The sequence below is a fragment of the Pseudomonas gorinensis genome, from assembly GCF_042015035.1.
Lineage (GTDB): Bacteria > Pseudomonadota > Gammaproteobacteria > Pseudomonadales > Pseudomonadaceae > Aquipseudomonas > Aquipseudomonas gorinensis.
Window position 1 is genome coordinate 5,439,754 of sequence record NZ_CP167125.1, and the last position, 115,343, is coordinate 5,555,096.

The following is a 115,343-nucleotide window of genomic DNA, read 5'->3' on the forward strand; positions in this document are numbered from 1 at the left end:
TCCCACCAAGGGCTGATGGCGTGCCCCCACAAAACCTGGGCTTCGGCGCTGTCAGTGCGGCCGGCGCTGCGTTCGCCTTCGCTGCGCAGCCACAGTCGGTCGATATCACCGCCGGCCCAGCCCTTGATATCCCAGTTCAGCGCACTGCCATCGTCGGCGCCTTGCCATTCCAACTGGTTGATCAGCAGCATCGAATGAATCGCGCTGTCGTGCACACTGTGCCCGCCAGGCGCGTTATAGACCGCTGCGCGATCGGCGTCGGTCAGTACCGGGATCGGTGTGCGGCTTTGGGTGGGTGCGGACGAAGCCGCCGGGCTCATGCCCTGCAGTTCATCCGCCAACACCAGCGAGCCGCAGGTTAATGTGGCAAACATGATGCACAGCGATATAACACGATGGTTCATGCCCGCTTCCTCATTCATGCACGCGAACTTCACGGAACATGCCCATTTCCATGTGGTACAGCAGGTGGCAGTGATAGGCCCAGCGGCCGAGAGCATCGGCCGTCACGCGGTAACTGCGCCGGGTACCCGGTGGCATGTCGATCGTGTGTTTGCGCACCTGGAACTGGCCGTTTTCATCTTCAAGGTCGCTCCACAGGCCATGCAGGTGAATCGGGTGGCTCATCATGGTGTCGTTGACCAGTACCAGTCGCACCCGCTCGCCATAGGTCAGCTGCAAGGGTTCGGCAGCGGAAAATTTCACACCATTGAATGACCAGGCAAACTTCTCCATATGCCCGGTGAGGTGCAACTCGATCGTACGCGAGGGATCACGGCCATCGGGGTCTTCGAAGGTGCTGCGCAGGTCGGCGTAGGCCAGGACGCGCCGGCCATTGTTACGCAGGCCGACGCCAGGGTCGTCGAGCTTGGGCATCGGGCTCATCGCCTGCATATCCACCAGCGGGTTGTCCTGCTCGCTGGCCGGATGGCTCTGCATCGACATTGAGCCCATGGCGCTGTGGTCCATGCCTTCCATATCCGGCATATCGCCCATGGCGCCGTGGTCCATGCCGCCCATGCCCATGTCGTCCATGGTGATCCAAGGGCGCGCATCAAGCGCCGGCACGGAAGCCACCGCCCCCGCCTGCCGGGCCAGCGTGCCACGGGCATACCCCGTACGGTCCATCGACTGGGCAAACAGCGTGTAGGCGGCGGCAGTGGGCTCGACCAGCACATCAAAGGTTTCAGCCACGGCAATGCGGAACTCGTCGACGCTGACCGGTTGCACCGGCTGGCCGTCGGCGGCGATAACGGTCATCTTCAGCCCCGGAATGCGCACATCGAAATAGGTCATCGCCGAGCCGTTGATAAAGCGCAGGCGAATTCTCTCCCCGGCCTCAAACAAGCCGGTCCAGTTGCGACCGGGCGGCTGGCCGTTGAGTAGGTAGGTGTAGGTCTCGCCGCTGACGTCCGCGAGGTCGGTAGGATTCATCTTCATGCGCGCCCACATCAGCCGATCGGCGACCGTAGCCGACCAGCCGTGCTTGCCTGCATCGCTGATAAAATCGCCCACCGTGGGCTTGTGCCGGTTGTAGTAATCGGACTGTTTCTTGAGGGTCTTCATCAGCGCGACGGGGTCTTCGTCGGTCCAGTCCGACAGCATGACGACGTAGTCGCGCTGGTAACTGAACGGCTCCGGCTCCCTGGGATCGATGACCAGAGGCCCGTACACGCCCTGTTGCTCCTGAAACCCGGAATGGCTGTGGTACCAATAGGTACCATGCTGCTTGACCTTGAATTGATAGACATACACCCCACCCGGTTCGATCCCCTCAAAACTGAGGCCAGGCACGCCGTCCATGGTGGACGGCAGAAGGATGCCGTGCCAGTGGATCGAGGTAGGCTCGTTGAGCCGGTTCTTCACGCGCAGGGTCACGGTGTCGCCCTCGCGCCAGCGCAACAGCGGGCCGGGCAGGCTGCCATTGATCGTCAGCGCGGTACGCTGTTGGCCGCTGAGGTTGACAGGCGTCTGGTCGATAAACAGATCGAATTCGCTGCCCGTCAGCACGGTGGGGTGGCCGGGATTGCTCAGCGCCCAAACCGGCGGGCGCCATAGCCCGAGCCCACCGAGCAAGCCGCCGGCGGCCAGGCCTTTGACGAAGGTTCGTCTGGAGGTAGTGGAATGCATGCCGATTCAAGTCCATGAGATGAATGGCTGCAGATTAGGCGGCGCCAGCTGTCAGCAACCTTAGCGGCAGATTACCGATCTGACAGCTTCGGCGTACCCGGCGGCGCGAAGGGGCGGGGTATGGAGGGGGTCAAGCGATCTGTGCCTTGGACGCCACTTCAGCAAAGGTCGCCGGGTCCAACGCATCTGCCTGCTCATCCAGCACTTGGCGTGGGTGATCATTGCCCGGAATAGAGCTGTCGATCAGCGCCAGCAACTGCGCGCCGAGCCCGGTCAGGATAAAGTTTTCGCCGTTGCCGCCCTCTTCTTCAGGTCGCGATTCAATAAAACCGCGCTTGAACAGCAGCGCTTCATAATCCGCAGCGGTTTTTTTCAACGCATCCAGGTTGCCCGTGGACTCGCCCGCCGTGGCCTTCTCGGCCGCTTCCTCTTCGGCGTACTTGCGTGGGGCGAAGCTGCCCTCGCCGTTCTGCACTTCATGCAGCAGACGTTCGATCAAATCCCAGTTGTAAGTCGTCATCCTGATTCCTCCTGCGGGCCGATGGAAAGGGAGCCCGTCTCAAGGTGTGACACGCCGCGTCACTGGCCGTTCAGCCAAATGGACGAGCGTCATTTCTCTGAACTTTCCAGACGTTCGCGCCCTCAACTGCACATAACCACCAAGGAGGTCCCAGTATGAAAACCCTGATGAACCTGGTCATTGCCGCCACGTTGCTCACGGCCCTGCCCGCCTGGGCCTGTACGCCGGACGAGGCGACCGCCAAGCGCGAACAGCTGGGGCAGGAAGTGGCGAAACTCACCGAACAGAACCCCTCCAAGGCCAAGGAGATGAACGACGAGTTGCAGAAAATGGACCTGGATACCCAGAGCGCGGAGTTCCCCGACAAGTGCCAGTTGATCGATGCCCGCCTCAAAGAATTGAAAGAGGCCGCCGCCAAGGCGAAAAACTGAAGGCAAAAAAAACCGGACAACGTCCGGTTTTTTTATTTCACCCCTGCCTTACTCGGCAGCCGGCGCTTCTGGCTTGCGGCGCTTGAGCGGTGCCATGCCGTCCTTGCTGACGAGCGACAGGTTGTCGGTCTTCGGCCGGTTGGTGATCTTGCGCTTGGTCGGCGACTTGGCGCCGGCCTTTTTCTTGTCGCCCTTGGCGTCGACTTTTTTCTTCTTCACGCCAACGGCCTTGCCCGACGCCTTGACCTTCTTCGGCCCGGTGTAGGTGCCTTTGACTTCCTTGATGGTGCGACGCTCGAACGACTGCTTGAGGTAGCGCTCGATGCTCGACATCAGGTTCCAGTCGCCGTGACAGATCAGCGAGATCGCCAGGCCATCGTTGCCCGCACGCCCGGTACGGCCGATACGGTGCACGTATTCGTCGCCGCTGCGGGGCATGTCGAAGTTGATGACCATGTCCAGGCCGTCCACGTCCAGGCCGCGGGCGGCGACGTCGGTGGCCACCAGTATCTTCACGCCGCCGGCCTTGAGGCGATCGATGGCGAGCTTGCGGTCCTTCTGGTCTTTCTCGCCGTGCAGCACGAACGCCTTGTAGTCCTGCGCCACCAGGCGACCGTAGATGCGATCGGCCGCAGCGCGGGTATTCGTGAAGACAATGGCTTTCTGATAGGTCTCATTGGCCAGCAGCCAGTTGAGGATCTGTTCTTTGTGCACATTATGGTCAGCGGTGATGATCTGCTGGCGCGTGGTCGCGTTCAGGTCGCTGACGTTGTTGACCTGCAGGTGCTCAGGGTTGTTCAGGACCTTGGCCACCATGTCGCGCAGGGTCGAACCACCGGTGGTGGCGGAGAACAGCATGGTCTGCTGGCGATTGACGCACTCGCCCACCAGGCGCTGTACGTCGTCGGCAAAACCCATGTCGAGCATGCGGTCGGCTTCGTCCAGCACCAGCACTTCGACCTCCTTGAGATCGAGGTTGCCAGCGTTGAGCTGCTCGATCATACGGCCCGGCGTGCCGATCAGGATATCCGGCACCTTGCGCAGCATGGCGGCCTGGACCTTGAAGTCTTCGCCACCGGTGATCAGGCCGGACTTGATGAAGGTGAATTGCGAGAAGCGCTCCACTTCCTTCAGGGTCTGCTGGGCCAGCTCGCGGGTCGGCAGCAGGATCAGGGTCTTGATGCTGACGCGGACTTTGGCCGGGCCGATCAGGCGGTTAAGAATCGGCAGGACGAAAGCGGCAGTCTTGCCACTCCCGGTTTGAGCCGTCACCCGCAGGTCACGCCCTTGGAGCGCGAGCGGGATGGCCGCTGCTTGCACAGGCGTAGGCTCGACAAATTTAAGCTCGGCCACGGCTTTGAGCAGGCGTTCGTGCAGGGCGAATTGGGAAAACACGGGTGCTACCTCGAAGAAATACAAAATATCAGCTGCATAGGGTACCGGTTTCGGCCGTCCAAACCGAGTTTCTTTACGTGAACGGCGCTAATCAGCCGCTTTTTTGTCAGCTGGTTTGTCCACAACGTCAACTTGATTGCACTTAAATGCTCTAATCGCCCCGTCTTGTCTTACAGAAGAATCGGTTTCACCCATGGATATCAAACAGTTCTGGCTCAACGTCCAAGACCTTTGGGGCGCCCTCGATCAACACCCGTTGCTGCATGCTGGCCTGGGTATGTTGGTGTTGCTGGTGGTGGCCTTGTTACTGGGCCGGGTGGCGCGCTACCTCATCCTTCACGCCATCAAGCTGCTCGGCAGGCAACCGCCCCTGCATTGGCTCAACGATCTGCGGCACAACAAAGTCTTCCATCGCCTGGCACAGCTGACGCCGTCCCTGGTGATCCAGTTCGGCTTGTACCTGGTGCCAGACCTGAGCAAGACCGCCACCCTGTTTATCGGCAACGTCGCGCTGGCATTCACCCTCCTGTTCATGACGCTGGCCATGAGCGCCCTGCTCAACGCCCTGCTCGACATCTATGCCCGTACCGAACATGCGCGCACGCGCTCGATCAAGGGGTATGTGCAACTGGCGAAGATGGTGCTGTTTGTCTTTGCCGCAATCATCATCGTCGCCACCCTGATCGACCGCTCGCCGTTGCTGCTGCTGTCGGGCCTGGGCGCCATGTCGGCGGTGATCCTGTTGGTGTACAAGGACACCCTGCTGTCGTTCGTCGCCAGCGTGCAGCTCACCAGCAACGACATGCTGCGGGTGGGCGACTGGATCGAAATGCCGCAGGTCGGTGCCGACGGCGATGTGGTCGATATCACCCTGCACACCGTCAAGGTGCAGAACTTCGACAAAACCATCGTCTCCATCCCCACCTGGCGCCTGATGTCCGAGTCGTTCAAGAACTGGCGCGGCATGCAGGCGTCGGGTGGGCGACGCATCAAGCGCAGCCTGTACATCGATGCCAGCGGTGTGCGGTTCCTGCGCGATGATGAAGAAACGCGCATGACCCAGGTGCATCTGCTCACCGACTACATCAGCCGCAAGCAGGCCGAACTCAAGGCCTGGAACGAAGCCCAGGGCCACAGCGCGCAACTGTCGGCCAACCGTCGCCGCATGACCAACCTCGGCACCTTCCGCGCATACGCCCTGGCCTACCTGAAAAGCCACCCGGACATCCAACCGAACATGACCTGCATGGTGCGCCAGATGCAAACCACCGCCCAGGGTGTGCCGTTGGAAATCTACTGCTTCACCCGCACCACCGCGTGGGCGGATTACGAGCGGATCCAGGGGGATATCTTCGATTACTTGCTGGCGGTGCTGCCGGAATTTGGGTTGAGTCTCTATCAACAACCCAGCGGGAATGACTTGCGTGCCGGGGTGTTGCCGGCGGTGTTGGGGGCCAGTCATCTACCCGCCATCGAACAGCATTCGGGTTAACACCGCATCCTCCGTGGGAGTTTCTGACTTAGCGCTGCCGCGCAGCAAACTGCCCCACCCCCCCCCTGTGGCTAGGGGGCTTGCCCCGCTCGCCACAACAAGCCTGCTCGCCACAGTTCCTCCTTAACTGACTGGCATTGCGGCTCTCCACAACAGCCCGCTCCCCTGGGCGGGTCAGCGCAGCACTGGCTCCTTGCATGCCCCCAACCGACTGATCCACACCGCCCCCAGAATCACCAGGCCACCCAGCGCCAACCGCCCCAGCGGCTCGTGCTGGTTCCAGATCAGCAGGTTCAGCAGCAGCCCCACCGGCACATGCAAATTGTTCATCACCGCCAAGGTGCCGCCGTTGACCAGGCAGGCCCCCTTGTTCCACCAATACATGCCCAAGGCGGTACTGACCAATCCGAGGAACACCAGCACGCCCCATTGCAGTGGCGCTTCCGGCAGGAAGTTGGCTTTGCCGAACAACAGGAACGCCGGCAGCACCACCAACAACGCGCCCAGGTAGAAGTAACCGAAGCGTCGATAGTGCGGCAGGTCGCTGGGGTAGCGCGCCACCAGGTGCTTGTACATGACCTGCCCGGCGGCGTAGGTGAAGTTGGCCAGTTGCAGCAACAGGAAGCCCATGAGGAAGTGCGGGGTGATCTGGTCGAAACGGATCACCGCCGCCCCCGTCACCGCCACCAGTGCGGCGATCAGCGCCCAGGGATTGAAGCGGCGGTTGAGCGCGTCTTCGATCAGGGTCACATGCAACGGGGTGAGGATGGTGAATAGCAGCACCTCCGGCACCGTGAGCACACGAAAGCTCAGGTACAGGCACACGTAGGTCACGCCAAACTGCAGCGCGCCAATCACCAGCATGCCGCGCATGAAGGCCGGCTCCACCGAGCGCCAGCGGGTCAACGGGATAAAGACCAGCCCGGCCAGCAGCACACGCACCAGCACCGCGAAGTAGCTGTCGACGTGACCGGCGAGGTATTCGCCGATCAAGCTGAAGGAAAATGCCTGAATCAGGGTGACAACCAGTAGATAGCCCATGCGCGCCTCATTTCGAATGGGCGGGACATTAAAGGTTTTCGGCGTTTGACGAAACTCGGGGCAAAAAAAACCCGACCTCGCTATAGCGTCAGTCGGGCAGGAGCACTCAGGAGCAACAAGTGCAAAGGGAGGTTCTTACGCGTACTTGAAGGGTTTGCGTGGAGCGATATAAACACCGCGCGATTATCTGGCGATTAAAGGATCAAGCCACCTGCGCCAGCAGCGCCTTGGCGTGGTTGATGCCCTTTTCCTGGAAGTCACTGCTCAGGTTCACGCCTTCGGCATGAATGAAGGTGACGTCATGGATCCCGATAAAAGCCATGACCTGGCGCAGGTAGGGTTCCTGGTGATCGGAGCTGGCGCCGGCATGGATACCGCCGCGAGCGGTCAACACGATGGCGCGTTTACCGGTGAGCAGGCCTTGGGGCCCCGTGGCGGTGTACTTGAAGGTCACACCCGCACGCAACACGTGGTCCAGCCAGGCTTTGAGGGTGCTGGGGATGGCAAAGTTGTACATCGGTGCCGCCATCACCAGCACGTCGGCGGCGAGCAATTCATCGGTCAATTCGTTGGAACGGTCGAGGGAGGCCTGTTCGCTGGGGTTGCGCTGGTCGGCAGGTTTCATCCAACCGCCGAGCAGGTTGGCGTCCAGGTGCGGCACCGGGTCAAGGGCGACGTCACGCACCGTGATCTGATCTGCCGGATGGGCGGCCTGCCATTGGCTGATGAACTGTTGGGTCAGTTGCCGGGAAATCGAATCCTGTTGGCGGGCGCTGCTTTCGATGATCAGAACATTGGACATGGCTTCGTAGGCTCCATCTGCATTTGCTGTAAGGCGATGGAGTGAAGAGTAGACAGAGCCAATTCGATAAAAAAGCGCAAAAAACTGCTATAAACCATCTAGAAATTTGTTTATAAGCGGAGTATTCCTGTCGGGACGCTCCGCTGCTGCTTTATTTCGGGGCGCAGGCCAGGGCGATCCGCATTTTGATGATCGCGCGGTTGAACTTGACGGTGGTGTTGGTGCTTTTACCCGCCGGTACCGTGACCGTGCGTCGACGGGGTGATTCCGGACCGTTGGTAAAGGTGACCGAACACACGGCGTCCTTCGTGCCGTAGTTATTCAATTGAATCGAGCTGATGTCGCCGTCCACATCGGAGGCGGTGTAATCGATGCTCACGCCGTCGATTTTTTTAGTCACGTCGATGGGGTAGGCAAAGGCACTCATCGGCAACAGCGCCAGCAACACACAACAGAATTTTCTCATTCGGCAGTCTCCAATAAGGACCGCCAGCTTAGGACAAGAGGAGCTCATCTTGAAAGCGCCCCGCGTTACCCTTGATCAATGGCGCACGCTGCAAGCCGTGGTCGACCATGGCGGCTTCGCCCAGGCGGCTGAAGCGCTGCACCGTTCGCAGTCCTCGGTGAGCTACACCGTGGCCCGCATGCAAGACCAACTCGGCGTTCCGATGTTGCGCATCGACGGGCGCAAGGCGGTGCTGACCGAGGCCGGTGAAGTGCTGTTGCGCCGCTCCCGGCAACTGGTGAAAAACGCCAGTCAACTGGAAGACCTGGCCCACCATATGGAACAGGGCTGGGAGGCCGAAGTGCGCCTGGTGGTCGATGCCGCCTACCCGAATGCGCGCCTGGTGCGTGCCTTGACGGCCTTTATGCCGCAAAGCCGCGGTTGTCGCGTGCGCTTGCGTGAGGAGGTGCTGTCGGGTGTCGAAGAGCTGTTGATGGAAGGCGTGGCCGACCTGGCGATCAGCAGTTTCAGCATTCCCGGCTACCTGGGCACGGAAATGAGCGATGTGGAGTTCATCGCCGTGGCCCATCCCGAGCATGCCTTGCACCGCATGAACCGCGAGTTGAGCTTCCAGGACCTGGAAAGCCAGATGCAGGTGGTGATCCGCGATTCCGGTCGCCAGCAGCCGCGCGATGTGGGCTGGCTTGGCGCCGAGCAGCGCTGGACCGTCGGCAGCCTGGCCACCGCCGCCGCCTTTGTCGGCAGCGGCCTGGGCTTTGCCTGGCTGCCCCGGCACATGATCGAACGCGAACTCGCCGAAGGCGTGCTCAAGCAGCTACCCTTGGAACAGGGCGGCAGCCGCCATCCGACGTTCTACCTGTATTCAAACAAGGACAAACCCTTGGGCCCAGCCACGCAGATCCTGGTGGAGCTGCTGCGCACGTTCGACACAGCCCCCTTGGACGCCCCTTTCGCCGCCCCGCAGCAAGCCTGAAACGGAGTTCAAGCATGGCCTGGTTCGACCACGAAGGCTGCAACCTGCATTACGAGGAATACGGTCACGGCACGCCGCTGATCCTGATCCATGGCCTGGGCTCCAGCAGCCAGGATTGGGAGCTGCAGATCCCGGTGCTGGCCAGGCATTACCGCTTGATCGTGGTGGATGTACGCGGCCATGGGCGCTCCGACAAACCTCGAGAGCGCTACAGTATCCAGGGCTTTACCTTCGACCTGCTCGCCCTGATCGAACACCTGGACCTGCCGCCCGCCCATGTGGTGGGCTTGTCCATGGGGGGGATGATCGCCTTCCAGCTGGCGGTGGACGAGCCCGGCCTGGTCAAGAGCCTGTGCATCGTCAACAGCGCGCCCGAGGTCAAGGTTCGCAGTGCCGATGATTACTGGCAGTGGGCCAAGCGCTGGAGCCTCGCGCGCGCGCTCAGCCTGGCCACGATCGGCAAAGCTCTCGGCGACCGACTGTTCCCCAAACCGCACCAGGCCGACCTGCGCCGCAAGATGGCCGAACGCTGGGCAAAAAACGACAAACGTGCTTATCTCGCCAGCTTCGACGCGATTGTGGGCTGGGGCGTACAGGAACGACTTTCGAGGATTACCTGTCCAACCCTGGTCATCAGCGCCGACCACGACTACACCCCCGTGGCGCAGAAAGAAATCTATGTAAAACTGCTGCCCGATGCGCGGCTGGTGGTGATCGAGGATTCCCGCCATGCCACGCCCTTGGACCAACCCGAAGTCTTTAACGCTACGTTGCTCGATTTTCTAAAGACAGTCGAAACCACTACCCAGGATCACTGACCCATGCTGAAAAAAATCGCCTTCTTCGCCGGTTCCGTATTGTTCGCTGCCAACCTGATGGCGGCCGAGCCTGCCAAGGCGCCGCACGTACTGATCACCACCACCAATGGCGACATTGAAATCGAACTGGACCCGGTCAAGGCGCCGATCAGTACCAAAAACTTCCTGGCCTACGTCGACAAGGGCTTCTACACCAACACGATTTTCCACCGCGTGATCCCGGGCTTCATGGTCCAGGGCGGCGGGTTCACCCAGCAGATGTCGCAAAAACCGACCGAAGCGCCGATCAAGAACGAAGCCAGCAATGGCTTGCACAACGTACGTGGCACCTTGTCCATGGCGCGCACCAACGATCCGAACTCGGCCACCAGCCAATTCTTCATCAACGTCGCCGACAATGCCTTCCTCGATCCAGGTCGCGACGCCGGTTATGCCGTGTTCGCCAAGGTAGTCAAGGGCATGGACGTGGTCGACATCATCGTCAACTCGCAGACCACCACCAAGCAAGGCATGCAGAACGTGCCTATCGATCCTGTCCTGATCAAGTCGGCCAAGCGCATCGACTGAGGTCTGCAGGTAGTTCCGTGCGGCGCCCACCAGGCACCGCACGCATTTGAACAGGAGAGCCCGCCAGGCGGGCGTCAACCCTAATGCTCTATCGTCGTTTTGAACAACTGATCGACATCTTCCGCGAAGCCCCCAGCGCGGCCCCTCCCGATAAAGTCCTGCCCTTCTATCTCTATTACCTGCGCCAGGTGTGGCCGAGTTTTGCCGCGCTGCTGGTGGTGGGCCTGATCGGTGCGCTGATCGAGGTCGCGCTGTTCAGCTACCTGAGCCGCATTATCGACCTGGCCCAGGGGACGCCCCCGGCGAACTTCTTCCAGTTGCACAGCACCGAACTGATCTGGATGGCCGTGGTGGCCCTGCTGCTGCGCCCGATCTTCGGTGCCCTGCATGACCTGCTGGTGCACCAGACCATCAGCCCCGGCATGACCAGCCTGATCCGCTGGCAGAACCACAGCTACGTGCTCAAGCAGAGCCTGAATTTCTTCCAGAACGACTTCGCCGGGCGTATTGCCCAGCGCATCATGCAGACCGGCAACTCCCTGCGCGACTCCGCTGTCGCGGCGGTGGATGCGATCTGGCACGTGGCGATCTATGCGATCAGCTCGCTGGTGTTGTTTGCCGAAGCCGACTGGCGCCTGATGATCCCGCTGGTGACCTGGATCGTCTGCTACAGCCTGGCGCTGCGCTACTTCGTGCCCAGGGTGAAAGAGCGCTCGGTGATTTCCTCCGAGGCGCGCTCCAAATTGATGGGCCGGATTGTCGACGGCTACACCAACATCACCACCTTGAAGCTGTTTGCTCACACCCATTACGAGCAGCAATACGCCAAGGAAGCGCTCATCGAGCAGACCGAAAAAACCCAACTGGCCAGCCGCGTGGTGACCAGCATGGACGTGGTGATCACCACCATGAATGGCCTGCTGATCGTCACCACCACTGGCCTGGCCCTGTGGTTGTGGACCCACTCGCTGATTTCCGTAGGCGCGATTGCGCTGGCGACCGGTCTGGTGATTCGTATCGTCAACATGTCCGGCTGGATCATGTGGGTGGTCAACGGCATCTTCGAAAACATCGGCATGGTGCAGGACGGCTTGAAAACCATCGCCCAGCCACTGGCGGTAATCGACCGCGAAAACGCCCCGCGCCTGAGCGTCCCCCATGGGGAAGTGCGCTTCGAGCAGGTGGATTTTCACTATGGCAAGAAGAGCGGGATCATTGGCGGCCTGAACCTGACCATCAAGGCCGGGGAAAAAATCGGCCTGATCGGCCCGTCCGGCGCGGGCAAATCGACCCTGGTCAACCTGCTGCTGCGCCTCTACGACCTGCAGGGCGGGCGCATCCTGATCGACGGCCAGGACATCGCCGAGGTTGCCCAGGAATCCCTGCGCGAACAGATCGGCATGATCACCCAGGACACCTCGCTGCTGCACCGCTCGATCCGCGACAACCTGCTGTATGGCAAACCGGATGCGACCGATGAAGAACTCTGGGCCGCCGTGCACAAGGCGCGCGCCGATGAGTTCATCCCGCTGCTGTCGGATGCCGAAGGACGTACCGGGCTGGATGCACACGTGGGAGAGCGCGGGGTCAAACTCTCCGGCGGCCAGCGGCAACGGATTGCCATCGCCCGCGTACTGCTCAAGGACGCGCCGATCCTGATCATGGACGAAGCCACGTCGGCGCTGGACTCGGAAGTGGAAGCCGCCATCCAGGAAAGCCTGGAGACCCTGATGCAAGGCAAGACGGTGATTGCGATTGCGCACCGATTGTCGACCATCGCACGCATGGATCGCCTGGTGGTGCTGGAGAAGGGCCAGATCGCCGAGAGCGGCAGCCACGCCGAGCTGCTGGCCCATGGCGGGCTGTATGCGCGGTTGTGGCAACACCAGACTGGCGGGTTTGTCGGTATCGATTGAAAACTGCCGGGCCTACGCAACTCAAAATGTGGGAGGGAGGGAGCTTGCTCCCTCCCCCATGAGTACCCTGGATTTGTGCCGGAACCGTGCTGTACTCAGTGCAGTGCCCAGGCGGGCGCTGAAGTAAATCCGCAGGGAGCATCACTGATTTACTGATTCGGTAGAGCGATCTATCAAGGACGGGTTGCATGTCTTTGTTCAAGCGTTCAGTCACAGAAGGGTTGGGCACGTTTTGGCTGGTGTTGGGCGGTTGCGGGAGTGCGGTGTTGGCCGCGGCGTTTCCCGCCGTCGGCATCGGGTTGTTGGGTGTAGCCCTGGCGTTCGGGCTCACGGTGCTGACCATGGCCGTCGCCATCGGACACATCAGCGGTTGTCACCTGAACCCGGCGGTATCGGTGGGGCTGGTGGTGGGCGGGCGGTTTCCGGCCAGGGAATTACCGGCCTACATCGTGGCCCAGGTAATTGGCGGCACGGTCGCCGCAGCGCTGCTGTACTTCATCGCCAGCGGCAAGCCAGGGTTTGAACTGGCGTCGGGCCTGGCCTCCAACGGCTATGCCGAACATTCGCCGGGGGGCTACTCATTGGCTGCGGGGTTTGTCTGTGAGTTAGTGATGACGACGATGTTCGTGCTGATCATCCTTGGCGCCACCGACCCTCGTGCCCCGAAGGGCCTCGCACCGATCGCCATCGGCCTGGCCCTGACCTTGATCCACCTGATCTCCATCCCCGTGACCAACACCTCGGTCAACCCGGCCCGCAGTACGGGCCCGGCGCTGATCGTGGGCGGGTGGGCGATCCAGCAGTTGTGGATGTTCTGGCTCGCGCCGATTCTCGGCGCGGTGGTCGGCGGTTTTACCTATCGATGGCTGGGCAAGGAGGAGCCGGCCTGAGGCCGCGCGAGTTCAGCCCTGCCGATAAGGCAGGGCTGCCCTCGCCTCTTCGGCATACGCCAGGATCCCCACCCGCTCGCGCGCCAGGAAATCCTCAACGGCTTTTTTCAACCCCGGATGACGCAAGTAATGCCATGACCGGGTAATCACCGGCTCAAACCCGCGAATCAACTTGTGCTCGCCCTGGGCGCCGGCGTCGAAACGTTGCAGGCCGTGGGCGATGGCATAGTCCATGCCCTGGTAGAAACAGGTTTCGAAATGCAGGCGGTCAAACTCCGCCAGGCAGCCCCAGTAGCGGCCGTAGAAACTGTCGCCACCGACCAGGCTGAACGCCATGGCTACCGGGCGGGCGCCTTGCTTGGCCAGCACCACGCGGATAGCTTCGGGCATGCGCTCGGCGAGCAGGCTGAAAAACGCGCGGGTCAGGTAGGGCGATTGGCGTCTGACGGCGTAGGTGTTGGCGTAGCAGGCATAGACAAAATCCCATTGCGCTTCGCTCAGTTCATGGCCTTGTAGCCACTCAAATTCAATGCCCTGCCCCGCCACCTGTTCGCGCTCCTTGCGCATCTGTTTGCGCTTGCGTGAACTCAGGGCATCGAGAAAGTCCTGAAAGTCGCGATAGCCACGGTTCTGCCAGTGAAACTGACAACCCAGGCGCTGCATCCAGCCCGGCTGCTGGGCCAGGGCGTCATCGGCCAACGCATCGGTGAAATTGATATGGGCGCCGGAGAGCCCCTCGATTTCCAGGTAGCCCGGCAGGCTTTGGAGCAGTTCAAAAGCGTCGGCGGCATTGGCCGCCAACACGCGCGGTCCGCTGACCGGACTGAACGGTACGGCCGTCAGCAGCTTGGGGTAATAGTCGATACCGGCACGCTCACAGGCATCCGCCCAGCCGTGATCGAACACGTACTCGCCGTAGGAGTGCCATTTGCGATAGCCGGGTAACGCCGCGACCAGCCGATCGCCCTCCCAGTGCAACAGATGCTCCGGTTGCCAGCCGGAATGGGGGCCGACGCTACCGCTGTCCTCCAGCGCACTCAGGAACGCATGACGCACGAACGGTTGGGCGTGCGGCACCAGGGCATCCCAGGTCTGAGGGGCGGTTTCGGACAGGCTTGGCAGGCGTTGCAACGGCATCGGCATCCTCACTACTTCAGGGCGTGAAAGCCTGGCGAGTATCGCTTATCGCCGGACCCAGTACACCCTCAAATCGCCGGACAAGGCTGCATGCCAATAGTTCCTTCTTAAATAATTTGTCATGTAGATGACATTACTTCGCCACTGCGCCGTCATAAACCATCGCGATACTGACGCCTGTTTTTAGAGCGCCTGGTTCTACCGGGCGGCTATTTTTTCCGTCCGTCCTCGGTCGGTTGTGTCCTGGATGGTTTGCCATCCCTCCTCACTTTCGGAGATTGATATGCGTCTTGCTTCCACTAAAACTGCGGCGGTCCTGTGCGGTGGCCTGTTACTGGCCCTGAGCGTTCCTGCCAGCGCCGCAGTCGACGCTAAATTGCTCGACATGCTCAAGGCCAACGGCCAGATCACCGCAGCGCAGTACACCGAACTGCAAGCTGAACTGGCCAAGGATCAGAAAGAAAAGCAGATCGCTCAGCAAGCTCAACAAGAGACCAACGAACAGATCGCGGCCACCGCGAAAAAAACCAACGACCTCAGCGTCTTCGATCAGAAGCTGGCATGGGCCGCGAAGACGCAGTTCAAGGGTGACGTACGTTTCCGCCAGGAGACCGTGAAGATCCAGGGCGAATCCAACAACGGTGGCCGTGACAAGGACCGTCAGCGCATTCGTGCCCGCCTGGGCGCCTACACCGAGATCAACTCCCAGGTCGACACCGGCATCCGTATCGCCACGGGCAGCAGCGACGACGCGCGGTCCACCAACCAGGACCAGGATAACTACTTCGACAAGAAGTCGATCTGGCTGGACCTTGGCTACATCGACTACCACCCCGAGCAGATCAAGAACCTGCACGTGATCGGCGGCAAAATGCTCCAGCCTTGGGTGAACATGGGCGACGTGATCTGGGATAGCGATATCAACCCGGAAGGCCTGGCATTGACCTACAAATACCCACTGGGTAGCAGCGCCGAGCTGTTCGGCAGCATCGGTAACTACAACCTCAAGGACAACGTCGACGGCGACGGCGTGCAATTTCGCCACGACCTGCGCCTGACTTCCGGCCAGTTGGGTACACGCTTCTCGGTGACCGACAACCTGAAAATGACCCTGGGCGGCAGCATCTACGCCTACCAGAACGACGAAAACAGTGCCTGTACCACCACCAGCACACCTTGCGCACTGGCGGTCAACGGCAACTCGCCAAACGAACAATTCCGCCTGTACGAAGGGTTTGCCCAGGCAGACATCGGCGGCCTGGCCGTGCCACTGGCGTTCTACGGCCAGTACGTGAAGAACAACGACGCCTCCAACGACCAGGACACTGCCTGGTTGCTGGGTGCCAAGTCCAAGGTGTTCGGCTTCAACCTGGACTACAACTACCGCGATACGCAACGTAACGCTGTTGTAGGCGCCTTCACCGATTCGGACTTCGGCAACGGCACCACCGGTTCGCGCGGCCACAAGATGAAGGTCAGCTACGACATCGACAAAAACTTCGCCGTCGGCGCCACGTACTTCCTGACCAAGGCTGACTACGCCAGCCGCACTCAGCGCGATGCCAACACCAACACCCTGCAGTTGGATGCTGAAGCCAAGTTCTGAATACCCGTGTGACAAGCCTTGGGCCAGGACGGCCCGAGGTGGCTGTAACAGCCTTGCGTGGGTGAATCGGTCCCCATCATCCGTTCGACTCACCCACGCGAGCCTGCTTTTGCTTCCCCGCTACTCCTGATCCTTGAGCCGCTCGGCAGCCAGCCGCTGTGCCAAGGCATCCGCATCGTCGACCGGCGGCTGCGGCAAGATCCGCAACGTCGCCTGCATCAGGCGCATCTGGCGGATAAACCGCCGACAGTTCGGGCAAAACATCAAGTGATGACGCACCAACAGGCGCTCGCGAAAGGTCAATTGCCCATCGAGATAGTCACTGGAACGTGCCACTTGCTCTTTACAGGTCAACATTCGCCCGTTTCCTCAAAATGCTCCACCGTGGCGAAGACTTTAAGCCGCGCTCGATGCAGCAGCACACGAACGTTGGAGAGCGACAGCGTTAGAAGATTACAGATCTCTTCCAGTTCCAGGCCCTGGCGTTCGCGCAACACCAACACGCTGCCTTGCAACTCAGACAAACTCAGCAACGTATGCTCCAGGCACTTGCGCAGCTCTTCCTCGGTCAGCAGGGCTTCCGGCGTGTCCTGGTGCCAGGCATAGGGGGCGACGGCCCAGTGGCCATCGTCGGGCGAGAAACGCTCATCACCGATCGTGCCATGGGGCGAGGGCAAATCGTCGAGCAATACTTCCCGGCGATTCTGTTTGTAACGGCTCTTGGCGGCGTTGGCAGTGATGGTCAGCAGCCAGGTCTTGAGACTGGAGCGTCCTTCGAACTTGGGCAGGTTGCGCACGACCGCCAGCCAGGCGTCCTGCACGATTTCATCGGCATGGCGCTGACCGACGATGGCATAGGCCACCGCGCGCATGGCGCTCTGGTATTGGGTGACCAATTCCTTGTAGGCCCGCTGCTCGCCCTTGAGCAAGCGTTCAAGCAGGTGCGCGTCGTCCGCTGCCGCCATCGTCTACCTCGATTCCACCGTGGAAAACCCGATTCCCGTGTGAGCTGGCTTGCCTGCGATGCTGGCACCGCAGTGATGCAATCGCAGGCAAGCCAGCTCCCACATTGGATCGTGACCGACCGGTAGATCAGCGTTTGCGCAGGATCACGCTACCAATGGAGTACCCGGCGCCGAACGAGCTGAGCACCGCCACGGCGCCCTTGGGCAAGTCGTCCTGGTAGGTGTGGAACGCAATCACCGAACCTGCCGAACTGGTATTGGCGTAAGTGTCGAGGATCACCGGTGCTTCTTCCACCGTGGCTTCGCGGCCCAGCAGTTTCTTCACGATCAGGTGGTTCATGCTCAGGTTGGCCTGGTGCAGCCAGAAGCGCTTCACATCGGCCACATTCAGCTGGTTCTCTTCCAGGTGCACACCGATCAGCTCGGCGACCATCGGGCAGACATCGCGGAAGACTTTGCGGCCTTCCTGCACGAACAGCTTGTCGGGCGCTCCGATGCCCTCTTCCGCCGCACGGTTGAGGAAGCCGAAGTTGTTGCGGATGTTATTGGAGAACTTGGTCAACAGCTTGGTGCTCACCACCTCGAACTGGTGCTCGGAAGTTGCCAGGTCGGCGCGCTCCAGGATCACGGCCGTGGCGGCGTCACCGAAGATGAAATGGCTGTCGCGGTCACGGAAGTTCAAGTGGCCGGTGCAAACTTCGGGGTTGACCATCAGGATCGCCCGGGCCTGGCCCAGCTGGATGCTGTTGGCGGCATTCTGGATGCCGAAGGTGGCCGAGGAACACGCCACGTTCATATCGAAACCAAACCCCTCGATGCCCAGGGCTTCCTGGACTTCAATGGCGATGGCGGGGTACGCACGCTGCAGGTTGGAACAGGCAACGATCACGCCGTCGATATCGGCGGCGGTCTTGCCGGCGCGCTGCAGGGCTTGCTCGGCGGCACCGATAGCCATCTGGCACAGGACCGACCATTCATCGTTGCTGCGCTCGGGCAGGCGCGGGGCCATGCGTTGCGGGTCGAGAATGCCGTCCTTGTCCATGACAAAGCGGCTTTTGATACCGGAGGCCTTCTCGATAAAGGCTGCGCTGGACTCGGTCAGCGCCTGCACCTCGCCGCGCTCGATGGCAGCGGCGTTGTCGCTGTTGAACTGCTGCACGTAGGTATTGAAAGACTGCACCAGCTCTTCGTTGGAGATGCTGTTGGCCGGGGTGTACAAGCCAGTGCCGCTGATGACGACGTTATGCACGGTCGTTCCTCTAAATCTGTCAGGCAGAAGATATTGGTACCGTCGTACCAAACTGTAAGTAGTCCGATTCCCCACCGCGGGCACCAAACTGGCAACGCTTTATTCCATCGCGCCGCGGCTGCGCACCAGCCCATCACGACGATCCCGGCATTTATAACCGCGAAGTTTGCCACAAACCCAGGGATTTGGCGCCATATGCCACTGTTCAAAGCGCACCGATTTCTAATGTGGGAGGGGGCTACACCCCGATAGCGGTGTATCAGTCACAGAATCTTTGCCTGACACACCGCTATCGGGGGCAAGCCCCCTCCCACATTTGGACCTGCCCAGTCCTGGAGGCAGGGAGAGGCTTCAGGGTTCTACCTGGCTCCACTGCTTGCTCAGGCGCTTGTCGGAAATCGGTACCTTGGTGCCCAACTGCTGGGCAAACAACGACACGCGATACTCCTCCAACCACCAGCGATAGAGTTCCAACTGAGGGTCGCGCTTGCCTTCCTGGGCATGTTTGTTCAGGCGGTTCTGGTACTGCGCCCAAAGGCCGCCCAGCTCGGTGCTCCACACCCGGTCCTTTTGCACCTGGCTCGGCAGCTTCTCCAGGCGCAGCTCGATGGCCTTGAGGAAACGCGGCAGCTCCTTGAACCATTGCGCCGGGGTTTCCCGCACAAAACCGGGATAGACCAGATTGCTCAACTGTTGCTTGATATCGTTCAAGGCCACCGCCTGGGCCAGGTCGATCTTGCCTTTGAAGCGCTTTTGCAGGCCGTGCCAGAGCTTCAGCACCTCCAGGGTCAAGCGCGCCAGGCGTTCGGCGTGCTCGGTCCAACTGCCCCGCTTACGTTCGGCCAAGGCCGCCAGGCCGGCACCGTCGCGCGGCAGGCTGGCTTCGCCGTCCAGCACGCAACTGTCGAGGCTGGCCAGCAGGATGTCCTCCACCAAGGCATCGATACGCCCCAGTTCGCGGTACATCAGGCCCAATTCGGTCAGGCCGGGCAACTTGCCGCGCAGGAATTTCGCCGGTTCAGCCAGTTGCTGCATCAGCAAGCGTTGCAACGCGCGGCGGTGCTGGAATTCAGCCTCCGCGGCGGTTGAGAAACGCCCCTCCTTGACCGTGCCGCCCTCCTCCACCAGCGCCGGGTACACCGTCATCGACAGCCCGGCGATCTTCTGCTGGGTCTTCTCGGCCACCGCCGCGAACGCCTTGGCTTGCACCGGTTGCTGGCTTTTCGCGGTCTGCGGCACGGCCAATGCGGCCTGGCTGGCTTCGGCAAAGCGCGCGGTCAGCTCGGCCAGGTCGCGGCCTTCGCCGAGGAACTTGCCCTGGCCGTCGACCACTTCCAGGTTCATCCTCAAGTGGCTGTCAACTTGCTGCGCGGCCTCGGCCCAGGCTTCATCACTGACCCGCGCGCCGGTCATGCGCAGCAGTTCGCGGCCCAATGCCTGGGGCAGCGAGCCCTGGCCAAATTCGATGCGTTGTAGCGCGGCCTTGACGAAATCCGGCACCGGCACGAAGTTCTTGCGCAGTGCCTTGGGCAGGTTACGCACCAGCGCGATGCACTTGGCTTCGATCACCCCCGGCACCAGCCATTCGAGGCGCTCCGGCGGCAAGGCCGGCAGCAGCGGCGCCGGTACCCGCAGGGTCACGCCGTCGCGCGGATGGTTGGGCTCGAAGTGGTAACTCAGGGCCAGTTCCAGGTCGCCCAGGTGCAGGGTGTCGGGGTAATGTGCGGCAGTGACTTCGCTGGCTTCGCGGGCCAGCACGTCTTCTTCGCGCATGATCAGCAATTGCGGGTCTTTCTGGCTGTTGACCTTGTACCAGCTGTCGAAGGTGGCGGTCTGGTGGATCTCCGCCGGCAAGCGCGCATCGTAGAAGGCGTAGAGGGTTTCTTCGTCCGCCAGGATGTCGCGACGGCGCGCCTTGGCTTCCAGTTCGTCGAGCTGCTCCAGCAGTTGCTGGTTGGCCGCCAGGCACTTGGCGCGGGACTGAATCTCGCCGCGCACCAGGCCCTCGCGGATAAACAGCTCGCGGGACACCACCGGGTCGATGGGCCCGTAATGCACCGGCCGCCGACCGACCACAATCAGCCCGAACAAGGTGATCTGCTCGAACGCCACGACTTGGCCGCGCTTCTTCTCCCAATGGGGCTCGAAGTGGTTTTTCTTGATCAGGTGCCCGGCCAATGGCTCGATCCAGTCGGCATCGATCTTGGCCACCATGCGCGCATACAGCTTGGTGGTTTCCACCAGTTCGGCGGTCATCAACCATTGCGGGCGCTTCTTGCCGATGCCCGACGACGGATGAATCCAGAAGCGCCGCTGACGCGCGCCGAGGTAATCGCCGTCTTCGGTCTTCTGGCCGATCTGGCTGAGCAGGCCAGACAGCACCGCCTTGTGCAGTTTGGGGAAGTCCGCCGGTTCCTTATTGACCGTCAACTGCATGTCGCGACAGATCAAGCTCAACTGACGATGGGAGTCTCGCCACTCGCGCAGGCGCAAATAGTTGAGGAAGTTCTTGCGGCACCAGTTGCGCAGCGGGCTGGCGGTCAGTTCCTGGCGTTGTTCTTCAAAGCCGCGCCAGAGGTTGACCAACCCGGCGAAGTCCGAATCCGGGTCCTTCCATTGTGCGTGGGCCTGGTCGGCGGCCTGCTGGCGTTCCGGTGGGCGCTCGCGTGGGTCCTGGATCGACATGGCGCTGGCCACGATGAGTACTTCCTGCAAGCTGCCGAGCTTGGCGGCTTCCAGCAGCATGCGGCCCATGCGCGGGTCCACCGGCAGGCGCGCCAATTGGCGCCCCAGCGGCGTCAGCTGACTGTTGCGGTCGACGGCCGAGAGCTCCTGCAACAGGTTGAAACCGTCGCTGATCGCCTTGCCATCCGGCGGCTCGATAAACGGGAAGTCGGTGATTTCACCCAGGCGCAGGTGCAGCATCTGCAGGATCACGGCAGCCAGGTTGGTGCGCAGGATTTCCGGGTCGGTAAATTCCGGGCGCCCGATAAAGTCTTCTTCGCTGTACAAGCGAATGCAGATCCCCGGTTCAACCCGCCCGCAACGGCCTTTACGCTGGTTGGCGCTGGCCTGGGAAATCGCCTCGATCGGCAGGCGCTGCACCTTGGCGCGGTAGCTGTAGCGGCTGATGCGTGCGGTGCCGCTGTCGATCACATAGCGGATGCCCGGCACGGTCAGCGAGGTTTCGGCGACGTTGGTCGCCAGCACCACACGTCGTCCGGGATGGGACTGGAAGATACGCTGCTGTTCGGCCGGCGACAGGCGCGCGTACAGCGGCAGAATTTCAGTGTGCTTGAGCTGCGCCTTGCGCAGCATGTCGGCGGCGTCACGAATCTCGCGCTCGCCGGGCAAAAACACCAGCACATCGCCGGGGCTGCGCCGCTCGCTGCGCTCATAGGCGGCGATTTCATCGAGGGTGGCGAGGATGGCCTGGTCGACGGTCAAGTCATCTTCGACACGATTGCCCTCTTCGTCCTGTTCCAGGGTCAGTGGACGGTACCAAGTGTCCACCGGAAAGGTGCGGCCCGAAACCTCGACAATCGGCGCATCGTCGAAGTGCTTGGAGAAACGCTCCAGGTCGATGGTTGCCGAGGTGATGATCACCTTCAGGTCCGGACGACGCGGCAGCAGGGTCTTCAGGTAGCCGAGCAGGAAGTCGATGTTCAGGCTGCGTTCGTGGGCTTCGTCGACGATGATCGTGTCGTAGCGTTCGAGGTAGCGATCGTTCTGGGTTTCGGCCAGCAGGATGCCATCGGTCATCAGCTTGATCAGGGTGTTGGAGTCGCTTTGGTCTTCAAAGCGCACCTGATAGCCGACCAGCGCGCCCAGCGGCGTGGCCAACTCTTCGGCGACGCGACTGGCGACGCTGCGCGCGGCAATCCGGCGCGGCTGGGTATGACCGATCAGGCCGTGTTGGCCGCGGCCGATTTCCAGGCAGATTTTCGGCAGTTGGGTGGTTTTACCCGAGCCAGTTTCGCCCGCAATGATCAGCACCTGATGCTTGAGCAATGCTTCCTTGATCTCATCGCGCTTGGCGGCAATCGGCAGGCTGTCGTCGTAGCGAATCACCGGCAGGCTGGCACGCCGCGCCGTGACCTGGGCACAGGACGCCTGCACGCGCGTGACCCACTGCGCCAGCTTCTCCTCATCGGGCTTCTTGCGCAGCTCGAGCAACTGCCGCCGCAAGCGGTGGCGGTCGGCGAGCATGGCGTGGTCGAGGTTTTTCAGCAGTTGGTCGATAGCAGGCGCTTGGTCAGTCATCAGGTGCGTTTGGGTCGTCTATTTATGCAGGGGGAGGATTGTCGCAGAAAACCGCCGCCGCGCGCGCCCCTCATTCGTTATCGCGGTCCTTGCGCCGGTAAGGGAACACATCGATGACCTTGCCGGCCCGAATCGCGTCTTGCAGGCTTTTCCAGTAGTCGGCGTTATACAGCTCGCCGTGCAGTTCATTGAACAGCTTGCGCTGGCCAGCGTCGGCAAACAGGAACGGCGGGAATTCTTCGGGGAACACATCCAGCGGGCCGATGGAGTACCAGGGCTCGGAGGCCATTTCATCCTCGGGGGTGCGGGGTGCGGGGATGTGGCGGAAATTGGCCTCGGTCAGGAAGCAGATTTCGTCATAGTCGTAGAACACCACACGGCCGTGGCGGGTGACGCCGAAGTTCTTCAGCAACATGTCACCGGGAAAGATATTCGCCGCCGCCAATTGCTTGATGGCCAGACCGTAGTCTTCCAGGGCTTCGCGCACTTGAGCGTCGTTGGCGTTGTCGAGGTAGAGGTTGAGGGGGGTCATGCGCCGTTCGGTCCAGCAGTGGCGGATCAGCACGGTGTCGCCCTCCACTTCGACGGTGCCGGCGGCCACATCGAGCAATTCGGCCAGGCACTCGGGCTCGAACTTGCTCAAGGGGAAGCGAAAGTCGGCGAACTCCTGGGTATCGGCCATGCGCCCGACGCGGTCGACGCTTTTGACCAGGCGGTATTTCTCGATCACCGTGGCGCGGTTGACGTTTTTCGACGGCGAGAAGCGGTCCTTGATGATCTTGAACACGGTGTTGAAGCCCGGCAGCGTGAACACGCTCATGACCATGCCGCGCACGCCGGGGGCCATGATGAACTGGTCATCGGTGGTCGCCAGGTGGTTGATCAGCGCGCGGTAGAACTCCGACTTGCCGTGCTTGTAGAACCCGATGGAGGTGTACAGCTCGGCGATGTGCTTGCCCGGCAGGATGCGCTTGAGAAAGCCGATGAATTCCGCCGGTACCGGCACGTCGACCATGAAGTAAGAACGGGTGAACGAGAAGATGATCGACACATCGGCTTCATCGGTGATCAGCGCGTCGATCTGGATGCCGCGCCCTTCGCGGTGCAGCAGCGGGATGACCAGGGGCCACTGTTCTTCATGGGTGTAGATGCGTCCTACGAGGTAGGCGCCCTTGTTGCGGTAGAGCACCGAGGAAAACAGCTCGACCTTGAGCTCCGGGTCCTTACAGACCCAATCCGGCAGGTTCTCGCGCAGTTGTGCTTCGAGGCGACGCAGGTCGGCCGGCAAATCGGCATAGGGCTCGCTGAAGCGGTAGTCGGCGAAGATCTGCGCGAGCATATCGGTGATTTTGCCGGCCGGCGTGTAGATGCGGGTCTGCGCCGCTCGCGCCCGACGCAGGCTCGGCCGGGTCGTGTGGATGAACATGCAGCCGTCGCTGATCAGGTCATGGCTGAACAGGCCGCAGAAAATCGAGTTGTACCAAGTCTCGGACAGCTCATCGTCAAAGCGCAGGTCAATCAGGCCTATATAGGCGCTTTTCACCAGCGGCCAAACGTCGATATCCAGCAGCGTGGCCTCGTCGAAGGCAGCCCGCAGGCGCTCGGTCACTTCACTGACCTTCTCTTCATACAGGTTGATACGCGCCGCCGAGGCTGCCTGCCCCAGTTGCCACTGGGCTTTTTCGAAACGTTCGCGGGCGCCGTCGGTGATCTGGCGAAAGTGCTCGCGGTAATCGTCGAAGCCTTCAAGGATCATCCGCGCAATAGCGAGGGCGGGCGTGGATTGCGACATGCGGGAAACCTCGAACGGGCATCTGGAAGCCCTGAGCTTAGCCAGTGAAGAGTGACAGGAGAAGGATGATTTTTTCCGACGGGTTGTACAACTTCGCGCAGATCGTACATTTATTTTCAGTTTTTTTAATTCGACCATACGGTCAATAAACACCCCCTAAAGTCGCGTTTCGCACGTTAAACGTTTCATCTGAAAGCCTGTAACCACGTGGCCTGGCCGCAGCAGCCGAGGCAAACCCGCACGGCGACTGGTTTTCAGCATGTGTAAGCATTTCGATACAGCCTAAGGGAAACCCTGATTACCGCAGTGATGGCACTTTGATATATACCGCGCCCTCTCCCACCCTAACAAGGTCAGAAGACCGATCCGGGAACTGGTTTTAATCGCCCGAGGAGCACTGAGATGTCATTGAGGAACATGAGGATCGGGCTGCGCGCCAGTCTGAGTTTTGGGGTGTTGGCCAGCCTGCTGGTGATTGTCGGCCTGTTTGGTCTGGGTCAGATGGCCAAGCTGCGTGAAAGCGCCCTGGTGATCGAGGGGTCGTGGATGCCGAGCATCGAGAATATCCATGACAGCGCGGCCTACGTGGCCAGCATCCGTCTGGAAGCGTTGCGCCTGGCAACCACCGACGAGTCGCGCGTGCGTGACAACAGCAAAGGCCTGATCAGCCGCCAACGTACAGAATTGCAAACCCTGCTGGACCATCACGAAACCCTGCTCAGCAGCGACCAGGAGCGCGAACTGCTCAAGCAGGTCAAAGCCAACGTGAACACTTACCTCACCATCGTCGGGCAGATGATCGCCCTGGTGGATAAGGACCAGCAGCAGGACGCTATCGACCTGCTCAACAACCGCCTGGCGCCACAGGGTGGAATCCTCACCAAGAGCCTGGAGGACATGATCACCTTCAACCAGAACGGCGTGGAAGCCGCAACCGATGCAGCGGCACAGGTGTATACGCGCGCGCAGTGGATTGTCGGCCTGATCATCACCGTTGCGCTGGTCGCCACCTTGCTGCTGGCCTGGCTGTTGACCCGCAGCATCACCGCGCCACTGGGCCAGGCCCTGAGCGTTGCGCGCACGATTGCCGCCGGAGACTTGAGCCAGCCCGTCGTGGTGCAGGGCCATGACGAACCGGCACAACTGCTGACAGCACTGGCAACCATGCAGGCGCAACTGCAAACCACCATCCGTGGCATCAGCGAATCGGCGCAGCAACTGGCATCGGCGGCTGAAGAAATGAGTTCGGTGATGGAACAGAGCACACGTGGCCTGCAAGCGCAGAACGACGAGATCGAACAGGCCGCGACCGCCGTGACCGAGATGAGCGCGGCGGTGGATGAAGTGGCGGGCAATGCGGTATCCAGCGCCGAAGCGTCCCAGGCGTCCGACGAAGACAGCAAGCACGGCCACTACCAGATCAGCGAAACCATCAGCTCGATCCAGAACCTGGTGGACGAAGTGCTCGGCGCTTCGAACAAAGCCGAGGGCCTGGCGATGCAGGCCCAGGACATCAGCAAGGTGCTGGAAGTGATCCGCGGCATTGCCGGGCAAACCAACCTGCTGGCGCTCAACGCCGCCATTGAAGCCGCCCGCGCGGGTGAGGCCGGGCGTGGCTTTGCGGTGGTCGCCGATGAAGTGCGCTCACTGGCCCAGCGTACCCAGGATTCCACCGAAGAAATCGAGCAGATGATCGCCGGCATTCAGCAAGGCACCCAGGACACCGTCAGTGCCTTGAACAGCAGCGCCGAGCACGCCGGCCAAACCTTGCAACGGGCCAACAACGCCGGCAGCGCCCTGGAAAAAATCACCGCTGCCATCTCGCAGATCAGCCAGCGCAACCTGGTGATCGCCAGCGCCGCCGAGCAACAAGCGTTGGTGGCCCGCGAAGTGGACCGCAGCCTGGTGAATATCCGGGACCTGTCGACCCAGACCGCCGCTGGCGCCACCCAGACTTCGGCCGCCAGCCAGGAGCTGTCGCGCCTGGCGGTGGACCTGAATGGGTTGGTGACGCGGTTTGTTCTGTAATCAATAGAAAGGTCATGTAACACTCGCCGGCTTATTGAGGTAGGAGCGTTACGTGAGACCTGTCGACACCTTGTACTTGCTGGGGCTCGCCGCCATCTGGGGCGCGAGTTTCCTGTTCATGCGTATCATCGCGCCAGAGATTGGCACGGTGCCGACCGCGTTTTTCCGCGTGTCGATTGCCGCCGCAGGGTTGTTGGTGATCCTGGCGATGATGCGCGTGCGCTGGGACTTCCAGGGCAAGTTCAAGACCGTCCTGCTGCTGGGGGTGATCAACTCCGGGATTCCCGCGACGATGTATTCGGTGGCCGCCCAGGTGCTGCCAGCGGGTTACTCGGCGATCTTCAATGCCACCACCCCGTTGATGGGGGTGTTGATCGGCGGGCTGTTCTTCAGCGAGCGGCTGACCCCGTCGAAAATCGCCGGGGTGTGCCTGGGGCTTTTCGGTGTAGGCGTGCTGACCCGCGCGGGCCCGGTGGCGTTTGACCTGGAATTATTGATGGGCGCGCTGGCCTGTTTGCTGGCGACTACGTGTTATGGCTTTGCCGGGTTCCTGGCGCGCCGCTGGCTGGACCAGCGGGGAGGATTGGACAGTCGTCTTTCCGCCCTGGGCAGCATGCTCGGCGCCACGTTGTTCCTGCTGCCGTTGTTTATCTACAGCGCCATCAGCCATCCGCCCGCGAGTTGGGGTGGGTGGCAGGTGTGGTTGTCGCTGCTGGGCCTGGGGCTGGTGTGTACGGCGTTTGCCTATGTGTTGTACTTCCGCTTGCTCACTGCGATTGGCCCCGTGAGATCGATGACCACCACTTTCCTGATCCCGCCGTTCGGCGTGCTGTGGGGCGCGTTGCTGCTCGACGAGCCGTTATCAATGGCGCATCTGTATGGCGGGGTGTTGATTGCGGGGGCGTTGTGGTTGGTGTTGCGGCCACGCAGGTCGTAGGCGCCGGCGAACCGGCACCTACGGGGTAGACATCAGCCTTTACGGAACACAAACACCAACCCAACAATGATCAACCCCATGCCCAGCAGGCTCAACAACGCCAGCCGATTACCGAAGATCAGGTAATCCATCACCGCCGTCACCGCCGGCACCAGGTAGAACAGGCTGGTGACGTTGACCAGGTTGCCCCGCGCGATCAGGCGGTACAGCAGCAACGTCGCCAGCACCGACACCACCAGCCCCATCCACAATACCGGCAGGTAAAAGCCGGCATTCTGTTCGAAGTGGAACGGCTGGAACGGCACGAATACCGCGCACAACAGCAGCCCGGCCAGGTACTGCAGCGGCAGCGTGCCCAAAGGGTTGTCGGTAATGCGTTTTTGCATGATTGAGCCGAAGGTCATGCTCGCCAGGGCCAGCAGGCCGAAGAGCATCCCGGCCAGGGACATCCCCGCCAGCCCGATACCCTGGTACACCACCATGATCAACCCCGCCAACCCGAGGCCAAGGCCGAACAGGCGGCGCCCGGAACGCTGGCGCTCCGTCAGCGCCACGGTCAGGATCGGCTGCACGCCCATGAGGGTCGCCATCACGCCGGGGGTGACGTTGAGGTCCAGGGCCAGCAGATAGAAAATCTGGTAGGCCCCCAACAACACCAGGCCGGTCGCCGCTGCATACCACAGCGGTTTGCCGGGGCGCGGCAGTTGCAGCTTGAGCATCGGTACGAGGATCACCAGACCGAGCAGGGCGATGGCAAAACGGATCAATAAGAAGGCGAAGGGCGACGCATGGGCCAGGCCCAGCTTGGAGAAGATCGCCCCGCTGCTCCACAGCAGGACAAACAGGCTCGTCGAGGCCGCCGCGGCCACGGATTGTTTCGAAAGAACAGACATGGTTACCACCTGTAATCAGGCAAAAAAAGCCGACTCAGCAAAGGCTGAAGTTCTGGAGTTTTTTCAGGCGTGCAGACGGGGACAGCGAGTCGCTGATCAGCCCGAAATGCCAACACCCGGCGGTGATACGACTGCGTACACCGGCGTGCGACTGACAGGTGGGGGGTAGTGACTGATCTGCGCAGGCTGCTTGTTCCCGCACGGTACGACCACAGCGTTGACCGCTGAATCGACTACCGCTATGCGCTGGAGAGCTGGCATGGGCTGATCTTGTATGGAGGGATGAAGAAGGCCTGACTATAACCAGCCGTTGATACGTTTTGCAATCACTTCACCAACGCCCTTGCGTGGCACAGTTTTCATGTGGCCCACAGGGGACGATCGCTATAATGCCGTCCAGTTTTTTCCAAGGACTCCCCATGCTCGCATTGCCCTGGCTGTACCTGGCGCTTCTTTCCATCGGCTATGTGCTGGCCTTGGCCTACGGGCAACTGGGCGTGCTGGCGCTGGTGTCCGTCGCCCTGCTGCTGATTGCCGGTTATGCCGTGCGCCAGCAGCGCACGCCTTGGGCACGCTACATCGGCCATGGTTTGTTCATTGTGCTGGCCCTGAGCCTGGCGATGCACTGGCTACCGGGCTTCTACAACGGGCGCGCCATCGAGCCGCAACGCTTTACCCCCGACGCGGTGCCCTTCTCGATGTACCTGAACCAGGACAAACCGCTGATCGGCTTCTGGCTGTTACTGGCCTGCCCGTGGGTGGTGGCGCGACGCTCCTTGCGCCTGTCGATCTGCGTCACGGCCCTGGCCTTGGCCCTGACCGCAATTGCCGCCCTCGGCGGCGCAGCCTTGCTGGGCGTCATCAGTTGGGCGCCGAAATGGCCGGTGCACGCGTGGTTGTGGGTATTGAATAACCTGTTGTTGGTGACCTTGGTGGAAGAGGCGTTGTTTCGCGGCTACATTCAGGGCGGCCTGCAACAGCGCTTCAAGCACCTGCCCTACGGCGAGAACCTGGCACTGCTGCTGGCCTCGCTGCTGTTCGGGCTGGTGCACCTGGGCGCGGGCTGGCAATGGGTGCTGCTGGCAAGCATTGCCGGTGTGGGTTACGGCCTGGCTTATCGCTTTGGTGGGCTGGGTGCGGCGATTGCCACGCACTTTGGGCTGAACCTGCTTCACTTCGGGTTGTTTACTTATCCGATGCTGGCTGGCTGATGTCTACCGGAGGCAAGGCGTTCCTGCGGATTGTTGCAAAAATAAGTTAAATAAGCGCCCGCTCCTGCCGATACTCCCTGAAAGCCTTGCGGATTGAACAATCATGCGTAATAACCAACCCGTTACCCAGCGCGAACGTACCTTCCCCGCTCAGCAACGGTTGATCTCCACCACAGATGCCAAGGGCGTGATCACCTACTGCAACGACGCTTTCGTCGAAATCAGTGGGTTCTCCCGCGATGAACTGGTGCGTGCCCCGCACAACCTGGTTCGTCACCCGGACGTTCCGGCGGCCGTATTCGGGCACATGTGGTCAACGCTCAAACAAGGCTTGCCATGGATGGGCATTGTCAAGAATCGCTGCAAGACCGGTGATCACTACTGGGTTAACGCCTATGTGACGCCGGTTTTCGACGGCAACCAGGTGGTCGGCTACGAGTCGGTGCGCATCAAGCCCACCGCCGAGCAGATCCGCCGGGCCGAAGCGCTCTATCAACGCATCAACCAGGGCAAGTCTGCCGTTCCCCAGCGGGACAAATGGCTGCCGGTGTTGCAGGACTGGCTGCCGTTTATCCTGATCAGCCAGTTGAGCTTCATGATCGGTGCGTCGCTGAATTCCCACTGGGGCTTTGCCCTGGCGGCGGGGCTGTCGGTGCCCTTGGGCCTGCTGGGCCTGAGTTGGCAACAGCGTGGCCTCAAGCGCCTGCTGCGCCTGGCCGAGCAGACCACCTCAGACCCGCTGATCGCGCAGATGTACACCGACAGCCGTGGCGCCCAGGCGCGACTGGAAATGTCGATCCTCAGCCAGGAAGCCCGCCTGAAAACCTGCCTCACGCGTCTGCAGGACACGGCTGAACACCTCAACGACCAGGCGGCGCAGTCCAACACCCTGGCGCATAACAGCTCCAGCGGCCTGGAACGCCAGCGCGTGGAAACCGAACAGGTGGCCACCGCGGTCAACCAGATGGCGGCGACCACCCAGGAAGTTGCCAGCCATGTGCAGCGCACGGCGGATGCGACCCAGGAAGCCAATCGCCTGACCGGTCGTGGCCGCGATATCGCCGGGGAAACCCGCGAGGCCATTCAGCGTCTGTCGCTGGCCGTGGGCGAAACCGGGGTGACCGTTACCCAACTGGCCAAGGACAGCGATGAAATCGGCGGTGTCGTCGATGTGATCAAAGGCATCGCCGATCAGACCAACTTGCTGGCGCTGAACGCGGCAATCGAAGCCGCGCGTGCCGGGGAGATGGGCCGTGGCTTCGCAGTCGTGGCCGACGAGGTCCGTCAACTGGCCCAGCGCACCGCCGAGTCGACCGGGCAGATCCATGCCTTGATCGCCAAGCTGCAACAAACCGCTGCCGCCGCCGTGCAAACCATGGACGCCGGGCATCGCCAGGCCGAAGAAGGGGTGGCGCGTGTGATGGAAGCGGATCAGGCGTTGGTCGGCATCAGCGAAGCAGTGGCCAACATCACCGACATGACCACCCAGATTGCGGCCGCCACCGAAGAGCAAAGCTCGGTAGCCGAAGAGATCAGCCGCAACATCAGCACCATTGCGCTGTTGGCGGACCAGACTTCGGAACAGGCGTTGAACTCGGCGCAGTTGAGTGAGGAATTGACGCATACCGCCAATACCCAGTACTCGCTGGTCGAGCGGTTTAACCGCTAGACCGCTATCGGGGGCAAGCCCCCTCCCACATTTACCGCGTACACCCCTTGGAACGCAGTCGAGTGTGGGAGGGGGCTTGCCCCCGATAGGGCCCTAGAGGGCTCCGAGAAACCGGGCAACCTGCACCGCCGCAGCCTCCAGATGCTGCTCATGACTGAACCCCGAAGCCTTCAACGGCTTCAAGTCATGGTCCCCCGCCACCAGCCACATTACCTCGATGCTCGGCGACAAATCATAGCCTTCTACCGCCACTCGATTACCCAAGGCATCGCGCTCGCCCTGCACGATCAACGTCGGCGTCTGCAGCCCGGCCAGATGCTCGACCCGGGGCTTCTCCGGCTTGCCCACCGCATAGAACGGATACCCCAGGCATACCAACCCATCGACGCCCAGTTCATCGGCCACCAGACTGGCCATGCGCCCGCCCATGGACTTGCCACCGATGGCCAGTGTTCCAGCGACATGGCGTCGCACCTCGGCATGCACCTCACGCCATGCCTGCAACAGTTTGGCGGCCGGGTTCGGCGGGCGTTTGCCGCCCTCTACGCGCCGCTGGGCCATATAGGGAAACTCGAAGCGCAACACGTTCACCCCATGCAGGGCAAGGCGTGCAGCCATGTCGGTCATGAACGTCGAGTCCATCGGTGCGCCGGCGCCGTGGGCCAGAATCAGGGTGATAGGCTCACGCCGATCTCCCTCTGCCGCGGCGTCCCACAACCAGCCGTGTTCCCGCACACACTGCGCCCATTGATCCCCGTCAATACTGGCCTTGTGCTCTTTGCTCATGCTTGCCTCGCTATTCAGTCTGCCTATAACTCCAGCCCAAGTGCCGCATTCGCTTGGGTTGAACCGTGGATGGGGAACCATGAACACTACATTAAGTACCGCCTATAACTACAAGGTGGTCCGCCAATTCGCCATTATGACGGTGGTGTGGGGCATCGTCGGCATGGGGCTCGGGGTTTTTCTCGCCGCCCAATTGGTATGGCCTGCGCTCAACTTCGACTTACCCTGGACCAGCTTCGGCCGCTTGCGCCCGTTGCACACCAACGCGGTGATCTTTGCCTTCGGTGGCTGCGCGTTGTTCGCCAGTTCCTTCTACTCCGTGCAGCGCACCTGCCAGACCCAGCTGTTCGCGCCGAAAATCGCCGCGTTCTGCTTCTGGGGCTGGCAACTGGTGATCCTGCTCGCCGCGATCTCCTTGCCGCTGGGCTACACCAGCTCCAAGGAATACGCTGAGCTGGAATGGCCGATCGACATCCTGATCACCATTGTCTGGGTGGCCTACGCCATTGTGTTCTTCGGCACCGTGGCCAAGCGCAACACCAAGCACATCTACGTCGGCAACTGGTTCTTCGGTGCGTTCATCATCACCGTCGCGATCCTGCATATCGTCAACAACCTGGAAATCCCGGTCAGCCTGACCAAGTCCTACTCGCTGTACGGCGGTGCGACGGATGCCATGGTGCAGTGGTGGTATGGGCATAACGCGGTAGGCTTCTTCCTGACCGCTGGCTTCCTGGGGATGATGTATTACTTCGTACCCAAGCAAGCCGAGCGTCCGGTGTATTCCTATCGCCTGTCGATCGTGCACTTCTGGGCACTGATCACCCTGTACATCTGGGCCGGTCCTCACCACCTGCACTACACCGCGCTGCCGGACTGGGCACAGTCGTTGGGCATGGTGATGTCGCTGGTCCTGCTGGCGCCAAGCTGGGGCGGCATGATCAACGGCATGATGACCCTGTCGGGCGCCTGGCATAAGCTGCGCAGCGACCCGATCCTGCGCTTCCTCGTGGTTTCGCTGGCGTTCTACGGCATGTCGACCTTCGAAGGTCCGATGATGGCGATCAAGACGGTCAACGCCCTCTCCCACTACACCGACTGGACCATTGGCCACGTACACGCCGGCGCCCTCGGCTGGGTAGCGATGATCTCCATCGGCGCGCTGTACCACATGATCCCGAAAATCTTCGGTCGCGAGCAGATGTACAGCCTCGGCCTGATCAACGCGCACTTCTGGCTGGCCACCATCGGCACCGTGCTCTACATCGCCTCGATGTGGGTCAACGGCATCGCCCAGGGCCTGATGTGGCGTGCGGTCAACGAAGACGGCACCTTGACCTACTCCTTCGTCGAAACCCTGGTGGCCAGCCACCCAGGCTTCATCGTGCGGTTGGTCGGCGGCGCCATCTTCCTCAGCGGCATGTTCCTGATGGCTTACAACACTTGGCGCACCGTGCGTTCGGCACAACCTGCCGAAGTCGCCGCTGCGGCGCAGATGGCCTGAGGAGTCGATGATGAAACACGAAACGATTGAAAAGAACGTCGGCCTGCTGATGCTGCTCATGGTACTGGCCGTGAGTATCGGCGGCCTGACCCAGATCGTCCCGCTGTTCTTCCAGGACGTCACCAACAAACCGGTGGAAGGCATGAAGCCCTATACCGCGCTGCAACTGGAAGGTCGCGACATCTACATCCGCGAAGGCTGCGTACAGTGCCACTCGCAAATGATCCGCCCATTCCGCGCCGAGACCGAACGCTACGGCCACTACTCGGTCGCCGGTGAAAGTGTGTGGGACCACCCGTTCCTGTGGGGCTCCAAGCGCACCGGGCCGGACCTGGCCCGCGTCGGCGCGCGCTACTCGGACGACTGGCACCGCGCGCATTTGTACAACCCGCGCAACGTCGTGCCCGAGTCGAAAATGCCGGCCTACCCATGGCTGGTGACCGCCGCTGTCGACAGCAGCCACACCGAGACCAAGTTGAAAGTGATGCGCACCCTCGGCGTGCCCTACACCGACGACGACATCAGTGGCGCCGTGGCCAGCCTCAAGGGCAAGACCGAGATGGATGCACTGGTTTCGTACCTGCAAGTGCTCGGCACTGCCATCAAGAGCAAGAGGTGAGCCATGGGATTTGAATTCGATGCGGGCACCATCCGCGGCCTCGGCACGCTGGTCGTCGCTATCGCGTTTATCGGCTTGTCGCTGTGGGTGTTCAACAACCGGCGCAATGAGGAATTCGAGCAGGCGCGCCTGCTGCCGTTTGCCGACGAACCCTCTCCATCCGACGCTCAAGAAGAGCCTGTAACAAGGAGCAACCGGCCATGACTACCTTTTGGAGTACATGGATCTGCGTACTGACCCTCGGCAGCCTGATCGGCCTGACCTGGCTGTTGTTCGGCACCCGCAAGGGCGAGACCAAGGGCAGTGTCGACCAGACCATGGGCCACGCCTTCGACGGCATTGAGGAATACGACAACCCGCTGCCCCAGTGGTGGTTCATGCTGTTCGCCGGCACCTTGGTGTTTGCCGTCGGCTACCTGATCCTCTACCCGGGCCTGGGCAACTGGAAAGGCGTGCTGCCAGGCTATGAAGGCGGCTGGACATCGGCCAAGGAGTGGGACAAGGAAATGGCTAAGGCCGACACCAAGTTCGGGCCGATCTTCGCCAAATTCTCGGCCATGCCGGTGGAAGCCGTCGCAAAAGATCCACAAGCGCTGAAAATGGGCGGACGCCTGTTCGCATCCAACTGCGCGGTGTGCCACGGCTCGGATGCCAAGGGCGCGTTTGGCTTCCCGAACCTGGCGGACAACATCTGGCGCTGGGGCGGTTCGGCCGAAGCAATCAAGACCACCATCATGAACGGTCGCCATGCGGCGATGCCGGCCTGGGGTGACATGCTGGGTGACGAGGGGGTGAAAAACGTCGCCGCCTATGTACGTCATGAACTGGCCAAGCTGCCCCTGCCGGCCGACAGCGCTGCCGACCTGGCCGCCGGCCAAGCCACGTTCAGCACCACCTGTGTTGCCTGCCACGGTCCGCAAGGCCAGGGCATGGAAGCCATGGGCGCGCCCAACCTGACCCTGCCAAGTGGCTATATCTACGGCACCAGCCTGGCGCAGTTGCAGCAAACTATTCGCCACGGCCGCCAAGGCCAGATGCCGGCCCAGGAAGTGCTGCAAGGTAATGACAAGGTGCACCTGCTCGCCGCCTACGTTTACAGCCTGTCCCATAACGCTGATGGCGCCAAGCCAGAAAGCCAAGCTCAATAACCGTTAACTGCCGCCCCGCCCTGGGGCGGCAGCCCTACCCCGTTACGCGACCAAGTGTCGCACCCTTCCAAAGCACAACTTTCCCCTCCTGCCATTCGGGTCTACGCTTGTCCCCACAGTGGATCGGTATTGACCGGTCGACGGCTGACTTGCACTCGTTGGGTTGAACATTTCTACAGGGCGACAGGCGCAAAGGCTGGCAGCGACCGGCTGTCGTGCCACTGACCACTCGTCAGCCGGGCAGCGTGTTCATACACACCCAGTAACAAGTCTCCACGACCTGAGAAAATTCCTGTCCATTTGATCAGCTTTCCATTTCGGATTTTGTCCTTACATCAAACATGGAAAGGGCGCAGAATCTGGCGTGGAACGCATTGACACAGGTCACCCTTGCGTTGCAATGGCACCTCGGTTTCTCCATACTTGCGACCGATTTTTACCTATAAAAAAACCTAAACCGTGGAACCTTAGAATGAGCACAGCAATCAGTCCGACTGCTTATAACTATAAGGTAGTCCGCCAGTTCGCCATCATGACGGTGGTCTGGGGGATCCTTGGCATGGGGCTCGGGGTGTTCATCGCCTCGCAACTGGTCTGGCCGGAATTGAACTTCGGCTTGCCCTGGACGACCTTTGGCCGCCTGCGCCCGCTGCACACCAACCTGGTGATTTTCGCCTTCGGCGGATGTGCCCTGTTTGCCACCTCCTACTATGTCGTGCAGCGAACCTGCCAGACGCGACTGATTTCCGATGGCCTCGCCGCGTTCACCTTCTGGGGATGGCAAGCGGTGATCGTCGGGGCCGGCATCACGTTGCCGCTGGGCTACACCACCACCAAGGAATACGCCGAGCTGGAATGGCCCATCGCCATTTTGCTCGCGATCGTGTGGGTGACCTACGCGGTGGTGTTCTTCGGCACCATCACCAAGCGCAAGACCAAGCACATCTATGTGGGTAACTGGTTCTACGGTGCCTTCATCCTGGTGACGGCGATGCTGCACATCGTCAACCACGCGTCGCTGCCGGTCAGCCTGTTCAAGTCCTACTCGGCCTACGCCGGGGCGACGGATGCGATGATCCAGTGGTGGTACGGCCACAACGCTGTGGGTTTCTTCCTCACCACCGGTTTCCTGGGGATGATGTACTACTTCGTGCCGAAACAGGCCGAACGTCCTATTTACTCGTATCGCCTGTCCATCGTGCACTTCTGGGCGCTGATCACCCTGTACATCTGGGCCGGCCCGCACCACTTGCACTACACCGCGTTGCCGGATTGGGCGCAGTCCCTGGGCATGGCGATGTCGATCATCCTGCTGGCACCGAGCTGGGGCGGCATGATCAACGGCATGATGACCCTGTCGGGCGCCTGGCATAAGCTGCGCACCGACCCGATCCTGCGCTTCCTGGTGGTTTCGCTGGCGTTCTACGGCATGTCGACCTTCGAAGGGCCGATGATGGCCATCAAGACCGTCAACTCGCTCTCCCACTACACCGACTGGACCATCGGCCACGTACACGCCGGCGCCCTGGGTTGGGTGGCGATGATCTCCATCGGCGCGCTGTACCACATGATCCCGAAAATCTTCGGCCGTGCGCAGATGCACAGCGTCGGGCTGATCAACACGCACTTCTGGCTGGCCACCATCGGCACCGTGCTCTACATCGCCTCGATGTGGGTCAACGGCATCACCCAGGGCCTGATGTGGCGTGCGATCAACGATGACGGCACCCTCACCTACTCCTTCGTCGAAGCGCTGCAAGCCAGCCACCCGGGCTACATCGTCCGTGCCCTGGGCGGCGCGTTCTTTGCCACCGGCATGCTGTTCATGGCCTACAACGTCTGGCGCACCGTGCGTGCTTCCGACCCTGCAGAAGCCGAAGCCGCCGCCAAGATCGTCGTTGTGGGAGCCCACTGATGAAGCATGAAGTAGTCGAGAAGAATATCGGCCTGCTGGCCTTCTTCATGGTCATCGCCGTGAGTATCGGCGGCCTGACCCAGATCGTTCCGCTGTTTTTCCAGGACGTGACCAACAAGCCGGTCGAAGGCATGAAGCCCCGCACCGCCCTTGAACTGGAAGGCCGCGACGTCTACATCGCCAACGGTTGTGTCGGCTGCCACTCGCAGATGATCCGACCGTTCCGCGCCGAAACCGAACGCTACGGCCACTACTCGGTCGCCGGTGAAAGTGTCTGGGACCACCCGTTCCTGTGGGGTTCCAAGCGTACCGGCCCGGACCTGGCCCGTGTCGGCGGGCGTTACTCCGACGACTGGCAGCGTGCGCACTTGTACAACCCGCGCAACGTGGTGCCTGAGTCGAAAATGCCGGCGTACCCGTTCCTCGTGGAAAACAAGCTCGACGGCAAGGACACCGCGAAGAAGATGGAAGTCTTGCGCACCCTGGGCGTGCCCTACACCGACGAAGACATCGCCGGTGCAGCCGCAGCCGTGAAGGGCAAGACCGAAATGGACGCATTGGTGGCCTACCTGCAAGGCCTTGGCACCATCATCAAAAGCAAACGGTGATTCTTCATGGATATCGGGATGATTCGTGGCCTGGGCACCGTGGTGGTGATGGTGGCCTTTATCGGCCTGGCGTTGTGGGTGTTCAGCCCGCGGCGCAAGTCGGAGTTTGACGACGCGACCATGCTGCCTTTTGCGGATGATCCCGAAGCCATCAAGCACGTCGAGCAAGCTTCTAGGAGTAACAAAGAATGACTACGTTCTGGAGTCTGTACGTCACAGTCCTCAGTCTGGGTACCATCTTCGCCCTGACCTGGCTGCTGCTGTCGACCCGCAAGGGCCAGCGCGCCGAGCAAACGGACGAAACCGTTGGCCACTCGTTCGACGGCATCGAGGAGTACGACAACCCGCTGCCGAAGTGGTGGTTCATGCTGTTCGTCGGCACCATCGTCTTCGCCCTTGGCTACCTGGTGCTGTACCCCGGCCTGGGCAATTGGAAAGGCCTGCTGCCGGGCTACAACTACCTCGACAACGACAAGCAAACCCCGTTCGCCAACGGCCAGACCGGCTGGACCGGCGTGCATGAATGGGAAAAGGAAATGGCCAAGTCGGACGCCAAGTTCGGGCCGATCTTTGCCAAATTCGCCTCGATGCCGATTGAAGAAGTGGCCAAGGACCCGCAAGCCTTGAAGATGGGCGGCCGCCTGTTCGCCTCCAACTGCTCGGTGTGCCACGGTTCCGACGCCAAGGGCGCCTACGGTTTCCCCAACCTGACCGACGCCGATTGGCGCTGGGGTGGCGAACCGGCGACCATCAAGGAAACCATCATGAAAGGTCGCCATGCCGTCATGCCGGCCTGGCTGGATATCCTCAAGGAACAAGGCGTCAGCGATGTGGCCGCGTTCGTCATCACCAACCTCGACGGCCGCAAGCTGCCGGAAGGCGTGAAAGCCGACGCGGCCAACGGCGAGAAACTCTTCGCCGCCAACTGCGTGGCCTGCCACGGCCCGGCCGGTAAAGGCACCCCAGCCATGGGCGCACCCGACCTGACCCACCCGGGTGCATTCATCTACGGTTCGAGCTTCGCCCAACTGCAGCAGACCATCCGTTGGGGCCGTCAGGGCCAGATGCCTGCGCAGGAGCAACTGCAGGGCAACGACAAGGTGCACTTGCTCGCGGCGTATGTTTACAGCTTGTCCCATGGGGATAAAAAGGCTGAAGGGCAGTAATACCGACCGTTATTTAGAAACACAGAAAAACCAATGTGGGAGGGGCGGTGCGACGATTCGACTTGCCCCCGATAGCGGTGGATCAGTCAGACCTTTATTGACTGACACTCCGCTATCGGGGGCAAGTCGAATCGTCGCACCGCCCCTCCCACATTGGATCGTCGGTGTTTTGAAGGCTGGCCCCGCAAAAACCGTCCATACTTCCCAAGTCAATTGATCCAGGTCACGTACACCATCAATTGATTTCCCCCAACGCGACCAAAGGTCGCACCCTTGGAGTACCATCGGGGGCGTATCATTACGCCACTGCAACACCCTTCATTTGACCCCGGTTGGCACGTACTGGCCGAGGCAAATCTCCACCGCCGTGGGATGCAATGATGAGCAACCAAATACCGGTACATGACGTTACCCCGCCTGCCAAAAACTCGAATCAACCTGTCGATCTCTACGCATCGCGAGAGAAAATCTACACCCGTGCCTTCACCGGCCTGTTTCGCAACTTGCGTATGCTCGGTGGCGCCGGTTTGTTCCTCCTCTACTTCGGCACCGTGTGGCTGAATTGGGGGGGTCACCAGGCCGTGTGGTGGAACCTTCCGGAGCGTAAATTCTTCATTTTTGGTGCGACCTTCTGGCCCCAGGATTTCATCCTGCTCTCGGGCATTCTCATCGTTGCGGCGTTCGGCCTGTTCTTTATCACCGTGTACGCCGGGCGCATATGGTGCGGGTATACCTGCCCGCAAAGCGTGTGGACGTGGATCTTCATGTGGTGCGAAAAGGTCACCGAAGGCGACCGTAACCAGCGCATCAAGCTGGACAAGGCGCCAATGGGGGCCAACAAGTTCCTGCGCAAATTCAGCAAGCACACCCTGTGGCTGCTGATCGGCTTTGTCACCGGTATGACCTTCGTCGGTTACTTCTCGCCGATTCGCGAACTGGTGTTCGACTTCTTCACCGGCCAGGCCGATGGCTGGTCGTATTTCTGGGTGGGTTTCTTCACCCTCGCCACCTATGGCAACGCCGGCTGGCTGCGCGAACAGGTGTGCATCTATATGTGCCCGTACGCGCGGTTCCAGAGCGTGATGTTCGACAAAGACACCCTGATCGTCTCCTACGACCCACGCCGTGGCGAAGTGCGTGGCCCGCGTAAAAAGGGTGCCGACTACAAGGCCCAGGGCCTGGGCGATTGCATCGACTGCACGATGTGCGTGCAAGTCTGCCCCACCGGTATCGACATCCGCGATGGCCTGCAAATCGAATGCATCGGCTGTGCTGCGTGCATCGACGCCTGCGACAACATCATGGACAAGATGGACTACCCGCGCGGCCTGATCAGCTACACCACCGAGCACAACCTGTCCGGGCAGAAGACCCACAAACTGCGCCCGCGCCTGATCGGCTATGCGCTGGTGCTGCTGGCGATGATGAGCCTGTTGGCCACGGCATTCTTCATGCGTTCGCTGGTAGGTTTCGACGTCAGCAAGGACCGCGTGCTCTACCGCGAAAACGCCGAAGGCCGGATCGAAAACGTCTACAGCCTGAAGATCATGAACAAGGACCAGCGCGACCACACCTACGTGCTCGACGCCGCCGGTCTGCCGGACCTCAAGCTGCAAGGCCGACGCGAAATCAAGGTGGCCGCCGGCGATATCGTCAGCATGCCGGTCGAACTGTCGAGCGCACCGGAGCAGTTACCGTCGAGCACCAATGAGGTGACCTTCATCCTCAAGGATGCCGATGACGCCAACGTGCATATTGAAGCCAAGAGCCGGTTCATCGGCCCTCAGGTTCGTTAACCACACTACTTCGTTAACCAGAGAGCAGAACAATGCCCGCAGCTACTGCCACAAGCCCTTGGTACAAGCACCTCTGGCCCTGGATCATCATTGGGATCCTGGCCTGCTCGGTGACCTTGACCTTGTCCATGGTGACCATCGCAGTCAAGAACCCGGACAACCTGGTCAACGACAACTACTACGAGGCCGGCAAAGGCATCAACCGCTCCCTGGACCGCGAACTGCTGGCCCAGACCCTGCAACTGCGCGCCAAGGTGCACCTGGACGAACTGACCGGCGAAGTCGAGGTATATCTGACCGGCAACAGCGGCCCGTCGACCCTGGAACTGAACCTGATCTCCCCGACCCAGCCAGAGAAGGATCGCAAGATCAACCTGACCCGCAGCGCCAGCGAACCCGGACGCTATATCGGCCAGGTCACCGACAAGGTCGAAGGCCGCCGTTTCGTGGAACTGCTCGGTGTGGAAGGTGACCGGACCTGGCGCCTGTTCGAAGAAGAACAGGTCAGCCACGACAAGGACTTGCTGTTGGGTGATGAGCCGTTGCAAGGTGCTGAAGACCTGAAGAAGTAAACACCTGCGCTTCGCGCATCGCGAGCAAGCCCGCTCACACCTCAGGAACGAGCGCCCCTGTGGGCGCGGGCCTGCCCGCGATGAGGCCCTCCCTGCCACCCAAGATCTCACGCCATGACCAGCCCCACTCCCTGCTACCACTGCGCCCTGCCCGTGCCACCCGGCAGCCGGTTCACCGCCGAGATCCTCGGCGAGCGCCGCGAGCTGTGCTGCCCGGGTTGCCAGGCGGTGGCCGAGGCAATCGTGGCCGGCGGGCTGGAAAGCTATTACCAGCACCGCAGCGAAGCCTCGGCCAACCCCGAGGCCCTGCCGGTGCCACTGGTGGACGAACTGGCACTGTACGACCGCGCCGACGTGCAAAAACCCTTCGTACGCCACGAAGGCGACCTTGCCGAAGCCACCCTGTTGATGGAAGGCATCAGTTGCGCCGCGTGTGGCTGGCTGATCGAAAAACACCTGCGCAGCCTGCCCGCCGTGGCCGAGGCGCGTCTCAACCTGTCCAACCATCGCCTGCATGTACGTTGGGCCGACGGGCAATTGCCGTTGAGCCAACTGCTCAGTGAGTTGCGCCATATCGGCTACGCCGCCCACCCTTACCAGGCGGACCGCGCCGCCGAACAACTGGCCGGCGAAAACCGGCGGGCCCTGCGCCAACTGGGGGTCGCCGGACTGCTGTGGTTCCAGGCGATGATGGCAACCATGGCCACCTGGCCGGAATTCAATATCGACCTGAGCGCGGAGTTACACGTGATCCTGCGCTGGGTCGCGATGTTTCTCACGACCCCCATCGTGTTCTACAGCTGCGCACCGTTTTTCAAGGGCGCCATGCGCGACTTGCGCACCCGCCACCTGACCATGGATGTGTCGGTGTCCCTGGCGATTGGCGGCGCGTACCTGGCCGGCATCTGGACCTCGATCACCGGGGTCGGCGAATTGTATTTCGACGCGGTGGGCATGTTCGCCCTGTTCCTGCTGGCCGGGCGTTACCTGGAGCGGCGTGCCCGGGAACGCACGGCGGCGGCGACCGCGCAATTGGTCAACCTGCTGCCCGCCTCATGCCTGCGCATGAAAAGTGATGGGCAGAGCGAACGTATCCTGCTCAGCGAACTGGCGTTGGGCGACCGCGTGTTGGTGCACCCCGGCGCGGTATTGCCGGCAGATGGGGTGATCCTCGACGGCCAGTCCAGCATCGACGAATCCCTGCTGACCGGCGAGTACCTGCCGCAGCCGCGCCAGGTCGGCGACGCTGTGACGGCGGGCACCCTCAACGTCGAAGGCGCACTGACGGTCGAGGTCCGCGCCCTGGGGCATGACACGCGCTTGTCGGCCATCGTGCGCCTGCTGGAACGGGCCCAGGCCGACAAACCGCGCCTGGCGCAGATAGCCGACCGCGCCGCACAATGGTTCCTGCTCTGCTCACTGGTCGCTGCCGTGCTGATCGGCCTGCTCTGGTGGGAGCTGGATTCGTCGCGGGCGTTCTGGATCGTATTGGCGATGCTGGTGGCGACCTGCCCGTGCGCCCTCTCGCTGGCCACGCCAACCGCCCTGACTGCCGCCACCGGCACCCTGCACAAACTCGGCTTGTTGCTCACCCGAGGCCATGTGCTGGAAGGCTTGAACCAGATCGACACGGTGATTTTCGACAAGACCGGCACCCTCACCGAAGGGCGCCTGGCGCTGCGCGCGATCCGGCCGCTGGGCGCCCTGGACAGCGACCAGTGCCTGGGCCTCGCCGCGGCCCTCGAAAATCGCTCTGAACATCCGATCGCACGGGCCTTCGGCCGTGCCCCCCTGGCCGCTGACGAAGTGCTCAGCACCCCCGGCCTGGGCCTGGAAGGTCGCGTCGGCGAACGCCTGCTGCGGATCGGCCAGCCGGGGTTCGTGTGCGCACTGAGCGGTTGCCCGATCCCCGCCTCACCGGACGAAGCCGGACAATGGCTGCTGCTGGGCGACCGCGACGGCGCCCTCGCCTGGTTCGTACTGGATGACCGCCTGCGCAGCGACGCGCCGGCGCTGCTGGCTGCGTGCAAGGCACGGGGCTGGCGCACGCTGCTGCTGTCGGGGGACAGTTCACCGATGGTCGCCAGCGTGGCCGCCGAACTGGGCATCGACGAAGCCCACGGCGGCCTGCGCCCCGACGACAAGCTGCAGGTGCTGCAACAGTTGCATCAGCAAGGCCGTAAGGTGTTGATGCTGGGTGACGGTGTCAATGATGTCCCCGTACTCGCCGCCGCCGATATCAGCGTGGCCATGGGTTCGGCCACGGACCTGGCGAAAACCAGCGCGGACGCGGTATTGCTGTCCAACCGCCTGGATGCCTTGGTGCAAGCCTTCACCTTGGCGCGACGCACCCGTCGGGTCATCATTGAAAACCTGCTTTGGGCCGGGCTGTACAATGGCCTGATGCTGCCGTTTGCCGCCCTCGGCTGGATCACGCCGATCTGGGCGGCGATCGGCATGTCCCTCAGTTCGTTGACCGTGGTGCTCAACGCCCTGCGCCTGACTCGCCTGCCGAGTGCGCAGGCCAAAAGCGCCCCCTTGGTAAATCGCCCGCTGCCGGCTTGAGCCGCGCGGGCATGGAGTGCAGATGCCAGCTCTATACGTGATGATTCCAGCGGCGCTGCTGTTAGTGGGCGTCGCCATCTACATCTTCTTCTGGGCCGTGGACAGTGGTCAGTACGACGACCTCGACGGCCCGGCCCACAGCGTGCTGTTCGACGACCAGGACCCGAACCACCTGGCCGCCGTTGACAAGGCCAACGGCCCCGAACAGCCGGCCCAACCCAAAGACCCTCCCCATGCTTGAACTCCTGCCGCTGCTGGTCTCCGCCTTGATCCTCGGGCTCTTGGGCGGCGGCCATTGCCTGGGCATGTGCGGCGGGCTGATGGGCGCGCTGACCCTGGCGATCCCCAAGGAACAACGCAGCCGCAGGTTTCGCCTGCTGCTGGCGTATAACCTCGGCCGCATCCTCAGCTATGCCACGGCGGGCCTGTTGATCGGCCTGGCCGGTTGGGCCGTGGCCAACAGCCCGGCGGCGATGTTCATGCGCGTGCTCGCCGGGTTGCTGCTGATCTGCATGGGCCTATACCTGGCCGGCTGGTGGAGCGGGCTGACCCGTATCGAAAGCCTTGGGCGCGGCCTGTGGCGCTACATCCAGCCGGTCGCGAACCGTTTGCTGCCAGTGTCCAGCCTGCCCCGCGCCCTGCTGCTGGGCGCGCTGTGGGGCTGGTTGCCGTGCGGCCTGGTCTACAGCACCCTGCTGTGGGCTGCCAGCCAGGGCAATGCGCTGGACAGTGCGCTGCTGATGCTGGCGTTCGGCCTCGGCACCTGGCCAGTGCTGCTGGCGACGGGGCTGGCCGCCGAACGCGTCACGGCGTTATTGCGCAAACGTAGCGTGCGTGTGGCGGGGGGCGTGCTGGTGATGCTGTTCGGTATCTGGACCTTGCCAGGGCCCCATCAGCACTGGCTAATGGGCCACTAAAAGGCCATGTGGCATAGCGCCGCTCCCCGTTGACGCAAATCAAGATGCCTTTTCAGCCACGCCCCTAGACTCGGCCCACTAGCCTATCCGGGGGAACGCCCGCATGCTCGACGCCATTCGTTGGGACAGCAATCTGATTCACCGCTACGACTTGGCGGGGCCGCGCTACACGTCCTACCCCACCGCCGTACAATTCGACAGTCAGGTCGGTACCTTCGACCTGCTCCACGCCCTGCGCGACAGCCGTAAGGCCGTCCGACCGTTATCGCTGTATGTGCATGTGCCATTCTGCGCGAACATTTGCTACTACTGCGCCTGTAACAAGGTGATCACCAAGGACCGGGGCCGCGCCCAGGCTTACCTGCAACGCCTGGAGCAGGAAATCCAATTGGTCGCCTGCCATCTCGACCCCAAGCAATCGGTGGAACAACTGCACTTCGGCGGCGGCACCCCAACGTTTCTCAGCCATGACGAACTGCGCCAGGTGATGGCCTGCCTGCGCAAACACTTCAATCTGCTCGACGATGATTCCGGCGACTACGGCATCGAGATCGACCCGCGTGAAGCCGATTGGGCGACCATGGGCCTGTTGCGCGAACTCGGCTTCAACCGTGTCAGCATCGGCGTGCAAGACCTCGACCCGGACGTGCAGCGGGCGGTCAATCGCCTGCAAAGCCTGGAAGAAACCCGAGCGGTGATCGACGCGGCGCGCACCCTGCAGTTTCGCTCGATCAATATCGACCTGATCTACGGCCTGCCCAAGCAAACCCCCATCAACTTCGCACGCACCGTGGAAGAAGTGATCAAGCTGCAACCGGACCGCTTGTCGGTGTTCAACTACGCACACCTGCCGGAGCGTTTCATGCCCCAGCGGCGGATCAACAGCGACGACCTGCCCGCACCGGCGCAAAAGCTGCTGATGCTGCAAACCACTATTGAACAACTGACCGAGGCCGGCTACCGCTACATCGGCATGGACCACTTCGCCCTGCCGGACGACGAACTGGCCATCGCCCAGGAAGAAGGCACGCTGCAACGCAACTTCCAGGGCTATACCACCCATGGCCATTGCGACTTGATCGGGCTCGGGGTATCGGCAATCAGCCAGATTGGCGACCTGTATTGCCAGAACACCAGCGACCTCAGCGGCTATCAGAACGCACTGGCCGGCGCACAATTGGCCACCAGCCGTGGCTTGTTGTGTACCACGGACGATCGATTACGGCGGGAAGTGATTCAGCAGTTGATCTGCAATTTCAGCCTGGACTTCGAACAGATCGAACAGGCATTCAACATTGATTTTCGCGGGTACTTCGACGAAGTCTGGCCGCAACTGGAGGCGATGGCAGAAGACGGCCTGATCGAGCTCGACGCCGAGGGTATTCGGGTGCTGCCGGCCGGACGCCTGCTGGTGCGCTCGGTGTGCATGGTGTTCGATGCCTATCTGGACCACCAGAACCGGCATCGATTTTCACGGGTGATCTGAGACCGTCCTACGCCATTGCCAGGGAACCGGCCTTGAGTGCATCTGGGCCACTCAAGCCTTTCATCGACTTGGCCAGGGACGTTTGCGCGGTCACCAGGCTAGCTTGCAGGGTGCTCAGCGCCCCTTGCAGATTGCTGATCTTGATCCGCGCCTCTTCCGGGCTAAGGCTCTTGTCCGCCATCACCGCTTGCAGTTCCTGCTGTTTCTCGGCGATCTGCTCCTTGATCTTGCGGATCATCTTGAGGGCCTGCTGAATGTTATCCGGCAGGCCGCTCTCCTCGATATCACTGTTGGACTTCTTCGCGGCACTGGCAGCAAGCAAGGCGGCACCGGAAATGGTCACCTTCACGCCTTCAGGTTCCTTGGTTTGCCGCAGCGGCGTGGCCGTTGCGTCCTTGAGTGCCTTGGCGGCGGCGGCAGCCTTGGTCTCCGCCACCAGGTCTTTCGACGGCGGCGAATCCATCAAGGCCGTATTGACCGGGATATTCGCACTAATGGAGATCATGATTCGAGCCTCCGAGCTCAAGCATTCGTCCCTTTGTATCGGCCTGGACACATAAAGCTTTATGCCGATGCTGGTTTTTTGTACACGCTGGCCTCAACGCCTCCCAGTGCGGTACCCTTACGTCTTATGTGTGTTCTCCCACAAGGATTTAAGAAATGTCCGAGCCAGTCAAACTGCGCGCTCACAGCCAGGCTCACTGCAAGGATTGCAGCCTGGCGCCCCTCTGCCTGCCACTTTCGTTGAATCTGGAAGACATGGATGCGCTGGACGATATCGTTAAACGCGGTCGCCCGCTGAAAAAAGGCGAGTTTCTGTTTCGCCAGGGCGACAAGTTCGATTCCGTCTATGCAGTACGGTCGGGCGCGTTGAAGACATTCAGCCTGAGCGACAGCGGCGAAGAACAGATCACCGGCTTCCACCTGCCGAGCGAGCTGGTCGGGCTGTCGGGCATGGACACCGAGATTCACCCTGTGTCGGCCCAGGCCCTGGAGACCACATCGGTGTGCGAAATTCCTTTCGAACGCCTGGACGAATTGGCCCTGCAACTGCCGCAACTGCGCCGTCAGCTGATGCGCGTGATGAGTCGCGAAATTCGTGATGACCAGCAAATGATGCTGCTGTTGTCGAAAAAAACCGCCGACGAGCGCATTGCGACGTTCCTGGTCAACTTGTCGGCGCGGTTCCGTGCCCGTGGTTTCTCGGCCAACCAGTTCCGCCTGAGCATGTCGCGCAACGAAATTGGTAACTACCTTGGCCTGGCCGTGGAAACCGTGTCGCGGGTGTTCACCCGTTTCCAACAGAACGAGCTGATCGCCGCCGAAGGCAAGGAAGTGCATATCCTCGACCCGATCCAGCTGTGTGCATTGGCCGGCGGTTCGCTGGAAGGTTGATGTTCAAAGGTTGATCCAGACACCTGGGGCCGCGCCAACCCGCGAGGCCGCGGGTATACTTCGAGTCCGCTTCCCTGCCCCAGGACTCTTCGACGATGATCTTCGATTCGTTCGACATCAAATCCCTGATTCGCCCTGTCATCGACTTCCCCAAGCCTGGGGTGATCTTTCGCGATATCACGCCACTGTTCCAATCGCCCCGCGCCCTGCGCCTGGTGGCCGATAGCTTTGCCCACCGCTACGTCGAAGCCGACTTCACCCATATCGGCGCGATGGACGCCCGAGGCTTCCTGATCGGCTCGATCCTCGCCTACCAATTGAACAAACCGCTGATCCTGTTCCGCAAGCAAGGCAAGCTGCCGGCCGATGTGCTGACCGAGGGTTACCAGACCGAATACGGCGAAGCCTTCCTCGAAGTGCACGCCGACAGCCTGTGCGAAGGTGACTCGGTGCTGATGTTCGATGACCTGATCGCCACCGGCGGCACCCTGATCGCCGCGGCGAACCTGGTACGGCGCATGGGCGCGAGGCTTTTTGAAGCGGCGGCGATCATCGACCTGCCGGAGCTGGGTGGCTCGCAGCGCTTGGAAGACATGGGGATTCCGACCTTTTGCCTGACGCAGTTTGCCCTGACTGAACGGTAACGGTGACCTGGGCTCCCGATGAAGCCATTAAGGACAACACACCTCACAACCCCATCTGCTTGCTGATGATTTCATTCATCACTTCGCGGGTGCCCCCGCCGATGGACAGGATGCGGTTGTCGCGATACAGCCGCTCCACCAGGCTGCCACGCATATACCCCTGGCCGCCGAGTATCTGCACGGCGTCATAAGTGACGCGGTCAGCGGTGTCGGTGGCCAGGTTTTTAGCCATGGAAATTTCCTTGATCACACTGACGCCAGCGGCCATTTTCGCGGCCTGGCGGTAGGTGAACTCCCTTGAGACTTCCACGGCGGTGGCCATTTCTGCCAGGCGATGCTTGAGCACCTGGAACTTGCCAATGGGTTTGCCGAACGCTTCACGCTGGGCGGCCCATTTGAGGCTTTCCTCCAGCGCAAGCTGTGCAGTCATATTGGCCATGAGGGCCAAGGCCAGGCGTTCGCTCTGGAAGTTGCCCATGATGCAGGCAAATCCCAGGTTCTCGGCGCCGATCAGGTTAGCGACAGGCACCCGGCAATCATCGAAGAACAATTCAGCGGTGTCGGACGCCCACCAGCCCATCTTCTTGAGTGGCTGGCCCACGGTAAAACCGGCAGTGCCCTTTTCAATCAGCAACAGGCTGATGCCGCCAAAGCCAGGCCCACCGGTACGCACCGCCACGGTGTAGAAGTCGGCACGAATACCGCTGGTGATAAAGGTCTTGCTGCCGCTGACCCGGTAATGATCGCCGTCGCGAATGGCGCGGGTTTGCAGGTTGGCCACATCGGAACCGCCACCGGGCTCGGTGACGGCCAGGGCGATGATCTTCTCGCCCGACAACACCTGCGGTGCCACACGCTCGCGCAACTCGGGCCGCGCCCATTTGACCACCGGCGGCAAACCGATATCCAGCGAGCCCAAGCCCGCCACCACACCACCGGAACCACAGCGCATCAACTCCTCGCTGGCGGCGACCTTGGCGAACAGATCACCTTCATGGCTACCGCCCAGGGCTTCGGGATAACCGATGCCGAGGATCCCCGCCGCGCCTGCCTTGCGGTACAACTCCCGGGGAAAGCTTTCCGCCTCCTCCCACTGCTCAATGTCCGGCAGCATTTCGCGCTCGACGAAACGGCGCACGCTGTCACGAACCAATTGGTGGCTGGGGTCGAAGTAGTCCTGGAAGGCAGGCATCGGCAAGCTCCACGGTAAGGTGGAGCGAAATTACCAAGCGCTTGCTTGGTTATCAAGCCGTATGCACATCCTGAATGAGAGGGGGCCTGCTCCCGACGGCAGTGTGTCAGTCAACGATTCATTGGCTGATGCACCGCTATCGGGGGCAAGCCCCCTCCCACATTTGAGCCTGCGGTGATCGTTAGAGCGCGATCGGTTTTCGACCGGCAAACGAATGCGCCAACGTGCCGCCGTCCACCAACTCCAACTCGCCCCCCAACGGCACGCCATGGGCGATGCGCGAAGTGACCAGGCCTTTGTTGCTCAGCAGTTGGGCGATGTAATGCGCGGTGGCTTCACCTTCCACGGTCGGGTTGGTGGCCAGGATCACTTCGGTAAACGTGCCCTGCGCTTCTATACGCGCCACCAGCTGTGGAATACCGATCGCTTCCGGCCCCAGGCCGTCCAGGGGCGACAGGTGGCCCTTGAGCACGAAGTAGCGCCCGCGATAACCGGTCTGCTCCACCGCATACACATCCATCGGCCCCTCCACCACACACAGCAGCGTGTCATCGCGGCGTGGGTCGGCGCATTGCGGGCAGAGCTCTTCTTCGGTGAGGGTGCGGCACTGCCGGCAGTGGCCAACCCCTTCCATGGCCTGGCTCAGGGCCTGGGCCAGCCGGGTGCCGCCGCTGCGATCACGCTCCAGCAGTTGCAGCGCCATACGCTGGGCGGTTTTCTGACCCACACCGGGCAAGGTGCGCAAGGCGTCGATCAGTTGGCGAATCAGGGGGCTGAAGCTCATGGGGGAATGGTCCGACAAAACAACGAGACGCGGTTTATACCCGCGCCTCGGATTAGCGTCAAATGCTCAATCCTGCGCGACACGCACCACCAACTTGCCGAAGTTGCGCCCTTCGAGCAAACCGATAAAGGCCTCGGGTGCCTGCTCCAAGCCGTCGACCACGTCTTCGCGGAACTTGATCTTGCCGTCGCGCACCCACGGCGCCATGGCGCTGAGGAACTCCGGCTGGCGATCACCGTAGTCATCAAACACGATAAAACCCTGGATACGCACGCGCTTGGTCAGCAAGGTACGTTGCAGCGCCGGCAAACGATCAGGCCCGCTGGGCGCTTCATGGGCGTTATAGCCAGCAATCAGGCCACACAGGGGAATCCGTGCCTTGGGGTTGAGCAGCGGCATGACGGCATCGAAAACCTTGCCACCGACGTTCTCAAAGTAGATATCCACGCCCTTGAAGCAGGCCTGGGCCAGCTCATCGACGAAGTGCTCGCTCTTGTGGTCGATACAGGCATCAAAGCCCAGCTCGTCCACAACGTAGCGGCACTTGTCGGGGCCGCCCGCGATACCGACCACTCGCAAGCCCTTGAGCTTGGCCACTTGCCCCACCACCGAGCCCACGGCGCCGGACGCTGCCGCCACCACCAGGGTTTCCCCGGCCTTGGGCTGGCCGATATCCATCAAGCCCATGTAGGCGGTCATCCCCGGCATGCCCAACACGCCCAGGGCCATGGATGGACTGGCCAAGCCCTTGGGCACCGGGATCAGGTTGCGGCCGTCGGAAATGCTGTGGCTCTGCCAGCCGGTAGCCCCGACCACCAGCTCGCCCACTTCGAATTTCGGATGGCGCGACTGCTCGACACGGCTGACAGCGCCACCGGTCATCACTTCGTCGATTTCCACCGGCGCCGCGTAGGACGGGGCGTCGCTCATGCGCCCGCGCATGTATGGGTCGAGGGACAGGTACAGCGTCTTCAGCAGTACCTGGCCGTCCGCCAGTTCCGGCAGGGTTACCCGCTCAAGGCGGAAGTTCTCTGGCGTGGGGGCGCCGTGAGGGCGCGAAACCAGGACAATGCGCTGGTTAAGAGTCGGTTCTTGAGGCATCAGGGGGCTCCTTATCGAATCCATCGGTATAGGGTGCAGACCATGAGTGCCGGGCCAGGGTTCGATCGGATCGGCACAAACAAAAATGCCAGGCGCAATGCCTGGCATTTCAGTCTAGCCAAGGCTGGCCGATCAGAACGGCAGCTTCATACCCGGCGGCAGTTGCATGCCAGCGGTCACGCCGGACATTTTGTCCTGGCTGTTGGCTTCGATCTTGCGCACGGCGTCGTTGACGGCGGCGGCGAACAGATCTTCGAGCACTTCACGGTCGTCATCGCTGACGCCTTCGAGCAGGCTCGGGTCGATGCTCACGCGCTTGATGTCGTGACGGCCAGTCATCACCACGCTGACCATATCGCCACCGGCTTTACCGGTGACTTCGGCGTTGGCCAGTTCTTCCTGCATCTTGGCCATCTTTTCCTGCATCTGCTGCGCCTGCTTCATCAGGCCGGCCATGCCACCTTTCATCATGGGAATCACCTCAAAAGTACGTGGATCAATAAGTAGCCCTGTGTCATGACGCCTGGGGCACCGGGGCTTCGACAGGTTCAATAGTATCGTGACGGACGACCGCACCGAACTGTTCCATCATTTGCTGGATGAGCGGATCAGCGTGGATCGACTCTTCGGCTTCGCGCTGGCGGTTCAGGCGCCGGCGAGTCGCGGCCTGGGCCGGGGTTTCCTGCTCGGGCTTGATCAACTCGATGGCAATGGTCAGCGTGCGCTCATGGTACTGGTTAAGGGCATCGTTGAGTCGGCGCTGCTGGGTCGCGTTGAACAAGGCGCTGTGGGCCGGGTCCAGGTGCAACAGCCAGTGGTCGCCCTCGATCGCGATCAGGGTGCAGTTGGCGGCGATGCTGCCGGTCATGCCGGAAATCGGCAGTTTCGGGAACAGCTCCAGCCATTGCAGGGCCAGGCCGGTAGCAGGTGCTGCGGCGGGTTCGGCCTCGGGCTCGGGGGCCGGCTCGGCCGCATGTTCGCTGGCCAGTTCGTCCAGGTAGCTGTAGGCCGAATCGATGTCCGGTTCGATGTAGTCTTCGTCCAGCGGTGGTTCGTCGTCGAGGTCGATACCTGGGACTGCGGCATCCACCTGGGCCACAGTGGGCTCAGGGACCGGCGCGCTGACCCATTCCGGCGCGTCCGGCACCACGCTGTCCGGGGTCGGCGTAGGCATCGGCGTCAGCTCGGGCTGCTCGCCAGCGGTTTCCAGCACCGGCTCCACGGCGGGCTGCAACTCGACTTCAGCGTCAGCCTCCAGCGGGTCATTCCAGGGCAGGTCGACCACTGGGGCCGGCTCGGGCTCGATCAGCGGCTCCGGCGCGACTTCCGGCGCAACAACTACAGGCTCTGGCGCCGGGGCAACCGGCGCAGGCGCAGCAACCACTGGCGCGACAACCGCCGCGCCAGCCACTGGTTTGGCGGAATCAACTGTGGCTTGGCTGATCCCCACTGGCTTTAGCGGCTGTCTCGGGGCGTCCGTGGAGTCGGCAGGCCGGAAGGCCAGCATTCGTAACAGGACCATTTCGAAACCACCGCGCGGATCCGGCGCCAACGGCAGGTCCCGACGGCCGATCAGGCCCATCTGGTAGTAGAACTGCACATCTTCGGCCGGCAACGCCTGGGCCAGGGCCAGCACGCGGTCGCGGTCGCCATGGCCATTGTCGACACCTTCAGGCAGCGCCTGGGCAATGGCGACGCGGTGCAGCACGTTGAGGATTTCCGAAAGCACGCCGTTCCAGTCCGGGCCTTGCTCCGACAAGTGGCGCACGGCTTCGAGCAACTTCTTGGCGTCGCCCTCGATCAATGCGTGCAGCACATCGAACACCTGGCCGTGATCCAGGGTGCCGAGCATGGCACGCACATCGGCGGCCATGACCTTGCCTTCACCAAAGGCAATGGCCTGGTCAGTGAGGCTCATGGCATCGCGCATCGAGCCATCGGCAGCGCGGCCAAGCAGCCACAGGGCGTCGTCTTCGAACGGTACGTTCTCGACACCCAGCACATGGGTCAAGTGCTCGACCACGCGCTCAGGGGTCATGTTTTTCAGGGAAAACTGCAGGCACCGCGACAGAATAGTTGCAGGAAGCTTCTGCGGGTCGGTGGTGGCCAGAATGAATTTGACGTAGGGCGGCGGCTCTTCCAGGGTCTTCAACAATGCGTTGAACGAGTGGCTGGACAGCATGTGTACTTCGTCGATCAGGTAGACCTTGAAGCGGCCGCGACTCGGCGCGTACTGCACGTTATCCAGCAGCTCCCGCGTGTCTTCGACCTTGGTGCGGCTGGCGGCGTCGATCTCGATCAGGTCGACAAAACGCCCTTCGTCGATCTCGCGGCACACCGAACAGGTACCACAGGGCGTCGATGTGATCCCCGTCTCACAGTTCAGGCATTTGGCAATAATTCGGGCAATGGTGGTCTTGCCGACACCCCGGGTACCGGTAAACAGGTAGGCGTGGTGCAGCCGTTGGCTGTCCAAGGCATTGATCAGAGCCTTGAGCACATGGGTCTGGCCGACCATTTCGCGGAACGAGCGCGGACGCCATTTACGTGCAAGAACCTGATAACTCATCGAAAACCGTCGCAACTGGGAAGCGGAAGCCGGTAATGCTAGCGGAGCAAGGGGGAAATTGCATCCGGCACGCTCGCCTAATCTGACCAAGCTCGCCTGACTGGCGTTTTAATGGCCTGAACCGGAGAGTGTCTGCGCGTAGTCCTGGGCGCTTTATGGATGATTGCTGCGACCAGCCTGCGCACTCCTGACAAGAACTGACAGGGCGGCCTTATAGACTGGGCTCACATAACCGCCCGTACTCAAGGAGCCTGCATGAACACCCTCGCCCATTACTTCCTGCTGTATGTCGACAGCCCGGCCACCAGCGCCAATTTCTACAGCCGCCTGCTGGACAAGCCACCGGTCGAATTGAACCCGACCTTTGCCCTGTTCATTCTCGACCATGGCGTGAAGCTCGGCCTGTGGTCACGCCATACCGTGGAACCTGCGGCCCAGGCCACGGGCGGCGGCGGTGAAGTCTGTTTTTCGCTGGCCGATACCGCCGCCGTCGATGCCCTGCACGAACAATGGCTAGAACGGGGCGCCACGATCCTCCAGTCACCGACCACGCTGGACTTTGGCTACACCTTCGTCGCCCAGGACCTCGACGGCCACCGCTTGCGTGCGTTCAGCCTGAGCGCCTGACCGCCAACGCCCTTCCAGGCTGATGGCCGCCACACTCGCCAGCACGATCACCCCGCCGAGCACCACCTGCAAGGCTACGTGCTCGCCCAGCAGCGTGGCCGCCATCCCCATGGCCACTGGCGGGATCAGGTACATCGCCACCGACGCGCGGCTGACGTCGACGTGCTTTAACACGAACCCCCACGCCAGGTAGGCCAACGCACTGGGGAAAACCCCCAGCACCAACACTGCCAGGTTCTCCACCAACGGCGCTCGCACCACGGCGGTGGGCAGGCCAGGCAGGTTCACGCAGAGCATCAGGGTGCCCGACCACACCATGTAGCACGCCAGGGTCAGTAGGCTGTAGCGATGCGCACAGTGCTTCTGGATGACGAAGTACACACTCCATGAGGCCGCCGCCAGCAGGATCAACAGGCCGCGCGGGTCGATCTCGCCGAGGCCCTGGTCGCCCCAGATCACCACCAGCACGCCCAGCAACCCCAACAGCACGCAGCCCCACCGCCAAAGGCTGACTCGCTCCTTCAAACAGAACGCCGCGATCAGCACACTGAACAACGGCGCTGATTGCGCCAGTACGCTGGACGCCGCCGCTGTCACCCATTGCTGCCCATAATTGAGGCTGGTGTGGTGCAGGAACACCCCGAAAAAACCCAGCACGAGCAACCACGGCATGTCCCGCAGACGTGGCCGACCAATCCCGAGCACCAGCGCCACCGCCCCCATCAATACCGAAGCGATCAGAAATCGCAGCAACGCCAGCTGGCCCGGACTGTAGCTGTGCAGGCCGATGTGCACGCCAATCGGCGAATAGGCCCAACAGAGAATCACGCTGGCGATGACTAGCGTAAACTTTACGGGTGACGGGGCATTCATCAACGGCATCCAGAAACAGGGAAGGAATGCCGTCAGTCTTGGCCTGGGCACATCGCAGGACAATTAACCGTTTCTGACTTCTGAAATCAGTGGAACTGAGCAATGGAACTGGCCCAACTGAAGATGGTGAGAGCCGTGGCGCAAACCGGCAGCGTGGCCCAGGCCGCACTGCAATTGCATTGCGTGCCGTCGAACATCACCACGCGCATCAAGCAGCTGGAAAGCGAGCTGGGCACACCGTTATTCATCCGTGCCGGGCGTGGGCTGGCCATCAGTGCCGCCGGGGAAATTTTCCTGGGCTACTGCGAGCGCATCCTCGCGCTGGTGGATGAATCCAAACGCGCCGTAGACGCCAACGCCATTCCCCGTGGCACCTTGCGCATCGGCGCGGTGGAGTCCAGCGCCAGCGGCCGCCTGCCGCCGTTGCTGGCGGAATACCATCGACGCTACCCCGACGTCAGCCTGGAGCTGGTGACCGGTGCCTGGGGGCAACTACTGGACGATCTGCAACACCATCGCCTCGACGTGGCGCTGGTGGCCGCCGGCAACCAACGCACCAAGCTCGAACACAGCGTGGTCTACAGCGAACGGCTGGTGCTGATCGCCAGTGTGTCCAGCGCACCGATCAACAGTGCGGCCGACCTGGCCGGCCGTACCCTGCTGGTCTGGCCACCCGGCTGCCCCTACCGCGCGGCACTGGAGAACTGGGTCAAGCCCCACGACTTCAAGCCGGCCATCGCCAGCTATGCCAGTTGGGGCACGATTATCGGCTGTGTGAGTGCCGGCATTGGCGTAGCGCTGGCGCCGGAAGGCATCCTGGCGCGCTATGAGCAGGCCAATCAACTGGCGTCGTATCGATTTGAAGAACTGGCGGCCGTGGATAACCTGCTGTTCTGGCACAAGGACACCCAACGCCACCTGGCACGGGACGCATTCGCCGGGCTGTTGCGGGAAACTTTCGGCTAACTCGCAACATGTCGTTTCGGTTATCCTCTCGCGAAATTAATTCAAAATGTAAGGGACTACCATGAATTACTTCCGCCTGTTGTTGGCGGCGGCCGCGCTGAGCCTGCCTGCCGCACCTGCCGTTGCTGATACCTCGCCTGCCCCCGTTGAAGCCAGTGCCCCCGCCGAAACAGCCGAGCACTTTCTGGCCTCACTCAAGCAAAAGACCGGCACGATCACCCTGCCCAGCGGCATCGCCACCCTCAAGCTCACCGACGAGTTCTACTACCTCGACCCCGCCGATACCGAGCGCTTGCTGACCGATGGCTGGGGCAACCCGCCGGGCTTCAAGACCCTTGGCATGATCGTGCCCAAAGCCGTCAGCCCATTGTCGCAACGCGGCTGGGGCGTGATCGTCAGCTACAAGGCCGACGGGCACATCTCCGACGAAGATGCGGCAAAAATCGACTACGCCGACCTGCTCAAGCAAATGCAGGAAGAAGATGAAGCAGAGAACCAGGAACGCCAGAAACAAGGCTACGCGGGCCTGCACCTGCTGGGCTGGGCGGAGCCGCCGCACTACGACGACACCACCCACAAGATGTACTGGGCCCGCGAACTGAAGGCCGACGACGCCGACCAGACGACCCTCAACTACAGCATTCGCGTGCTGGGCCGTGAAGGCGTGCTGGAACTCAACGCCGTCGCCGCCATGGCCGACCTGGCCACCATCCAGCAAGAATTGCCCAAGGTGCTGGCCTTTACCAACTTCACCGACGGCAACCTCTATACCGACTTCAACCCGAACACCGACAAGCTCGCCACTTACGGCCTCGCCGCGTTGGTTGCCGGCGGGATTGCCGCCAAGGCCGGGCTCTTTGCCAAGATCGGTATCTTCCTGCTGGCCGCGAAGAAGTTCCTGGTAATCGGTGTAGTGGCGCTGCTCGCAGTGATTCGCAAGCTGTTCAACCGCAACAAGGCCTGAACCCCGGACGCAAAAACGCCGCAGTATGCCTGGCACACTGCGGCGTTTTGGGGATGTCTTAGTGAGGCGCCGCTAGACGAGTGTATTGATCCTGGCTGATCCAGCCGCTGAACGAGCGGTCGTCGGCATTGATGAACTCGACCTGGGCCCAGCCGTCCTTGAAGGCCAGCACACCGACCACATCGCGCTTGACGATATACGGACGCTTGGCGGTCTTGGCGCCTGGGGTCTTCAGCAGGTAAGCCTTGTCGGCGGATACCGTCACCAGGCCGATCCATTTTTTACTGGCGGTCTGGGTCAGGTCCAGGCCGGTGGCAATCTCCGGCATCAGCACGTTCATGCACCCAGGGTGCTGGCGGCCCTCTTCCACCGTCAGGGTCACGCCATCGGACGAAGGCGCCAGGCTGCCGGGATGAGCCTCATCGAGCCAAGTGGTGAGCGCCTCAGGTTTGCCTTGCAGGTAAAACGCGCAACTGCGGGTAACGCCCTCGCCCATTGCTTCCGAATAGAACCCTTCGACCTGATGCTCCGGCGTCACTGCCAGCATCAGCCCTTCGTACTTGCCCGAATGCAACGCAGCCGAACCGGCCAAGGCAGGGCCCACGGCGCACAACGACAACACACCTATCGCTAGAAAACGGATCATCCTATTTTTTCCCTTCAAGTTTTTCGTAGGCTTTTTGCATAAGGACGTCGTAGTTGCCGTAGTCCTCGCCGTTATAGTTACGCGCCATGCCGGTAAAATCCTTGGCTTTCATGGCCTTCATCAATGCCGGGCTCTTGCTGCAAAAACCGAGGAACGCTTTTAGTTGGTTGCCGGCATTCACCTTTAATGCTGCCGAAAACTCAAACACCGTCTTGTAACCGCACGAGGCAAAGTTGAAGCCCATGATCTGGAACATGCCCCACGAAGCCGACATGAGTGCCGCTTCCTGATCCAGGGCAAACGCGGTGGCCATGGTTTCCCAAGCCTTGGCCTGATCCTTGTTATTGGCCTGCCACTGCGGCCCGGCTTTTTTCTTGTAGGGGTAGGACAGCAGCGGGTGCGCCTGGTCGTAGATGTGCTTGGTGTACTTGCGAAACAAGTGCCCTTCAAACGCGATCACCGGCAACTTGGCCGGGCCGAACCCCGAACGCCCACCTGATTCCACAGTGGCGAAGGCCTTGATGATATTTACCGAAATACCGCTACCCAACTGTGTGGCGGCGTTCTGGAAGTCCGTTTCGCTGAGGGTCATGCCCCCGTCGCACGTGGCCTGGAGCATCAATTGGCGGTTACGTCGCTCGGCCTCGATCGTCGCGCGCACGCGGTCCAGGTACACGTTGACCGTGGCCTGCACCGCATCGCCATTGTTGTTGCCAAACACATTGAGAAAGCTGGGGATACGCATCGTCGGGAAGGCTTTGACGGGCACCTTCACCGCCTCTTCGATCAGGCTGTTGAACGTGCGACCGGTAGGGTCGATCACGCCATCGGGGTGGGCATATTTGAGATGGCGAAACTGATACTGGCTGATGCACTGCACCAACTGGCCATCACACTTGCCATTCTCGGCCAGCGGAAAACCCATCTTGGGAATGATCAAATTGAATAAATACTGGATGCACTGCACATCGGCGGGCAAGTTGCGGGCTTTGCCGGGAGCGCCTACTGAAGCACTGATAAGACGAGGCAACCCTTGCAGGCTTTTCATGACAGACATCCTTGTTAGTTAAAGAAGTGATGGCACTTCAATATCAATTACAAACACTTGTCATACTCTGAAACAAGTGGCTGGCGGAAACTAACAAGGAGGTTTGAGGTTGTCCAGAGTGAGCATTAAAAGCTGTGAAAGAGCCCTCACGAATAAACCCTTAAAACGCTGGTGCTTCATAATCGGGGCGCTTGCCTATTCATTGCGCTACTGTCACCGGCGCATAACGCCAGTATCTGAAAACCTTCAAGGATTGAAATGAAAGCCCCTCTGCTGATCTTGTCGATCATGGCCCTGCTGTCCGGCTGTGCCTCGACGCCCGCTCCAGACCTCTCACGCCCCTCCATTGCCGAAACAAAGTCGGTGGTGTTCGCGGGTAAGACATTTGTCCTGAAATTCCAGAAAAACGGCTTGTGGGAATATTTTCCGGAAAACCAAAGCGTCGATGCCTGGACTGAAATGGTGGACTTTACGGTTGTGCCTCCCGATGACCGCTTCGAGCCGCTGGACCTGGGAAAGCGCACGGTGCAGTTGCACCAACAGGAAAACCCGGACATGCCAGCGGTCCTGGCAACAGACAACCGAACCGGGATCCTCTACCTGATGCTGTTTTATCCCTCGGCGCTGCGCAAAGACGGGCATTTCTCTGAATTCAGCTTCTTCAAGTACTACCGCGACGCCGGCACGGGCGCGATCGTCATCTTTCACTTCGCCAGGAACGTCCCGGCCAAGTCCCAGACCAGGGACGAGCGATGGGAAAGCGCCAAGACCCTGGGCGACGAAATAGTGCCGGTGATAAAGGCATTCCCCCTGTACCGCCCGTAAGCCTGTGGAGCGCACAGCAGAAATCGATTCGCAGGCAGTAATGGCCAGCAAAGCGTTTTAGAAATAAGGATTTTTGAAGATTCAGGAAGAGCGTTATGGAGGCAACCCCACCAGCCACACCCCGGCACACAATGTTCCCGCTGTGGCTGCTTCCTTCCGGATCTGACCAGGTTCACGGGTAATCGTTGCGGGGGGACCGATGGGGTCACCATAACGACGCTGGCCTCTCGGCAAGCCGCGCCATTGTACCGATCTCATCGGAAGTTACAACCGTTGGTGCCGGATTAAAATATGAAGGGGTTCAAGTACTTGCCATGGCCGTCAGCATCCCCGCCATCCCCTGTGGGAGGGGGATTGCTCCCGATAGCGGTCTGCCAGCCAATAAATCAGTAACTGACACACTGCTTTCGGGAGCAAGCGCCCTCCCACATTAATTCATCATGGTGTCTGCAACACCTCGTCCGCCCGGCCGCCCTCTTCCTGGATGACCAGGTGAATGAAGTGCAGCTTGGCGATCACCGCCGGTGGCAGTACGAAGGGATAGAAATCCGGCTGCCCCATGGCACGGGACAGTTCGTTGAGCATGCCGGCCAGTTCGATCCAGGCGTTGACGAAAGACAGGAACGCCGCACCGCCAGGGTGCTCGGGGTCGTAGAGGGTGCTCAGGGGAAATGGCTGGTAATCCAGGTCCAGTTCCCGCGCACTCATGCCAAACCCCAGGGCGGTGTCGACCGCGTCCATCATGTGCAGGTAGTGGGCCCAGGTTTCGGCCCAGTCTTCCCACGGGTGCATGGTGGCGTAGGCACTGACGCAGGTATGTTGCCAATCCGGGCGCGGGCCATTCTGGTAGTACTGGTCGAGGGCATCGGCGTAACTGGCGCTTTCGTCGCCGAACAGGTCGCGAAAAGGTGTCTGCCAATGGCTGTTGGCGATCAGGCGGTCCCAGTAATAGTGACCGACCTCGTGGCGAAAATGCCCGAGCAGCGTGCGATAGGGTTCGCGCATCTGCACCCGGACTTTTTCGCGGTGGGCGTCGTCGGCCTCCTTGATGTCGAGGGTAACCAGGCCGTTGGCATGCCCGGTGGTCGGCGCATTGCCTTCCAGGTCGATGCCGACGAAGTCGAAGGCCAGGCCGTTGTCTTCGTCGATGCTCTTGGGCACGACGCGCAGGCCCAGACTGATCAGTTGTGCCACCAGTCGGCGCTTGGCGGTTTCCACCTTGCGCCAGCGCTCGTGGTTCTCGGTGATCGACAGGTCGGGAATGGTGCGGTTCAGGCTGCAGGCCACGCACAGCGGTGCGGTGCTGTGGGCGGGAATCAGCCAGTTGCAGGCGGCGGGCGTGTCGAGGTTGGCGCAGCGGCGAAAGGCGCCTGCATCGAGGTTGTCGTCTTGCAGCCAGGTGTCCACGACAGGCCCCGGCTGCAGGGAGGACAATCGGCTTTGTTGGGGTTGATAGCCCAGCACCGCCGAGCAGGCCAGGCATTGGCTGTTGCGAAAGAACAGCGGCTGACCGCACCGGCATTGCCAGACCTTGCTGTTGCGCGAGGATTCGGCCATGAACGGTGCGGCGATGCGCGAACTGAGTTGCTCGAAATAGCGAAACATGGCGATCTCTCCCTGGGTGACAGAGACTAGATCATTTCTCGCTCGGGATCGTTCCACTTTGCTGCCCGACGCGGGGCGAGTCCTAATGCCTGTCGGTTAAGAATGGAACGAGCAAACAGTAACCTGTGGCGAGCGGGCTCGCCACCAGAAGCGCACGCTATCAGACGGTGATGTGATGCCCGGCGAGGAAGGCCACGAAAGCGTCTTCGTCCAGCACCTTCAGGCCCAGTTCGCTGGCCTTGGCCAACTTCGAACCAGCACCCGGCCCGGCCACCACGCAGTGGGTTTTCGCCGACACCGAACCGGCCACCTTGGCGCCGAGGCTTTCGAGCTTGTCCTTGGCGACATCGCGGCTCATCCGCTCCAGGGAGCCGGTCAGCACCCAGGTATGCCCTGCTTCCGGCAAGCCTTCGATCACTTTCTTCTCGCTCTGCCAGTGCATGCCGAACTCCTCGAGCTGCCGCTCGATGGCCAGGGCATGGTTGGCATGGTCGGGGTTATCGAAGAACTCGCGCACAGCCTTGGCCTGCTTCTCGGGCAGCGCCTGGCGCATATCGAGCCAGTCAGCCTTGATCACGCCTTCGAGGGAGCCGAACTTGTCCGCCAGTTTCTGCGCGGCGCCGGGACCGACGCTGGGCACATTGAGTTTGTCGAGCAAACCGCCGAGGGTGGTGCTGGCGGCGAATTCGGCGGCCAGGGCGCCTTCGTCTTGCAATTGCAGGCCGCATTTGTCCGGCGCCAACAGTGCGCCGATCACGTCCTGGTTGTGGCGGTCATCAAAGAAGCTGCGGATCTCGTGCGCGACTTCCAGGCCCACGTCCGGCAGGTACGTCAGCACCTCCGGCAACGCGCGCTGCACGCGCTCCAAGGCCCCCAGGGAACGCGCCAGCACCTTGGCGGTCTCCTCGCCCACGTCGGGAATGCCTAAGGCGTAGATGAAGCGCGCCAGGGTCGGGCTCTTGCTGTTCTCGATGGCGGCGATCAGCTTCTTGCTGGAGATATCGGCGAAGCCTTCCAGGTCGATGATCTGTTCGTACTTGAGCGTGTAGAGGTCAGCCGGCGAACCAATGAGTTTTTCATCCACCAACTGCTCGATGGTCTTGTCACCCAGGCCATCGATGTCCATCGCCCGGCGCGAGACGAAATGGATGATCGCCTGCTTGAGCTGCGCGCCACAGGCCAGGCGGCCGACACAGCGGTACACCGCGCCTTCGCTGACGGTTTCCTTGCCCTTGCTGCGCTTGACCAGTTGCGTGCGCTCGACGTGGGAGCCGCACACCGGGCAACTCTCGGGGATCTGCACGGCGCGGGCATTTTCCGGACGGCGCTCGGTGACCACCGACACCACCTGCGGGATCACGTCTCCGGCACGGCGGATGATCACGGTGTCGCCGATCATGAGGCCCAGGCGCGCCACTTCGTCCATGTTGTGCAAGGTGGCATTGGACACGGTCACACCCGCGACCTTGACCGGTTTCAGTCGTGCCACCGGCGTGACGGCACCGGTGCGGCCAACCTGGAATTCCACGTCGAGCAGCTCGGTCAGTTCTTCCATGGCCGGGAATTTGTGCGCGATCGCCCAACGCGGCTCACGGGCACGGAAACCCAGTTCGCGCTGGGAGGCAATGCTGTTGACCTTGAACACCACGCCGTCGATTTCATAGGGCAGGCTGTTACGTCGCTCGCCGATATCGCGGTAGTAGTCCAGGCATGCCTGGATGCCCTTGGCCAACTTCAGCTCATGGCTGATCGGCAGGCCCCACTTCTGCAACTGTTTCAAATTGCCGATGTGGGTGTCACTGATGTCTGCGGTGACCTGGCCAATGCCGTAGCAGCAGAACTCCAGCGGGCGGCTGGCGGTGATCTTCGAGTCCAGCTGGCGCAGGCTGCCGGCGGCGGCGTTACGCGGATTGGCGAAGGTCTTGCCGCCGACTTCCAGTTGCGAGGCGTTCAGTCGCTCAAAACCGGCCTTGGACATGAACACTTCGCCGCGCACTTCCAGGGTGGCCGGCCAGCCGGTGCCGTGCAGTTTCAACGGGATATTGCGCACGGTGCGCACATTGACACTGATGTCTTCGCCCGTAGTGCCGTCGCCGCGGGTGGCGCCGCGCACCAGTTCGCCGTCCTGGTACAGCAGGCTGACCGCCAGGCCATCCAGCTTTGGTTCACAGCTGTACTCCACCGCAGCGCCACCGCCAAACAGATCGCCCACCGGCAGGTCGAGCCCCTCGGTGACGCGGCGATCGAACTCGAGCATGGTGGTTTCATCGAACGCGTTGCCCAGGCTGAGCATCGGGATCTCATGACGCACCTGGGTAAAGGCCGACAACGCCGCACTGCCGACCCGCTGCGTCGGCGAATCACGCGTCACCAGTTCCGGGTGCTCGGCTTCCAGGGCCTTGAGCTCATTGAACAAGCGGTCGTACTCGGCGTCCGGAATGCTCGGCTCGTCGAGCACGTGGTAACGGTAATTGTGCTGATCCAGTTCAGCGCGCAGTTCAAGGATGCGGGTGTGGGCGGCGGTCATGGGTGTTCTCTCATAAAGCAAAAGAGCAGCCGAAGCTGCTCAAATGTTGGTGCGCTTATTCTATCGACAACGCTTGAGGCCAATCCTCAGCGTTTCTGTGTCAGGGCGCGACGCTCGAATTCGACGATGCGCTGACGGTAGTGTTCGATGGTCTGGGCGGTGAGGACGCTGCGCTGATCGTCCTTCAATTCGCCATTCAGTTCCTGGGACAGCTTGCGCGCTGCCGCCACCATCACGTCGAACGCTTGTTTCGGGTGACGCGGGCCTGGCAAGCCAAGGAAGAAGCTGACGGCCGGCGTGCTGAACAGGTCAATATCGTCCAGGTCGAAGGTGCCCGGCTTGACCGCGTTGGCCATGGAGAACAGCACTTCGCCATTACCGGCCATGCTTTCGTGGCGGTGGAAGATGTCCATTTCGCCAAAACGCAGGCCGCTTTCGAGGATGTTCTGCAACAGCGCCGGGCCTTTGAAGCCCGCGGCGTCGCGGCAAATCACGCTGATCACCAGCACTTCTTCGGCGGCCGGCTGATCGCTGACCGATTGGCGCGGCGGGCTCTTGGTCGCATTCTCATCAGGGAAGTCGTCATCGCGGCTGCTGAAACTCGGGCCTTCGTCGACGTCAAGGTTCAGGTCGCCCTGGTGCGGCTCGGCAACTGCAGCACTGCCGCGCTTGCCACGTTTGGAAGACGGCTCGCGGGCTTCACGCACAGGCGCACTCATGGACGGCAGGTCATGCTCATCCAGCTGCGGTTCCTTATGGGTATCCAACACACGGGGCGGCCCCAGCAGCTCGGCGCTGCCGTCGTCGTCGGGCAAGTTGGACAGGTTACGGTCCAGACGGAATTTGAGCTTGCCCTTGCCACCGCGCATGCGGCGCCAGCCATCAAAAAGAATACCGGCAATGACAATAATGCCGATGACGATCAGCCACTCGCGCAGACCGATTTCCATGTAATCCCGTGCCTCTAATAAAAAATGCTGAAAAATAAGGGGTTTAGCACCGTGCAAACCGCTTTAAAACGTGGCGCCAACTCTATGTTCTGACTGACGTTTTGCCCACGCATACGAAAAATTGACATTAAACTAGCACGACCAAAGATAACTTTACACCGTCTGTCAAAATGCCTTGAACAAATATGTCCATTTGCCACTTTCGCCAGGGCGGTAAACCGTCTTACATCGCGCTGAAAATCTTCTCTCCTGGCGTGGCTCAGGATTCCACCATCGCCATCGCTTCTTCGACATCCACCGCGACCAATCGCGAACAGCCCGGCTCGTGCATCGTCACCCCCATCAACTGATCAGCCATTTCCATGGCGATCTTGTTGTGGGTGATATAGATGAACTGCACAGTCTGGGACATTTCCTTGACCAGGCGTGCGTACCGTCCCACGTTAGCGTCATCCAGCGGTGCGTCAACTTCGTCGAGCATGCAGAACGGCGCCGGGTTCAACTTGAAGATGGCAAACACCAGGGCCAATGCGGTCAGGGCTTTTTCGCCGCCGGACAACAAATGGATGGTGCTGTTCTTCTTGCCCGGAGGCCGCGCCATGATCGTTACCCCTGTATCGAGTAGATCTTCGCCCGTCAGTTCCAAGTAAGCGCTGCCACCACCGAAAACTTTTGGGAATAACGCCTGTAAACCGCCATTAATCTGATCAAAGGTATCCTTGAAGCGGTTGCGGGTTTCCTTGTCGATCTTGCGGATCACGTTTTCCAGGGTATCCAGGGCTTCGACCAGGTCGGCGTCCTGGGCGTCCAGGTAGCGTTTGCGCTCGGACTGCTGCTGGTACTCATCGATGGCGGCCAGGTTGATTGCCCCCAGGCGCTGAATCCGCGCGGCTATGCGTTCGAGTTCTTCTTCGGCGTCTTTTTCGTTGGCCTCGGCGGTCAAGGTGTCAAGCACGCCGTGCAGGTCGTAGCCATCCTCGAGCAACTGGTCCTGGAGGGTTTTGCGGCGCACGGTCAGGGCTTGCCACTCCATGCGCTGTTGTTCGAGCTGGCCGCGGATCAGTTGGGATTGCTGCTCGGCCTGGGTCCGGCGCTTTTCTGCGTCACGCAGTTCGCGGTCGGCATCTTCGAGGGCGATTTGCGCGGTCTTGAGTTCTTCGTCGACGGTCATGCGCTTGTCGAGCAGCTCTTCAAGCTTGAGCCGCAGCTCTTCCAGGGGCGCTTCGCCTTCCTCCAGGTTGAGGCTCAGTTGCTCGCGCTTCTCGGTCAGGCGTTCGGACTGCATCTCCAGGCGCTCAAGGGCCTGGCGCGTGGAGTCGTGCTGCGCACGCAGCGAGCCGAGGCGCACCGCCAACTGGTGGGCGTGGTCTTTGTGCTGGCGAGCTTCCTGGCGCACACGGTCGAGGCGTTCACGCAGGCTGTCACGCTGGGCCAGCAGCAGTTCGCGTTGCTCGGTGTCCTGGGCCATGCTGTCGAGGGCTTCCTGCAGTTGCAGGCGTGCTTCGCCGATTTGTTCGTGCTCGAGCGCGCGTTGCTCGCCCATCTCGGCTACTTCTTCATCGAGACGGGTACGGCGCAGGGTCAGTTGCTCGACCTTGGCTTTGCTCGCGGAAAGCTGGGCTTTCAATTCGCCTTGCTGACGCGCCTCATCCTGCAACAGGCGACGCAGGTGTTCGCGGCCGGTCTCTTGTTGGCGCTGGGTGGCGCGCAGGGTTTGCAGCTCGGTTTCCAGGCTTTCCAGGGTCGCTTCGCGCTCTTCACGCTCGGCGATCAGATTGACGATTTCCTGGCCACGGGCCAAGACCCCGCTTTCTGCTTCACTGGCGCGGCGTACCCGCAGGAAGTGGCGGCCGACCCAGTAGCCATCACGGCTGATCAGGCTTTCGCCGGCAGCCAACCGACCGCGCTGGGCCAGCGCCTGCTCAAGTGATTCAACCGGTTTGACCTGGCCCAGCCACGGCGACAAGTCAATCGCCGCCTCGACCTTGTCCAGCAAACTGCCCGGCACGCGGGTGCCGTCGGCGGCCGGGCTGAGCAGGCGCAAATCGCCCTGGGCAAAACCGGCCAGGTCGAAGCCCCCAAAATCGTCCACCAGTACCGCTTGCAGGTCGGCACCCAATACGGTTTCCACCGCCAACTCCCAACCGGCTTCGACTTTCAAGCCTTCGGCCAGGCGCGGACGCTCGGCCAGATGCTGGTCGCGCAGCCATTCGGCGGTACCGGTGCCAGGGTCCAGAGCGGCTTGCTGCAGGGCTTCCAGGGAGGCCAAACGACCGTTGAGCCGCTGCAGATCGCCCTGGGCCTGCTGCTGGGCCTGGGTCGCCTGTTGCAGTTGCTGGCGCAATTGCTCCAGGCGCTCGACTTGCTGTTCTTCGCTGGCCTCCAGCTCTTCGAGGGTCATCTCGCTTTCAGCCAGTTGCTCGCTGAGCTCCATGATCGCCGCGTCTTCCGGGTCGGCAGCGAGCAACACGCGTTCTTCCTGCAAGCGACGCTGGCGTTCGGCCAGACGCTCCATGCTGGTTTCCAGCTGCTGGATGCGTGACTGTTGCACTTCGGCCTGGCGCCGAGGCTCGGCGGATTTCAGGTTGAAGGTGTCCCACTGCTCCTGCCAGCCGTGCATGGTGGTTTCGGACTCTTCCAGGGCGGCAGCGGCTTCTTCGGCCGCCGCGCTGGTGATCTCCTGCTCGGGAGTGAGCAGGTCCAGCTCTTCGCCAAGGGTCAGCAGCAAGGTGCGGTCATGGCCCAGGTGAGATTCGGTCTCCAGGCGCGCGCGCTCGGCTTCCTTCAAATCCTCCTGCAACTGACGCAAGCGCTGCTGGCCGTGCTGGATGCTCTGCTCGACCCGGGCGATGTCTCCCCCCACCGAGTAGAAACGGCCCTGCACCAGATTGAAGCGCTCGGACAGGTCATGGTGACCGTCGCGCAGGCGCTCGATGCTGGCGTCGGCATTGCGTTGCTCGGCTACCAGGGCTTCGAAGCTGATTTCCTGGGTGCCGATGATCGCTTCACGCTGGCCCACCTGGTCATTCAGCGCCTGCCAGCGCAGGGCCGACAGTTGCGCTTTGAGCTGGCGCTCCTCGCCCTTGTATTCCTGGTACTTTTCGGCGGCCTGGGCCTGGCGGTGCAGGCGTTCCAGCTGGCGTTCCAGCTCTTCACGCAGATCGGTGAGGCGGGCGAGGTTTTCGTGGGTGCGGCGGATACGGTTTTCAGTTTCGCGGCGGCGCTCCTTGTACTTGGAGATGCCGGCCGCTTCTTCGATAAAGTTGCGCAGGTCTTCCGGCTTGGCTTCGATCAGCTTGGAGATCATGCCTTGCTCGATGATCGAGTAGCTGCGCGGGCCCAGGCCGGTACCGAGGAAGATATCGGTGATATCCCGGCGCCGGCACTTGGTGCCGTTGAGGAAGTAGCTGTTCTGGCTGTCGCGGGTCACTTTACGGCGGATGGAGATTTCCGCGTAGGCCGCATATTCGCCAACCAGGGTGCCGTCGGAGTTATCGAACACCAGTTCGATGCTGGCCTGGCTGACGGGTTTGCGGCTGGTGGAGCCGTTGAAGATGACGTCGGTCATCGACTCGCCGCGCAGGTTTTTTGCCGAGCTCTCGCCCATCACCCAGCGTACGGCGTCGATGATGTTCGACTTGCCGCAGCCATTGGGCCCCACCACTGCCGCCATGTTACTGGGGAAGTTCACCGTGGTCGGGTCGACGAAGGATTTGAACCCCGCCAGTTTGATGCACTTGAGCCGCACGCTTAGGCGTCCGCCAACGCAGCGATGACCAGCGAGCAACTACGCTGGCCATAGGCCGACAACACCTGGCGAATCTGCGGCAGGTCGCGGGCAAGCACGGCGGCGAGCAATTGCTCGAACAACGCCAGGTACTCGCTCATGGAGGCCTTGCGCTGATCGAGGGCCAGGTAATAGGCACGGTTCATCGCCGGCTGCAGGTTTTCGACGGTTTCCTGCAAATACGGGTTGTTGGCGAAGGGGTACGCGGCGCGCATCACGCTGAAGCATTCTTCGACAAAGGCGCGGATGTCCTGGCGCTCGAAACTGCCGACCAGGCGCTGCTGGATCTGCAGGAACGGCGCCATGTCAGCCTGGGTCTGCCAGCCCTGGGCCACCGCATTGCCGAGCAGGATATACAGCTCACTCATCAACGTGCACAGGCTCTGCACCTTGTGTGCGGTGAGCTCGGTGACGTGGGCGCCACGGCGCGGCAGGATCGCGATCAGGTGGCGACGTTCGAGGATCAATAAGGCTTCACGCACGGAACCACGGCTGACATTGAGCGCCAGCGTGACTTTCTGTTCCTGGATCCGCTCCCCAGGCTTGAGATCGCCGCGAATGATACGTTCGGCGAGGTGGTGAGCAATTTGCTCGGCGAGACTGTCCGGCGCCTTGAACGTCATGTTTTCCCTTCAAAATCTTCTATCGATACAAGCGCGGCAGTGTAGCGCAAATGCCTGGCTGATGGCGCTAGGCCCACCCTGCTGAATTTGGCACGGAATAAGCAGCGCTGAAACCCAGAAGCCCCCCAAAAACAGCGGTTCCAGAAGACTGGACCATAATTGAAAGTGTTGTGATCGCAATTTCTTGACCTCACAGTCAGAAAATCATTGACCGAAAAGTCAGACATGACTAGATTCGGCGCAAAGCGGTTAACAACAATAATGAGTCTGCGAGGCCTTCCGTGATCCAGTTTCTACTTAACCAGGAGCTCCGTAGCGAGCACGCCCTGGACCCCAACCTGACCGTGCTCAACTATTTGCGTGAGCACCTGGGCAAATCCGGCACCAAGGAAGGCTGCGCCAGCGGCGATTGCGGTGCATGCACCGTGGTGGTCGGCGAGCTGCACAGCGACGAGCCAGGCGCTGAGCGGATTCGCTACCGCAGCCTCAATGCCTGCCTGACGTTTGTCTCATCGTTGCATGGCAAACAATTGATCAGCGTCGAAGACCTGAAGCACCAGGGTCAACTGCACAGCGTGCAACAGGCCATGGTCGAATGCCACGGGTCGCAATGCGGCTTTTGCACCCCCGGTTTTGTGATGTCACTGTTTGCCCTGCAAAAGAACAGCGACGCGCCAGATAGCCAGAAAGCCCATGAAGCCCTGGCCGGCAACTTGTGCCGTTGCACCGGCTACCGCCCGATCCTGGCCGCCGCCGAGCAGGCCTGCTGTAACAAACCCCAGGACCAGTTCGACAGCCGGCAAGTCGAAACCATCGCACGCCTCAAGGCCATCGCGCCGACGCAAACCGGTGAACTCAACAGCGGCGACAAACGCTGCCTGGTCCCCCTGACCGTCGCCGACCTCGCCGACCTCTACGATGCCTACCCGCAAGCCCGGCTGCTGGCTGGCGGCACGGACCTGGCGCTGGAAGTCACCCAGTTCCACCGCACGCTGCCGGTGATGATCTACGTCGGCAACATCGACGAAATGAAGCGCATTGAATCCTTCGACGATCGCCTGGAAATAGGCGCCGCCGCCCCTCTTTCCGACTGCTACACCGCGCTGCACCAGGCCTACCCGGACTTCGGTGAGCTGCTGCACCGTTTCGCGTCCCTGCAAATCCGCAACCAAGGCACCCTGGGCGGCAATATCGGCAACGCCTCGCCGATTGGCGATTCGCCACCACTGCTGATCGCCCTCGGCGCGCAGATCGTGCTGTGCAAGGGCAACACCCGTCGTACGTTGGCGCTGGAAGATTACTTCATCGACTACCGCGTCACCGCACGCCAGGACAGCGAATTCATCGAGAAAATCATCGTGCCCAAGGGCCACGCGCTATTCCGGGCGTACAAAGTGTCCAAGCGCCTGGACGACGATATTTCCGCGGTGTGCGCGGCTTTCAACCTCAAGATCGACAACGGTGTGATCAGCGATGCGCGTGTTGCCTTCGGGGGCATGGCCGCCACCCCGAAACGCGCGAAACACTGCGAGAGCGTGCTGATCGGCGCCACCTGGAATGCCGCCACCGTCGAGAAAGCCTGCACTGCCCTGGCCGAGGATTTCACCCCGTTGTCGGACTTCCGCGCCAGCAAGGAATACCGCCTGCTCAGCGCGCAGAACCTGCTGCGCAAATACTTTATCGAGCTGCAAACGCCGCACATCGAGACTCGGGTGACCGCTTATGTCTAACCATCACGCCGTGGTAAAAACCCAGGCCGAACTGGCCGAGCTGTTTGCCCAGGACCTGACCTCCGGGGTCGGCCGCAGCGTCAAGCATGACAGCGCCGCCAAGCACGTCAGCGGTGAAGCGCAGTACATCGATGACCGCCTGGAATTCCCCAACCAGTTGCACCTGTATGCGCGCATGTCCGACCGCGCCCACGCGAAGATCCTCAGCATCGACACCGCGCCCTGCTACGCCTTCGACGGTGTGCGTATCGTCATCACCCATGAAGACGTGCCAGGCCTGAAAGACATCGGCCCGCTGATGCCCGGCGACCCGCTGCTGGCCATCGACACCGTGCAGTTTGTCGGCCAAGTGGTATTGGCCGTGGCTGCCCGCGATCTGGAAACCGCACGCAAGGCCGCGATGGCGGCCGTGATCGAATACGAAGACCTCGAACCCGTATTGGATGTGGTCGAGGCCTTTCGCAATAAGCATTTCGTGCTCGACAGCCACACCCACCAACGCGGTGATTCGGCCGGCGCACTGGCGACCGCAAAAAACCGCCTCCAGGGCACCCTGCATATCGGCGGCCAGGAACACTTCTACCTGGAAACCCAGATCTCGTCAGTGATGCCCACCGAAGACGGCGGGATGATCGTCTACTGCTCCACCCAGAACCCCACCGAAATACAGAAGCTGGTGGCCGAAGTACTTGACGTGTCGATGAACAAGATCGTCGTCGATATGCGTCGCATGGGCGGTGGTTTCGGCGGCAAGGAAACCCAGGCGGCCAGCCCGGCATGCCTGTGCGCGGTGGTCGCGCGCCTGACCGGGCAGCCGACCAAGATGCGCCTGCCCCGGGTCGAAGACATGCTGATGACCGGCAAGCGCCACCCCTTCTATATCGAATACGACGTGGGCTTCGACGACAGCGGTCGCCTGCAGGGTATCAATCTGGAACTGGCGGGTAACTGCGGTTGCTCGCCGGACCTGTCGAACTCGATTGTCGACCGCGCAATGTTCCACGCCGACAACGCGTATTACCTGGGCGACGCCACGGTCAACGGCCACCGCTGCAAGACCAACACCGCGTCCAACACCGCCTACCGGGGCTTTGGCGGCCCCCAAGGCATGGTCGCCATCGAGGAAGTGATGGACGCCATCGCCCGCCACTTAGGCCAGGATCCGCTGGCCGTGCGCAAGGCCAACTACTACGGCAAGACCGAGCGCAACGTCACTCACTACTACCAGACCGTCGAGCACAACATGCTCGAGGAAATGACCGCTGAGCTTGAAGCCAGCAGCCAATACGCCGAGCGCCGTGAAGCGATCCGCCTGTACAACGCCCACAGCCCGATCCTGAAAAAAGGCCTGGCGCTGACCCCGGTGAAATTCGGTATTTCCTTTACCGCCAGTTTCCTGAACCAGGCCGGTGCGTTGATCCATATCTACACCGACGGCAGCATCCACCTGAACCACGGTGGTACCGAAATGGGCCAGGGGTTGAACACCAAGGTCGCACAGGTGGTGGCCGAAGTGTTCCAGGTGGAAATCGACCGCGTGCAGATCACCGCCACCAATACCGACAAGGTGCCCAACACCTCGCCGACCGCCGCCTCCAGCGGTGCCGACCTGAACGGCAAGGCCGCGCAGAACGCCGCCGAAACCATCAAGCAACGCCTGGTGGAATTCGCCGCGCGCAAGTACGACGTGAGTGAGGCCGACGTAGCATTCCACAACGGCCATGTGCGCGTGCGCGATCATATCCTGACCTTTGAAGCGCTGATCCAGCAGGCGTACTTCGCCCAGGTGTCGCTGTCGAGCACTGGCTTCTACAAGACCCCGAAAATCTTCTACGACCGCAGCCAGGCGCGAGGACGGCCGTTCTACTACTACGCCTTTGGCGCGGCCTGTTGCGAGGTGATCGTCGACACCCTGACCGGCGAATACAAGATGCTGCGCACCGACATCCTCCACGACGTGGGCGCCTCGTTGAACCCGGCGATCGACATCGGCCAAGTAGAAGGCGGCTTCATCCAGGGCATGGGCTGGCTGACCATGGAAGAGCTGGTGTGGAACAACAAGGGCAAGCTGATGACCAACGGCCCGGCCAGCTACAAGATCCCGGCGGTGGCCGACATGCCGCTGGACCTGCGCGTGAAGCTGGTGGAGAACCGCAAGAACCCGGAAGACACGGTGTTTCATTCCAAGGCCGTGGGCGAGCCACCGTTCATGCTCGGCATTGCCTCGTGGTGTGCGATCAAGGATGCGGTGGCGAGCCTGGGTGACTATCGCCATCAGCCGAAGATCGATGCACCGGCGACACCGGAGCGGGTGTTGTGGGGGTGCGAGCAGATGCGCAAGTTGCAGGCGGCTGTGCCTGTTGAAACCGAAACCGAGATGGCTTCGCTCTAGACCGAGGCGCTGCCATCGGGGGCAAGCCCCCTCCCACACTTTGATCTGTGCCTTCAAATGTGGGAGGGGGCTTGCCCCCGATGACGGCCTGACAGACACCACAAGAGGTGACTATGAACAACTGGATCAGCGCCCTCGCCAACCTGCAGAACCAAGGCGAACCCTGCGTACTGGTGACCATCATCGAAGAGCTCGGCTCCACGCCGCGCAATGCCGGTTCGAAGATGGTGATCAGCGCCACGCAAACCTTCGACACCATCGGTGGCGGACACCTGGAATACAAGGCGATGCAGATCGCCCGTGACATGCTCGCGCGCGGCCAGCAGAACACCCACCTGGAGCGCTTCAGCCTCGGCGCAAGCCTGGGCCAGTGCTGCGGTGGCGTAACCGTATTGCTGTTCGAACCCATGGGCCAAGTGCAGGCGCAGATCGCGGTGTTCGGCGCCGGTCACGTCGGCCGCGCGTTGGTGCCGTTGCTGGCGAGCCTGCCGTGCCGGGTGCGCTGGATCGATTCGCGCGAGCAGGAATTCCCGGAACATATCCCCCAGGGCGTGCGTAAAATCGTCAGCGAAGAGCCGGTGGACGAAATTGCCGACCTGCCCGCGGGTAGTTATTGCATCGTCATGACCCACAATCACGCGCTGGACCTGGAACTGACCGCCGCCCTGCTCAAGCGTAATGACTTTGCCTACTTCGGCCTGATCGGCTCGAAGACCAAACGCGTCAAGTTCGAACACCGCCTGCGTGATCGCGGCTTTGACGCCGCGCAGTTGCAACGCATGCGCTGCCCCATGGGCCTCACCGAGGTAAAGGGCAAATTGCCGGTAGAGATCGCCATCTCCATCGCCGGCGAAATCATCGCCACCTATAACGCCCATTTCGGCCAGCACACCGCGAGCGCCGAACCTATTGCCAAACTGCTGCCGGTGTCACGCCGCAGCCAAGCTATCAATTGAGACGACCATGCCTTTGACTCGCAAAGCCTACCGTGCCGCCCTCCTGCACAGCATCGCCGACCCCGCTGAAGTGGGCATCGAAGCCTCCTATGAGTATTTCGAAGACGGCCTGCTGGTGATCGAAAACGGCAAGATCAGTGCCCTGGGCCACGCCAGTGACCTGCTGCCGAAGCTGCCCGCCGATATCGACATCACCCACTACCAGGATGCGCTGATTACCCCAGGCCTGATCGACACCCATATCCACCTGCCGCAAACCGGCATGGTCGGCGCCTATGGCGAGCAGTTACTGGACTGGCTCAACACTTACACCTTCCCGTGCGAACGCCAGTTCGCCAACAAGGCCCACGCCGAAGAAGTGGCCGACATTTTTATCAAGGAATTGCTGCGCAATGGCACCACCACCGCCCTGGTGTTCGGCAGCGTGCATCCGCAATCGGTGAACGCGTTCTTTGAAGCGGCCGCAAAACTCGACCTGCGTATGATCGCCGGCAAAGTGATGATGGACCGCAACGCCCCGGATTACCTCACCGACACCGCCGAATCCGGCTACCAGGAAAGCAAGACGTTGATCGAGCGCTGGCACGGCAAGGGCCGCCTGCACTATGCGGTCACGCCCCGCTTCGCCCCCACCAGCACGCCGGAACAATTGGCGTTGGCCGGGCAACTGCTGGGCGAGTACCCGGACCTGTACATGCAGACGCACATCAGTGAGAACAAGCAGGAAGTCGAGTGGGTGAAGGCGTTATTTCCAGAGCGCAACGGCTACCTGGATGTGTACGACCATTACAAACTGCTGGGTGAGCGCTCGGTGTTCGCCCACGGTGTGCACCTGTGTGATGACGAATGCGCGCGGCTGGCGGAGACGGGGTCGGCGGTGGCGTTCTGCCCGACGTCGAACCTGTTCCTCGGCAGCGGCCTGTTCAACCTGCCGATGGCCGAGAAACACAAGCTCAACGTTGGCCTGGGCACGGATGTGGGCGGCGGCACCAGCTTCTCACTGCTGCAAACCTTGAACGAAGCCTATAAGGTCATGCAACTGCAGGGCGCGCGGTTGAGCCCATTCAAGTCGTTGTACCTGGCCACCCTCGGGGGTGCGCGGGCGATGCGCCTGGAAGACAAGATCGGCACGTTGCAGCCAGGCACCGATGCAGACTTTCTGGTGCTGGATTACAACGCCACGCCACTGCTGAGCTATCGCTTGAAGCAGGCCAACAACATAGCCGAGACGTTGTTCGTGTTGATGACGCTGGGGGATGATCGGACGGTGTTGCAGACCTATGCGGCCGGCCAACGGGTGCACCAACGCTGATCTGCGCCACAACACAAAACAAATGTGGGAGGGGCGGTGCGACGATTCGACTTGCCCCCTCCCACATTCTTTAATCGGGTTTACAACTTTACAGGCGAACGCCCCGGCTTCTTGGTCTGCAACAAATGCGAGAACACCGCATGCAAATCATCCGACGCACTTTCCTCGTCGAGGTTGAGCTTGCTGTCGATGTGGTCCATGTGATGCATCATCAAGTCAACTGCCAGCGCCGCGTCGCGGGCCTCGATCGCATCGATCAACTGGGTGTGTTCATCGTAGGAACAGTGCGAGCGATTGCCGCTTTCGTACTGCGCAATGATCAACGAGGTCTGGGACACCAGGCTGCGCTGGAAGCTGATCAGCGGCGCGTTCTTCGCCGCCTCGGCCAGCTTGAGGTGGAACTCGCCAGAGAGGCGGATACCGGCACCGCGATCGCCACGGGAGAAGCTGTCGCGCTCGTCGTTGACCATCTGGCGTAGTTCGGCCAGTTGCTCGGCGGTGGCGTGCTGCACGGCCAACTCGGTGATCGCTCGCTCTACCAGGCGCCGGGCGAGGAACACTTGGCGTGCTTCCTCGACGCTTGGGCTGGCCACCACCGCGCCGCGATTGGGCCGCAGCAACACCACGCCTTCATGGGCCAGGCGCGACAGGGCGCGGCGAATGATGGTACGGCTGACGCCGAAGATTTCGCCCAGTGCCTCTTCACTCAATTTGGTACCGGGTGCCAGGCGTTGTTCGAGGATCGCCTCGAAGATATGCGCGTAGACGATATCGTCCTGGGTTCCGCTGCGACCGGCCTTGCCGGCTCGCGGTTGTTTCTTGAGAGGTTGCAACTGTTCGTTCATGGGCACTCGGGTCGGGAGAACGGCGGCGAATTAACGGTAATACGGCAACTTTAAGGTAATACGGCAACAATGGGTCGCTGGCAAGTATCAGCTAAAAACACGGCACATTGTACACAACCCACTGCGCCAACACACTGTACGGCTGTTTGCGGCGCCGGCTGTATTGCAATGAGTAGTTACGTTTGAGTTTAGGCTTGAATCCAAGATTTCCCACGAACGACACCCCACTGTAGAAGCGAGCTTGCTCGCGAAGAATCCGAGCGCGTCGCGAACATCCAGGGCGCCCGCGTTATCGTTGACGCTTTTCGCGAGCACGCTCGTTCCTACAAGGAGGGGGGTCAGGTAAAAGGAACACCTATCCATGACCGACGCCACCCAAGCGCCCTTGCGCCCGCTGGCCGACACTTCCGCGTCCGCCGTCGTCGCCGGCTTTATCGCCATGATGACCGGCTACACCAGCTCCCTGGTGCTGATGTTCCAGGCTGGACAAGCCGCCGGCCTGACCACGGCGCAGATTTCTTCATGGATCTGGGCGATCTCCATCGGCATGGCGGTGTGCAGCATCGGCCTGTCCCTGCGTTATCGCACGCCGATCACCATTGCCTGGTCGACACCGGGCGCAGCGCTATTGATCACCAGCCTGGGCGGCGTCAGTTATGGCGAAGCGATCGGTGCCTATATCACCTGTGCAGTGCTGGTGACCCTGTGCGGGCTGACCGGCAGCTTCGAAAAACTGGTCAAGCGTATTCCGGCTTCACTGGCGGCGGCCTTGCTGGCGGGCATTCTGTTCAAGATCGGCAGCGAAATATTTGTCGCCGCGCAACATCGTACCGGCCTGGTGCTGGGGATGTTTTTCACCTACCTGATCATCAAGCGCCTTTCGCCGCGCTATGCGGTGCTGGCCGCGCTGGTGATCGGTACCCTGCTGTCTGGCTTGATGGGCCTGCTGGACTTCAGCGGCTTCCACCTGGAAGTGGCGACCCCGGTGTGGACCACTCCGCACTTCTCGCTGGCAGCGACCATCAGCATTGGCATTCCGCTGTTCGTGGTGGCAATGACTTCGCAGAATATGCCCGGCGTCGCCGTGCTGCGCGCCGACGGCTATAACGTGCCGGCCTCGCCGTTGATCACCGTTACCGGCCTGGCCTCGCTGGTGCTGGCGCCGTTCGGCTCCCACGGGATCAACCTGGCAGCGATCAGCGCAGCCATCTGCACCGGGCCACACGCCCACGAAGACCGCAACAAGCGCTACACAGCGGCGGTCTGGTGTGGTGTGTTCTACGCAATTGCCGGCGTATTTGGCGCCACACTGGCAGCGTTGTTCGCAGCGTTACCCAAGGAACTGGTGCTATCGATTGCAGCGCTGGCCTTGTTTGGCTCGATCATCAATGGCCTGAGCATTGCCATGAATGAGCCAAAGGAACGGGAAGCGGCGCTGATCACCTTTATGGTCACGGCGTCAGGGCTGACGTTGTTTTCCATCGGTTCAGCGTTCTGGGGGATTGTGGCGGGGGTGTTGACGCTGCTGATTCTGAACGGGCGCAAGGCATAAAAAAACGGCGACCCTCGGGTCGCCGTTTTTTCAGTATCACTTAGCCGCGTTGATCGGCTTTTCCGGATACCACACGTCCAGCAGCGGGCTGACTTCAGCCTTGGTCAGCTCGGAGCGGGTTTTCAGCCAGGCTTCAACAGCAGCACGCTGCTCTTCGGAGACCGAGCCACGCTTCTGCAGGCAAACCAGACCGTAGTCGTCGCCGCCAACATAACCCAGGCCGTTGGCTTCCATGGCTTCTTTGATGAATGCTTCGAGGAAAGCGTCGATAGCTTCTTCACTCAGGCCTTCGTTGAAGTCCAGGTTCAGTTCGAAACCCAGCTCTTGAAATTCATCAACGCACAGTTTTTTGCGCAGACGCTGGGAACGGTTAGTCGCCATTGGAACAATCCTCATAAGTAATAACGGGCGGCACTTTAGCAGTTTAAGGTGGCGATTGCCCGACTCTCTGGTACAGGCGGCCAGCTACACGCAAAAAAAACGCCGATTAGCAGCTATCGTTCAGCTACAACGGGCTCCACCTTGGGGCATAATGCCGACACTTTCATGACCAATGAGGGATTTTCTTACATACCCCTCGCCTTTTCCCCCTCGTCAGCAGCAGGGTCTTATTCCTTATGATCAAATCTTTGCGTCCATTACTGCTTGCCGGTTTTCTCCTGCCACTGAGTTTTTCCATTACCGCCGCGCCGATCAACAACACCCTGCCGCCCAGCGTCGCGCAGGCCCTTCAGAAAGCCAAGCTGCAAAACACCGCGCTGTCACTGGTGATGATTCCCCTGAACGGCCCCGGTACCCCCACCGTATTCAATGCCGACGTCTCGGTGAACCCGGCCTCGACCATGAAGCTGGTCACCACCTATGCGGCCCTGGAAATGCTCGGGCCCAACCACCAGTGGAAGACCGAGTTCTACACCGACGGCACCCTCAGTGGCGGCGTGTTACACGGCAACCTCTACCTCAAGGGCGGCGGCGACCCCAAGCTGAACATGGAAAAGCTCTGGCTGTTGATGCGTGACCTGCGCGCCAATGGCGTGCAACAAGTCACCGGCGACCTGGTGCTGGACCGCAGCTTCTTTACCCAGCCGCAACTGCCGGAGTTCAATGACGACGGCAACGACGAAAACAAGCCTTTCCTGGTCAAGCCCGACGCTCTGCTGGTCAACCTCAAGGCCCTGCGCTTCGTGACGCGCAACGATTCGGGGCGGGTGCTCGTATCGGTCGAGCCGCCGATCGCCAGCATTCGTATCGATAACCAGGTCAAGGTCTCCAACGCCAAGCAATGCACCGGCGATGTGCGCTACAACCCGGTCACCGCCGCGGACGGCAGTGTCACCGTCACCGTCAGCGGCCAACTGGCTGAAGGTTGCAGCTCACAAACCTATTTGTCGTTGCTGGACCACGCGACCTACACCGCGGGTGCCGTTCGGGCAATCTGGCAGGAGCTGGGCGGCACGATCCAGGGCCGCGATATCCAGGCGCCGGTGCCCAAGGATGCCAAGGTGCTGGCCCGTGCGTTTTCACCAGACCTGGCGGAAATCATCCGCGACATCAACAAATACAGTAACAACACCATGGCCCAGCAGCTGTTCCTGAGCCTGGGCGCGCAGTTCCGCAACGACGCGGACGGCGACGACGCCAAGGCTGCCCAGCGAGTGGTACGCCAGTGGCTGGCAAAGAAAGGCATCACCTCGCCGCACCTGGTGATGGAGAACGGTTCCGGCCTGTCCCGTGCCGAACGGGTCAGCGCCCGTGAGATGGCTGAGATGCTGCAAGCGGCCTGGAGAAGCCCTTACGCGGCGGAATACATCAGCTCGCTGCCGATTGCCGGCACCGACGGCACCATGCGCAAACGCCTGAAGACCACGGCGATGCGCGGCGAAGCCCATGTCAAGACCGGAACCCTGAACACCGTGCGCGCGATCGCCGGGTTCAGCCGCGATAACAATGGCAATACCTGGGCCGTGGTGGCGATCCTCAACGATACGAAGCCATGGGGTGCGTCGTCGGTACTGGACCAGGTGCTGCTGGACCTGTATCGCCAGCCGAAACTGGCGGCGGCAGCGCCCGTTCTCTAGGCCACACCGCCGTCCTCCTGTGGGAGAGGCTCGTGCCCTCCCACGGGTGCTCCGGCGTCGGTCCTCAAGCCTGTACTTCCTCTGCGGCCACTCGGTCCCTGCCCGCCTGCTTGGCCACATACACCGCCGAGTCAGCACGCAACAGCAAACCGTCAACGCCTTCATCCACCCGCCAGCTCGCCACCCCGAAGCTGGCAGTCACGATGCCCACCGGTTCCATTGGCGCACTGCGCAACGACTGCCATAACTCCATCGCCAGGCGGTAGGCCTGCTCGCCATCAGTGTTGGGGCACAGCACCATGAACTCCTCGCCACCCAGGCGGCAGAACACATCCGTACGGCGCAGACGCTGGCCGATTCGTTTGCACAGCTCCTGCAACACGCCGTCGCCGACCCCGTGCCCATGCTGGTCGTTGATTCGCTTGAAGTGATCGATATCCAGCATGATCACCGACAGCGCTCCGGCCGTGCGGTTGAGGCGGAGCATCTCGGTCTTGAGGCGATCCTGGAAATACCGACGGTTATGGATGCCGGTCAGGGAGTCGGTGATGGACAACGTACGCAGCTCTTCTTCCACGCGCTTGAGGTCGGTGATATCCGACACATAACCGTGCCACAACGTACCGCCTGCCGGCAGTTCTTCCGGTGTGGCTTCGCCTCGAATCCAGCGCAGGCCTCGTTGTGGCAATTGCACGCGGTACTCTTCGCGCCAATGGCTCAATTGCAGCGCCGACAAACGAATCGACGCGCGTACCCGCTCCACATCCAGGGGATGAATGCGCTCGAAGACTTTCTTCGCATCCTGCTGCAACATCCCGGTCTCGATTTCATAAATATCGCGCATGCCATCGCTGGCGTAGATAAAGCGCCAGTTATCCTGGGGCTCCAGGGTGAACTGGAAAATCCCGCCAGGCACATGGGCGCTGAGTTTTTTCAGCAAGCGATCCCGCGCCGCCAATGCCTCGTAAGCGCGCTTTTGCTCAGTCACATCCAGGTAGATCGCCAGGTATCCCACCCATAAACCGTGGTCATCCAGCAACACCGTGCCGAGCATGTTGACCGTCAGCTGGCTGCCGTTCTCGCGAACCAAGGTCCATTCACTGGCCTCATGCTGGCTGTCCGGGCTTTCCACCAGCATCGCCTGGCTCGGCGGGATCCGTTTGCCCAGCGCCACGCTCAAACTGGTGGCCCGCGCTTCCAGTTCTGCGGGCACATGCAGGCTTTCAAGCGTCGAGCGCCCCAACACCTGCTCGGCCTTGAAGCCAAGCATCTGCTCGGCGCCGGCGTTAAATGTATTGATCACCCCACGCAGATCGGTGGCAATGATCGCCACCTGGGTGGCGGCATTCAATACGCTGCGCAACTGGCCGTGGGCGCCGCGCAATTCCTGTTCACGGGCGCGTAACTGCATGGTGCTTTGTTGCACCAGTTTCAACGCACGTTGGCGCTGGCTGACAAGGACGTAGAGCAAGGCGCTGAGTAACAGGCTAAGCAGCCCGCCCATGGCCAGGATCAACGCCAATGATGAGTGATTGGCCTGCTCGAACATCTCGCTGGGGCGCAAGCTAAGCGCGTAGACATGGTCGCCCAGGGTCAGGCGGCGCACGGCGCTGAGGTCGCTGTCGACCCGTGCGCTACCGGACTCGTACAACAGCCGCTGTTGCAGGTCGGATGTGTCGACAATCTGCATCGCCAGGTTATCGCGGTCGGGTCTGGGCAGGCCCTCGGCCACCAGTTGGCGCATGCTGATCACAGCCATTACAAAGCCGTGGGGCTCAGTCGCTCCATGGGCCGTGACCGGCGCCACCAACAACACCCCGGTGGCGTAGGCGGGTTCCAAACCCACCAATTGCATGGGTTGCGACACCGCCAGCTTGCCGCTCTTTTGCGCACGCTCAAGGGCCGAGCGGCGCAGGGGTTGGGCCAGCAGGTCAAAGCCCAGGGGCGAGACGAGCAGGCTCAGGGTCTGGCTGTACAGCACCGGTACGTATTCATCACGCTCGGCGGCGGGTGCCAGTTCGCCGTTTGCATTCAGCTCGCGAATGTTGAAGGGCGTACCGCGCTGGCGAGACACCTGTTGCTCAAACAGCTTGCGCTGATCACGCGACACCCGTGGTGCCCACGCATAGGCGCGGGCGCGCTGCAGCAAGGGCTGGGCGAAACCCTCGAATTCTTCGCGGGACACTTCATCGGAGTTGACGAAGAAACGCCGCAGGCTTCCCAGGCGCTGCTCCTGGTCCTCGAAACGCTCTTGCAGGCGGCTGAATCGCTCGTTGACCAGCAACTGGAAACGCTGGCGCTCCTGCTGTTGGTCGAGGTCGGACGCCGCCCAGGCGACGATGGTTGTCAACGTACACCCCCCCAGTAATACCACCAACGCCACCAGCCAAGCCGACGCCTGCTCACTGATAAAGCCTAGGATTTTCGGGCGAACGGCTTGCAACGACATAGGCAACACTCACAACGCCAGCGTGCGGGGGGGTGTCACTTTGGCTAGGTTTTAGTTATAGCCATCGGTCCAGGGTTTGACCAGCGCAAAAAAAGCCGCAAGCCCGGAAAAATCCAGGCTTGCGGCTCATGAGCCGGACAATCAGCGCGCGGTGATTTTCCAGGCCCGGTGGATCTTGGCATTGCGCGCAAAATCCGGGTCGATGGTCTTGTCGCTGATTTCCTCGACCGCATAGCGTGCGCTGAGGTTGTCCTCCAGTTGGAACTTGCGGAAGTTGTTCGAGAAATACAGCACACCACCCGGTGCCAGGCGGGCCATGGCCAGGTCGAGCAACTGCACGTGGTCACGCTGCACGTCGAAGATACCCTCCATGCGCTTGGAGTTGGAGAAGGTCGGCGGGTCGATGAAGATCAAGTCGAACTCATCACGGCTGGCTTCCAGCCACGCCATCACATCGCCCTGCTCCAGACGGTTCTTGTCGGAGAAACCGTTGAGCGAAAGGTTGCGACGTGCCCAGTCCAGGTAGGTCTTGGACAGGTCGACGCTGGTGGTGCTGCGCGCACCGCCCTTGGCCGCATGCACACTCGCCGTGGCGGTGTAGCAATACAGGTTGAGGAAGCGCTTGCCGGCCGCCTCTTTCTGGATGCGCATGCGCATCGGGCGATGGTCGAGGAACAGGCCGGTGTCGAGGTAATCGGTCAGGTTGACCAGCAACTTCACGCCGCCTTCGCTGACTTCGGTGAACTTGCCCTGGGCGCTCTGGCGTTCGTACTGCTTGGTGCCGCTCTGGCGCTCGCGACGCTTGACCACCACGCGGCTCTTGTCGATGTTCAACGCCTGGGGAATGGCCGCCAGGGCATCGAACATGCGCGCCGAGGCTTTCTCCGGGTCGATGGACTTCGGCGCAACGTATTCCTGCACATGCACCCAATCGTGGTACAGGTCGATGGCCATGGAGTATTCCGGCATGTCGGCATCGTACACACGGTAGCAGTCCACACCTTCACGCTTGGCCCACTTGCCCAGTTGCTTGAGGTTCTTTTGCAGGCGGTTGGCAAACATCTGCCCGCCTTCGCTCAAGCGCGCCTGCTCAACCACAGGGGCCGGCGCGGGCGCAGGTTTGATCGGGTTGCCGTTCTTGTTGTACTGACGCTCTTGCGGCTCAGTCGGAGCCTGGTCATAAGCCGCTTGCTCACGTTCGGCCTGGCGCTGTTCCGGGGTACGGCGTTCGCCGGTGACGAACTGGTCCGGGTTGACCTTGATCAGCAGCAGTTTGCACGGCAAGGCGCCGTTCCAGAACGCATATTGCTTGTGGCTGCGGATACCCATGCGCTTGCCCAGGTCCGGAGCACCGGTGAACACCGCGGCTTCCCAACCCATGCACGCCTGGCGCAGGCGCTCGCCGAGGTTCTGGTAGAGGTACAACAGGCTGGCTTCGTCACCCAGGCGTTCGCCGTAGGGTGGGTTGCAGATCACCAGGCCTTTCTGGTTCTGGTCCGGGCGCGGCTCGAAGGTGCCGACTTCGCCCTGATAGATCTTGATCCAGTGGCTGAGACCGGCACGCTCGACGTTGTTACGCGCGGGCTGGATCAGGCGCGGGTCCGCCTCATAGCCACGAATCCACAGCGGTGGCTTGTTCATGCCGATGGCGGCACGTTCGCTGGCTTCGGTGTGAAGCTTTTTCCACAGCGCCGGCACGTGACCGAGCCAGGCGGTGAAGCCCCACTGCTCGCGATTCAGGTTGGGCGCCATGTCGGCAGCGATCATCGCGCCTTCCACCAGGAAGGTACCGACACCGCACATCGGGTCAGTCAGCGCGCCGCCTTCAGCCGCAATGCGCGGCCAGCCGGCGCGGATCAGGATCGCGGCCGCCAGGTTTTCCTTCAATGGTGCAGCACCCTGCTGCAGGCGGTAACCGCGCTGGTGCAGGCTGTGGCCGGAGAGGTCCAGGGACAGGATCGCTTCGCCACGGTCCAGCCGCAGGTGGATGCGCAGGTCCGGGTTGATCTTGTCGATGGACGGACGTTCGCCGGTTGGGGTGCGCAACTTGTCGACGATCGCATCCTTGACCTTCAGCGCACCGAAGTGGGTGTTATCGATGCCTGAACCATGCCCGCTGAATTCCACGGCCAGGGTGCCGTCGGCGACCATATGGTCTTGCCACTCGATATCCAGCACGCCGTGGTAGAGGTCTTCGGCGTCCTTCATCGGGAAGCGCTTGAGCACCAGCAATACACGGTTGGCCAGGCGCGACCAGAGGCACAGGCGGTAGGCGGTTTCCATGTCGGCCATGCCGCGCACGGCCGAGGTGTGCTCGCGGGCTTCCTCAAGGCCAAGCCCGACGGCTTCCTCGATCAGCAGGCCTTCGAGGCCCTTGGGGCAAGTGAGGAAGAGTTCAAAACGGTCCGACATGGGCAATCCAGGCTTTTCAGCAATAAATGAACGGGCAACGCATCGCCGGTTCGGTTTTCAATCAGGCACTTTTCTTGAAGAGTGCCCGCGTGGCACGAATGTGCCGTCCCACCCCGCCTGCCGGGCCTTTTGGCCTTGATTGACGGGGCAGATAGATCATCTGATGAAACAAAAAGAAATATTCCGACCCTTCGTCGAATAATAACCGACTGCAACGGGCGGTCTTTCTCACTAAGGGACTGAACCAATCCTCTTCGCAGGGCACATCATAGCTGGCTTTACCCCATAAATGGGGCGAAAAGCCAGCCCAGCTTATGGCTATAGCATCGTTATCGTTACGTGCTTATGACAAAACGATCATTGAATCCATGTGACCTATTGGTTAGAACTCAACACAGGTTGGCGCCGTAACGGTGTCGACACTTTGGCTCGCCACGCCGGCAGCGAGCCCACCAACGGCAGAAAAACTCTGCCCGGCCTCGGACGAGGCCGAAGGATATCTAGACAGTCAACAAGTGAGGGAAACACCCTATGAGAAGACTTAAGCGTGATCCGTTGGAAAGAGCATTTTTACGCGGATATCAATATGGCGTTCATGGCAAATCCCGTGAGCTTTGCCCATTTACTCTACCGTCGGTACGCCAAGCCTGGATCAACGGCTGGCGAGAAGGACGCGGCGACAACTGGGACGGTATGACAGGCACTGCGGGCATCCACAGACTCAACGAACTTCACGCCGTCGGCTAATCAAGGGCATTTAATTCCGACACCACCACGAATATGTAACGACTTAACCACGCACGCCTTATCCAGGCGGCGGGCTTCGGCCCAGGGGCTCCTCTTAAGGAGCCCTTTTTATTGCGCGCCTCTCAGGCCTTGGGCAAGGCTGCAATGGCATCCACCGACTGACGAATCAACGCCGGGCCCTTGTAGATAAAGCCGGAATACAACTGCACCAGGCTCGCGCCCGCGGCGATTTTTTCGGCTGCGTGCTTGCCTTCGGTGATACCGCCCACCGCGATGATCGGCAAACGCCCCGCCAGCTCGGCTGCCAGTACCTTGACGATGTGCGTGCTCTTGTCCCGAACCGGCGCGCCTGACAGGCCGCCCGCCTCGTCACCATGGGCCAGGCCTTCGACACCCACGCGGCTGAGGGTGGTATTGGTGGCAATCACCGCGTCCATCCCCGACTCCACCAGGGCCTGGGCCACCAGCACGGTCTCTTCATCACTCATGTCCGGGGCGATCTTGATCGCCAGGGGCACACGCTTGCCGTGGCGTACCGCCAGGTCTTCCTGGCGCTGGCGCAAGGCTTCGAGCAATTGCTTGAGGGAGTCGCCGAACTGCAGGCTGCGCAAGCCCGGGGTGTTGGGCGAGCTGACGTTGACCGTGACATAACTGGCGTGGGCGTAGACCTTGTCCAGGCAAATCAGATAGTCATCCACGGCACACTCGACCGGCGTGTCGAAATTCTTGCCGATATTGATCCCAAGGATGCCCTTGTACTTCGCCGCCTGAACCCGCGCCAACAGATGATCAACCCCCAGGTTGTTGAACCCCATGCGGTTGATGATCGCCTCGGCTTCCGGCAAGCGGAAAATCCGTGGCTTGGGGTTGCCCGGTTGTGGGCGTGGGGTCACCGTGCCGATTTCAACAAAACCGAACCCCAACTGCGCAAAACCGTCGATTGCCGCGCCGTTCTTGTCCAGGCCGGCAGCCAGCCCCACCGGGTTGGGAAAGTCGAGCCCCATCACCGACACCGGCATTTTCGCGGGTGCCTTGCATACCAGGCCATTGAGCCCCAGGCGGCCACCCGCACCGATCAGGTCCAGGGACAGATCGTGGGAGGTTTCCGGAGAGAGTTTGAACAACAGCTGGCGGGCCAGGGTATACATGGGCGGGCTAGACTCGGATGGCGGCGAAAGGTGGCGGCGATTATAGCCGGGGTGATGGGCAGCATGCGAGGCGTGCCGCCCAATCGTCAGTTGCGCAACGCCACCAGCTCCTCATAGCGCGCCCAGATCTTTTCGGCATAGCGCATGCGCAACGCTTCCCGCTCGGGCCCCATCCCCGCCCCCACATTGTAGGAACCCACGGCCGTCCAGTTGTAGCCAAAGCGCTCGATGAACTGCGCAAGAATGGACGCACCCACCTCCACCGAAAGGCAAGGTTCACTCAACAGGCGCTCTTCGGTAATGCCTTGCTTGAGCAGGCGCGGCAAATGAATACTGTTGATCTGCATCAAACCGATATCGCGGGTGCCATTGCTGTTGCTGTAATTCATCGCATGCGCGCGGTACCCCGACTCCACCGCTGCAATGGCCTGCAGCAATTCAGCTTCGATGTCATAGCGGGCTGCCACCTCTTCCCAACAGTAAGCCAGTGCCTCATTGCTCCACGCCAGCACCGCCAGCAACAGGCCGGTGTACCAGGGTTTACCCATGACTCACCTGGCCGCAGGCCGAACATATGCGGCCCGCGCGCCCCTGCCCGGCCCGGCGCGGCTCATGCTCCTCGATACTCACGGCACAGGTGAAACGATAGCCCCTGCCATAGATCGTCTTGATGAAACCCTTGTCCGCCCTGAGGTGCTTACGCAAGGAATAGATGCAACGGGTCAACGACTCCTCCGCAACTTCCCCATGGGGCCATGCCAGCTCCAGAAGCCGATCCTTGGTCATCAGTTCGCCGCCGGAAACCAGCAGCAGCCGCAGCACGTGCCATTCCTTGGGTGGCAATTGAATATCCACGCCGTCACCGGTCAACCGGCCATCACCGTGAAGGGTCCAGCGCGCAAAAAACAGGGTTGCCGTCGTCATTCGCTCACTCAAGACGGTCATACATACCTCTGCATCCGACTACTGACATTGACGGTCCTCATTGCCAGTGCCGGCCAAACCACGAGAGACATGACTATAGAAATCTGGCGGTCGAACCACGCTAGGAAAAACCCCATACATCCGAGGCTTTGTGGGAGACCATGCGTAAGACGTTTCTTCATCACCCCTCACTGAGCATCACTGTCGAGATAAACCTCATGCCGCTCCCCTTCGATCGATCCGCCTGTGGGCTGACGATCATTGAAGGGCTTTGCGACAGGCCGAACGAACGCACGTTGCACGCGCTCGTATTGAGCCTGGGTCAGGAGGGGCGGCCCCACGGCGCCGTTGAGTGTTCTCGGCTCATGACCTACCGCCCGAGCCTGGATCACGAATAGGCGCACCTCGCCTCCACGGCTTGCCACCTTGCCCCGCGCCAAGGACTCGGCATCACGCTGAAAGCCCCCTATCCACAGGCGCCGGCCCTGAGGTACCCGAATCACCGTGCTGATGCCCACATTCCCCACCACAGGCGATTGTTTACGGTTCCGGCCCTTGCCCAGTTGCTGACCATCGACAGCGTTGATCTGCATCTCGATTTCATTGCCATGGGTGAAGCGCGGCAACACGCTGACCTGGGTGCCGTACCGAACGGGCTGCCAGTCGCCACCGTCTTCTCCAGGTCGTGGCAGGTAAAAAGTCTGGTTGTCCTGGAATACGGCGGGAACATTTTCCTGGGCCAATATCACGGGCAGTGTCACCACCCTGGCCCGCCGTCGACGCTCCAGCGCAGTGACCAACGCCATGAAGCGATTATCTTCAGAAGGCTCCAGCACTCGCGTCGCCGCGGCTGAAGGGTTGGCCTCGTCAGGCCAGCCCATCTTCATCTTCCTGAGTTCCTCGCTGTCCACGTCCACCAGCCACAACGACACCTCGATGGCCCGCTTGGGCATATCCAGTTCCGCGACGAGTCGTTCGATAAAACGCACCTGGGCAGGGGTGCCCTTGATCAACAGGCTGTTGGTATCCGGGTACGCAAATACCGAAAGGCTCTTGTCAGCCAGCATGTCATTCGCTGGTTGCGGGTTACGCCTGCGCTCGTTGGCCAACAGGGTCTCGATCATCGACGCCACCCCCGGCACATTCACGTGGTCATCGCCCATGGCGTACCGACGGTCAGCCACGTGGGTGTTGAACACCTGCACCACACCGAATGTGTGGGGGCCCACGCGCAAATCAGCCTGCGGCCGGTCCAGCGTTTGCGCGAGCCGCAACACCTGGTCCACATAGTTCGACGGCCCGGTCACATAGAACATCCGCTCCCCGCTCTGTCGCAGGGGGTGACGCGAATCATCCAGGCCCGAACGGCGCATGAGCCCAGTCAACTTTTCAACGGAAATATGCCGCAGCGCCACTGCCGAACTTTTCGCCTCGCCGGCGTCGTAGAGGTGCAGCACCTGGCCATCGCTGTGCCAGATCAGGCCGTATTGCCGGGCAACCGCCTCCAGGACCTGCCGCGCGTTGCCGAAGTCGTAGGTGCCGCTGATGCGTCGGCGGGCGGCCTCCCGGCTGACGACGATAGGCAGGCCGAAGGGCACGGACAACGCGGTAAAAAACGTGTGCAGGCTTTCATCCTGTGCCTGGTAGGTCTCCCCCCACGCAGACGCGCAGCCCAGCATCAGTACAGCGCATAGCAGCCAGCGGCAAGGCCAATGAACGGTCGTGGTTGCGGATAAGTCAGCGTACACCGTGGGATTCCTGGGCGGTCTGGCGTAAAGAGTCAGCCATACTGAAAGCCGGCCGGGTTTCAATCTTGATGAAAAGTTGACGGCGAACGGCGCCTGTCGCCCCGTGGCATGTGCCTTGCTTTGCACTCTGCATCAGAGCACGCGCCAACGACGGAGCGGGCTTACGGACAAAGGCGTCGTTACCTGCAATGGCCTACACCGCCATCTGAAGGGACGACGTTTTTTTTTGAACGAAAAGGTAGGCACTGATGAACGATTCGGTAGGCAGCAGCCCGATAAAAGACCCTCTGGCCTGGGTCAGCGGCAGTGACGCCCCGGAAAAGAGCAGCCTCGACCTGGGCTTCATGGCCTTGACCGACTGCGCCTCGCTGGTGGTTGCGGCAACCCAGGGGTTCGCCCAACCCTATGGTTTGACGCTGAACCTCAAGCGTCAGTCGTCATGGGCCAGCCTGCGCGACAAACTGGTCAGCGGCGAACTGGACGCTGCCCACGGCCTGTATGGCCTGATCTATGCCGTGCACCTGGGCATTGGCGGCACCGCCCCGACCGACATGGCGGTGCTGATGGGGCTGAACCAGAATGGCCAGAGCATCAACCTGTCCCACGGCCTGCAACAGCAAGGCGTGGTCACTCCTGAGGCGCTGGATCGCCACGTGCACCAAAGCCGAACACCGTTGACCTTCGCCCAGACCTTTCCCACCGGTACCCATGCGATGTGGCTGTATTACTGGCTGGCGAGCCAAGGCATTCACCCGTTGCAGGATGTGGAGAGCGTGGTGGTACCGCCACCGCAAATGGTCGCGCACCTGCAGGCCGGGCGTATCGACGGCTTCTGTGTCGGCGAACCCTGGAGCGCCAGCGCAGTCAAGCAAAACCAAGGCTTCACCCTGGCGACCAGCCAGGCAATCTGGCCCAATCATCCGGAAAAAGTCCTCGGCTGCACCCAAGCCTTTGTCGACCAATACCCCAATACCGCCCGCGTGCTGGTCATGGCGATCCTTGAAGCCAGTCGTTTTATCGAGCAAAGCACCGAGAACCGTCGCTCCACCGCTCAGTTGCTCAGCGCCCGCGAGTACCTCGACGCCCCGCTCGACTGCATCGAGCCGCGCCTGCTGGGTCACTACGACGATGGCCTCGGTAACCAGTGGCAAGACCCCCATGCGCTGCGGTTCTTTGCCGATGGAGCAGTGAACCTGCCGTATCTGTCCGACGGCATGTGGTTCATGACCCAATTTCGTCGCTGGGGCCTGTTGCGCGAAGACCCGGACTACCTCGGCGTGGCGCGGCAGGTCCAGCAACTGGCGCTCTATCGCCAGGCCGCCGCGGCACTTGGGTTGCCTGCCAGGGACCAGGACATGCGCAGCAGCCAATTGATCGACGGCAAGATCTGGGACGGCGCCGACCCCGTCGCCTATGCCCGCAGCTTCCGCCTGCATGCCATGGCCGACCACGCCAGCCGCCAAGCCCTGCGCTGACAGGAGGACTGATATGTTGCGAATCCTGTTGATCAACGACACCCCGCGCAAGGTCGGGCGCCTCAAGGCGGCACTGATAGAGGCCGGTTTCGAGGTGATCGACGAGTCCGGCCTGACCATCGACCTGCCCGCGCGCGTCGAAACGGTGCGTCCGGATGTGATCCTGATCGATACCGAGTCACCCGGCCGCGATGTCATGGAGCAAGTGGTGCTGGTCAGCCGCGACCAACCCCGGCCCATCGTCATGTTTACCGACGAGCACGACCCCAGTGTGATGCGCCAGGCGATCAAATCCGGCGTCAGTGCGTACATCGTTGAAGGCATCCAGGCCCAGCGCCTGCAGCCCATCCTCGACGTGGCCATGGCACGCTTCGAAAGCGACCAGGCCCTGCGCGCCCAGTTGCACGCCCGCGACCAGCAGTTGGCCGAGCGCAAGCGCATCGAACTGGCCAAGGGCCTGCTGATGAAAATGAAGGCCTGCAACGAGGAAGAGGCCTACACCCTGATGCGCCGCCAGGCCATGAGCCGCCAGCAGAAACTGATCCAGGTGGCGGAGCAGATCATCGCCATGAGCGAGCTGCTCGGCTGACCTGGCTCATCTCTTGCTAAAGAATCTTCACAGGTAACCAACGGCGGTTGCCCCTCCACGACAAAGACGTCGCACATCCGGTTTGCCCTCGCGAACCCGGTGGCGGCGTTTTTTCGTTTTGGCCCCAGTGCATGGGGCCGGTGGGGCGGCCTTAGCCGGCTGTTCCATCACCAGGCCTTCTTACAAGACTCCCAACCGTTGAGGTGCGTGATGAAATCAAGCTTCTGGAAATCCGGGCACACCCCGACCCTGTTTGCCGCGTTCCTGTATTTCGACCTGAGCTTCATGGTCTGGTACCTGCTGGGCCCCCTGGCGGTGCAGATTGCCGCCGACCTGCACCTGACCACCCAACAGCGCGGCCTGGTAGTCGCGACGCCGATCCTGGCGGGCGCGGTGCTGCGCTTCCTGATGGGCATGCTGGCCGACAAGCTGTCGCCCAAGACCGCCGGGCTGATCGGCCAGGTGATTGTGATCGCGGCGTTGTTCATCGCCTGGAAAGTGGGAATCCACAGCTACGAACAAGCGTTGCTGCTGGGGCTGTTCCTCGGTATGGCCGGTGCGTCCTTTGCCGTCGCCCTGCCCCTGGCCTCCCAGTGGTATCCGGCCGAACACCAGGGCAAAGCGATGGGCATCGCGGGAGCCGGCAACTCCGGTACCGTGTTTGCAGCCCTGCTGGCACCGGTACTGGCCGCCGCGTTTGGCTGGAGCAATGTGTTCGGCTTCGCCCTGATCCCGTTGATCCTGACCCTGATCGTCTTCGCCTGGCTCGCGCGCAATGCGCCTGAACGCCCGAAAGCCAAGTCCATGAGTGACTACTTCAAGGCCCTGGGTGACCGCGACAGTTGGTGGTTCATGTTCTTCTACAGCGTGACCTTCGGCGGCTTTATCGGCCTGGCCAGCGCCCTGCCCGGCTACTTCAACGACCAGTACGGCCTGAGCCCGGTGACCGCCGGTTACTACACCGCCGCCTGCGTGTTTGGCGGCAGCCTGATGCGCCCGCTGGGCGGCGCGCTGGCAGACCGTTTCGGCGGGATTCGCACCCTGCTGGGCATGTACAGCGTGGCGGCAATCTGCATCGCGGCAGTGGGTTTCAACCTGCCCAGCTCCTACGCGGCACTGGCCTTGTTCGTCTGCACCATGCTCGGCCTGGGTGCCGGCAATGGCGCAGTGTTCCAACTGGTGCCCCAGCGCTTCCGGCGTGAAATTGGCGTGATGACCGGCCTGATCGGCATGGCCGGCGGTATCGGCGGCTTCGCGCTGGCGGCGGGCATGGGCGCCATCAAGCAGAGCACCGGCAGCTATCAACTGGCCTTGTGGTTGTTCGCCAGCCTGGGCGTGCTGGCCTGGTTCGGCCTGCACGGCGTCAAGCGGCGTTGGAGAACCACCTGGGGTTCGGCCGCCGTGACCGCCGCACGCGTCTGATGAGCCTGCAACTGAGCGTCGCCCAGGCCAGCGCCATCGGCCCCCGCGCCGAAAACCAGGATGCCCTGCGCGTGGTCACCCCCGTGGCGGAACTGGCCGCGAGCAAGGGCTACCTGTGCGCGCTGGCCGACGGTGTCAGCCAGTGCGCCGACGGTGGCCTGGCCGCGCGCTCGACCTTGCAGGCCCTGGCCCTGGACTACTACGCCACGCCGCAAACCTGGGGCGTGGCCCAGGCACTCGAACGTTTATTGCTCGCACAGAATCGCTGGCTGCAAGCCAATGGCGGCGGCCAGCCGCTGCTGACCACTCTCAGCGCCCTGGTGTTTCGCGGCCAGCGCTTTACGCTGGCGCATGTCGGCGATTGCCGGGTATATCGCTGGCTGGACGATGAACTGCTGCGCATCAGCGCGGACCACGTGTGGGAACAACCGGGCATGCAGCACGTGCTCAAGCGCGCCCTCGGCCTGGATCAACACCTGGTGCTGGACTTCCTCGATGGCGAACTGCGTGAGGGCGAATGTTTCCTGCTGCTCAGCGATGGCGTATGGGCCACCCTAGGCGACCACAGCATCCGTGCGATCCTGCGCGAGCAGACCGACCTCGACCTCGCGGTGACCACCCTGGTCAACGCCGCACACCTGGCGGGTAGCCAGGACAATGCCAGCGCCCTGCTGGTGCGCATCGATCAACGGGGCGCAGCCACCCTCGGCGACGCCCTGGTGCAGTTGCAGCAATGGCCACTGCCGCCGCCGCTCAAGGTTGGCCAACACTTTGAAGGCTGGCAGGTGGAATGCGTGCTGGCGCAGAGCCGTCAGTCCTTACTGTACCGGGTCCGCGATGCCCAGCAGCAACCCTGGCTGCTCAAGACCCTGCCCCTGAGCCGCGACGACGACAGCGACGCCGGCCAAGCCCTGCTCTCGGAGGAGTGGTTTCTACGCCGAGTGGCCGGGCGCGCGTTTCCTGAAGTCCACCCCGCCAGCGGGCGTCAGCATTTGTACTACGTGATGCGTGAATACCCAGGGCAAACCCTCGCCGAACTGTTCCAGCACCAAGGCCCATTACCCTTGGCGCAATGGCAGTCCATCGCTGAACGGTTGTTGCGCGCGGTGGGCCTGCTGCACCGCCGACAAATCCTGCACCGCGACATCAAGCCGGAAAACCTGCTGCTGGGCGACGACGCCGAGTTGCGTGTGCTGGATTTCGGCCTGGCCTACTGTCCGGGCCTGTCCGAAGACCGCGCCCACCTGCTGCCCGGTACCCCGAGCTTTATTGCACCCGAGGCATTTAATGGCGAACGTCCTACGGCGCAACAAGATTTGTACAGTGTTGGCGTCAGCCTGTATTACCTGCTGACCGGGCATTATCCCTACGGCGAAATCGAAGCCTTCCAACGGCCAAGGTTCAACTTGCCGGTCAGCGCCAGTCGCTATCGTCCCGATTTGCCGGACTGGCTGCCCCACAGCCTGGAACGGGCCGTGGCCGCCGATCCCACCCAGCGCTACGAAACCGCCGAAGAATGGTTGCTGGTGCTGGAACAGGCCGACCGCCACGAACTCAGCGTGCGACCACGCCCGCTGCTGGAGCGCGAACCCCTGAAGGTCTGGCGGACCCTGGCGCTGGTCTCACTGCTGATCAACCTGGTGCTGCTCTACACGCTGTACCTGTAGGAACGAGCGTGCTTGCGCCTACAGCCTGACCATGCGCCAGATGTGGGCAGCGCGCGTTCAAATGGTGCGAAAAAACAGGGAATGAAGAGCGATTGAGCCAATAAATGCGAGGGTCATGCAACTTGGCACAACCACTGCATTAGCTTTCCCAACACCCAACATATAGCCGCACCTTCAACGTCGAAGGGTCGAGCTTCCCGAGAGAACGGGACCAGGACAAAGGCGTCCTCGCTAGGTAACTAGCGGGGACGCCTTTTTTTGTTTGCGCGTGATGGGTCGAACCCATGCGGAGAACGATATGAAAAAACTCAAATTAGTGATGATCGGCAACGGCATGGCCGGGGTCCGCACCCTGGAAGAACTGCTCAAGCTGAGCAACGAGCTGTACGACATCACCGTGTTCGGCGCCGAGCCCCACACCAACTACAACCGCATCCTGCTCTCGCCGGTGCTGGCCGGTGAGCAAACCTTCGAAGAGATCGTACTCAACGACCTCGACTGGTACCTGGACAACCACGTCAAGCTGCTGCTCAACCGCAAAGTGGTGCAAATCGACCGGGTCAAACGCAAGGTCATTGCCGAAGACGGGACCGAGGCCGAGTACGATCGCCTGCTGATCGCCACCGGTTCCACACCGTTTATCCTGCCCATTCCGGGCAACACCCTGCAGGGTGTGATCGGCTACCGCGACATCGCCGACACCCAGGCGATGATCGAGACCGCCAAGACCCACAAGCACGCCGTGGTGATCGGCGGCGGCCTGCTCGGCCTGGAAGCCGCCAACGGCCTGATGCTGCGCGGCATGCACGTGACCGTGGTGCACCTCGGCGAATGGCTGCTGGAACGCCAGTTGGACAAGACCAGCGGCCAACTGCTGCAAACCGAATTGGAAAGCCGTGGCCTGGTATTTCGCCTGTGCGAACAGACCCAGGCCCTGCACGACGCCGGCAATGGCCGGGTCGGCTCGGTGCAATTCAAGAATGGCGACATCATCCCCGCGGACCTGGTGGTGATGGCCGCCGGCATCCGGCCCAATACCGAACTCGCGGAAAAATCCGGCATCCCCTGCAACCGTGGGATTCTGGTCAACGACACGATGCAAACCTACGACCCACGCATCTACGCGATCGGCGAATGCGCCAGCCATCGCGGGATTGCCTATGGCCTGGTAGCGCCACTGTTCGAGCAGGCCAAGGTGTGTGCCAACCATCTGGCCCAACTGGGCTTTGCCACCTACAAGGGCTCGGTGACTTCGACCAAGCTGAAGGTCACCGGCATCGACCTGTTCTCCGCTGGCGACTTCATGGGCGGCGAAGGCACCGAGACCATCACCCTCTCCGATCCGATTGGCGGCGTTTACAAGAAGCTGGTGATCAAGGACGACATCCTCGTCGGCGCCTGCCTGTACGGCGACACCGCCGACGGCGGTTGGTATTTCCGACAAATCCGTGAGAACCACGCAATTGGCGAGATCCGCGACCACCTGATGTTCGGCGAAAACGCCCTGGGTGACGTCGGCCATCAAGGCCAGGACAAAGCCATGAGCATGGCCGACAACGCCGAAGTCTGCGGCTGCAATGGCGTGTGCAAGGGCACCATCGTCAAGGCTATCCAGGAGCACGGGCTGTTCAGCGTCGACGAGGTAAAAAAACACACCAAGGCCGCCAGCTCCTGCGGTTCCTGCGCCGGGTTGGTGGAACAGATCCTGATCAACACCGTGGGCGGTGCCGCCGATGTCAAACCCAAGAGCGAAAAAGCCATCTGCGGTTGCAGCGACCTCAACCACGGGCAAATCCGCCAGGCCATCCGCGAACAGCACTTGCTGACCATCGCCGGCACCATGGGCTACCTGAACTGGCGCACCCCCAACGGCTGCGCCACCTGCCGCCCGGCGCTGAACTACTACCTGATTTCCACCTGGCCGGGTGAAGCCAAGGACGATCCGCAATCGCGCCTGATCAACGAACGGGCCCACGCCAATATTCAGAAAGACGGCACCTACTCCGTCGTCCCACGGATGTGGGGCGGTGTGACCAATCCTTCGGAACTGCGGCGCATCGCCGACGTGGCCGACAAGTACAACGTGCCGATGGTCAAGGTCACCGGCGGCCAGCGCATCGACCTGCTGGGCATCAAGAAGCAGGACTTGCCCGGCGTGTGGAAGGACCTCGACATGCCGTCCGGCCACGCCTACGGCAAATCCATCCGCACTGTGAAGACCTGCGTCGGCAGTGAGTTCTGTCGCTTCGGCACGCAGAACTCCACACAACTGGGAATCGAACTGGAGCATGACCTGTTCAACATGTGGTCGCCGCATAAGGTGAAGCTGGCGGTGTCCGGTTGCCCACGCAATTGCTCGGAAGCCGGTATCAAGGACGTCGGCATTATCGGTGTGGACTCCGGCTGGGAGATGTACATCGGTGGCAACGGCGGGATCAAGACCGAAGTCGCCGAGTTCTTCGTCAAGCTCAAGACCGCCGAGGAAGTGCGCGAATACAACGGCGCGTTCCTGCAGCTGTACCGCGAAGAGGCCTTTTACCTGGAACGCACCGTGCACTACCTGCAACGGGTGGGCATGGACCACATCAAGAAAGCCGTACTGGAAGACCCGGCCCGGCGCAAGGCCCTCAATGAGCGCCTGCAATTCTCCCTGTCGTTCGAACAGGACCCGTGGAAAGAACGCCTGGAACAGCCGCTGCTGAAAAAGGAGTTCGAGGTCATCCCCGTCAAACAACTGGAGGTGCCGGCATGAACTGGTTGGATATCTGTGCCCTCGACGAGATCAACACCCTGGGCTCGCGCATCATCAATGGGCCCAAAGGCGACATCGCGATTTTTCGTACCAGCGACGACGAAGTCTTTGCCCTCGACGACCGCTGCCCGCACAAGGGCGGCCCGCTGTCCCAAGGCCTGATCTACGGCAAACGCGTGGCCTGCCCGCTGCACAACTGGCAGATTGACCTGGCGTCCGGCGAAGCCCTGGCGCCGGATATCGGCTGCGCCCATCATCATCCCGCCCGTGTGGAAAACGGCCGGGTGATGCTGGCCCTGCGGGACGCCGGTTGATGAACCGCCAGACCACCGCGTCCACCTGCTGTTACTGCGGGGTGGGGTGCGGCGTGCTGATCGAGCATGACGGCGAACAGATCCTCGGCGTGCAAGGCGACCCCAGCCACCCGGCCAACTTCGGCAAGCTGTGCAGTAAAGGCGCCAGCCTGCATTTGACCGGCGACCTCAGCGCCCGCGCCTTGTACCCGGAGTTGCGCCTGGGCAAGGGCCTGGCCCGCACCCGCGCCAGTTGGGACACCGCCCTGGAACATGCGGCCAACGTATTCGCCGAGACCATCGCCGAACACGGGCCCGACAGCGTGGCCTTCTACATCTCCGGGCAGTTGCTGACCGAGGATTACTACAGCTTCAACAAGCTGGCCCGGGCCCTGGTCGGCACCAACAATATCGATAGCAACTCGCGGCTGTGCATGTCCTCGGCGGTGGTCGGCTACAAGCGCAGCCTGGGCGCCGATGCGCCGCCATGCAGCTATGAAGATCTCGAATGCAGCGACTGCGTGATGATCGTCGGCAGCAATATGGCCTACGCCCACCCGGTACTGTTCCGACGCCTGGAAGAGGCCAAGGCACGGCGGCCGCAGATGAAAGTCGTGGTGATCGACCCGCGCCGCACAGATACCTGTGATTTGGCTGACCTGCACCTGGCGATCCTGCCGGGCACAGACGTGGCGCTCTTCCACGGGATTTTGCACCTGCTGCTGTGGGAAGACTGGATCGACCGTGATTTTATCCAGGCCCACACCGACGGCCTGGCCGCACTCAAACGCCTGGTGCACGACTACACGCCACAGATGGTCACGCAGTTGTGCGGTATCAGCGTCGAGCAATTACGCCTGTGTGCCGAATGGGTAGGCACCTCCAGCAGCTTTTTATCGCTGTGGTGCATGGGGCTCAACCAGTCCACCGCCGGCAGTGCGAAAAACAGCGCGCTGATCAATCTGCACCTGGCGACCGGAACCCTCGGCCGCCCAGGTTGCGGGCCGTTCTCGTTGACCGGCCAGCCAAACGCCATGGGCGGCCGCGAGACGGGCAGCTTGTCCAACCTGCTGCCCGGGCATCGGGAGGCCGCCAACCCAGAGCATCGGGCTGAAGTGGCCGCGTATTGGGGCGTGGAGCAATTACCGGCTACCCCTGGCCTCACTGCCATCGAACTGTTTGAACAGGTGCAGGCGGGCAAGATCAAGGCCCTGTGGATTGCCTGTACCAACCCTGCGCAATCGCTGCCAGACCAGAACAACGTGCACGCGGCCCTGGCAGCCTGCCCGTTTGTAGTGTTGCAGGAGGCGTTTCGTACCACCGAAACCGCCGCCTATGCCGACCTGCTGTTACCCGCCGCCAGTTGGGGCGAAAAAGAAGGCACGGTGACCAATTCCGAACGGCGTATTTCCCATGTGCGCCAGGCCATTGCCCCACCGGGTGAAGCACGTGCGGACTGGGCGATTACCGTGGATTTCGCACAGCGTCTGGAGCGTCGTCTGCGCCCTGGCTTGAACAGCCTGTTCGCCTTCGAGCAACCGGCGCAGCTCTTTGACGAGTACAAGCTGCTGACCCGCGACCGTGACTTGGACCTGTCGGGTATCAGCCATGCCCTGCTCGACCAGATCGGCCCGCAGCAGTGGCCATTTCCCCTGGGCGCCCAGGCTGGAACACCGCGCCTGTACACCGATGGGCTCTTCCCGACCGACAATGGCCGCGCACACTTTATCGCCGATCCTTATCGAGCAGCCAAGGAGCAGCGTGACGCACGCTTCCCCCTGACCCTGATCACCGGACGCCTGCGCGACCAATGGCATGGCATGAGCCGCACCGGCACCGCCGCGCAATTGTTCGGTCACGTCAGTGAGGCGCGGCTCAGCCTGCACCCGGACGAACTGCGCCGGCATCGTTTCAAGGACGGTGACCTGGTCAACCTGAAAAGCCGTCGTGGCCACCTGATCGTCGCGGTCAGCAGCGATGACAGTGTGCGTCCCGGCCAAGCCTTCCTGCCCATGCACTGGGGCGATCGTTTTCTCAAGGGCGGCGTCAATGGCCTCACCCAGCCAGCATTCGATCCGTTATCCAAACAGCCGGAACTCAAGCACAGCGGCGTACGCCTGGAAGCCGTGCAACTGCCGTGGCAGTTGTTTGCACTGATCGAAGGCGATGTTCAGCAACACTTCGAAGCCTTGCGCCCACTGTGCGAGGGCTTTGCCTACGTCAGCCTGAGCCTGGCCGGCCGTGAACGGCCAGCGTTGCTGGTACGCGCGGCACATACCGAGGCACCCGACCTGCAACTGTTGACCCGTATCGACCAACTGCTGGGCCTGCATGACGGACCGGTGATGGCCTACGACGACCCACGTCGCTCCATCGGCAAGCGGGTAAAGATCGAGAAAGGCCGTATTACGGCGGTGCGCCTGGCGGGTGAAACCCTGGCCCGCCACTGGCTGCAAAGCCTGTGGCTGGAAGGTCGCACCGACGATCAGTTGCGGCGCTGGCTGTTGGCGCCCTTAAGCGCAGCACCCGGCGGCGCGGCGGCGAGCAGCAAGATCCTGTGCAACTGCAAGAACGTCAGCGAAAACGCGGTGTATGCCGGCATTGCCCGGGGCCTGGCCCTGGAGGGGCTCAAACAGGAACTGGGCTGCGGCACGCAATGTGGTTCCTGTGTACCGGAAATCAAACGTCTATTGGCCAGCAACCCGCAGCCAATCGCAATCAGTGTGTGAGGGCAACAAAATGAGCGCAAAAGTCTGGCTGGTGGGCGCAGGCCCCGGTGATCCGGAGTTGCTGACCCTCAAGGCGGTACGGGCGATGCACGCCGCCGATGTGGTGCTGATCGATGACCTGGTCAACCCGGCGGTGCTGGAGCATTGCGGCGATGCGCGAGTGATTACCGTCGGCAAACGCGGCGGCTGTCGCTCGACGCCGCAGGATTTTATCCACCGCCTGATGCTGCGCTATGCGCGCCAGGGCAAATGCGTGGTGCGCCTCAAGGGCGGCGACCCCTGCATTTTCGGCCGGGGTGGCGAAGAGGCCACCTGGCTGCGCGAGCGTGGGGTCGAGGTGGAGTTGGTCAACGGAATCACAGCAGGGCTGGCAGGGGCGACGAATTGCGATATTCCCCTGACGTTGCGAGGGGTCAGTCGCGGCGTAACGCTGGTCACCGCACATACTCAGGACGACAGCCGCCTGAACTGGCGAGCCTTGGCCGAGGGTGGTACGACGCTGGTGGTTTACATGGGCGTGGCGAAGCTGGAGGAGATTCGCGAGCAATTGCTTGAAGGCGGCATGGCGGCGGATACGCCAGTGGCGATGATCGAAAATGCCTCGCTGGCGCAGCAACGCGAGTGCCGCAGCGAGCTGTGGCGCATGCACGAGGATGCGCAGGCGTTCGCCCTGAAGAGCCCGGCAATCCTGGTGATTGGCCAGGTGGCCGGCATGGCACAGGTCGCCCAGCTGACAGAAGCCGCCAGCGCCTGAGGCAAATTCCAGGCGAAAAAAATCTATGGTCCCCCCCATTTTTGCAATACTGATTAACGGGCGATGTGGTTGGCTTGCTTAAATCTATCCGGCGTCTGTTTGGGGCTTGCCCCAGCGCCACGATGAGAGTCGCGCCTGACGATCCTTAAAAGCCCGTCGGCTTCTGAAGCCGATTTTTATGTCAGGATCTTCGCCAGGCCGGTAGGCCGTTCACGTCATCCGTTGTTCAGCTATCGCAAAACCTGAAGGGTGAATTGTGGTACTGCAACAACCGCAGGGTCAGGCGTTCAAGGCGTCTGGCCCTGCTTCATATTGCGCATGGTGAGCCGCTATCGCCCAAGCGATACGCGCCAGTTTGTTGGCCAGGGCACAGGCCACCACATTCGAGTGTCGTCGGCGCAGCAGCGCTCGCACCCAGTCGGCCAAAGCCCCCTTCTGATGATCCAGCCTCTGCATGTAAACCCTGGAGCATTGCACCAGCAGTTGCCGCAGGTGCTTGTCACCCCGCTTGCTGATCCCCAACAAATTGGCTTTGCCGCCCGTGCTGTACTGTCGCGGCACCAAGCCCACTGAAGCCGCAAAATCGCGACTGCATCGGTATTGCTTGCCATCGCCCATTTCTACAGCCAGAAGGCTGGCGGTGATCGGACCGACACACGGCATGCTAAGCAAACGGCTCCCCAGATCATCGTCGGCCAGCTGGCAAGCCAGTTGTTTGTCCAGTTCCTTGATCTGTTCATCCAGGTAAACGAAGTGATCGTGCAGGCGTTGCAACAGCACTGTCAGCCGCACAGGCAGCTCATGCTCGGCCAAAACAGCTGCCAAACGCTTCATGATGGCTGAGCCTTTGGGCAGGCTGATGCCAAATTCCAGCAGGAAACCGTGCATCTGATTGGCTGTCTTGGTGCGGTCATGCACCAACGACTCGCGCATGCGATGCAGGACAGACAGGGTTTGCTGAGACTCGGTTTTAGGCGTAACGAAGCGCATGGACGGACGGGAAGCCGCCTCGCAAATGGCCTCTGCGTCGATAAAGTCATTTTTGTTGCCCTTGACGAAAGGGCGGACAAACTGCGGTGAAATCAACTTGGTCGTATGCCCCATCGCCGCAAGCTGACGGGCGATGAAGTGAGAGCCGGCACAGGCTTCCGTTACCACGACGCAGCTCGGCAAGTTGCCGAAGAACCGCATCATCTGCGCTCGCGAGAGCTTTTTGCGAAACACCTCGCGGCCCGATTTGTCTTGGCCCAGAAGGTGGAAATTATGTTTGCCGAGATCGATCCCGATCAGTGCTGACTCGCTCATGATGATGGCCTCCAAAAACAAAACACCCTGCGAAAGCGTAGCCCTCGCAGGGTGTGGGGGTGACCATCTCATTAGCCCGGCCTAAGCCGGGCTTTTTTCTACCACTCAGTAATTACTTACTTAGCGGTAGCTTCTACCGACGCTTCTACGCGACGGTTGATGGCACGACCAGCTTCAGTTGCGTTGTCAGCAACTGGGCGGGATTCGCCGTAACCTACTGCGGTGATACGGCTAGGAGCAACGCCGTCTTTAACCAGGACTTGCTTAACAGCGTCAGCACGACGCTGGGACAGCTTCTGGTTGTAAGCGTCTGGACCTACGGAGTCAGTGTGACCAGCAACTTCTACGTTGGTAGCTGGGTACTGAGCCATGAAGTCGGCCAGGTTTTTCACGTCGCCGTAGCTGTTAGGCTTAACAACGGCCTTGTCGAAGTCGAACTTGACGTCCAGCTCAACACGAACAACCTGAGCAACCGGAGCTTCTGGCTCTGGAACTGGCTCTGGAGCTGGTGCTGGGGTAGGAGCTGGAGCAGCTGCGCCAGCGTTACCGCCGAAGTTCACGCCCAGGCCAACCAGTGCGGAGTAGTCCCACTTGCCGTTGTCCAGGTTGTAGTCAGACTCAACGCCAGCACGAGCGAACAGGTTGTTGGTGAAGTAGTACTTCACACCAGCGCCAGCGATAGCCAGGGTCGACTGGTCGCGACCGCTGTGGCCGTCAGCCTGTACGTTGGTACGGCTCTGGTGACCGAAACCACCTTCTACGTATGGACGCAGGGAGTCAACACCGGCCTGACCAAAGTGGTACTGAGCAGTCACGCTGCCAGTGTCACCTTTGATCTTCTGGTTGCCAGTACCGTCGTTCGAACGGGTGTGGTTGGTGGTGTCGTAGTTCAGGTTAACCGACACGTCGTCGGTAATGAAGTAACCGATGCTAGCGCCAGGGTTATAGCCGTCTTCGATGTGCTTGACGCTATCGTTGAACTGCTTTTTGTAGAACAGCTGGCCTTCAACTGCGCCTTGGCCTTGTGCCAGCGCGCCGAAAGAAGTAGCGGCAATAAGAGTACCAATGGCCAAGCCCAAGGTGTTTTTCAGTTTCATCCGTTAAATCCCCATCTGGTGATTGTAAAGCAGTCCCACAAACCGGGGGACAACTCGGCGACAAGTCTAACAGAACTTGCCTACACGTAAGAGATATTTGCCACGCACTAAGTTTCAGTCTCGCCCGCAAATTTCTCACGTAATTTATCAAGAGCACGTTTGTAACGCATTTTTGTAGCACTCAAACCCATGTGCATGATGTCGGCGATTTCCTGAAACTCCAGCTCTGCGACAAATCGTAGCACCAGAATTTCCCGGTCAATCGGGTTCACATGCACCAACCAGCGATCAAGTCCACCCTTCTCCTCGGGTGCCGGCGTCTTTTCTTCAGACGCCTCCTCAAGGGGGTCGAGACTCAAGGCGTCCATCAAGCGACGCTTTCGCCGTTCCTTCCGATACTGCGTGATGCACTCGTTGTACGTGATGCTGTAGAGCCAGGTCTTGAACTTCGATTTGCCCTCGAAGTTCTTCAGGCCGTACAGCACCTTGAGCATCACTTCCTGACAGACATCATCCGCATCTCTATCGTTCCCTAAATACCTTGAACAAACGTTGAACAGAGTGCGTTGATATCTGCGCATCAATTCTTCGTACGCACGAGTTACGTGAAACAGCTCCGTGTGCGCGCGCGCGACCAACTCCTCATCAGAGAGCTCACGGGGGTCATAGCGCGTGGACAGCGTTTGGGCTTTATTCAAAACAAGTCGTGCCGACAGTCAGGTCAATGTCCGCTGCAATCCGGTCACCCAGGTTCGCGGCGGCGTACATTAGCAGGGTTTGCCGCGTTAGCGGCTACTGACCTGCTGCTCCAGGAGAATCCGATTGGACAGCGACACCAGGTCGCCGTCATCGGTCAGCACCGTTGTCTTGACCGTGCCGATCTCCTCGATTTGCCCTTCGACCTCGCCCACACGCACTTGCTGCCCCACCTGATACAACTCACGCACGTAGATTCCCGCAAGAATCTGGCCGGCAATTTCCCGGCTTCCCAACCCCATGGCCAGCGCAACGGCCAGACCAACGGTAATCAAAACAATCACAATCACATGGTTGAGCAGGTCAGTCTTGACCTCCAACTGGCTGATCGCGACGGAAATACTGATGATGATCACCAGCCCCTGGGCAATTCGTCCCAGGCCTGCCGCATAGTCCAGCCCTACCCCTTCGGCAGCCCCGCGCACCAGCCCATTGGCCAGTTGCGCCAGCAAAACGCCGACAAGCAGGACCAGCGCGCCACCGAAAACCTTCGGTAAATACAGCGCAAGCATGTCGAGCGTAGCTGAAACTCGCTCAAGTCCAAGGGATTGAGCCGCGGAAACCAGAAAAATCAGCAATACGAACCAATAGACGATCTTGCCGATCAAGGTCGAAATCGGCACTTGCAGACCGGCGCGGCCGAGCAGCTTGGTCAGCCCGGTACCTGCCATCAGGCGATCAAGGCCCAGTTTCGCGAGCAATTTGGACAGCAGGGTGTCGAGCAGCTTGGCCACGACAAAGCCCAGCAGCACCAGGACCAGCGCCCCAAACAGGTTGGGAATGAAATTCGCCACCTTGGTCCACAATGCGGTCATCGCGGTGACCAGGCTCTGGGTCCAGAGATCAAGTTCCATATTCAATCAGCCTTATCAGCAGTGCGAGCAAGAGGTTTACGACGGGAAACCGGCGATACATGGGCTGAACCGTTGTTCAGGGCCATCATCAACGCCGGTAACCACCGACCGAGCAGGCCGAACAGGTCCCCCGCACCCACCTGACGGTTGGCGGTTTTCAACACGCGACCCAGGCAAGCATCGTCGTCGCGGTTGGACGGCGAGGCATTGAGCATGTCACGCAAAGACTGTTCGAACGGATCGTGCATAAAGACCTCTCGCAAGTGTTTTAAAAGACGAGGGTAAAATTCTTGAGGTCACATGGGACCCTTCCTACGTTCAGCTCATATTCAGGTCAAACCCAGCGCAATCGTCGAAATAGCCACCATTGTCCGAGCGCCACCGAGACCATCAGCAGGCAGGCAATCACAAATCCGTAGGGGCTGGAAGAGAACGGAATCCCCCCCACATTGATCCCCAGCAGGCCGGTCAGAAAGCTCATCGGCAGGAAAATCCCGGTGATGATCCCAAAGCGGTACATGGTGCGGTTCATGCGCACGCTCAAGCGCCGGTCTTCGGTCTCAAGCACAAGCCCCACGCGCTCCCGGGTCAATTCGAGCTCTTCCAGGTAGCGGGTCAGGCTGTTGTTCAATTCGTTCCAGTAGTCGGCATCGTCATCACAAAACCACGGCAATTTGATCCGCGTCAGCTGGGCAAAAATATCCCGCTGCGGGAACAGGAAACGCTTGAGCCCGGCCGCTCGCCGACGGATCTGCAAAACGCTGCCATGCTCCGGAGTATACCGTTCGTCGGCATCCAGTTTTTCTTCCTCGATATCGACGATTTCAGACAGGTCCGAGACCAGATCCTGCACTTTATGAGTGAGGTACTGCGCCATATAAAGGATGAGTTCGGATGCGGTCTTGGGCCCGGTGCCCTCCTCCAGTTGCACCAGCAATTCATCGGTGGCACGCAGCGGGCGCAAACGCAGGGAGATCACACGGCTGGCTGCGGCAAAAATACGCACCGAGACCATGTCCTCAGGCTCCGCGCCCGGGTTGAGGTTGACCCCACGCAGGAACAGCAGCAATTCGGCGTCCGGCAGCGGCAACAGGCGCGGCCGGGTGTTCTCTTCCAGCAGCAGGTCACAGGCGAATTCGCTCAAGCCGCTGGAGGTGCGCAACCAGGTCTGGGTCTGGGGATGGCTGCGGTCCCAATGCAGCCACAGGCTTTCCTGGGGCTGCATATGCAAATCGTCGAGCTCAGTCCGGGCAATCGAACGCGCACCGCCTTTACCGTCCAGCACCAGGGCATGCACCAGCCCCCATTGCGCGTTTTCTTCCTCGAACATCCTCACCCCGTTGGCTATTGCGGTTTATTCAGGCATTTTCAGCGGGCTGGGCGACACGATCACGCCATTATTGTCGGCGTAGATGTATTCACCCGGGCGAAACGTCACACCCGCAAAGGTGACCGCCACGTTCAAGTCGCCAATACCGCGCTTGTCGGTCTTCATCGGATGGCTGGCCAGGGCCTGCACCCCCAGGTCGGTCTGGGCGATCACGTCGACATCCCGGATGCAGCCGTAGATCACCAGGCCTTCCCAACCGTTTTTCGCGGCTTTTTCGGCGATCATGTCGCCCAGCAGCGCACGGCGCAGCGAACCACCACCGTCGACCACCAATACCTTGCCGGTACCTGGCTGGTCGGCCTGTTCCTTGACCAGAGAGTTATCTTCGAAGCATTTAATGGTGACAATCTCGCCGCCAAAGGAGTCTCGACCGCCGAAGTTGCTGAACATCGGCTCGACCACCTGCACCAGTTCCGGGTAGGCGTCGCACAAGTCGGGGGTCACGTAATGGTTCATTGAAAAAATTCCTTTCTGTCAAAGAAGAGTCTTTCGAAAGAAGCGCCAGCCTGGGCCGGTGCGCAACATCCCATCCGCTTCGTCGCAACGCAATAACCACTGCGCGACTGAATATGACCAGAAGCGATTAACGCGTCATATCTTAGCCGCAACCACACACGAGCGAAACGCCCTTGGCAGAGCGCTGCGTCAAACTACGACCAAAGCCTCAGGCCTGGCACCCAGCGAGGGTGTCAGCGGATCTTTCAACCATTGCTCCACCAGCGGCCACACCTCGATCTGGGCGGGTTTGCTGACCAGCATTTCCACATGCCCGAAGTCCCCGGTAAAACCTTGCTGGCGTCCCAGGCACAGGTATTGGCGGTGCTCGGAGCCGACTTGCTCGAACAGCTTGCGGCACGCCCAATCCGGGTCCTGCCGGTCGCCCGCGGCACTGACGGCCAGCAGCGGTACGTCCACATCGGCCAGGCCTTTCCACCAGTCCTGCTTGCCATCGCCAAAGCGTCCAAACAGGCCATTCCAGCGCATGGCCTCAATCATCACACCAGCCGGTTCATCCTCCGGGCCACGCTTGAGCCGAGCGCCAGAGACCTGGCCAAAACGTTTCAAGAACAAGCGGCCGGTCCACTCCACCGGTGGAATTTTCAATGGCCAGTGGGTGCGACTCACCTGGCAGCCAAACAAGGCCACCGAGGCAACTGCCGGCGCTCCCAGGTGCTTCCCCCCCAAGGCCGCTGCCAGGGTAGTGGCGCCGAGGGAATGGCCGACCCAGTGCGGAACCTGCGCACTTTGCTCGCGCACAAACGCGCCGATCGCCGGCAAATCGTAGCGGGCATAGTCGGCAACGCGGTTGCGGGCGTACTGTTGGTTGCGCCGGGACAACCCATGCCCGCGCATTTCCGGGATCCACACGTCGAATCCCTGGCGCGCCAAATAGGCCCCCAGACCAATGCCCTTGGGCGAATACCAAAAGCGTCGATTGGAAAAACTGCCATGCAACAAGATAACCGGAATGCCCCGGTTTTCCGGGACATCGGCCAGGCCCAACCGGGTGACGGCCAGCTCGACGGTGCCGTCGGGACTGTTACCGGGTTTGAGTCGATACACATCTTCACTCAGGTCGCCACGACGTTCAGCGCTGATCAGGGCGACGGGAAACAGGTTGCTGCTGCTTTGCATAATGCTCTTGCACAAAAAAGGGCGGCGTCCGGAAGGAGTTCCGCCCTGTACAGATAAGAATGCCGGCCAACCTGACGATTGACCGGCACTTTTGACGCGTCGACCTTAGGCGGACGCTTGGCCTTCCGCCAGGAAGAACCAGGTTTCCAGCACCGAATCGGGGTTCAGCGAGACGCTTTCGATGCCCTGCTCCATCAACCATTTGGCCAGGTCAGGGTGGTCGGAAGGGCCTTGGCCGCAGATACCGATGTACTTGCCAGCCTTGTTACAAGCCTGGATGGCGTTGGCCAGCAGCTTCTTGACCGCCGGGTTACGCTCGTCGAACAGGTGCGCGATGATCCCTGAGTCGCGGTCCAGGCCCAAGGTCAGCTGGGTCAGGTCGTTGGAGCCGATGGAGAAGCCGTCGAAGAACTCGAGGAACTCTTCGGCCAGGATGGCGTTGGACGGCAGTTCGCACATCATGATGACGCGCAGGCCGTTCTCACCACGGGACAGGCCGTTTTCGGCCAGCAAATCCACAACCTGGCTCGCTTCACCCAGGGTGCGTACGAACGGCACCATGATTTCAACGTTGGTCAGGCCCATCTCGTTGCGCACGCGCTTGAGGGCGCGGCATTCAAGCTCGAAGCAATCACGGAACGCTTCGCTGATGTAACGCGAGGCACCGCGGAAGCCCAGCATCGGGTTTTCTTCTTCCGGCTCGTAGAGCTTGCCGCCGATCAGGTTGGCGTATTCGTTGGACTTGAAGTCCGAGAGGCGCACGATGACCTTTTTCGGGTAGAACGCAGCCGCCAGGGTGCTGATGCCTTCCACCAGCTTCTCGACATAGAAGCCCACCGGGTCGTTGTAGCCGGCGATGCGTTTGTCGACGCTGTCCTTGATGTCCTGTGGCAGGCCGTCGTAGTTCAGCAGGGCTTTGGGGTGCACGCCGATCATGCGGTTGATGATGAACTCCAGGCGGGCCAGACCCACGCCGGCGTTCGGCAACTGCGCGAAGTCGAAGGCACGGTCCGGGTTACCGACGTTCATCATGATCTTGAACGGCAGGTCCGGCATGGCGTCGATGGAGTTTTGCTTGATGTCGAAGCCCAACTCGCCTTCGAAGATGAAGCCGGTGTCGCCTTCGGCGCAGGAAACGGTCACGCCCTGGCCATCTTTGAGCAACTGGGTCGCATTGCCGCAGCCCACGACCGCCGGGATCCCCAGTTCACGGGCGATGATCGCCGCGTGGCAGGTACGCCCGCCACGGTTGGTGACGATAGCGCTGGCGCGCTTCATCACCGGCTCCCAGTCCGGGTCGGTCATGTCGGAGACCAGCACGTCGCCGGGCTGGACTTTGTCCATTTCGGACACGTCCTTGATGATCCGCACCTTGCCGGCGCCAATGCGCTGGCCAATGGCTCGGCCTTCCACCAGCACGGTGCCGGTTTCCTTGAGCAGGTAGCGCTCCATGACATTGGCCGAAGTGCGGCTCTTCACGGTCTCGGGACGCGCCTGCACGATATACAGCTTGCCGTCATCACCGTCCTTGGCCCACTCGATGTCCATCGGGCACTGGTAGTGCTTCTCGATGATCATCGCCTGCTTGGCCAGTTCGCTGACTTCAGCGTCGGTCAGGCAGAAACGCGCGCGCTCGGCCTTGTCCACATCAACGGTTTTCACCGAGCGACCGGCCTTGGCCTCGTCGCCGTAGATCATCTTGATGGCCTTGCTGCCCAGGTTGCGGCGCAGGATGGCCGGGCGACCCGCTTCGAGGGTGCCCTTGTGTACGTAGAATTCATCGGGGTTGACCGCACCTTGTACGACGGTTTCACCCAGGCCGTAGGCGCCGGTGATAAACACCACGTCACGGAAGCCCGACTCGGTATCGAGGGTGAACATCACGCCGGCGGTGCCGGTTTCAGAACGCACCATGCGCTGCACACCGGCAGACAGGGCCACCAGCTTGTGGTCGAAACCCTGGTGGACCCGGTAGGAAATGGCACGGTCGTTGAACAGCGAGGCAAACACTTCCTTGGCCGCGCGGATCACGTTTTCCACGCCGCGGATGTTGAGGAAGGTTTCCTGCTGGCCGGCGAAGGAGGCGTCGGGCAAGTCTTCGGCGGTGGCCGAGGAACGCACGGCGACGGCCATGTCCGGGTTGCCGGCCGACAGGGTGGCGAAGGCCGTACGGATTTCTTCGTTGAGCTTCTCGGGGAACTCGGCTTCCATGATCCATTGACGGATCTGGGCGCCGGTCTTGGCCAGGGCGTTGACGTCATCGACGTCCAGGGCATCCAGCGCGGCGTGGATCTGGGCGTTGAGACCGCTCAGTTCGAGGAAATCGCGGTAAGCCTGGGCAGTGGTGGCAAAACCACCGGGCACCGAGACACCAGCGCCTGCAAGATTACTGATCATCTCGCCGAGGGATGCGTTCTTGCCCCCTACGTGCTCTACATCATGGACGCCGAGCTTATCGAGGGAAACTACGTACTCTACCAAGGTGATCTCTCCACTTTCTGTGTTGGAAAAGCTCAGGACGCCGGCTGCTCAGTTGGAGCATTCGCCAGCGCTTGTGGCCTGGACCTGGAAAATAAGTGAGAATGCGGCCCACTGCGGGACGGCAAAATCGCGCCTATCATATCCAAGATTCGCCATCAGCTTAAGGCCCAGGGCTCAAATGAAACGATCTGCTTTCTTTATCTCCGACGGCACCGGCATTACAGCCGAAACCCTGGGTCAGAGCCTGCTCGCGCAGTTCGAAAACATTACCTTCGCCAAATTCACGCGGCCCTATATCGACAACGTGGATAAAGCGCGGGCCATGGTACAACAAATCAATCTGGCGGCAGAAAAAGACGGCTTTCGGCCGATCATTTTCGACACCATCGTCAATCAAGACATCCGTGAGATCCTCGCAACCTCCAATGGTTTCATGATCGATATTTTCTCGACCTTCCTGGCGCCGCTGGAACAGGAGTTGAGCGAACACTCCTCTTATTCGGTCGGAAAGTCCCATTCCATTGGGCATAACTCCAATTACATGGAGCGTATCGAGGCGGTGAACTTCGCCCTCGACAACGATGACGGCGCCCGTACCCACTACTACGACAAGGCCGATCTGATTCTGGTCGGCGTGTCCCGCTGCGGCAAAACGCCCACCTGTCTGTACATGGCGATGCAATTCGGTATCCGTGCGGCCAACTACCCGTTGACCGAGGACGACATGGAGCACCTGACGTTGCCGGCCGCCCTGCGCGCGCATTCACATAAGCTCTTCGGCCTGACCATCGACCCGGACCGCCTCACGGCCATTCGCAACGAGCGCAAGCCCAACAGCCGCTACTCCAGCTATGCCCAGTGCGAATTCGAAGTGCGTGAAGTGGAAAATCTGTTCCGTCGCGAGAATATTGCGCATATCAATTCCACGCATTTTTCGGTGGAGGAGATTTCGGCGAAGATTCTGGTGGAGAAAGGCGTCGAGCGACGCTTCAAATAATGCATTGAGACGCTGCTTAACGGTGGTGAACGGGCTTGTTGTGGCGAGCGGGCTTGCCACAACAAGCCCGCTCGCCACAAAGAAGCCCGCTCCCCCCAACAACGCCCCTCGCTACAGGTGGAACCGCCCACCGCCCTGCCCCAACGCCGTCGCCAACGCATCGAACCCGGCCCGCAACAACTGATCATCGCCGGACGTATTGCAGATACTCGCTCGAATAAACTGCGGCACAGCCGTTTGCCCGACGGCGAACGCTTCGGCGGTGGCGATCAGGTAATTGTTCTGCTTGAGCTCTGCCTCGATTTCCGACGCGCGCCAGGGCTCTGGGACTTCAATCCAGAAATGCGGGCTATTGAGATGGGTGCGGTATTCCAGCCCGGCCAACAGGTCGCGCACCAGCGCTTTGCGCCGGCTGATCTCGTTGATCTGCTGGCGCAGCAGGTATTCCGCCGTGCCGTTTTCGATCCATTGGGTGGCCAGTTCCAGGGTCACGGGGGTGGCCATCCAGCAGGTCGAGCGCAAGGCCGCCGAGATACGGCTGACCAGCGCCGGTGGCGCGTGCACGTAACCCACGCGTAAACCGGCCGATACCGCCTTGCTCAGGCTGCTGATCAAAATCGTACGCTCAGGCGCGAAATAGCTGAGAGGCGGCGGCCGATCTTCTACCAGCACGCCGTGGGCTTCATCTTCAAGAATCAGCAGGTTGTGCTCGCGGCACACTTTGACCAAAGCCTCGCGACGTGCGACCGACAAGACCGCCGTCGTAGGATTCTGGATGGTCGGCGTGCAATACAACGCCGAAACCCGGTGATTACGACAGACTTCATCCAGCGCTCCCGGCAGCACGCCCTCTTCATCCATCTCCAGGCCGATCAGACGCACACCCAGCATGCGCGCGGCGGTGATCAGGCCAGGGTAGGTCAACTGTTCGGTGACCACCGTATCGCCTGCACGCAACAGCGCCATCATCGCGCACAACAACCCATGCTGGCCGCCGTTGACGCAGATGACCTGTTCGGGAATCGGATGGAAATCGCGCTGCACCAGCCATTGCGCACCGGCTTCACGGTAACGCGGCAGGCCGGCGTCAGGGGTGTAGGCGCTGATGTCCTGGAGGAACTTGGCATTGGTCGACAGGGTTTGGAAGCTCTGGGCCAGGAATAACGTCTCCTGCCCCGGGATATGCATGTTGCGGCTCATATCAAAGTACTGCCGCGGCTCTTCGCTGAAGTTACGAAAGCCTTCATCACGCTGTCGCTCCATCCCACGCTTGCGCACGAACGTGCCGTCACCGACTCGCGCCACCACCAGGCCGAGGCGTTCGAGTTCGCCGTAGGCCCGGCTGATAGTGCCGATAGTCACGCCCAGATTGTCGGAAAGCACCCGGTGGGGCGGTAGTTTTCGTCCCGGTTCAATCAAGCCTTCGAGGATACCCCGTTCCATGACATCGGACAGGCGCTTGTACTTGACGCCCTGCCCGTTGGATAACCCCTCACGCATAATTGACACCATGTCAATATTTGTTTTGACAGTCATCTTTCGCCCTAATAGTGTGCTTTTACGGGTTCAATCAGCCAAAAAAATAACTCATTACAAGTTCAATATAGAGTTCAATTCCGGCTCAGGGAAGTAATAAACGATGCCAATGTCCGCCGTTCTCGAAAACACTGCAAAAACAAAAACTCAAAAACAGTGGTTGGCCGGGCTGGTGACCAGTGTGATGTTTCTCATCGTGTGCCTGAGTTGGGGCACTACCTGGCTGGGCATCAAGATCGCCGTGGAGAGCGTGCCGCCGCTGACCTCCGCCGGCCTGCGCTTCCTTATCGCCTTCCCGCTGTTCCTGTGTTTCGCCATGGTGCGCCGTGAGCCGATCCTGTTCCCCAGGGAAAGCCGCTGGTTCTTCGTGTTCGTGACCCTGTCCTACTTCAGCGTGCCCTATTACCTGCTCAACTACGGTGAGATGCATGTGTCGTCCGGCCTCACCGCCCTGCTGTTCAGCTGCATGCCGGTGTTCATCCTGATTTTTTCCGCACTGTTCCTGCGCGAGCGCATCTATTTTTCCCAAGTGGTCGGCATCGGTATCGGCTTCGGCAGCCTGTACATGATCATCAAGAGCCAGGGCCTGCACCTGGACCACGCCGAGTTCTTCGGGGTGCTGGCGATTCTGAGCGCCGCGATCATGCATGCCCTGTGCTACGTCATTACCAAGCAGAAAGGCAGCGCCATCAGCGTGATCACCTACAACACGCTGCCCATCGGGATTGCCGGGCTGATGCTGTTCGTCGCCGGGCTGTGGTTTGAAGCGCCGACCTTCGAAGCCATCACCCTGCGCTCCTGGAGCGCCCTGTTCTACCTGGGGCTGGTCGCCTCGGTGGGTGGGTTCATCGTGTATTTCATGCTGCTCAAGCGCCTGAGCCCGATCATCCTGTCATTCGTGTTCATCATCTTCCCGGTGTTCGCGGTGATCATCGGCGCCTGGTACGAAGGCGTGACGATTTCCCGCGACTTGATGCTGTACTCGGCCATCCTGCTGGCCGGCTTTGCGATCACCAAGTTGCCCATTGAAAAACTCATGGCCAAGAAAAATTGACCCTCCCGGCCCTCACACAGAAACGCGAGAGAAACATGGCCGTCCTTCGCCCAGAAGCCCTCGAACAGATCTACGCCCACGCCAGCCGCAGCTACCCCGAGGAATGCTGTGGGTTCGTCTTCGCCGATGGCAGCGTGTACCTGGGCAGCAATATCCAGAATGAGCTGCACCGCAAGAACCCCGAGATGTATCCGCGCAGCGCGGCCAACGGCTACACGTTCTCGGTAGCCGACACCCTGCTGATGAACAAGGCGTTTCGCAGCGACAACCCGGTGGTGGTGATCTACCACTCCCACCCGGACGTCGGCGCCTACTTCAGTGACGAAGACCAGGACAAGGCGCTGTTCCTGGGCGAGCCGATCTACCCCGTCAGCTACCTGGTGGTGGATGTTCGCCGAGGCCAGGCCCTGGGATCAAAGCTGTTTGCCTGGGATGGCAAGCATTTCGCCCTTCAACCCTTCAACGACCTGCACACGGAGTTGTCCATGAACGCTGTCTCTTTCCCCGACATTCTGGTTCGCGTGGCCAAGCTGCCGGAATCGACCCTCGAGGGCGCCGGATCGACATTGCGCGAAGTCATTGAAAGCCTCTGCGACAGCCACCCCCAGCTGCGCACGCACCTGTTTCACGAAAAGAACAACCAGCTCAAGGAGCACTTCCTGTTCACCGCCGAGGAAGCGCTGATCGACGCCGATGACCGGTTGCCGGAAAAGGCCAGGATCGAAGTCCTGCTCGCCACGTCCGGCGGCATGGATGTCGACACCCTGAGTAATGAGGAAGTACAGCGCTACGTGCGCCATATCACCCTGCCCGGCGTTGGGCGCGAAGGCCAGTTGAACCTGAAGAAAGCCAAGGTGCTGATCAT

At 61.2% G+C, this 115,343-nt stretch carries 97 protein-coding genes and 1 other RNA gene (2 of these 98 only partly in view); 50 read left to right on the forward strand and 48 right to left on the reverse strand.

Annotated elements, in window-relative coordinates:
- The 3 genes from AB7933_RS24595 to AB7933_RS24605 all read right to left on the reverse strand — a co-directional run.
- Positions 1 to 404, reverse strand: partial view of a copper resistance protein B gene (locus tag AB7933_RS24595; protein WP_041161278.1) — the 5' end (the start) only. Its footprint begins 424 nt before the window's first position; the window shows 404 of its 828 coding nt (coding positions 1–404); it begins with the start codon at positions 402 to 404; the stop codon falls past the left edge of the window.
- A gap of 10 nt (positions 405 to 414) precedes the next feature.
- Positions 415 to 2,130: a copper resistance system multicopper oxidase gene (locus AB7933_RS24600; protein ID WP_024076799.1), complete on the reverse strand. Its 1,716-nt coding sequence runs from the start codon at positions 2,128 to 2,130 to the stop codon at positions 415 to 417.
- A 130-nt stretch (positions 2,131 to 2,260) separates the two neighbouring features.
- Positions 2,261 to 2,650 carry a hypothetical protein gene (locus AB7933_RS24605; protein ID WP_024076800.1) on the reverse strand — a complete coding sequence of 130 codons (390 nt, stop codon included), beginning with the start codon at positions 2,648 to 2,650 and terminating at the stop codon, positions 2,261 to 2,263.
- 155 nt (positions 2,651 to 2,805) lie between these two features.
- Here AB7933_RS24605 and AB7933_RS24610 point away from each other — a divergent pair, with 155 nt between their 5' ends.
- Positions 2,806 to 3,081, forward strand: coding sequence for a hypothetical protein (locus tag AB7933_RS24610; RefSeq protein WP_024076801.1), 276 nt, complete (start codon positions 2,806 to 2,808; stop codon positions 3,079 to 3,081).
- Positions 3,082 to 3,129: 48 nt separating this feature from the next.
- On the opposite strand, the gene AB7933_RS24615 is transcribed toward AB7933_RS24610, so the two are convergent.
- Positions 3,130 to 4,476 (reverse strand): DEAD/DEAH box helicase, encoded by a 1,347-nt coding sequence (locus AB7933_RS24615; RefSeq protein ID WP_041160994.1) that lies wholly within the window; start codon positions 4,474 to 4,476, stop codon positions 3,130 to 3,132.
- 193 nt (positions 4,477 to 4,669) lie between these two features.
- Between AB7933_RS24615 and AB7933_RS24620 the strand changes: the two genes are divergently transcribed.
- A complete protein-coding gene (locus tag AB7933_RS24620; protein WP_024076803.1) occupies positions 4,670 to 5,968 on the forward strand; it encodes a mechanosensitive ion channel family protein in 1,299 nt (432 codons plus the stop codon).
- 174 nt (positions 5,969 to 6,142) lie between these two features.
- Here the strand turns inward: AB7933_RS24620 and AB7933_RS24625 are convergent, their stop codons facing one another.
- The 3 genes from AB7933_RS24625 to AB7933_RS24635 form a co-directional block, all read right to left on the reverse strand.
- On the reverse strand, positions 6,143 to 7,009 hold the full coding sequence (locus tag AB7933_RS24625; protein ID WP_024076804.1) for a carboxylate/amino acid/amine transporter: 867 nt from the start codon (positions 7,007 to 7,009) through the stop codon (positions 6,143 to 6,145).
- 202 nt (positions 7,010 to 7,211) lie between these two features.
- Entirely contained in the window at positions 7,212 to 7,811 is a 600-nt protein-coding gene (locus AB7933_RS24630) for an FMN-dependent NADH-azoreductase (RefSeq protein ID WP_024076805.1), read from the reverse strand.
- Between the two features lie 151 nt (positions 7,812 to 7,962).
- Positions 7,963 to 8,277, reverse strand: coding sequence for a 3-phosphoglycerate kinase (locus tag AB7933_RS24635; protein WP_024076806.1), 315 nt, complete (start codon positions 8,275 to 8,277; stop codon positions 7,963 to 7,965).
- A gap of 49 nt (positions 8,278 to 8,326) precedes the next feature.
- On the opposite strand from AB7933_RS24635, the gene AB7933_RS24640 reads away from it, so the two are divergent.
- The 5 genes from AB7933_RS24640 to aqpZ all read left to right on the forward strand — a co-directional run bounded on the left by AB7933_RS24640 (position 8,327) and on the right by aqpZ (position 13,441).
- Positions 8,327 to 9,250 (forward strand): LysR family transcriptional regulator, encoded by a 924-nt coding sequence (locus AB7933_RS24640; protein ID WP_024076807.1) that lies wholly within the window; start codon positions 8,327 to 8,329, stop codon positions 9,248 to 9,250.
- Between the two features lie 14 nt (positions 9,251 to 9,264).
- Positions 9,265 to 10,068, forward strand: a complete 804-nt coding sequence (locus AB7933_RS24645; protein WP_093235826.1) for an alpha/beta fold hydrolase — start codon at positions 9,265 to 9,267, stop codon at positions 10,066 to 10,068.
- A gap of 3 nt (positions 10,069 to 10,071) precedes the next feature.
- Entirely contained in the window at positions 10,072 to 10,635 is a 564-nt protein-coding gene (locus AB7933_RS24650) for a peptidylprolyl isomerase A (RefSeq protein ID WP_003210708.1), read from the forward strand.
- Between the two features lie 83 nt (positions 10,636 to 10,718).
- On the forward strand, positions 10,719 to 12,551 hold the full coding sequence (locus AB7933_RS24655) for an ABC transporter ATP-binding protein (RefSeq protein WP_024076809.1): 1,833 nt from the start codon (positions 10,719 to 10,721) through the stop codon (positions 12,549 to 12,551).
- Positions 12,552 to 12,739: 188 nt separating this feature from the next.
- Positions 12,740 to 13,441: an aquaporin Z gene (aqpZ, locus tag AB7933_RS24660; protein ID WP_024076810.1), complete on the forward strand. Its 702-nt coding sequence runs from the start codon at positions 12,740 to 12,742 to the stop codon at positions 13,439 to 13,441.
- A gap of 12 nt (positions 13,442 to 13,453) precedes the next feature.
- On the opposite strand, the gene AB7933_RS24665 is transcribed toward aqpZ, so the two are convergent.
- Positions 13,454 to 14,578, reverse strand: coding sequence for a GNAT family N-acetyltransferase (locus AB7933_RS24665; protein WP_024076811.1), 1,125 nt, complete (start codon positions 14,576 to 14,578; stop codon positions 13,454 to 13,456).
- 283 nt (positions 14,579 to 14,861) lie between these two features.
- Here AB7933_RS24665 and AB7933_RS24670 point away from each other — a divergent pair, with 283 nt between their 5' ends.
- On the forward strand, positions 14,862 to 16,184 hold the full coding sequence (locus tag AB7933_RS24670; RefSeq protein WP_024076812.1) for a putative porin: 1,323 nt from the start codon (positions 14,862 to 14,864) through the stop codon (positions 16,182 to 16,184).
- A 120-nt stretch (positions 16,185 to 16,304) separates the two neighbouring features.
- On the opposite strand, the gene AB7933_RS24675 is transcribed toward AB7933_RS24670, so the two are convergent.
- The 5 genes from AB7933_RS24675 to aceK form a co-directional block, all read right to left on the reverse strand.
- Complete coding sequence (locus AB7933_RS24675) at positions 16,305 to 16,541, reverse strand: anti-sigma factor family protein (RefSeq protein WP_024076813.1); 237 nt, start codon at positions 16,539 to 16,541, stop codon at positions 16,305 to 16,307.
- The gene (locus tag AB7933_RS24680) at positions 16,535 to 17,149 is read right to left on the reverse strand and encodes an RNA polymerase sigma factor (RefSeq protein ID WP_024076814.1); all 615 of its coding nucleotides are present in this window, start codon (positions 17,147 to 17,149) and stop codon (positions 16,535 to 16,537) included. Before AB7933_RS24680 ends, AB7933_RS24675 begins: the two co-directional genes overlap by 7 nt.
- A 127-nt stretch (positions 17,150 to 17,276) precedes the next feature.
- The gene (locus AB7933_RS24685) at positions 17,277 to 18,398 is read right to left on the reverse strand and encodes a beta-ketoacyl-ACP synthase III (RefSeq protein WP_024076815.1); all 1,122 of its coding nucleotides are present in this window, start codon (positions 18,396 to 18,398) and stop codon (positions 17,277 to 17,279) included.
- Between the two features lie 351 nt (positions 18,399 to 18,749).
- Positions 18,750 to 22,661, reverse strand: coding sequence for an ATP-dependent RNA helicase HrpA (gene hrpA, locus AB7933_RS24690; RefSeq protein WP_024076816.1), 3,912 nt, complete (start codon positions 22,659 to 22,661; stop codon positions 18,750 to 18,752).
- A 70-nt stretch (positions 22,662 to 22,731) separates the two neighbouring features.
- Positions 22,732 to 24,453, reverse strand: coding sequence for a bifunctional isocitrate dehydrogenase kinase/phosphatase (aceK, locus tag AB7933_RS24695; RefSeq protein WP_024076817.1), 1,722 nt, complete (start codon positions 24,451 to 24,453; stop codon positions 22,732 to 22,734).
- Between the two features lie 417 nt (positions 24,454 to 24,870).
- On the opposite strand from aceK, the gene AB7933_RS24700 reads away from it, so the two are divergent.
- Both AB7933_RS24700 and AB7933_RS24705 read left to right on the forward strand, forming a co-directional pair.
- On the forward strand, positions 24,871 to 26,481 hold the full coding sequence (locus AB7933_RS24700) for a methyl-accepting chemotaxis protein (protein WP_370694644.1): 1,611 nt from the start codon (positions 24,871 to 24,873) through the stop codon (positions 26,479 to 26,481).
- 52 nt (positions 26,482 to 26,533) lie between these two features.
- The gene (locus tag AB7933_RS24705) at positions 26,534 to 27,418 is read left to right on the forward strand and encodes a DMT family transporter (RefSeq protein ID WP_024076819.1); all 885 of its coding nucleotides are present in this window, start codon (positions 26,534 to 26,536) and stop codon (positions 27,416 to 27,418) included.
- 32 nt (positions 27,419 to 27,450) lie between these two features.
- Here AB7933_RS24705 and AB7933_RS24710 read toward each other — a convergent pair whose 3' ends face one another.
- Positions 27,451 to 28,311, reverse strand: coding sequence for a DMT family transporter (locus tag AB7933_RS24710; protein WP_024076820.1), 861 nt, complete (start codon positions 28,309 to 28,311; stop codon positions 27,451 to 27,453).
- A gap of 419 nt (positions 28,312 to 28,730) precedes the next feature.
- Between AB7933_RS24710 and AB7933_RS24715 the strand changes: the two genes are divergently transcribed.
- Both AB7933_RS24715 and AB7933_RS24720 read left to right on the forward strand, forming a co-directional pair.
- Positions 28,731 to 29,522: a CPBP family intramembrane glutamic endopeptidase gene (locus AB7933_RS24715; RefSeq protein WP_041160995.1), complete on the forward strand. Its 792-nt coding sequence runs from the start codon at positions 28,731 to 28,733 to the stop codon at positions 29,520 to 29,522.
- Positions 29,523 to 29,625: 103 nt separating this feature from the next.
- Positions 29,626 to 31,191, forward strand: a complete 1,566-nt coding sequence (locus AB7933_RS24720) for a methyl-accepting chemotaxis protein (protein ID WP_024076822.1) — start codon at positions 29,626 to 29,628, stop codon at positions 31,189 to 31,191.
- A gap of 93 nt (positions 31,192 to 31,284) precedes the next feature.
- Here the strand turns inward: AB7933_RS24720 and AB7933_RS24725 are convergent, their stop codons facing one another.
- Complete coding sequence (locus AB7933_RS24725; RefSeq protein ID WP_024076823.1) at positions 31,285 to 31,977, reverse strand: alpha/beta family hydrolase; 693 nt, start codon at positions 31,975 to 31,977, stop codon at positions 31,285 to 31,287.
- A gap of 79 nt (positions 31,978 to 32,056) precedes the next feature.
- Between AB7933_RS24725 and ccoN (AB7933_RS24730) the strand changes: the two genes are divergently transcribed.
- The 14 genes from ccoN (AB7933_RS24730) to hemN all read left to right on the forward strand — a co-directional run bounded on the left by ccoN (AB7933_RS24730) (position 32,057) and on the right by hemN (position 46,273).
- A complete protein-coding gene (ccoN, locus tag AB7933_RS24730; RefSeq protein ID WP_024076824.1) occupies positions 32,057 to 33,481 on the forward strand; it encodes a cytochrome-c oxidase, cbb3-type subunit I in 1,425 nt (474 codons plus the stop codon).
- A 10-nt stretch (positions 33,482 to 33,491) separates the two neighbouring features.
- A complete protein-coding gene (gene ccoO, locus AB7933_RS24735) occupies positions 33,492 to 34,100 on the forward strand; it encodes a cytochrome-c oxidase, cbb3-type subunit II (RefSeq protein WP_017735321.1) in 609 nt (202 codons plus the stop codon).
- Between the two features lie 3 nt (positions 34,101 to 34,103).
- Entirely contained in the window at positions 34,104 to 34,304 is a 201-nt protein-coding gene (locus AB7933_RS24740; protein ID WP_024076825.1) for a cbb3-type cytochrome oxidase subunit 3, read from the forward strand.
- Complete coding sequence (ccoP, locus tag AB7933_RS24745; RefSeq protein ID WP_024076826.1) at positions 34,301 to 35,248, forward strand: cytochrome-c oxidase, cbb3-type subunit III; 948 nt, start codon at positions 34,301 to 34,303, stop codon at positions 35,246 to 35,248. The genes AB7933_RS24740 and ccoP (AB7933_RS24745) overlap by 4 nt, the downstream gene beginning before the upstream one ends.
- A gap of 472 nt (positions 35,249 to 35,720) precedes the next feature.
- A complete protein-coding gene (gene ccoN / locus AB7933_RS24750) occupies positions 35,721 to 37,163 on the forward strand; it encodes a cytochrome-c oxidase, cbb3-type subunit I (protein ID WP_024076827.1) in 1,443 nt (480 codons plus the stop codon).
- Positions 37,163 to 37,771, forward strand: coding sequence for a cytochrome-c oxidase, cbb3-type subunit II (ccoO, locus tag AB7933_RS24755; protein ID WP_003193167.1), 609 nt, complete (start codon positions 37,163 to 37,165; stop codon positions 37,769 to 37,771). Before ccoN (AB7933_RS24750) ends, ccoO (AB7933_RS24755) begins: the two co-directional genes overlap by 1 nt.
- Before the next feature lie 6 nt (positions 37,772 to 37,777).
- Positions 37,778 to 37,963, forward strand: a complete 186-nt coding sequence (locus AB7933_RS24760) for a CcoQ/FixQ family Cbb3-type cytochrome c oxidase assembly chaperone (protein WP_003193169.1) — start codon at positions 37,778 to 37,780, stop codon at positions 37,961 to 37,963.
- Positions 37,960 to 38,937, forward strand: a complete 978-nt coding sequence (gene ccoP / locus AB7933_RS24765) for a cytochrome-c oxidase, cbb3-type subunit III (RefSeq protein ID WP_024076828.1) — start codon at positions 37,960 to 37,962, stop codon at positions 38,935 to 38,937. The genes AB7933_RS24760 and ccoP (AB7933_RS24765) overlap by 4 nt, the downstream gene beginning before the upstream one ends.
- A 380-nt stretch (positions 38,938 to 39,317) precedes the next feature.
- A complete protein-coding gene (ccoG, locus tag AB7933_RS24770) occupies positions 39,318 to 40,733 on the forward strand; it encodes a cytochrome c oxidase accessory protein CcoG (protein ID WP_024076829.1) in 1,416 nt (471 codons plus the stop codon).
- 32 nt (positions 40,734 to 40,765) lie between these two features.
- Complete coding sequence (locus AB7933_RS24775; RefSeq protein WP_024076830.1) at positions 40,766 to 41,305, forward strand: FixH family protein; 540 nt, start codon at positions 40,766 to 40,768, stop codon at positions 41,303 to 41,305.
- 114 nt (positions 41,306 to 41,419) lie between these two features.
- Positions 41,420 to 43,870 (forward strand): heavy metal translocating P-type ATPase, encoded by a 2,451-nt coding sequence (locus tag AB7933_RS24780; protein WP_024076831.1) that lies wholly within the window; start codon positions 41,420 to 41,422, stop codon positions 43,868 to 43,870.
- Positions 43,871 to 43,892: 22 nt separating this feature from the next.
- Positions 43,893 to 44,111: a cbb3-type cytochrome oxidase assembly protein CcoS gene (ccoS, locus tag AB7933_RS24785; RefSeq protein WP_024076832.1), complete on the forward strand. Its 219-nt coding sequence runs from the start codon at positions 43,893 to 43,895 to the stop codon at positions 44,109 to 44,111.
- The gene (locus tag AB7933_RS24790) at positions 44,104 to 44,787 is read left to right on the forward strand and encodes a sulfite exporter TauE/SafE family protein (RefSeq protein WP_024076833.1); all 684 of its coding nucleotides are present in this window, start codon (positions 44,104 to 44,106) and stop codon (positions 44,785 to 44,787) included. The genes ccoS and AB7933_RS24790 overlap by 8 nt, the downstream gene beginning before the upstream one ends.
- A 103-nt stretch (positions 44,788 to 44,890) precedes the next feature.
- Positions 44,891 to 46,273: an oxygen-independent coproporphyrinogen III oxidase gene (hemN, locus tag AB7933_RS24795; protein WP_024076834.1), complete on the forward strand. Its 1,383-nt coding sequence runs from the start codon at positions 44,891 to 44,893 to the stop codon at positions 46,271 to 46,273.
- Positions 46,274 to 46,280: 7 nt separating this feature from the next.
- Here the strand turns inward: hemN and AB7933_RS24800 are convergent, their stop codons facing one another.
- Positions 46,281 to 46,778: a hypothetical protein gene (locus AB7933_RS24800; protein ID WP_024076835.1), complete on the reverse strand. Its 498-nt coding sequence runs from the start codon at positions 46,776 to 46,778 to the stop codon at positions 46,281 to 46,283.
- Positions 46,779 to 46,933: 155 nt separating this feature from the next.
- Between AB7933_RS24800 and fnr the strand changes: the two genes are divergently transcribed.
- Both fnr and AB7933_RS24810 read left to right on the forward strand, forming a co-directional pair.
- Positions 46,934 to 47,668, forward strand: a complete 735-nt coding sequence (gene fnr / locus AB7933_RS24805) for a fumarate/nitrate reduction transcriptional regulator Fnr (protein ID WP_016979302.1) — start codon at positions 46,934 to 46,936, stop codon at positions 47,666 to 47,668.
- Positions 47,669 to 47,763: 95 nt separating this feature from the next.
- Positions 47,764 to 48,312, forward strand: a complete 549-nt coding sequence (locus AB7933_RS24810; protein WP_024076836.1) for an adenine phosphoribosyltransferase — start codon at positions 47,764 to 47,766, stop codon at positions 48,310 to 48,312.
- Between the two features lie 43 nt (positions 48,313 to 48,355).
- Here the strand turns inward: AB7933_RS24810 and AB7933_RS24815 are convergent, their stop codons facing one another.
- The 5 genes from AB7933_RS24815 to dnaX all read right to left on the reverse strand — a co-directional run bounded on the left by AB7933_RS24815 (position 48,356) and on the right by dnaX (position 53,958).
- Complete coding sequence (locus AB7933_RS24815) at positions 48,356 to 49,504, reverse strand: acyl-CoA dehydrogenase family protein (protein WP_024076837.1); 1,149 nt, start codon at positions 49,502 to 49,504, stop codon at positions 48,356 to 48,358.
- Between the two features lie 181 nt (positions 49,505 to 49,685).
- Positions 49,686 to 50,288, reverse strand: a complete 603-nt coding sequence (recR, locus tag AB7933_RS24820; RefSeq protein WP_017845247.1) for a recombination mediator RecR — start codon at positions 50,286 to 50,288, stop codon at positions 49,686 to 49,688.
- A gap of 66 nt (positions 50,289 to 50,354) precedes the next feature.
- Positions 50,355 to 51,389, reverse strand: coding sequence for an NADP-dependent oxidoreductase (locus AB7933_RS24825; protein ID WP_024076838.1), 1,035 nt, complete (start codon positions 51,387 to 51,389; stop codon positions 50,355 to 50,357).
- Positions 51,390 to 51,521: 132 nt separating this feature from the next.
- Positions 51,522 to 51,860, reverse strand: coding sequence for a YbaB/EbfC family nucleoid-associated protein (locus tag AB7933_RS24830; RefSeq protein ID WP_017527493.1), 339 nt, complete (start codon positions 51,858 to 51,860; stop codon positions 51,522 to 51,524).
- A 43-nt stretch (positions 51,861 to 51,903) separates the two neighbouring features.
- The gene (gene dnaX, locus AB7933_RS24835) at positions 51,904 to 53,958 is read right to left on the reverse strand and encodes a DNA polymerase III subunit gamma/tau (RefSeq protein WP_024076839.1); all 2,055 of its coding nucleotides are present in this window, start codon (positions 53,956 to 53,958) and stop codon (positions 51,904 to 51,906) included.
- A 255-nt stretch (positions 53,959 to 54,213) separates the two neighbouring features.
- Here dnaX and AB7933_RS24840 point away from each other — a divergent pair, with 255 nt between their 5' ends.
- The gene (locus AB7933_RS24840) at positions 54,214 to 54,585 is read left to right on the forward strand and encodes a VOC family protein (protein WP_024076840.1); all 372 of its coding nucleotides are present in this window, start codon (positions 54,214 to 54,216) and stop codon (positions 54,583 to 54,585) included.
- Here AB7933_RS24840 and AB7933_RS24845 read toward each other — a convergent pair.
- Positions 54,499 to 55,458 (reverse strand): DMT family transporter, encoded by a 960-nt coding sequence (locus AB7933_RS24845; RefSeq protein WP_024076841.1) that lies wholly within the window; start codon positions 55,456 to 55,458, stop codon positions 54,499 to 54,501. The genes AB7933_RS24840 and AB7933_RS24845 overlap by 87 nt on opposite strands.
- Before the next feature lie 102 nt (positions 55,459 to 55,560).
- On the opposite strand from AB7933_RS24845, the gene AB7933_RS24850 reads away from it, so the two are divergent.
- Both AB7933_RS24850 and AB7933_RS24855 read left to right on the forward strand, forming a co-directional pair.
- Positions 55,561 to 56,424: a LysR family transcriptional regulator gene (locus AB7933_RS24850; RefSeq protein ID WP_024076842.1), complete on the forward strand. Its 864-nt coding sequence runs from the start codon at positions 55,561 to 55,563 to the stop codon at positions 56,422 to 56,424.
- A gap of 61 nt (positions 56,425 to 56,485) precedes the next feature.
- Positions 56,486 to 57,388, forward strand: a complete 903-nt coding sequence (locus AB7933_RS24855) for a DUF2167 domain-containing protein (protein ID WP_024076843.1) — start codon at positions 56,486 to 56,488, stop codon at positions 57,386 to 57,388.
- 58 nt (positions 57,389 to 57,446) lie between these two features.
- Here AB7933_RS24855 and AB7933_RS24860 read toward each other — a convergent pair whose 3' ends face one another.
- Positions 57,447 to 58,034: a hypothetical protein gene (locus AB7933_RS24860; RefSeq protein ID WP_024076844.1), complete on the reverse strand. Its 588-nt coding sequence runs from the start codon at positions 58,032 to 58,034 to the stop codon at positions 57,447 to 57,449.
- A gap of 1 nt (position 58,035) precedes the next feature.
- Positions 58,036 to 59,082 carry an N-acetylmuramidase family protein gene (locus AB7933_RS24865; RefSeq protein WP_024076845.1) on the reverse strand — a complete coding sequence of 349 codons (1,047 nt, stop codon included), beginning with the start codon at positions 59,080 to 59,082 and terminating at the stop codon, positions 58,036 to 58,038.
- Between the two features lie 258 nt (positions 59,083 to 59,340).
- Here AB7933_RS24865 and AB7933_RS24870 point away from each other — a divergent pair, with 258 nt between their 5' ends.
- Positions 59,341 to 59,907 (forward strand): hypothetical protein, encoded by a 567-nt coding sequence (locus tag AB7933_RS24870; protein ID WP_024076846.1) that lies wholly within the window; start codon positions 59,341 to 59,343, stop codon positions 59,905 to 59,907.
- Positions 59,908 to 60,012: 105 nt separating this feature from the next.
- On the opposite strand, the gene ffs is transcribed toward AB7933_RS24870, so the two are convergent.
- From ffs to AB7933_RS24900, 6 genes are all read right to left on the reverse strand, one after another.
- An RNA gene (ffs, locus tag AB7933_RS24875) (signal recognition particle sRNA small type) lies at positions 60,013 to 60,109 on the reverse strand.
- A 236-nt stretch (positions 60,110 to 60,345) separates the two neighbouring features.
- Complete coding sequence (locus tag AB7933_RS24880) at positions 60,346 to 61,512, reverse strand: zinc-binding metallopeptidase family protein (protein ID WP_024076847.1); 1,167 nt, start codon at positions 61,510 to 61,512, stop codon at positions 60,346 to 60,348.
- 160 nt (positions 61,513 to 61,672) lie between these two features.
- Complete coding sequence (gene ligA / locus AB7933_RS24885; protein ID WP_024076848.1) at positions 61,673 to 64,039, reverse strand: NAD-dependent DNA ligase LigA; 2,367 nt, start codon at positions 64,037 to 64,039, stop codon at positions 61,673 to 61,675.
- An 86-nt stretch (positions 64,040 to 64,125) separates the two neighbouring features.
- Positions 64,126 to 64,989: a cell division protein ZipA gene (gene zipA / locus AB7933_RS24890; protein WP_024076849.1), complete on the reverse strand. Its 864-nt coding sequence runs from the start codon at positions 64,987 to 64,989 to the stop codon at positions 64,126 to 64,128.
- Positions 64,990 to 65,248: 259 nt separating this feature from the next.
- Entirely contained in the window at positions 65,249 to 68,737 is a 3,489-nt protein-coding gene (gene smc, locus AB7933_RS24895; protein ID WP_024076850.1) for a chromosome segregation protein SMC, read from the reverse strand.
- Between the two features lie 2 nt (positions 68,738 to 68,739).
- Complete coding sequence (locus AB7933_RS24900; protein ID WP_024076851.1) at positions 68,740 to 69,399, reverse strand: GntR family transcriptional regulator; 660 nt, start codon at positions 69,397 to 69,399, stop codon at positions 68,740 to 68,742.
- Positions 69,400 to 69,680: 281 nt separating this feature from the next.
- On the opposite strand from AB7933_RS24900, the gene xdhA reads away from it, so the two are divergent.
- The 4 genes from xdhA to guaD all read left to right on the forward strand — a co-directional run bounded on the left by xdhA (position 69,681) and on the right by guaD (position 75,789).
- Positions 69,681 to 71,129, forward strand: coding sequence for a xanthine dehydrogenase small subunit (gene xdhA, locus AB7933_RS24905; protein WP_024076852.1), 1,449 nt, complete (start codon positions 69,681 to 69,683; stop codon positions 71,127 to 71,129).
- Positions 71,122 to 73,521: a xanthine dehydrogenase molybdopterin binding subunit gene (xdhB, locus tag AB7933_RS24910; RefSeq protein WP_024076853.1), complete on the forward strand. Its 2,400-nt coding sequence runs from the start codon at positions 71,122 to 71,124 to the stop codon at positions 73,519 to 73,521. The genes xdhA and xdhB overlap by 8 nt, the downstream gene beginning before the upstream one ends.
- 113 nt (positions 73,522 to 73,634) lie before the next feature.
- Complete coding sequence (xdhC, locus tag AB7933_RS24915; RefSeq protein WP_024076854.1) at positions 73,635 to 74,477, forward strand: xanthine dehydrogenase accessory protein XdhC; 843 nt, start codon at positions 73,635 to 73,637, stop codon at positions 74,475 to 74,477.
- Positions 74,478 to 74,484: 7 nt separating this feature from the next.
- Positions 74,485 to 75,789, forward strand: coding sequence for a guanine deaminase (guaD, locus tag AB7933_RS24920; RefSeq protein ID WP_024076855.1), 1,305 nt, complete (start codon positions 74,485 to 74,487; stop codon positions 75,787 to 75,789).
- Between the two features lie 80 nt (positions 75,790 to 75,869).
- Here guaD and AB7933_RS24925 read toward each other — a convergent pair whose 3' ends face one another.
- Positions 75,870 to 76,634 (reverse strand): GntR family transcriptional regulator, encoded by a 765-nt coding sequence (locus AB7933_RS24925; RefSeq protein ID WP_024076856.1) that lies wholly within the window; start codon positions 76,632 to 76,634, stop codon positions 75,870 to 75,872.
- Positions 76,635 to 76,995: 361 nt separating this feature from the next.
- On the opposite strand from AB7933_RS24925, the gene AB7933_RS24930 reads away from it, so the two are divergent.
- Positions 76,996 to 78,186, forward strand: a complete 1,191-nt coding sequence (locus tag AB7933_RS24930) for a benzoate/H(+) symporter BenE family transporter (RefSeq protein WP_024076857.1) — start codon at positions 76,996 to 76,998, stop codon at positions 78,184 to 78,186.
- 36 nt (positions 78,187 to 78,222) lie between these two features.
- On the opposite strand, the gene AB7933_RS24935 is transcribed toward AB7933_RS24930, so the two are convergent.
- Positions 78,223 to 78,567, reverse strand: a complete 345-nt coding sequence (locus AB7933_RS24935) for a YggL family protein (protein ID WP_003193255.1) — start codon at positions 78,565 to 78,567, stop codon at positions 78,223 to 78,225.
- 236 nt (positions 78,568 to 78,803) lie between these two features.
- Between AB7933_RS24935 and dacB the strand changes: the two genes are divergently transcribed.
- Positions 78,804 to 80,264 (forward strand): D-alanyl-D-alanine carboxypeptidase/D-alanyl-D-alanine endopeptidase, encoded by a 1,461-nt coding sequence (gene dacB / locus AB7933_RS24940; protein WP_024076858.1) that lies wholly within the window; start codon positions 78,804 to 78,806, stop codon positions 80,262 to 80,264.
- Positions 80,265 to 80,328: 64 nt separating this feature from the next.
- On the opposite strand, the gene AB7933_RS24945 is transcribed toward dacB, so the two are convergent.
- Both AB7933_RS24945 and rlmKL read right to left on the reverse strand, forming a co-directional pair.
- Complete coding sequence (locus tag AB7933_RS24945) at positions 80,329 to 82,713, reverse strand: sensor domain-containing diguanylate cyclase (RefSeq protein ID WP_024076859.1); 2,385 nt, start codon at positions 82,711 to 82,713, stop codon at positions 80,329 to 80,331.
- A 141-nt stretch (positions 82,714 to 82,854) separates the two neighbouring features.
- Positions 82,855 to 85,125, reverse strand: a complete 2,271-nt coding sequence (rlmKL, locus tag AB7933_RS24950) for a bifunctional 23S rRNA (guanine(2069)-N(7))-methyltransferase RlmK/23S rRNA (guanine(2445)-N(2))-methyltransferase RlmL (RefSeq protein ID WP_024076860.1) — start codon at positions 85,123 to 85,125, stop codon at positions 82,855 to 82,857.
- A gap of 531 nt (positions 85,126 to 85,656) precedes the next feature.
- On the opposite strand from rlmKL, the gene rmf reads away from it, so the two are divergent.
- Positions 85,657 to 85,872, forward strand: coding sequence for a ribosome modulation factor (gene rmf, locus AB7933_RS24955; protein WP_002553055.1), 216 nt, complete (start codon positions 85,657 to 85,659; stop codon positions 85,870 to 85,872).
- A 122-nt stretch (positions 85,873 to 85,994) separates the two neighbouring features.
- Here rmf and AB7933_RS24960 read toward each other — a convergent pair whose 3' ends face one another.
- From AB7933_RS24960 to sctC, 4 genes are all read right to left on the reverse strand, one after another.
- Positions 85,995 to 87,020, reverse strand: a complete 1,026-nt coding sequence (locus tag AB7933_RS24960) for a quinone-dependent dihydroorotate dehydrogenase (RefSeq protein ID WP_024076861.1) — start codon at positions 87,018 to 87,020, stop codon at positions 85,995 to 85,997.
- Positions 87,021 to 87,106: 86 nt separating this feature from the next.
- Entirely contained in the window at positions 87,107 to 87,568 is a 462-nt protein-coding gene (locus AB7933_RS24965) for a transglycosylase SLT domain-containing protein (RefSeq protein ID WP_024076862.1), read from the reverse strand.
- Positions 87,561 to 87,965, reverse strand: a complete 405-nt coding sequence (locus AB7933_RS24970; protein WP_024076863.1) for a winged helix-turn-helix domain-containing protein — start codon at positions 87,963 to 87,965, stop codon at positions 87,561 to 87,563. Before AB7933_RS24970 ends, AB7933_RS24965 begins: the two co-directional genes overlap by 8 nt.
- A 167-nt stretch (positions 87,966 to 88,132) precedes the next feature.
- The gene (gene sctC / locus AB7933_RS24975; protein ID WP_024076864.1) at positions 88,133 to 89,692 is read right to left on the reverse strand and encodes a type III secretion system outer membrane ring subunit SctC; all 1,560 of its coding nucleotides are present in this window, start codon (positions 89,690 to 89,692) and stop codon (positions 88,133 to 88,135) included.
- A 248-nt stretch (positions 89,693 to 89,940) separates the two neighbouring features.
- Between sctC and AB7933_RS24980 the strand changes: the two genes are divergently transcribed.
- The 8 genes from AB7933_RS24980 to cobA all read left to right on the forward strand — a co-directional run bounded on the left by AB7933_RS24980 (position 89,941) and on the right by cobA (position 101,373).
- Positions 89,941 to 91,167, forward strand: a complete 1,227-nt coding sequence (locus AB7933_RS24980; RefSeq protein ID WP_024076865.1) for a CmpA/NrtA family ABC transporter substrate-binding protein — start codon at positions 89,941 to 89,943, stop codon at positions 91,165 to 91,167.
- Positions 91,168 to 91,180: 13 nt separating this feature from the next.
- A complete protein-coding gene (locus AB7933_RS24985; RefSeq protein ID WP_024076866.1) occupies positions 91,181 to 91,756 on the forward strand; it encodes an ANTAR domain-containing response regulator in 576 nt (191 codons plus the stop codon).
- A 210-nt stretch (positions 91,757 to 91,966) separates the two neighbouring features.
- On the forward strand, positions 91,967 to 93,178 hold the full coding sequence (locus tag AB7933_RS24990) for a nitrate/nitrite transporter (protein WP_041160996.1): 1,212 nt from the start codon (positions 91,967 to 91,969) through the stop codon (positions 93,176 to 93,178).
- Positions 93,178 to 94,845: a bifunctional protein-serine/threonine kinase/phosphatase gene (locus AB7933_RS24995; protein WP_024076868.1), complete on the forward strand. Its 1,668-nt coding sequence runs from the start codon at positions 93,178 to 93,180 to the stop codon at positions 94,843 to 94,845. The genes AB7933_RS24990 and AB7933_RS24995 overlap by 1 nt, the downstream gene beginning before the upstream one ends.
- Positions 94,846 to 95,143: 298 nt before the next feature.
- Positions 95,144 to 97,597 carry a nitrite reductase large subunit NirB gene (gene nirB, locus AB7933_RS25000; RefSeq protein ID WP_024076869.1) on the forward strand — a complete coding sequence of 818 codons (2,454 nt, stop codon included), beginning with the start codon at positions 95,144 to 95,146 and terminating at the stop codon, positions 97,595 to 97,597.
- Complete coding sequence (gene nirD / locus AB7933_RS25005) at positions 97,594 to 97,911, forward strand: nitrite reductase small subunit NirD (RefSeq protein WP_024076870.1); 318 nt, start codon at positions 97,594 to 97,596, stop codon at positions 97,909 to 97,911. Before nirB ends, nirD begins: the two co-directional genes overlap by 4 nt.
- A complete protein-coding gene (locus AB7933_RS25010) occupies positions 97,911 to 100,619 on the forward strand; it encodes a nitrate reductase (RefSeq protein ID WP_024076871.1) in 2,709 nt (902 codons plus the stop codon). Before nirD ends, AB7933_RS25010 begins: the two co-directional genes overlap by 1 nt.
- Positions 100,620 to 100,629: 10 nt before the next feature.
- Positions 100,630 to 101,373, forward strand: a complete 744-nt coding sequence (gene cobA, locus AB7933_RS25015; protein WP_024076872.1) for a uroporphyrinogen-III C-methyltransferase — start codon at positions 100,630 to 100,632, stop codon at positions 101,371 to 101,373.
- Positions 101,374 to 101,652: 279 nt separating this feature from the next.
- Here cobA and AB7933_RS25020 read toward each other — a convergent pair whose 3' ends face one another.
- From AB7933_RS25020 to ppsA, 9 genes are all read right to left on the reverse strand, one after another.
- Positions 101,653 to 102,678, reverse strand: a complete 1,026-nt coding sequence (locus AB7933_RS25020; protein WP_024074122.1) for an IS110 family transposase — start codon at positions 102,676 to 102,678, stop codon at positions 101,653 to 101,655.
- 116 nt (positions 102,679 to 102,794) lie between these two features.
- Positions 102,795 to 103,775 (reverse strand): OmpA family protein, encoded by a 981-nt coding sequence (locus tag AB7933_RS25025; RefSeq protein ID WP_024076873.1) that lies wholly within the window; start codon positions 103,773 to 103,775, stop codon positions 102,795 to 102,797.
- A gap of 107 nt (positions 103,776 to 103,882) precedes the next feature.
- Positions 103,883 to 104,473, reverse strand: coding sequence for an RNA polymerase sigma factor SigX (gene sigX / locus AB7933_RS25030; RefSeq protein WP_017845210.1), 591 nt, complete (start codon positions 104,471 to 104,473; stop codon positions 103,883 to 103,885).
- A gap of 87 nt (positions 104,474 to 104,560) precedes the next feature.
- Positions 104,561 to 105,385, reverse strand: coding sequence for a mechanosensitive ion channel family protein (locus tag AB7933_RS25035; RefSeq protein WP_003175519.1), 825 nt, complete (start codon positions 105,383 to 105,385; stop codon positions 104,561 to 104,563).
- A 2-nt stretch (positions 105,386 to 105,387) separates the two neighbouring features.
- The gene (locus tag AB7933_RS25040; RefSeq protein ID WP_005790375.1) at positions 105,388 to 105,633 is read right to left on the reverse strand and encodes a hypothetical protein; all 246 of its coding nucleotides are present in this window, start codon (positions 105,631 to 105,633) and stop codon (positions 105,388 to 105,390) included.
- 86 nt (positions 105,634 to 105,719) lie between these two features.
- The gene (locus AB7933_RS25045; protein ID WP_024076874.1) at positions 105,720 to 106,715 is read right to left on the reverse strand and encodes a zinc transporter ZntB; all 996 of its coding nucleotides are present in this window, start codon (positions 106,713 to 106,715) and stop codon (positions 105,720 to 105,722) included.
- 24 nt (positions 106,716 to 106,739) lie between these two features.
- Entirely contained in the window at positions 106,740 to 107,231 is a 492-nt protein-coding gene (gene rraA / locus AB7933_RS25050; protein WP_024076875.1) for a ribonuclease E activity regulator RraA, read from the reverse strand.
- 189 nt (positions 107,232 to 107,420) lie between these two features.
- Positions 107,421 to 108,410 carry an alpha/beta fold hydrolase gene (locus tag AB7933_RS25055; RefSeq protein WP_024076876.1) on the reverse strand — a complete coding sequence of 330 codons (990 nt, stop codon included), beginning with the start codon at positions 108,408 to 108,410 and terminating at the stop codon, positions 107,421 to 107,423.
- A 105-nt stretch (positions 108,411 to 108,515) separates the two neighbouring features.
- Entirely contained in the window at positions 108,516 to 110,891 is a 2,376-nt protein-coding gene (gene ppsA, locus AB7933_RS25060) for a phosphoenolpyruvate synthase (RefSeq protein ID WP_024076877.1), read from the reverse strand.
- 178 nt (positions 110,892 to 111,069) lie between these two features.
- Between ppsA and ppsR the strand changes: the two genes are divergently transcribed.
- Positions 111,070 to 111,888 carry a posphoenolpyruvate synthetase regulatory kinase/phosphorylase PpsR gene (gene ppsR / locus AB7933_RS25065; RefSeq protein WP_024076878.1) on the forward strand — a complete coding sequence of 273 codons (819 nt, stop codon included), beginning with the start codon at positions 111,070 to 111,072 and terminating at the stop codon, positions 111,886 to 111,888.
- A 111-nt stretch (positions 111,889 to 111,999) separates the two neighbouring features.
- On the opposite strand, the gene AB7933_RS25070 is transcribed toward ppsR, so the two are convergent.
- Positions 112,000 to 113,424, reverse strand: coding sequence for a PLP-dependent aminotransferase family protein (locus AB7933_RS25070; protein ID WP_024076879.1), 1,425 nt, complete (start codon positions 113,422 to 113,424; stop codon positions 112,000 to 112,002).
- Positions 113,425 to 113,584: 160 nt separating this feature from the next.
- Between AB7933_RS25070 and AB7933_RS25075 the strand changes: the two genes are divergently transcribed.
- Positions 113,585 to 114,478 (forward strand): DMT family transporter, encoded by an 894-nt coding sequence (locus AB7933_RS25075; RefSeq protein ID WP_162163613.1) that lies wholly within the window; start codon positions 113,585 to 113,587, stop codon positions 114,476 to 114,478.
- Positions 114,479 to 114,513: 35 nt separating this feature from the next.
- On the forward strand, positions 114,514 to 115,343 hold the start of the coding sequence (gene moeB / locus AB7933_RS25080) for a molybdopterin-synthase adenylyltransferase MoeB (RefSeq protein WP_024076881.1). 1,033 nt of this gene lie beyond the right edge of the window; 830 of the gene's 1,863 nt are visible here — the first part of the coding sequence; it begins with the start codon at positions 114,514 to 114,516; its stop codon lies beyond the right edge, outside the window.

Excerpts from the sequence above, each read along its gene's own strand:
- AB7933_RS24600 (WP_024076799.1), bottom strand. The coding sequence starts at position 2,130 with ATGCATTCCACTACCTCCAGACGAACCTTCGTCAAAGGCCTGGCCGCC.
- AB7933_RS24605 (WP_024076800.1), bottom strand. The coding sequence starts at position 2,650 with ATGACGACTTACAACTGGGATTTGATCGAACGTCTGCTGCATGAAGTG.
- AB7933_RS24610 (WP_024076801.1), top strand. The coding sequence starts at position 2,806 with ATGAAAACCCTGATGAACCTGGTCATTGCCGCCACGTTGCTCACGGCC.
- AB7933_RS24620 (WP_024076803.1), top strand. The coding sequence starts at position 4,670 with ATGGATATCAAACAGTTCTGGCTCAACGTCCAAGACCTTTGGGGCGCC.
- AB7933_RS24625 (WP_024076804.1), bottom strand. The coding sequence starts at position 7,009 with ATGGGCTATCTACTGGTTGTCACCCTGATTCAGGCATTTTCCTTCAGC.
- AB7933_RS24630 (WP_024076805.1), bottom strand. The coding sequence starts at position 7,811 with ATGTCCAATGTTCTGATCATCGAAAGCAGCGCCCGCCAACAGGATTCG.
- AB7933_RS24635 (WP_024076806.1), bottom strand. The coding sequence starts at position 8,277 with ATGAGAAAATTCTGTTGTGTGTTGCTGGCGCTGTTGCCGATGAGTGCC.
- AB7933_RS24645 (WP_093235826.1), top strand. The coding sequence starts at position 9,265 with ATGGCCTGGTTCGACCACGAAGGCTGCAACCTGCATTACGAGGAATAC.
- AB7933_RS24650 (WP_003210708.1), top strand. The coding sequence starts at position 10,072 with ATGCTGAAAAAAATCGCCTTCTTCGCCGGTTCCGTATTGTTCGCTGCC.
- AB7933_RS24655 (WP_024076809.1), top strand. The coding sequence starts at position 10,719 with ATGCTCTATCGTCGTTTTGAACAACTGATCGACATCTTCCGCGAAGCC.
- aqpZ (WP_024076810.1), top strand. The coding sequence starts at position 12,740 with ATGTCTTTGTTCAAGCGTTCAGTCACAGAAGGGTTGGGCACGTTTTGG.
- AB7933_RS24665 (WP_024076811.1), bottom strand. The coding sequence starts at position 14,578 with ATGCCGTTGCAACGCCTGCCAAGCCTGTCCGAAACCGCCCCTCAGACC.
- AB7933_RS24670 (WP_024076812.1), top strand. The coding sequence starts at position 14,862 with ATGCGTCTTGCTTCCACTAAAACTGCGGCGGTCCTGTGCGGTGGCCTG.
- AB7933_RS24675 (WP_024076813.1), bottom strand. The coding sequence starts at position 16,541 with ATGTTGACCTGTAAAGAGCAAGTGGCACGTTCCAGTGACTATCTCGAT.
- AB7933_RS24680 (WP_024076814.1), bottom strand. The coding sequence starts at position 17,149 with ATGGCGGCAGCGGACGACGCGCACCTGCTTGAACGCTTGCTCAAGGGC.
- hrpA (WP_024076816.1), bottom strand. The coding sequence starts at position 22,661 with ATGACTGACCAAGCGCCTGCTATCGACCAACTGCTGAAAAACCTCGAC.
- aceK (WP_024076817.1), bottom strand. The coding sequence starts at position 24,453 with ATGTCGCAATCCACGCCCGCCCTCGCTATTGCGCGGATGATCCTTGAA.
- AB7933_RS24700 (WP_370694644.1), top strand. The coding sequence starts at position 24,871 with ATGAGGATCGGGCTGCGCGCCAGTCTGAGTTTTGGGGTGTTGGCCAGC.
- AB7933_RS24710 (WP_024076820.1), bottom strand. The coding sequence starts at position 28,311 with ATGTCTGTTCTTTCGAAACAATCCGTGGCCGCGGCGGCCTCGACGAGC.
- AB7933_RS24715 (WP_041160995.1), top strand. The coding sequence starts at position 28,731 with ATGCTCGCATTGCCCTGGCTGTACCTGGCGCTTCTTTCCATCGGCTAT.
- AB7933_RS24720 (WP_024076822.1), top strand. The coding sequence starts at position 29,626 with ATGCGTAATAACCAACCCGTTACCCAGCGCGAACGTACCTTCCCCGCT.
- AB7933_RS24725 (WP_024076823.1), bottom strand. The coding sequence starts at position 31,977 with ATGAGCAAAGAGCACAAGGCCAGTATTGACGGGGATCAATGGGCGCAG.
- ccoN (WP_024076824.1), top strand. The coding sequence starts at position 32,057 with ATGAACACTACATTAAGTACCGCCTATAACTACAAGGTGGTCCGCCAA.
- ccoO (WP_017735321.1), top strand. The coding sequence starts at position 33,492 with ATGAAACACGAAACGATTGAAAAGAACGTCGGCCTGCTGATGCTGCTC.
- AB7933_RS24740 (WP_024076825.1), top strand. The coding sequence starts at position 34,104 with ATGGGATTTGAATTCGATGCGGGCACCATCCGCGGCCTCGGCACGCTG.
- ccoP (WP_024076826.1), top strand. The coding sequence starts at position 34,301 with ATGACTACCTTTTGGAGTACATGGATCTGCGTACTGACCCTCGGCAGC.
- ccoN (WP_024076827.1), top strand. The coding sequence starts at position 35,721 with ATGAGCACAGCAATCAGTCCGACTGCTTATAACTATAAGGTAGTCCGC.
- ccoO (WP_003193167.1), top strand. The coding sequence starts at position 37,163 with ATGAAGCATGAAGTAGTCGAGAAGAATATCGGCCTGCTGGCCTTCTTC.
- AB7933_RS24760 (WP_003193169.1), top strand. The coding sequence starts at position 37,778 with ATGGATATCGGGATGATTCGTGGCCTGGGCACCGTGGTGGTGATGGTG.
- ccoP (WP_024076828.1), top strand. The coding sequence starts at position 37,960 with ATGACTACGTTCTGGAGTCTGTACGTCACAGTCCTCAGTCTGGGTACC.
- ccoG (WP_024076829.1), top strand. The coding sequence starts at position 39,318 with ATGAGCAACCAAATACCGGTACATGACGTTACCCCGCCTGCCAAAAAC.
- AB7933_RS24775 (WP_024076830.1), top strand. The coding sequence starts at position 40,766 with ATGCCCGCAGCTACTGCCACAAGCCCTTGGTACAAGCACCTCTGGCCC.
- AB7933_RS24780 (WP_024076831.1), top strand. The coding sequence starts at position 41,420 with ATGACCAGCCCCACTCCCTGCTACCACTGCGCCCTGCCCGTGCCACCC.
- ccoS (WP_024076832.1), top strand. The coding sequence starts at position 43,893 with ATGCCAGCTCTATACGTGATGATTCCAGCGGCGCTGCTGTTAGTGGGC.
- AB7933_RS24790 (WP_024076833.1), top strand. The coding sequence starts at position 44,104 with ATGCTTGAACTCCTGCCGCTGCTGGTCTCCGCCTTGATCCTCGGGCTC.
- hemN (WP_024076834.1), top strand. The coding sequence starts at position 44,891 with ATGCTCGACGCCATTCGTTGGGACAGCAATCTGATTCACCGCTACGAC.
- AB7933_RS24800 (WP_024076835.1), bottom strand. The coding sequence starts at position 46,778 with ATGATCTCCATTAGTGCGAATATCCCGGTCAATACGGCCTTGATGGAT.
- fnr (WP_016979302.1), top strand. The coding sequence starts at position 46,934 with ATGTCCGAGCCAGTCAAACTGCGCGCTCACAGCCAGGCTCACTGCAAG.
- AB7933_RS24810 (WP_024076836.1), top strand. The coding sequence starts at position 47,764 with ATGATCTTCGATTCGTTCGACATCAAATCCCTGATTCGCCCTGTCATC.
- AB7933_RS24815 (WP_024076837.1), bottom strand. The coding sequence starts at position 49,504 with ATGCCTGCCTTCCAGGACTACTTCGACCCCAGCCACCAATTGGTTCGT.
- recR (WP_017845247.1), bottom strand. The coding sequence starts at position 50,288 with ATGAGCTTCAGCCCCCTGATTCGCCAACTGATCGACGCCTTGCGCACC.
- AB7933_RS24825 (WP_024076838.1), bottom strand. The coding sequence starts at position 51,389 with ATGCCTCAAGAACCGACTCTTAACCAGCGCATTGTCCTGGTTTCGCGC.
- AB7933_RS24830 (WP_017527493.1), bottom strand. The coding sequence starts at position 51,860 with ATGATGAAAGGTGGCATGGCCGGCCTGATGAAGCAGGCGCAGCAGATG.
- dnaX (WP_024076839.1), bottom strand. The coding sequence starts at position 53,958 with ATGAGTTATCAGGTTCTTGCACGTAAATGGCGTCCGCGCTCGTTCCGC.
- AB7933_RS24840 (WP_024076840.1), top strand. The coding sequence starts at position 54,214 with ATGAACACCCTCGCCCATTACTTCCTGCTGTATGTCGACAGCCCGGCC.
- AB7933_RS24845 (WP_024076841.1), bottom strand. The coding sequence starts at position 55,458 with ATGAATGCCCCGTCACCCGTAAAGTTTACGCTAGTCATCGCCAGCGTG.
- AB7933_RS24850 (WP_024076842.1), top strand. The coding sequence starts at position 55,561 with ATGGAACTGGCCCAACTGAAGATGGTGAGAGCCGTGGCGCAAACCGGC.
- AB7933_RS24855 (WP_024076843.1), top strand. The coding sequence starts at position 56,486 with ATGAATTACTTCCGCCTGTTGTTGGCGGCGGCCGCGCTGAGCCTGCCT.
- AB7933_RS24860 (WP_024076844.1), bottom strand. The coding sequence starts at position 58,034 with ATGATCCGTTTTCTAGCGATAGGTGTGTTGTCGTTGTGCGCCGTGGGC.
- AB7933_RS24865 (WP_024076845.1), bottom strand. The coding sequence starts at position 59,082 with ATGAAAAGCCTGCAAGGGTTGCCTCGTCTTATCAGTGCTTCAGTAGGC.
- AB7933_RS24870 (WP_024076846.1), top strand. The coding sequence starts at position 59,341 with ATGAAAGCCCCTCTGCTGATCTTGTCGATCATGGCCCTGCTGTCCGGC.
- AB7933_RS24880 (WP_024076847.1), bottom strand. The coding sequence starts at position 61,512 with ATGTTTCGCTATTTCGAGCAACTCAGTTCGCGCATCGCCGCACCGTTC.
- ligA (WP_024076848.1), bottom strand. The coding sequence starts at position 64,039 with ATGACCGCCGCCCACACCCGCATCCTTGAACTGCGCGCTGAACTGGAT.
- zipA (WP_024076849.1), bottom strand. The coding sequence starts at position 64,989 with ATGGAAATCGGTCTGCGCGAGTGGCTGATCGTCATCGGCATTATTGTC.
- AB7933_RS24900 (WP_024076851.1), bottom strand. The coding sequence starts at position 69,399 with ATGACGTTCAAGGCGCCGGACAGTCTCGCCGAGCAAATTGCTCACCAC.
- xdhB (WP_024076853.1), top strand. The coding sequence starts at position 71,122 with ATGTCTAACCATCACGCCGTGGTAAAAACCCAGGCCGAACTGGCCGAG.
- xdhC (WP_024076854.1), top strand. The coding sequence starts at position 73,635 with ATGAACAACTGGATCAGCGCCCTCGCCAACCTGCAGAACCAAGGCGAA.
- guaD (WP_024076855.1), top strand. The coding sequence starts at position 74,485 with ATGCCTTTGACTCGCAAAGCCTACCGTGCCGCCCTCCTGCACAGCATC.
- AB7933_RS24925 (WP_024076856.1), bottom strand. The coding sequence starts at position 76,634 with ATGAACGAACAGTTGCAACCTCTCAAGAAACAACCGCGAGCCGGCAAG.
- AB7933_RS24930 (WP_024076857.1), top strand. The coding sequence starts at position 76,996 with ATGACCGACGCCACCCAAGCGCCCTTGCGCCCGCTGGCCGACACTTCC.
- AB7933_RS24935 (WP_003193255.1), bottom strand. The coding sequence starts at position 78,567 with ATGGCGACTAACCGTTCCCAGCGTCTGCGCAAAAAACTGTGCGTTGAT.
- dacB (WP_024076858.1), top strand. The coding sequence starts at position 78,804 with ATGATCAAATCTTTGCGTCCATTACTGCTTGCCGGTTTTCTCCTGCCA.
- AB7933_RS24945 (WP_024076859.1), bottom strand. The coding sequence starts at position 82,713 with ATGTCGTTGCAAGCCGTTCGCCCGAAAATCCTAGGCTTTATCAGTGAG.
- rlmKL (WP_024076860.1), bottom strand. The coding sequence starts at position 85,125 with ATGTCGGACCGTTTTGAACTCTTCCTCACTTGCCCCAAGGGCCTCGAA.
- rmf (WP_002553055.1), top strand. The coding sequence starts at position 85,657 with ATGAGAAGACTTAAGCGTGATCCGTTGGAAAGAGCATTTTTACGCGGA.
- AB7933_RS24960 (WP_024076861.1), bottom strand. The coding sequence starts at position 87,020 with ATGTATACCCTGGCCCGCCAGCTGTTGTTCAAACTCTCTCCGGAAACC.
- AB7933_RS24965 (WP_024076862.1), bottom strand. The coding sequence starts at position 87,568 with ATGGGTAAACCCTGGTACACCGGCCTGTTGCTGGCGGTGCTGGCGTGG.
- AB7933_RS24970 (WP_024076863.1), bottom strand. The coding sequence starts at position 87,965 with ATGACCGTCTTGAGTGAGCGAATGACGACGGCAACCCTGTTTTTTGCG.
- AB7933_RS24980 (WP_024076865.1), top strand. The coding sequence starts at position 89,941 with ATGAACGATTCGGTAGGCAGCAGCCCGATAAAAGACCCTCTGGCCTGG.
- AB7933_RS24985 (WP_024076866.1), top strand. The coding sequence starts at position 91,181 with ATGTTGCGAATCCTGTTGATCAACGACACCCCGCGCAAGGTCGGGCGC.
- AB7933_RS24990 (WP_041160996.1), top strand. The coding sequence starts at position 91,967 with ATGAAATCAAGCTTCTGGAAATCCGGGCACACCCCGACCCTGTTTGCC.
- AB7933_RS24995 (WP_024076868.1), top strand. The coding sequence starts at position 93,178 with ATGAGCCTGCAACTGAGCGTCGCCCAGGCCAGCGCCATCGGCCCCCGC.
- nirB (WP_024076869.1), top strand. The coding sequence starts at position 95,144 with ATGAAAAAACTCAAATTAGTGATGATCGGCAACGGCATGGCCGGGGTC.
- nirD (WP_024076870.1), top strand. The coding sequence starts at position 97,594 with ATGAACTGGTTGGATATCTGTGCCCTCGACGAGATCAACACCCTGGGC.
- AB7933_RS25010 (WP_024076871.1), top strand. The coding sequence starts at position 97,911 with ATGAACCGCCAGACCACCGCGTCCACCTGCTGTTACTGCGGGGTGGGG.
- cobA (WP_024076872.1), top strand. The coding sequence starts at position 100,630 with ATGAGCGCAAAAGTCTGGCTGGTGGGCGCAGGCCCCGGTGATCCGGAG.
- AB7933_RS25020 (WP_024074122.1), bottom strand. The coding sequence starts at position 102,678 with ATGAGCGAGTCAGCACTGATCGGGATCGATCTCGGCAAACATAATTTC.
- AB7933_RS25025 (WP_024076873.1), bottom strand. The coding sequence starts at position 103,775 with ATGAAACTGAAAAACACCTTGGGCTTGGCCATTGGTACTCTTATTGCC.
- AB7933_RS25035 (WP_003175519.1), bottom strand. The coding sequence starts at position 105,385 with ATGGAACTTGATCTCTGGACCCAGAGCCTGGTCACCGCGATGACCGCA.
- AB7933_RS25040 (WP_005790375.1), bottom strand. The coding sequence starts at position 105,633 with ATGCACGATCCGTTCGAACAGTCTTTGCGTGACATGCTCAATGCCTCG.
- AB7933_RS25045 (WP_024076874.1), bottom strand. The coding sequence starts at position 106,715 with ATGTTCGAGGAAGAAAACGCGCAATGGGGGCTGGTGCATGCCCTGGTG.
- rraA (WP_024076875.1), bottom strand. The coding sequence starts at position 107,231 with ATGAACCATTACGTGACCCCCGACTTGTGCGACGCCTACCCGGAACTG.
- AB7933_RS25055 (WP_024076876.1), bottom strand. The coding sequence starts at position 108,410 with ATGCAAAGCAGCAGCAACCTGTTTCCCGTCGCCCTGATCAGCGCTGAA.
- ppsR (WP_024076878.1), top strand. The coding sequence starts at position 111,070 with ATGAAACGATCTGCTTTCTTTATCTCCGACGGCACCGGCATTACAGCC.
- AB7933_RS25070 (WP_024076879.1), bottom strand. The coding sequence starts at position 113,424 with ATGACTGTCAAAACAAATATTGACATGGTGTCAATTATGCGTGAGGGG.